This is a genomic window from Desulfobaculum bizertense DSM 18034 (genome assembly GCF_900167065.1).
Lineage (GTDB): Bacteria > Desulfobacterota > Desulfovibrionia > Desulfovibrionales > Desulfovibrionaceae > Desulfobaculum > Desulfobaculum bizertense.
On the sequence record NZ_FUYA01000002.1, the window covers coordinates 421,524 to 504,349 of the forward strand.

The following is an 82,826-nucleotide window of genomic DNA, read 5'->3' on the forward strand; positions in this document are numbered from 1 at the left end:
ACATTTTGGCACCAATCCCCGTGCCTGCTCCAAGAAATTCCGCGACAGCAACAGCTTTCCAGCCCGCTGTCAGGGCATGGGATAGTCCTGAGACGAGATGGGGAAAGGTTCCAGGGATGATGAGCTGGACAAGCTGGCGGTGCTTGGGGATTGCATAGACCTTGGCCATGGCAAGAAGACGGCGGTCCAAAGAAAGCCGCCCCTGCGTAACTGTAATGAAGAGGGGTGGGAAAAGAGCCGCAAAAAGCACTCCCACAGGTATGATGGTCCCTGTGCCCGCCCAGACCATAAGGAGGGTAAGCCACACCACAGGCGGACAGGACTGGATTGTGGAAATAAACGGAGAGCTGAAACGCAATATATGTGGAGAGGCACCAGCAGCAAGCCCAAGAAGAAGCGCTGCACCAGTGGCAAGCCCAAGTCCAAGCGCAAGACGCCATGCTGTAATAAGCAGGGTCTCCCAAAAGTCAGGCAGAACAGAAAGTGCTGTGAGGTGCTGGAAAACTGTTAATGGTCCCGGCACAAGAAGTTCGCCAGCCAACTGGGAGGCAAGCGTCCACCCTGCGAGAAGCACAAAAAGAGCGCAAAGCCGAGGAAGGCTTTTGTGCATGATTTGGCTTCGTGAGCTTAAAATGGAAGAAGGCTGTGCCATGCGTTAGTTTTCCACAGGTGGGTAAAAAAAGGATGAAGGAAGAGCCGGGAGCTGCATACCCCGAGCCGTCAAGCGTTCCAGATCCTCGATGTCAGTACGAGCCGCCTGGCCACTCTTTGCCCGTAGAATGTCACGTGAAAGCGATGCCGCAATGATTTTGGGAGAAACAAAGCGCCCAAATTCTTTGGGGAGCGCCGTCAGTGCCTTTTCTGGGGTGGGCTGGAGCTTGGCTGTAGATTTATCAACAATGTGTAAAATCCGAGCCGCAATGCGAGGGTGCTTTGCCATGCTTGCGGTGTTCATGGCGAGGCCAGCCCACGGAAGGAATGGCTCTTTGCCCGTTGCAGAGGCGTACAGCTCTTCGACGCTCCCAACGACGTGGAGCTGTGGAGCCTTGAGTAAAAGCACGGTGACCAGTGGCTCAGGTAAAAGGTAAAGCTGTTCCGGGTGCTTGATGGCATCAAGCGCAAGCGCTCGCCCTGGGTGTGGTGTGTAGCTGAACGCAGGCAGGCTTTCTGTACTCTGAGCAAGGCTTTGGAGAACTGGGACCGCAGGGGAATCAGGAGGAGCAGAGTGCACGCGTGTTTTGGCCGGGAGTTTCTGGAGGTCAGTCAGCGTTCTGAGTGAGCTGTTGCCAGACAGAAAAAAGAATTTTCGCCAGCCTGTGACGGCGAGCAGGGAAACAGGCGCGCCCCGTCGTGCAGCCTGTGAGAATGCGTCAACGTGACCGAGCCACAGGTCTCCCTTTCCGGCGAGAACAAGCCCGCGGAGATGATTCATGTCTTTCCACTGTTTGATGTGGATGGTGCAAAGGTCGTCAAGTTCCCCTTTGGAAATCCCATACCAGAGTGCGAGCTGTGGTGTGGTGGCCTGCCCGTTGGTATAGAACGTGATTTCTGGAAGTTCTGTGGACCAGCTTTGCTGTGGGGAGGAGAACAAGAAGAAAATCCCCAGCGCAAAGACCATGAGAATACTGTGAGTGCGTGCACCAGCACTAAACATGCAAAGCTCCAAAAAATGGGGCCGCTCTAGGCGGCCCGTTTATCGTCGTTAGAAAGAAACCGCGTACGTCACTGCGGCGCAGAAGCCGGGTTCTTCCAGCTCCATTCCGCGTGAATTGGCCAGATAATTTTCATATCGGGTGTCCAGAATGTTGTTCAGCACAAGGCTGACACTATGCTGGAGCTTCCACAAGTCAAAGTCATAGCCTGCAGCGGCGTTAACAAGCATGTAACCGTCAACGGTTTCCATCCCTTCCGGGACGTCGCTTTGTCCTGCAGCCCATGGTGTTTCAACCCGTGCCCAGAATCCAGTGCTATGATCGTAGCGCAGGCCGAGGAGTCCATTTAATGGAGCAATGTTTCGCAGAGCTTCATCTTCGTTGCGGTCCTCGCCATGTGTTGCAGCCAGAGTCGCATATGTGGACCAGCCTGGAGCAAAGAACCATTTGGCTTCCAGCTCAGCACCATAAATCTGTGCTTCACCCACGTTTTCCATCTGGAACACATTGGGGTCTGCTGTTGCTCCTTCGGTAATATACTCCGAAACAAGGTTGTGGAACAGCGAACCGGAAAGGCGAAGGTTGCCGGTGTTGTAGTGAAGACCGTACTCAAGGAAAAAGGACTGTTCAGGATCAAGATCGGGGTTGCCCTTGATTGTGGCAGAGCCGAGTTTGATGTTTTTGAAGCGGTCCATGATGTCGGGTACACGGTAACTCGTTGCTGCAATGAAGGTCTGAGACCAGTTTTCGGCAAAGTCCCAGGTCAGGCCTGCATGGGCATTCCAGCCCCAGTCGTTGCTCTGGCCTTCTTCATACTGAGGCGTTTCGTGGTTTTTCATGTTGACGCGGTCAAGCCGTGCGCCAAGGTTCAGTGTCCACGCCTCATTGAGCTTCCAGTTGTCTTCTGCGTAGAGACCAAGGGAAAGCTGTGTGGTGTTGGGCGTAGGCTGGTCTTCAAGAATATGGCCGTTTCGGAGGTACTTGCTGCGCCATGAGCGCATGTGCCACTTCCACGCGTCAAACCCAGAGACGAGCTGATGCTCGCCAAGCTGCCAGCGCCCCTGAATCTTGCCTCCTACGGTTTCGTGGCTGGCGTTCGGGGTGATTTTGAGGACTGGCGGCATGGGGTTGTCGATGCGGACACGGCGGTCGTTCAGGCTATAGTATAGGCTGGCGAGCAGCTCTTTCAGCGCACCGTTTTTGGGTGTCCATGTGGTATCCAGACTAACAAGGGAGCTCCCAATGCGGGGATACGTCACCGGAGCATTGGCAGGCATGGACTTGGAGCCACCGGGGATGCCAATATCGTTGCCCTCCAGAACCATTGCCTGAAATTCTGTTGTCAGTTCGTCTGTCCAGCGGAATGCGCCATTGATGCGCCCCTGAATGTCTTCGAACTGGCTGTTTTCCATGAGGTTCTCGCCACCGTAATAGCTCATGTGGTCGCGGGTGCCGCCGGAAAGCTGGAGCCAAAAGCGCTCAGCATTATAGTTTGCGCGCCCGTAGCTGTCTGTTCCTTCCGGGTTGGAGGACCAGGTGCCACTGAGTTCGCCGTGCATTTCAGGCGTGCTGGAAAAGTGGCCCTTTTTCGTGATGATGTTGATGACACCACCTGTTGAGCCTGTTCCGTACAGGGCGCTGATGGGGCCTTTGATGACCTCAATGCGTTCAATATCAGAGGGATTAATGAACCCCATCTGGGCGTTGATGTCGGTTGCTGTGTTGATGCGTTTGCCGTCAATCAGAAAAACAACGGATGTTCCGCGCATCCCGCGAATGTTGACGTCTTGTCCCCACGGGGACTCACCTGTTTTGCTTACACCCGGAATGCGGGACAGGGCATCGGCAATGCTTGCCTTTGGAGAGAGGGCTATTTCCTCTTTGTCAACAACCCCAACTCCACCGGGAGTCTGGCTGAGTGTTGACTCTACCCCTCGGGCAGAGACGACAACAGGATCAAGGGCGTATGTTGTTCCTTGGTCTTGTGCTGCAAAGGCAGATGTGCTCAAACCACAAAAGAGGGTGGCACACAGGCAGAGACGTGAAAAGTGTGAAAACATAAAAAATCCTTGAAATGTTGAACCCTGTACGGAAGCTTTGGGAGGAGGAAAGCCACCCGGTCAGAAACGCTTCTGTCCGGTCTCTATGTTTTGTCCATGGCGAACAGCAGAGATGCTCTCTGCGTGATATGCCTTGGTGCAGAGTGGATTTCCTGCTCAAAAAGATGGCGTGCAGAGTCGTATAAAAGCGACGGAAACGGAAAATAATGAGAATTCATCGCCTTTACAAGGGAATTTCAAGGAATTTTGAATATACCGAAGCATGCTGCTCGGTGTTTTGCGTCAGAGGCTCGGATATATGCCCCTGACTGGATGAAGGCATGTCTTTGTGGTAGGAGCAGGAGAATTTTAAAAACGAAAGTGGGAGTACTGTTGTGGGATTACCACCATTAAAAGTAAAGTTAAAAGTCTGGCTTGAGACCGGGGGCGAAATGGCATTCGGTCTCGGAAGTGCTTCGCTTTTGAAAGAAATTGATCAGAATGGATCTCTTGCTGCGGCTGCCCGTGAGCTTGGAATGTCATATCGTGCCGCATGGGGACGAATTAAGGATATTGAAGCTGCGCTTGGCGAAAAGCTGCTGGAGAAGAAGGGCGGCAACAAGTCTGGCTACAGGCTGTCTCCCCTTGGGCGAAAGATGCTTGTTGCCTATACCGAGTGGGAAGAGCAGGTCCATGCTGCGGCCCTTCGACTGGCACGGGAAAAGTTCCCGGTGCCCGTGGACTAGCCGGGGCGCTGGTCAGAATCGAGGACAACACAGGCTTCGGCTGGCAGTATGAGTCGGAGCTTTTCTCCAATTTTAGGAGCTGATGGATACGTTGGCAGAAGGAATCGGAACATGATTCCCTCTGCCATTTTTATTTCTGTCTGATACACATGCCCAAGAAAAGTGCAGCTTTCTACCTGTCCTGTGAGCTGGATCTGTTCCGCAGTAGCCTCTTGCATGGGGGTTGCGATTTGTGCTCCTTCTGGGCGAAACAGCAGGCTTGGTGTCATGCCTGGAGCACGTTTGTTTGTTCCCGGAGGTACAGGAAAAGTTCCCAGAGGCGTTAGCAGAGTGCCGTCTTGAAGCACACTGGCTGGGACAATGTTTTTGAAACCAAGAAATTCAGCGACCTGAATGCTTGTCGGATGGCTATAGAGGCGCTGTGGGCTGTCGTTCTGGAGAAGACGGCCGTCATGAAAAACCGCCACCTTATCTGCAATGGCAAAAGCCTCCGCCTGATCGTGAGTAACAAAAATTGCCGTTACCCCGACTTTTTTGAGTATCTGGCGCAGCTCACGGGCGAGTCGCTCCCGAAGAGAGCGGTCGAGAGCTGCCAGTGGCTCATCCAGCATAAGAAGTCGTGGTTCTGGGGCAAGGCTTCTGGCGAGGGCAACCCGCTGACGTTCACCGCCAGACAATTCCTGAATTTTGCGCGACGCAAAGTCCTCAAGTCCCACAAGCCGAAGCATGTCGGCGACCCGCTCGTTTTCGACCTCCGCGCCTGTTTTGTGCATGCGCAGTCCAAAGGCCACGTTGTCCCAGACATTCATATGCGGAAACAGGGCGTAATCCTGAAACATAAGTCCAAAGCCGCGTGTATGTGGAGGCTCTTCATCAATATGAACGCCCTGAACACTGACTGAACCAGAGTATTCTTTTTCCAGTCCGGCAATGATGCGAAGCAATGTGGTTTTGCCACAGCCTGATGGTCCAAGAAAACAGAGAATCTGCCCTGCCTCTAAGCTGAGGTTGATGTCTCGAAGGGCGTAATGTGCGTCAAATCGTTTTCGGATATCGTGCAGAGTGAGTAATGGCATTAGAATTCTCCCCAGTCGCGAGGGGTTGCTTTTTCTAGGGCAAGGAAGCTCAGGGCGGTAACCAGCATCAGCAGGCTACTCATAGCCATTGCCTGACCGTAATTCAGTGCGCCGGGCTGTCCCAAAAATCTGTAGACCGCAAGCGGAAGTGTTGGCGTCTGTGGACGGGCCACAAAGACTGTTGCACCAAATTCTCCGAGGCTGATTGTAAATGCAAAGACAGCTGCTGCCACAAGTGCAGAGCTGAGGACTGGAACCTCAATGTGTCGCCAGACCTGAAAGGGTGAGGCTCCTAGCATGGTTGCTGCCTCTTTGGTGTTTTGTGGGATGGAGCGCAGGGCTGGCAAAAGCGTTCTGACGACAAAGGGAAAGGCAACGAGAGAATGCGCCAGCGGAACCAAAAGGATTGAGGATCGGAGGTCGAGCGGTGGGGTGTCCAGCGCAATAATAAACCCAAAGCCAAGCGTCACCGCAGATGTGGACAGGGGGAGCATGAACAGTGGATCAAGGAACCCAGTGAGTTTCCCCGCGTTTCGTTGGCTAAGGGCTTTTGCTGCACAAAAGCCAAGGCAAAGCGCAAGAAGCATAGTCGCAGCACCAAAGAGGAGTGAATTTTCTATGGCGGCGCGGGGCGGTACAAAAAATATGGAGTGATCGCTGTCCGTAAACAGGTGAGTGTAATAGCGTAGTGAAAGACCATGTGCTGTGTGCAGGGACTGGAGCACAAGCGCAGTGAGTGGAAGGCCAGAGAAGCAGCTCAGCACAAAACTTGCCGTCGCGACAGCAAGGCGTTCCATGCCTCTTTTGCATGGGCGTGGTTTGCGGCGTCCCAACGAGAGCATTCGGACGCTCGCCTTGCGTTGGAGGCTGGTATAGGCCCACATCAGGACAAAGGTAAACGCTATTTGAATGAGTGAGAGTGCCGCCGCAAGCGGAAGGTTAAAGATATGAACGGCCTGTCTGTAGATTGCGACTTCAAGCGTTGCAAAGCGTGGTCCGCCAAGGATGAGGATGACGCCAAAGGAGCAGAAGCAGAAAATAAAAACGAGCAGGGCAGAGGTCAGAATTGCCGGGAGCAGAAGTGGGAGCGTGATTTTTCGGAACGCCTGCCACGGTGACGCTCCAAGGATTCGGGCGGCCTGAACAAGCGTTGGGTCGAGCGTGCTCCAGAATCCACCAACAATGCGGATAACCACCGTCATATTATAGAAGACATGTGCAAGCAGAATTGCCCAGATACTATGGTCGAGCGCAATCGGTGCGGTCTGCAACTGGAAGGAGCGCATGAGGAAGGTATTCAGCAGGCCAGAGGGACCAAGCAGGGCATGGAATGCCGTCGCAACAACAATGGTTGGCAGCACAAAGGGAATGCCCGAAATAACGCGGAGTAGTCGTCTGCCGGGGAATTCATATTGTGAAAGGACAAAGGCGGCGGGCAGGCCAAAGAAAAGGGTCAGTCCCGTACTTGCCAGTGCCTGCCAGCTCGTAAACCACAGGGTGCGGAGATAATAGTCAGAAGAGATGAGTCCACTGAGGCGCTCCAGCTGGAATTGGCCGTCAGCAAAGAAGCTGAGGTCAAAAAGTGACAGGAGTGGATAGAAGTAGAACAGGGCGAGGAATGCAAGTGGTGGAGCTATCAGCAGCAGGGCTGGAAGTCGGCGGCGAATTGGTCTGTCCTCCACAAAGAAAGTTTGTGTCAGTTCGAATGATCGTACGTTTTTTTGCGTAATTGACGCGGGCATATTCTATGATGACGACAACTGCAAGCGCAAGCAGGGAAAGAAAAAGCCGGGCTATTGCAACCCGGCTTTGTGTATATTGCGTCGTGATTAGCGCAGAACTGTTGCGGTCCACATCTCAATCCACTTTTCGCGTTTTTGGGCGATTTTTTGTGGATCAAGGTTCGCAGGCTCGCGCAGTGGCTGGGCGTATTTGCTAAATTCATCGGGAAGGATTGCTTCCGTGCTTGCGGGGTACACCCACATTTGCAGTGGAATGTCTTCCTGAAAGCTTTTGGAGAGCAGGAAGTCAATAAACTGCTGGGCTTCGGCGAGGTGTTTGGTCCCGTCCAGAATGCCCGCAAATTCGACCTGTCGGAAGCCAGAACCCGGTGTCAGCACTGCGGCCGTTGGTGCATCGTGTGGCTTTTCTTCGGCAAAGTGAACTTCTGCAGCAGGGCTTGATGCGTAGCTGACAACGATGGGACGGGTTCCATCAGACGCTGCGGAGAATTCGCCCCAGTATGCCTTTTTCCAGCTATCGGTGATTTTAACACCATTTTCGGCAAGCGCTTTCCAGTAGCCAATATAGCCATCTTCTCCGAAGTGGGCGACGGTTGCCAGCAGGAACGAAAGCCCCGGTGAGGACGTTGCTGGGTTTTCTACGACCAGCAGGTCCTTGTATTGGGGAAGAATCAGGTCTTCGAGGCTCGCAGGCGGTGTCAGCCCTTTATCAAGGAACCATTTTTTGTCGTAGTTCAGGCAGACATCGCCGAAGCTGATTGGAGTAAGACGGGATTTTTTGTCCTGGCGCAGGGTTTTGGGAATATTTCGTAGTCCCGCAGATTCAAATGGGATAAAAATATCTGCGTCGATGGCGCGGCTCAGGAATGTTGTATCGACGCCGACAAAGACGTCTGCAAGCGGATTACCTTTGGCAAGTATAGCCTGGTTCAGTGCTGCTCCCGTGCTGCCAGATTTGAGGAACTTAACGGTAATACCAGTCTGTTGCTGGAAGCCGTCAAGAACTGCTTCACTCATGTTAAAGCTGTCATGGGTCATGACTGTGAGTGTTGCGCCTGCGCCCCGGGACTGTGCTTTTTGTGGGGCCTTGGGAGTGTTGTCCTCGCTGCATGCCGCAAGGCTAAGCATGGCAAGGCTGAGAAATAGCGCGAGAAGGCGTTTCATATTCGGTCTCCTTTCATTACGAAAGCGATTTTGGTTTCTGTCTTGGTACGTCGCACAAAAGGATACCCTGCCCAGCCGGAAAAGCAAAGAAGAGACCAGAGTCTTATCCTCACCGGGGGGCGATTTTACATCTGCAAAGAGGCTTGCTGTTCCTTCTTCGGAAGGATACCCTCCGGCTCTTTTTACTGAATATGTCACGCGCTATGATTCATGCTCGTGAAGGCGGAAAGGAGCTTTTTGTATGGTTCAGAAAATGTGCATCATGGGCATGGCTTCAGGCTATCATTTTGGAGATGTACGACCCTTTTTATCCTCTCTTCGGCGTACGGGCTACTCTGGGCGCGTTATCCTTTTTGTTTCTCCCACCACAAGGGATTGTGACAAGATGGAAGCTGCCGGTGCTGAGCTGGTTCATTTTGAGCGTGTTGGCGACTATGAGCAGTATTCCTACAACGCGTTACGGTATCTTTTATATCGCAAGTGGCTTGATGAGTGTGTCGAGCATTTTGATCGTATTCTTTTTACTGACGTTCGCGACGTCATTTTTCAGCAGAATCCAGCAGAATTCCCGTGGCCAGAAGGCTTGAGCATCACTCTTGAGGATGCTCACAAGAGCATTGGCACCTGTCCCTACATGAAGCTTTGGCTTGTTGGGCATTTGGGGCATGACGCGTGGGAGGCGTTATGCGACTGTCGCATTTCTTGCTCCGGTACAACGTGTGGTGACCCCGCCGCCATAGATCAGTATTTAGAGGTGATGCTCCCCCTTTTGCGCAACTACACTCCCGGAAAGAGCATGGCTGGTTACGATCAGGGGGTACATAACTTTATGTTACACAATGGCCTTCTTGAGCGTGTTACCCGTTTTGACAACTCCGGCCCCATTTTGACCCTCGCCTACAAGCAGGGGCTTCCAGATCAGACCTCAGAAGGGATAATTCTCAACGACAGCGGCGTGCCCGCCGTCCTTGTCCATCAGTATGATCGGAAGCCTGAGCTGTTTCGCCAGATTCGAGAGGCTTTTAAAGCGTAGTATGAAGGCTGGATGGGCGGTAGAAGATTGGGGGCCTGCCTCAGCACGTTAGCGCTGGATGGGTGGGTGGGGGAGAGTTGGGGGCCTGCCCCCAAACCCCCGCGTAAGGGAATGATTCCCTTACGTATCCTCAGCGAGTTTGAATTCCCTCCACGCTTCGCGTGAATGAAATTCAAACTTGATGAAAATAACGTCGAGAGCTTCTTTCTCTTTCCCGTGCGTTGCCACCATTTTCTTTTTGAACGCGAGCGTTCAAAAAGAAAAGAAGTGCGGCAGAAAAAGGCAGAAGAACACGCGCTAGGGAAATGCCCACTAGGCCAAAATTAAAGGGCCGGATGTAAGGGAAAGCCAACGGCTTTCACACATCCGGCCCTTTAATTTTGGGCGATAGCGGGATTCCCAAGGGCCTCGTCCTTGGGCGGGGTCAAGGGGCAGCGCCCCTTGCAGGGTTTGGGGCAGCGCCCCAATAAAACTGCGCCCACCCGCGCAGGGTGTGCTGAAATACTTGACGGAGGCTGAATAGCGTGGGGGAGAGCCGGGTGAAGTGAAAAAAGTGACGTAAGGGTTTGGGTTGAAAGAAAAGGTGAAATAAGGAAAACCGGGAAAAAGGTGCGCCTGCGAGGGGGATTTCAAGAAATAGGGCATGATACTTTTTTCATAAGTCAAGAATGGCTTGACATAACTGGGTGCATTTGCGCATAAAGTGGATAGGCATAGTGGATTCTACAAATGTGGATTCCTTACGAGGTTTTTCAGGGGTGCCGGTGAGGTCTTCGGCACCCCTGGACTCTTTGAGAGCAGGCACCCAAGGGGTGCTTTTTTTGTGCCCAAAATTCAGAAAGAGCGTGCCGCGAGGAAGCTGGGGGCGTGACGATGTGCATAGTATGGCTGGACATGAAGAAAAGAAGCCGAGGGGAGGGGGGAGAAGGCGAAAGGCGCGAGGGCTGGGGGCGGCGTGAATACATTGGAGAAGCATGGGCTTCTCTTTTTTTTTGGGCAAAAGAAAAGCCCCTCAGGAACGGGTGAGGAGCTTTTCAGGTGGCGTTTCTCAATAAAGGACGGTTGAGAAAGCCACGCACAGCCTGCCGCAGTACGGAGTCAGGCCTGTACGCATGGGGAGTAGTTAGGAGATAGAAATAGCGTGAGATGTCCTTGAGAAAATCAAAGCGCTTCGTTCGGGAGCGATAAAGCCCTTTTGGCTTTTGAGGAAGCAGCGTTCGAGAGTCGGGAGTAAGTCCTGATCCATGCAAGGGATGGTGAGATACTCCTCAGCGCGAAGAGCACCGCGAACGAGAGAGAGCATATTTTCGCCTGCGAGGACGACAATACCGGTGCGTGGTGCGCGTGCTTTGAGCTGCTGCAGGGCAGTCTGCGTGCACAGCTCAGGAGTTTCTGCATCGATGACGACGGCGTCGACATACTCAGGCATCTTGTTCAGTGCATTTTCGCAACCGGAGGCAGTCAGGACGTAACAGCCCGCATTTTCGAGCTGGGTAGATGCCTTGCGATCACCAAGGGGGTTCTCGATAACGAGAACACAAAATTGTTTCTTCATGTGTATTCCTTGTAAAAAAGGCTGCTGTGAAATGCTACGCGAGATGTTGGAGCGAGTTTCTGCACATGCGAAAAATTTGAGGCTTATCGGTGTCGCTCTATGAGTAAGAAAGTCGACGTAATTCAGACTATACATCTCGGATTTCCCACATGGGAAATTCCCTAGGAAATACTGTTTCCCCGTTGTGAAACAAGGGAAAAGTTCCTTTTTGCAAACTCAATGCATTGGGTTATTCCCAAAACGAAAGCTTTTGTCAAAAGCGTCAGCGTTCTGACAAAAGAATGTAGGTCTTAGTGGTGGCTGTGTTGCTTTGTCAAGGAGAATACAGGGAAAAGAATGTGGAACAGGCAGGGGGTGAACGCTTTTTTGGTTGGACCAATGGAGAAAATATATTGTGTATTGAGTCCTGCAGAGATGTTTACGGTTTTGCTGTGGAGCTTTTTGCAAAGCAAGAGAAAGAATGTGCATTAAAAATGATGCTTCTTTGAAAAACAAAAGAAAATTGTACCGCAGGAGCTATATAAAAATAAATATCAGAAGAACGAATCTTATGGAGGAAAAGTAGCGCATTCCTCCAACAGGAAGCTTTTGCCTTGGGAAAAATAGAGCATGACGTTGGTTGAGAAGGGTTTTGGTATGAAAAAAGTGTAGGGTAGCTGACACATGAATGCCTTATGGGATATGGGCTAAGGCCTGATTTCAGGGGGTCCCCAAGGGGAGGCTTTGAAAAAAATGCAAAATTTCCATTGAAAACTTGTTTAAGGTTTGGCACTATCGGCCCCACGACAACTTGATTACACTTTGACACCTGTCAATAACGAAAGCGTAACCCAGCCGACATCCAAAGCGTCAGCTGGGGAGGCAGAAGAGGTCAGCCAGATTATGATGACGCAAACGAGCCTTAGCCCGATGAACATGTTGGAAGTGTTGCAGAACTCCGAAAATAACCCCTTCATGGGAATGTTTCGCGAGCGCAAGTACCTGAAAAATAACATGATTTATACTCCCGCAGAGTCTGGCGATCAGATGATCGTCGTGAAGCGTGGGAAAGTTCGCGTCTTTTTGGCTGACGAAGACAAGGAATTTAACCTTGCCATTCTGCAAGAGGGTGATGCCTACACCACACACACAAGGGCATCCCTTCAGGCTCTGACAGACACAACGCTTCTCGTGACCGAGATGGACGCCTTTGGTGAGCACGCCGCAGATAGCCCCTTCTTTTCTATGGCAACGCTGACCGTCCTTGGCGAACACCTCCGCAATACCCTGAACATTATCAACCGCCTTGCATTCAAAGATATTAAGATGCGTCTGTGCGACTTCCTTCAGCAGGAAGCTCACCAGAAAGGTGAAAGCAGCAGGGCAGGTGTCGTTGTTTCTACAGGTCTTTCCGTCAAGCAGATCGCCGATTTTGTTGGTTCGACCCGTCAGACCGTGTCCACTCTGCTCAATGAAATGCAGAAAGAGGGCATCCTGACTCGCCTGAGTCGTGGCAAGTACGTGATTCATGACCTCGACGAACTGATGATCGGAGCCAATTCTTCCTCCAAGGGAAACTCTCCTCGCCGTAAGGCCATGTAAAAAAGTTCTCTGTTTTTTTCAGCTCGCTAACGCAAGTCTGGCCTCGCTTTTGCGTCATCCTGGTGACAAAATGCACAAAAGTGTCGGCCAGATTACGGTCTTCCCGTCAGTTTTCCGATACTCTCAGTCCCCTGTCTGTAAGTGTATTAAGGGGGCTAAGATATGGACGCAGTGCAACCACTGTCCGTATCGTTTGTCGTATGCTTGGGCGCCGTCTTGTGTGTGGTGGCGCAGCTGGCTGCAGTAAAACGATACAGGAACCTCCTCCAGCTTTTTGGTTTGTCGTGTTTGGCAGAGCTGGGGGTCGTGTTGGTTGGGTTCGGTGCAGGCTCTTCGGCTGGAATTTCCGGCGCGTACCTGCACCTGATGTATCAAACCGTAACGCGGGTGCTCGCACTTTGTGCTCTGCTTGTGCTTGCTCAGAAGGCAAAGTCCTTTGAGCTGGCAAAGCTGCGAGGCATTTTTAGTGTGCATCCATTCATGGCGGGTGTTTTTGCCTTTGCCATGTTCGCCGCTCTTGGCATCACGCCATTTAAGGGCGCAGTAAGCCGACTCGCCATCCTGCACGGTGCGTTTGAGTCGGGTCATTACCTGAGCGCAGCTCTTGTGCTCGCTGGCTGTATAGCCGCAATCTCCTATACCCTCAGAATTGTGCAGGCTCTCTGTTTTGAAAAGAGCGAGAGCTGGAAGGTCTCTGATGCTTCCAGAAGCTCTTTTGACAAAGCAGCGTGCTACGGTGCAGGCGTGCTGGCCTGTGGCGTTGCTCTTATGCACATGTTCCCCGAGGGACTTCTCCACATCGCAGAAGGTCTTGGCGACGGGCAGGCTCTCCCGCATTTTGAGTCTCCGTGGCCACTGGCAGCGATTGTGCCATACCTTGGCGGTTTCGTTCTTTTGGGCATCTCCCGCTTTGCACCAAAGGAATTCCGGGGCATCCGTGTCCGCGAAACCGTAGCTGTGGCGCTCTCTGTGCTGACTGTTCTGTGCGTCTTTGCTGCTGATGCAGCGTTGCCGCTGTCTTCCCTGTTTGCAAAAATTATGGCCTGTGTAGGCCTTGCCGTGACGCTGTATTCTGTCAGCTACATGGAAGGGAAGGAGCATACTGACCGCTACTGGTTCTTCCTGATGCTTATGCAGGGTTCCCTTGTTGGCCTGTGTCTGGCCCATGATTTTGGAACGCTGTATGGCTTCTGGGAACTCATGACTCTGACATCCTATTTCCTGGTGATCCACGAGCAGAGCGACGAAGCGCTTGAGGCTGGCTATAAATACTTCTTTATGTGTGCCTCTGGTGCGTATGTTATGCTTTTTGGTCTGCTTTTCCTGCATGCGCAGACCGGAAGCTTTGAGTTTGCTACTCTGAGCACTCTTGCTTCTGCTCTTTCTCCGGGAGTTGCCGCGCTCATCCTGGTAACATCTTTTGTAGGATTCTGGGTCAAGGCTGGCCTGATGCCGCTGCATAGCTGGCTTCCGGCTGCCCATCCTGTTGCACCGTCTTCCATCTCTGCACCGCTGTCTGGCATCCTGACCAAGACAGGCATCTATGGTTTCCTGCTCCTTGGCTTTGCCATTATGGGCGTTGAGACTTTCCGGGGTGCTGGTGACGGCTGGAATATTGGTGCAATTCTGTCGTTTGTTGGCGCAGTGACAATGCTCTTTGCCGAGGTCATGGCGCTGCTCCAGCGAAACGTCAAACGGATGCTGGCATACTCCACAATGGCGCAGATTGGCGAAATCTGCATTGTGCTTGGTGTCGGCAGCTATCTGAGTGTTGTTGGCGGGCTTGCCCATGTGGTGAACCATGCCATGATGAAGAATCTGCTCTTCCTTGGTATCGGCATCGTGGTGATGCGAGCCGGGACGCTGGAGATTCAGGGACTCAAGGGGCTGGGACGCAAGATGCCTGTGACGGGTATCTGTCTGATGATCGCCGCCCTGAGTATTGTTGGCCTTCCGCCGTTTGGTGGTTTTGTCAGTAAGTTTATGCTGGTGTATGCCTGCCTGAATGCCGGACATCTGCTGCTTGCAGCTGTCATCCTTACTGGCGGCCTGATTGCGGCGCTCTATTATATGCGCCTTGTTAAGGTGCTATTCTTTGAGGCCTACGAAGGGACTGATACTGTCAAGGATGCACCGCTGCTGTGCCAGATTCCAATGGTTGCCTTTGCTGCACTCATTGTACTCTTTGGTATTGCTCCGCAGGCGCTTCTTGGGCTTGTTACTCCTGTTGCAGACGCGCTTGTCATGGGCGGAAAGCTTGTGGCGCAGCCTGTGCCTGCCTTTGATTTTGCATGGCCGTTCTTTGCGCTGGTGCCCATGCTGGGCGCTGTTGTGCCATACCTGTTGCGGCATGACCTCGAAAAATGCGGACTGGGCGCTGTGGGCGTCTTGGCCGTGTCCTTTGTTGCTGTGCTGTGCTCATGGTCTGGTCTGAGCACGGTTTCCCTGTGCTTTGCGCTGCTCATCACCATGATGGGTATTCTGAACACCGTGTATTCCGTGAGCTACATGGAGCATAGTCACACCCAGTGGCGCTTCTTTACCTTCCTGCTGCTTATGATTGGCGGCTTGCTTGGTGTTGCTGGCTCCGAAGATTTGTTCAGCTTCTTTATGTTCTGGGAACTGATGAGCAGCTGGACTCTGTACTTCGTCATTATCCATGAAGAAACTGCGGCGTCACTGCGCGAAGGCTTTAAGTACTTCGTGTTCAACATGATCGGCGCAACTTTCATGTTCTTTGGTATCGTTCTGCTGACAGCCTCTGGACAGAGCTTTGAGATCGGGGCGCTTGCTCAGACTTTGAGCCAGCTTCCGGGCTGGGTTGGAACAAGTTCAATGGCACTGATTGCTCTTGGCTTTGTTATGAAGGCCGCAATGCTCCCCGTGCGCATTGATGTGTGGATGCATCCTGCAACCGCACCAACTCCTGTCAGTGGATATATCTCTTCTGTCCTGCTGAAATCTGGTCCCTTTGGCCTGCTCAAGCTCTTCTTCGTGCTGGGTGGGGCAGGGTTCTTTGCTGGCAAGTCCGGCATCTGGGGCCAGCAGGCTATCATGTACACTCTGGCCTGGGTTGCCGGAATAACGATTTTCTATGCTGCGGCTATGGCTGTTATTCAGTCTGGGCTGAAGCGTATGCTGATCTATTCCACGGTGTCCCAGCTGGGCTATGTTGTGCTGGGTATTTGTGCCGGAAGTGCGCTGACCGTGTCTGCGGGTATGCTGCACTTTGTCAGCCATATGCTCTTTAAGAACCTCGCCTTCCTGTGTGCTGGAGCAATCATGTTCCGCACTCACGCTGATTCATTGAATCAGGTTTCTGGCCTTGCCCGCAAAATGCCTGTGACGTTCGTTACTCTGGCTATTGCGGCCTTCTCCGCCATTGGCGTTCCTCCGTTTAGCGGCTTCACCTCCAAGTGGATGCTGTACCACGGCCTTGTGAGCCAGAATGAAGTTCTGCTTGCTTTGCTGTCTCTGACCGGAAGTGTGCTGACGATGGCGTACTTCATCAAGTTCCTGCATTCCGCATTCTTTGGCTATCCAACGGAGGCCATCAAGGACGTGCAGGAGGTTGGTCCATACATGCGCTGGCCCATGATGATTTTGGCAGGTGCCTGCTGCGTGTTTGGTGTTTTCCCCGGGCTTCTTCTTGCTCCCATTAACAGCATGATTGCTGGATTTGGCTTTGCTCCTCTCGACATTTCCCTTGGTGGTGTGGCGACAGGTGCCGGGTCATGGAATGCAACGGAAACCGCAATCTTACTTGCTGTGGCCTATGGCGCAGCGCGGTTTGTAATGCATTTTATGAGCAGGAAAGAGCGAGTGTGCGAGATTCATACCTGTGGTGTGAGTGACATCGACGCTCGGGAACTGAATGTTCAGGCAGACAATCTCTACGAGCCGTTTATTTCGCTGCTTCGTGAGTGGATTGCTCTTCCAAAGACATTCCTTGCAAACAGAAAGGGGTAGGTATGCCAGATGTGTTTTCATATACCTTTCATATGCTGATTTTCCCGGGCGGCATCTTTGCGCTTTGCCTCGGACTTCTGCTGAAAGGTGTGGACAGAAAGGTTTTTGCTCGTCTTCAGAGAAGGGTTGGTCCTCCAATCATGCAGCCGTTCTTTGACATAGTGAAACTTGGCCGGAAGGAGTCCATCCTTCCGGCCTCGGGTCACACTCCAGTTTTCCGCTTTGCGCCGATCTTTGGCTTTATGGGAATGCTGCTCGCCCTCATGGTGATGCCTGTTCCCGGAGTCTGGAATGGGGCAGAGAGCATGGGCGATATGCTTATGATGCTCTATCTGCTGCCAATTCCGGCGATTGCCTTGATGCTTGCAGGCTCGTCCTCAAGCTCTCCATACGGCACACTGGGAAGCTCTCGTGAGATGATGTTGATGTTTGCGTACGAAATTCCGCTGCTGGCGGTAATTTTGGCTGTCGCATTCAAAGTTGGCCTCGGGAATGGTGGCATTGCGGAGTTCTCTTTCGCAAAGGTTGTTGAATACCAGCAGGTCCATGGTTCATTTATTTTTGACTGGACTATGCTCCCGGCATTCTTCGCCTATCTGCTTTTCCTGCCCGGAACACTCGGAACTGCACCTTTTGACCTTGTAGAGGCAGAGACAGAACTGCTCGAAGGCCCCTTGTTGGAATACTCGGGACCAGGGCTTGCCATGTTTAGCCTTTGTAGTGCATTAAAAATGGTCCTGGTTATGGGACTCGGTGTAGTGCTGTTTTTCCCTGGCACAGTTCCCGGCGGATGGATTGCAAACATTGTGTGGTTTGGTGTGAAGTGCATGCTTCTGATGCTCTTCTCCATCACGCTGGTTCGCGCAGCAACAGGACGGTTACGCGCGGACCAGAGCTTTAGGTTTTACCTGAAGTACCCGTCGATGTTCGCCTATGCCAGCCTCGCGCTGATCTTTATCATTCACTAAAGGAGGCTTTCCTATGCAGATTGCTGAAAAACTTCAGAATATGGCTGCTCGGTCTCCGTGGCTGTATCGCATCAACGCAGGCTCATGTAACGGCTGCGACGTTGAACTTGCCACCACCGCGCTTATCCCTAGGTATGACGTGGAGCGTTTGGGCTGCAAATATTGTGGTAGCCCAAAGCACGCTGATATTGTGCTGATTACCGGTCCTGTGACGTCACAGGTAAAGGACAAGGTCCTTCGTGTGTATAACGAAATTCCAGATCCCAAGGTCACCGTTGCAGTGGGAATTTGTCCCATTTCGGGCGGTGTGTTTCGCGGAAGTTATTCGATTCCCGGAACGCTGGATTCCATCATCCCGGTCGATGTGAACGTGCCGGGATGCCCGCCGCGCCCGCAGGCTATCATTGAGGGCGTGGCCAAGGCCTTGGAAATTTGGAAGACACGGATTTAGGGGGAGACTCTTATGCTGACATTTCTGAAAGTTCTCTGGAAAAACGTTTTGGACGGGCCAGCAACCGAGCCGTTTCCGTTTGGAGAGACGCATACGCCAAAACGCCTGCGCGGCAAGGCACACATTGACGCGAGCAAGTGCACTGGATGTGGCACCTGCAAAAGTGTGTGTGCTGGTGGTGCGATTCGGCTTCAGGCTCGCGAAGATGGGACCGGTATCAATTTCTACCTGTGGCACAACAGCTGCTCATTTTGTGGATACTGCGAAATGTTTTGCCCAACTGGCGCAATTACACTTTCGACAGACTGGTCCACAGCGCATCTGAATTCTGAAAAGTATGACTACAAGGAAACGGAATTTATTCCGTACCAGCACTGTGTGGAGTGTGACGCTCCGATGCCGCGCCTTCCTGAGTCTCTGATTTCAGATCTCTATGGTGAACCCAACGAGGAAATTCGAACTCTGTATACCCTCTGCCCGGAGTGCCGTCGCAAAAAGGCGGCCATGCAAATGGGAGTCTAAAAAATGAGCACTGTTTTGCAGCACAGTATTGAAATTCTGATTCAGCGGCTCTTGCCAGAGACAGCGGTTCGCTGGACCTCTGATGAGAAAAAGAACCTGTATGGATGGGTAGAGCTGGAGCATGCCGCTTCTCTGGCCACCGTCGCAAAAGAGCTTTTGACAGTGCAGGGGCGGCTGATGACCATTACGGCCCACGCTCCAGAAGAGCACTCCGAAAAAGGGTTCTTTGAAGTTTGCTACCACTTTGATGTCAAGGGGACGGCGTTGACCCTGCGTGTTGTTCCAGAAGGAGCGACTCCGACAGTGCCGTCTATTACGCCGTGGCATAAGGCCGCAGACTGGGCCGAGCGGGAGATTCATGAACTGTATCAGATTGAAGTTGCAGGACATCCGAATCCAGAACCGCTGTTTTTGTCCAATATTACCCAACCCTTGGCGATGGAAAGGCTTGTACCGCTCTCTACGATGAGTAATGGCGCATGCACTAACGTCTTGTGGGAACATATTATGGGTGAAAAGGCGGAGAAAAACTAATGGCAAGCTTTACAATCCCGGTTGGACCGTTGCACGTTGCGCTCGAAGAACCTATGTATTTTCGCGTTAACGTTGAAGGCGAGACTGTCAAAGGAGTTGAAATGTATGCGGGCAATGCGCACCGCGGCATGGAAGCTCTCGCGAGAGAAAGGAATATATTCCAGAATGTTGTATTAACAGAACGGGTATGTTCCCTGTGCTCAAATAACCATCCGTTGACCTATTGCATGTCAGTCGAGCACGTCGCAGGTATTACAGTTCCTGATCGGGCGCTGTATTTGCGAACCATTGCTGATGAAGTCAAGCGAATTGCATCTCATATGTTCAATGTGGGAATAAGCACTCACGTTATAGGCTTCCAGTCACTGTTTATGCATGCAATGGAACTGCGCGAAAAGGTGCAGGATCTGAAAGAAAATGTATGGGGTAATCGTATGGACCTCGCTGCCAACATGATTGGTGGCGTCAAGTTCGATATCGATGACGAAATTGTCGCATACATGACGAGGACTCTGGAATCGTTGAAAAAACCTTGCGAAGAGTTCCTTCATTTATATATGAAACACCCACAGGTTAAAGCCAGAACTGAAGGCGTTGGCCTGTTCCCGTATGACGAAGCAGTACGGCATGGCTCTGTTGGTCCGGTCGCTCGTGGGTCTGCACTTGACAACGACGTGCGAAAGGAAACTCCATATGCAGCGTATGACAGAGTCGACTTTGACGTCATTACCGAAAGTGGCTGTGACGTCAGATCCCGTGCTGTTGTGAGATTGCGTGAGATCTTTGAGTCTATTTCCATCCTCGAACAGTGCTTGCGCGACATGCCGTCAGGACCGCTTGCATGCGATCCTTTGCCAGAGATTCCTGCCGGGGAATCTATAGCTCGCTCAGAAGCTCCCCGCGGAGAGTTGATTTATTACCTCCGCACCAACGGAACACTGAAGCCGGAACGCCTGAAATGGCGTGTCCCGACCTATGTGAACTGGGAAGCGCTGAAAGTGATGCTCCATGACTGCAAGGTCGCGGATATTGCACTTATCGTGAACAGCATTGACCCCTGCCTGTCCTGTACAGAGCGATAGGTAAACCCGGGCAATGCGAGATGGAAAGGACGAAAAAGTGAGGTGTGCTTATGCATGAGCTGGCAATAGTCACCAGTCTGCTTGGTATTGTGAAAGACGAAGCCAAGCGTCATGGCGCCAGACGCATAAGTTGTGTTCGTCTCAAGATTGGGGCCATGTCCTGCCTTGAGTCCAGAACACTTCGTTCCTGCTTTGAGATCTGTGCTGAGGGGACTCCTGCTGAAGGCGCGGAACTTGACATAACAGTTGTTCCGGTACGTTACGAATGCAGCGAGTGCCACACTCTGTTTGAGGAGCCAGAGAATTATTCCTGTCCACATTGCGGATCTGAACGATTCAGCATGAAAAATGGTCGGGAGCTTCTCATTGAAAGCCTTGAGGCTGAAAACTGAAGAGAGGTGCGGAAATGGAAACTCAGGACAATCAGCAGTACATAATTTATGCTGATCCATCGAAATGCAAGGGCTGCAAGAAGTGCGAAATCGCATGTATGGAAGCTCATTATGATCTCACCAAAAAAGAGATCATTAAGAATAGGAAACAGCTGACTCCCAGAATTAAGGTTTATAAGTCTGGTGACGTCAAAATGCCTATTCAGTGCCGCCAGTGCGCTAACGCTCCGTGTGCCCGGGTATGTCCCACAAAAGCAATCGTTCGCGAAGCAGGTATGGTTCGCGTTCGTCACCAGTATTGCGTTGGCTGCAAGATGTGCGTCATGGTTTGTCCATTTGGTGCAATTGCTGTTGCAGAAAAGGACCCGGTCTTTGGCGATGTTGAGCCAGAAAAGACCAGCCCTGCTGTTGCGCTCAAGTGCGATCTCTGTGAAGAGTGGCGCAAAAAGAATGGCAAGGAAACCAGTGCCTGTGCAGAGGCATGTAAGTTTGGTGCACTTCGCTTCGTGACTGTTGACCAGTACCGTGAGCTGAAGATGGCCAAGCATTTCGAAGAGTTTCAGGGTGCGACGCAGTCGCTTGAGCCGGAAACCCCCAAAGTCCCTGCTCAGTAGCGTCGGCGCGTAGCAAAGACGTTTTCCCAAACATAAAAGGCCCGCTTCCGTAAGGAGGCGGGCCTTTTTGTGTCATCGCGAAATTTATTCGACAACCTTGCCGTTTTCGTCGCGGATTTCAACGACACCAAGGCGCTGGCCGCGCAGGTGCTTTTCACGTTCAAGGCGGATGACTCGAATGTTTTCGGTGCTGTAGATGATCTGCTCGTGACCATTCAGCGTAAGAACCAGATTGTAATGCATTCGTCTACTCCCTAAAAATGCAAAAATGCTGGCAGGTGAATGCCAGCCGAGACATGATGTCTGATCGTAAAAACAGGAGGACGGAAAAACCGTCCTGTCCGAAAGTTCAATAGTCTTCCCTCGGATGAAGTCAAGTCTTCGCAGCTGGTATCACGCAGAAACTCCTTTCGAGAAGTGCAAAAAGATCTGCTCTTTGGTAGGATGCAAGGAAGAATTTTCTTTGCCCAGAAGGAGCCTTTATGTTTGCACAAAAAGAAATGCGCGTCTGGTGTGGAATTCTCTTTATGAGTTTTTGCCTTTGCCTTGTGCCGAGGGGAGGGCTGGCAGACAGTTATCCTGTGAAAATTTATATAGATGCAGACTGGTCCGGCGCTGTTGTGTCAAGCCAAAGCATAGAGCGAGGGCTTAAAACTGCTCTCGAAGATGTTGGAGGCTCTCTTTCTGGGCATCCTGTAGAACTTGTGCGCATGAATCATCGAGGCAACGCGCGTCGAAGCCTTGCAAACCTCAAATCCTTTCTGAGCGACAATACCGCACTTGCTGTTTTTTCCGGCCTTCACTCTCCGCCACTTTTGGCAAATAGAGACTTTATTAATGAGCACCAGATCTTGACGTTTATTCCATGGGCGGCTGCTGGCCCCATTACTCGGCCAGAGGGCACTGAGAACTGGATTTTTCGTCTTTCTGTTGATGACAGTAAGGCCGGAGCCTTTTTAGTGGGGCACGCTGTTGCTGTCCGGAAGCTCAAAAAGCCCGCGCTTTTGCTGGAAGAAACAGGCTGGGGCAAGTCAAACCAGCGCACGATGCTGGCCGCCCTTAAAGAAAAAGGCTTGGAACCGGCAGGCGTTTTTTGGTTCAACTGGGGGCTTAATGATGTTTCTGCCCGTATTCTTTTGCGAGAAATCGTGGAGTCAGGAGCAGACAGTGTGTTTTTTGTCGGGAATGCACCCGAAGGCAAAACATTTATGAAATCTGCTCTGGCCCTTGGCAAGGAATTCTCTCTGCCCATTATTTCGCACTGGGGCATAACTGGAGGAGATTTCCCAGAGATTATTACGGCCCATAAGCGTAAAAGCCTTGATTTGACGTTTCTCCAGACCAAGTTCTCATTTGTAAGTCAGCCAGATGATCCCAAAGGAATGCGGGTTATGGAAACCGCCAAGCGGGTTTTCCCCAATGAGATTGAGACACCCTTGGATATTGCCGCTCCGACAGGGTTTATTCACGCCTATGACCTTGGGCTTTTGCTTGATGCGGCCATCAAGCAGGCTGGAGGGCTTTCTGGTGACATAGCACAGGACCGAAAGGCGATTCATGATGCACTGGAAGATTTGCAAAGCCCTGTCGACGGCCTGATTAAGACCTATTCGAAACCATTCTCAGCGTATTCGCAAAATTCCCCTGATGCTCATGAGGCTCTTGGAGCTGACGACTTTGCCATTGGGCGCTATGGACTGGAAAATGAAGTACAGCTGTATCCGTTCACTGACGAGCCATAGGCTGGTGAAATGATGAAAAAGCGATCGTTTCCTGTGATGCAGGGTGTCCTGCTCTTTAATGCTCTTGCTGCGATTCTTTTCATGCTGGGAATTGGCATTGTGATGTATTCCCAGCTGGGAAAAGTTATCTATCAGTATCAGGAGGATCTCCTTGAACGACAGGCCCTGAATGTTCAGAAAACCGTGGAAGGTTTTTTTGAGCGGCATGAGATTATCCTTGCGGATTATGCGGAGTTTCCCCTGATTCAGCAGGCCGTCATGCATCCAGAGCAGTCAGAGGCAACGCTCGCAGACTTTATGGGGTCTATTTCCCTGCTTGGGCAAAAATATCAGCTGACCTTGCTCGACTACACAGGGACCGCGATTCACAGCACGCAGGCTGAACCCAGCTTTCGCTATGCCGACGACAAACAGATAAAGCGGGTTCTTGATGGGAAGGCTGAGCACGAGTACGGAATCAGCCTCAAGAATGGAGAGTCGTACTGGCGTATTTGTACTCCTGTTTATTACGCAAACCATGTGGAGGGTGCTCTTGTTGCAGAAATTCCTATCCGCAGGGTTGATACGTTTTATTCTATGGGCTTGAGCAAATCGAGCTGGGGACTTGAGATCGAATATCTGGGGCAGACCGTGGCTCGTTTTGGGAAAGAGCTTGATGTTCGGCCCGACATCTTTCCTCTGGATATTGTTAATGCAACGGTGCTCTTCCGCTGGGACAAAAGCCGCTTTGATGTCACAAGAAGAAAATTACTTACGCGGGTTGTGCTTAGTGCTGTTGGCCTGTCTTTGCTGCTTGCACTTTTTTCTGGCGGGATGATGCGCCGATTTTTTGCTTCTCCTCTTAGGGGCTTGCGCAAGGTGGCTCATGACATTGCCAATGGTTCGCTTAAAGAGCGTGCACCAGAGGGGCAGATTATTCAGGAAATTGATTTGCTCGCCCGTGATTTTAATGTGATGGCCGGGCGGGTCAGTGCCCGTGAGTCTGCGCTCAAATCCGCACGGGAGCTTTTGGAAACACGCGTTCAGGAGAGGACCAAAGAGCTTGATGATGCCTTGCAGACAGTGAAGGGGCGCGAGGCTGTTGTTACGGCAATGAATGAAGCTTCGCATGATGCTCTCACCATGATTGACTCGCAGGCCCGTGTTGTTTTTTGGAATCCTGCGGCAGAAAAAATGTTTGGCTATTCTGCACAGGAGGCTATTGGGCGAGACATTCATGATCTTGTTGCGCCTCCTGAGGCACGAGATCAGGCGCGCGAGGGAATGGCGCGCTTCTCCCGCTCCGGTGAAGGGACTGTCGTTGGTGTGGTTATGGATTTTGAGGCTATGCGTAAAGATGGTTCTCGCTTTAGTGTTGAGCGGGCTGTTTCGTCATTTTTCCATCAGGGGGAATGGTATGCTGTTGGCTCCATCCGTGACGTCACAGATCGAAAGAAAACAGAAGAAGAACTGAAGCGCCTGTCTTTGGTGGCTCAGCACACAGACAACGCTGTTGTCATTAGCGATGGTGATGGGCGCGCCCAGTGGGTCAACGACGCCTTTACGCGCATCACGGGCTACCGGCTTGATGAAGTCTTTGGCAAGAAACCAGGGCGCCTTTTGCAGGGACGTAATACAGACGTGAAGACCGTACAGTTTATCTCTGAACAGTTACGCAAGGGGCTGGGCTTTCAGGCTGAGCTACTGAACTATGCCAAGGATGGCCGCGAATACTGGCTTTCTTTGGATGTGCAGCCCGTGTTTGATGATGAAGGAGAAATTTCGAATTTTATTGCTGTGGAAAGTGACATTACACAGCAGAAGCAGCTTGAGGGAGATTTGCTTGATGCCCGGGATGCTGCTGATGCCGCAAACCGAGCCAAGAGCGAGTTTCTTGCACGTATGAGCCATGAAATCCGTACCCCTATGAACGCCATTATGGGGCTTGGGCATCTTGCACTCAATACGGAGCTAAATTCTCAGCAACGGGACTACCTGCAAAAGATTTACAGTTCGGCGGAGTCTCTTCTGGGGATTATCAATGATATTCTTGATTTTTCAAAGATAGAAGCCGGGCAGATGACGCTTGAGGCGGTTCGCTTTAACCTTGATGAGGTCTTGCAGGATGTTCGGAACCTGATGGGCTTTACCGCCGAGGAAAAAGGCCTGCGGCTGACCGTGCATGTTGGTGAAAATGTGCCTCGGGGTATTGAAGGGGATTCTTTGCGCCTCAAACAGGTTTTGACCAACCTTGTGAGCAATGCGGTCAAGTTTACGCATGAGGGAGAGGTTGCGGTCCGGGTCACTCTTGCCGAACAGGGCGAACAGTCCGAAGACAAGGTCTCTCTGCATTTTGAAATTCGGGATTCAGGGATTGGCATGACGCCAGAGCAGCTTTCACGTCTGTTCCGTTCCTTTGCGCAGGCAGACGAGTCCACGACAAGAAAGTATGGCGGGACAGGCCTTGGTTTGGCCATATGCAAGCGGCTGGTCGAGCTTATGGGCGGAGATATTCAGGTGGATTCCGAAGAGGGGACGGGAAGTGTCTTCTTCTTTGACCTGACCTTTGACCGAAGCGATGAGGTCGTGAGCTGGCGTATGACCAGAAGTGAATTGCGTGGTCGACATGTCCTCGTGGTTGAAGACAGTCGGACATCGATGGAGATTTTTAGTAGTCAGCTCAAGAGTCTCGGTCTCAAAGTATCGGAAGCGTATTCTGGAATGCAGGCTGTGGAGTTCATTAAGAACCACGGCGAAGGCGAAGACGCTGTCGAGGTGGCGTTTATTGACTGGAAAATGGCAGGAATGGACGGGCTGGAGACTGCGGGAGCGATTCAGCGGCTGACGACGCTTGAACAAAAGCCTGCTGTTGTGATTTTTACGGCATATGACCGTTCCTTGGCGAGGCAGCATGGGCAAGGTCTGGACATCGACGCCTATCTGGATAAGCCCGTTAATTCGTCTGATTTGGTCGATGTCCTGATGCAAATTTTCCGGGGTGATGACAAAACTCAGGAACGGGTGGGGCTGGACATTTCGCAGTACGAAGGGCTGTTTAAAGATGTCCCGATTCTGTTGGTTGAAGATAATGCCATCAATCAGCAGGTTGCAACCGAGTTGCTGAGCAAGGCAGGCTTTGTTGTGGATGTGGCGCATAATGGCTTGCAGGCTCTTGGGAAGCTGGAACGAGGTCAGTATGCTGCGGTCCTGATGGATATTCAGATGCCAGAGATGGATGGCATTGAAGCGACTCAGCGCATTCGTCGAGATGCCCGCTTTGATGCGCTCCCCATTATTGCCATGACTGCTCACGCCCTGGAAGGTGACAGGCAGCGAAGCCTTGAGGCTGGCATGAACGAGCATGTGAGCAAGCCCATTGAGCCTGAAAAGCTGTTTGCTGTATTGCAGTCTATTTTGAGTGAGCAGGAGTCTCTGCTCCGAGTACGCCCCGACGAACAGCAGGCTTCGGCCTCAGCGCCTGCTCCAGTGTCTGCTGAAAAGCCGTTCCCCACAGAGTTGCCCGGAGTGGAGGTCCAGACAGGTTTGACCCGTGTGGGCGGAAAAAGGAGTTTTTACATTAAGCTCCTGGGGCAGTTTATTGAGGAATATTCTGGTGTCGTGGATGAACTGAAAGGCTTTGAGTCAGAAGAAAATTACACAGAAGCCCGGCGTGTTGCACATACGATTAAGGGGGTTGGTGGCAATCTTGGCATGAGCGGCATTCAGGAAACAGCGTATGCGCTGGAAAAGAATTATGCCGAAAACAGGCTTGCCGGAGAGCATTTTGCTCCATTTGAGGCGGCGTTTACTGAGGTGCTTGCGGGATTGCGTGAGTATTTTGGTGACGAATCTGAGGAAGGCGAGGGGCAGGACGTCTTGCTTGGAAACGATGAGCGAGATGCCTTACTGCAACAGCTTGGAGAACAGCTTGAGGCACAGGGATTCTCGGCGCGTAAGCTCTTTGAGCAGCTCAAGGAAACACTGAGGGCACAGTCCGATCCAAAGGGAGTGGATGCTCTGGATCTCGCGTTGCAGGAGTTTGATTTCCTCAAGGCTCAGGAGCTTTTTGCAGAATTACGAAAGACTCTCGAAAAGTAGCTGAGTATTTCACCATAAAAAAGGGAAGGTCGTTTGGCCTTCCCTTTTTTTTTGTGCTGAACACGCCTCGCGCTATTGTTCAGGTTTGAGTTCAAGTGCTTTTTGCAGGCTTTGGAAATCAGGAGGACTCGGCAGAACGGTGTCTGCCCCCGCTGTCATGAGTGCGGTTTCGGAGTGGAGACCATTACTTAGTGCGATGATCTTGAGGCGATGTCCTGTTTGCGCGCTGGCCCGCAGGGAGCGGATGCTTTCTTCTGGGGCAATGACAGTATTTTCTGCATCAAAGATGAATGCGTCAAAAGGCGTTGCCCGTAATGCGGGGAGGCTTTCCTGTGCCGTTGCGCTCACGGTCACCTGATGTCCGGCCTGACGAAGCTTTGCGCCAAGTCCAGCCTGAATTTCTACAGACTGGCTCGTCAGGAGGAGCTGCTTGTGGATTGGTGTTTCACCCGGCATCTGCTGAGTGGTCTCTGAGACGAGGGCGTGGAGTGCCTTGTGGAGTTCTGTTGACTCAATGGGCTTGGTCAGCCTGATGATTTTGGCCTGTGTTTCTGAGGGGGGCAGAAGCATTCGGCCTGTCGCGTCCATAATCAGTACAGGGAGAGAGTTTTCCAGCTCCAGAGCGAGCTTTTTCATGACCAGAAATGCGTCCTGTACGCCGGGGCGATGGTTGAGGAGTACAAGAGGCGAATGGGTGCTTGGGACCTCTTGGAGCTGTTGAATCAGTTCGGCTTCAGTATGGGGATGCTTGACGTCAAGCCCCCATCTCTTGAGCTGTGCAGAAAGGCCCAGCACGAGCGATGCGTTGTTGTCAAAAATGAAGGCACTGAGCTTGCGAGGGAGGTCTGCCTGAGGCTCGGGGCTATGAGCGGGGTCTTCTTCCAGAATGATATGCAGGCTAAAGTGTGGAGTCATGCGTTCGCGGTCGTGTGTGATGCTAAGGTCTCCACCCATAAGTGTGGCAAGGGCCTTGGCTACGGGCAGAGTGAGCTGTGGGCGTTCTTCATCAAGAGCAATTTTTTCCGCAGACAAAATCGACAGCTCCATATCAAGGCGGATTCGCTCCTCGTCCTTTCTTTGGGATATGTGCAGAAGGATTTCTTGTGGAGTCTTGAGCGAAAGGGCGCTCGACAGAATGTGTGAGAAGATTTGCCGCAGGCGCAGGGCGTCGCCAATGGCAAATTCTGGCACACTGTCGTCCATGTCCAGAACCAGCTCACAGCCTCTTGCAAAGGCGTCTGGCTGCTGAATGTGCAGTGCGTCGCGGATGGCTTCGCGGAGAGCAAAGGGGCGCTTGTCCAGCGTCAGCTCTGACGCGTTAAGCTGGGTGTAGTCAAAGATTTCTGTGAGCAGCGTCTTGAGTACAGTTCCAGAGCTGGAAATGGAGCGGACAAAGTTTTCCTGATCCGCCGAGAGGTGGCTGTGTTCAAGAAGTTTTGCCATGCCCAGAATCCCATTCACGGGCGCGGTAAGCTCCTGATGCATCTGCTGGAGGAAAGTGTTTTTGGAGTCATGCGCGTTGCGGGCCGATTCTTCAGCTTCGTAGATGCGGCTTTGGTCCGAATGGGTACCAACAACGCGCGCTACTGCGTTGTTTTCATCTCTGGCAACAACCCGGCCTCGTGAATAAAGCCAGCGGTATTCTCCCAGGCTGGTCTGGACGCGGAAGCGGGAACTTCGGGGGGCATCGTTTGCGGTCAAAAAGCTGTCCAGATGTCCTCGGAAACCATCCCGGTCTTTTGGATGCACAAGGTTCACAAGAGTATCCAGAGGAATTGGATCTTCTTCTGGTGCTCGACCAAGGAGCCGGAACCACGAAGGACTGAGGGTGAAACTGGCGTCGGCCAGTTCCCATTCCCAGACTCCCTCGGAAATTGTGTCTGCCAAAAGAGTGTGCTCCTGGTGCGTCTGCTTGAGCGTCTCCTGGAGGTTGTGAATTTCGGTAATGTCCTTACAGGTGCCCATAACGCGGCGGGCCTCGCCTGTTGGGGCGCGTTCAATGACCCGGACAACACAGCGAAGCCAGCACAGGGTGGAATCTTCTTTGTGAACAGGGAGTTCAAGACTGAACGGAAGGCTCTGGTGTCCGCCTTTGTTTACGAGTGAGTTGAGAAAGTGCTCGCGGTTTTCTTCGGGAATGCGCTCCACAAAGGCGTGCATGGTCGAAGGGCGTTGCTCGCCCTGAATTTTAAGCATGTCCAGAAGAACACCGCTGAGGAAAATTGCGTCTGAAAGAGGATTCCAGTCGAACAGCCCTTCTGTGGTTGCTTTGAGTGCCACGTTGTAGCGCCGTTCAGCTTTGACGAGTTCTGTCTGGGTGCTGAGCCTGTCGAGCGAGACCGCCCAAAAAAGACCGCAGTAGTGCAGGACTCGAAGTTCGGAAGACGTCCAGCGGCGAGGGCTTTTTGGGGGAGTGTCAGCGTACAGGATTCCAGCTCTGGCATGTTGGGTGAGAACCGGGGCAACGATGAATGAGCCGGCGTCCCATCCTTCTGGAAGCTCGCCGTCTTTTACGCTGTGAATGCGTCTGGCATGACCCGCCAGAGCGTCTTTCATGAGTTTTGGATACTGTGCAACAGGTATGTCGCTCATTTTGGGAATGAGACGAGCTGTATCTGGAGTCCGCCATTCCTGAACAACGGAAAAAAGTCCGCCATCCTTGTTGAGCTTGAGAAAACAGATTCTTTGCGCGTTGAGAAGTTTCCCCAGACGTTCAAGGGCCTTGCTCTGGGTTTTGGCCCCAGGGTTTTGAACAAGGACGGAGGCTATTTCGTCGGTGGCGTGGTCCTGCTCCAGAATTTGCTCCATTCGGTGCTGGAGCTTTTCTTTTTTTTGGCGTTCCCGCCGGAGCTGAACACTTGGCCAGATAACAGCGACCAAAGTGACACCCAAGAGTGCCAAAAGAAGGTAGATGTGTTGCTGCATAGCATTCCCTTATGAAAATGATCTGTATGGACCCTAAAAGTATACGGTAATTTTTTGAAGAAAAATAGAGAAAGAAAATGTTTCAGCACGCAACCTGTGTTGTGCATGCTTTCTATAAGAAAGAATATGTCTTTTTTTGAAAACAGAAGAGAACTCTTTTAAAATTTGCTATATTCCATAGAGAAAAAGTTTTGTCATCAGAGAAGGGGTTTGTGCCTTCTTCTATGATTTTACATTGATTTTGCGTGATTAGACGACTGATGAACCAGCATAGCCCCTGCCTGCCGGGGGCATAGGCTATTCTTCTGCAAGCAGAAGGGGTCGGGTATGGCGTATGATCGTAAGGTGAAAAAGAGAGCGGAAAGAGCCTCCTGCCAGAGGCTTTGTGTTCTTTTTTGTTTGAGTGCTGCGCTGTGCGCCACGCTCATTCTTGCTGTTGGAAGTGCCTTTGCGGCTCCTGCTGATGGACAGCTCAAGGAAAGTCTTCGCGAGCGTTTTCTTGCGGCGAAAAAGTCGGGCCTGACTGTCACTGTCCGTAATGACATGCCGCCTCTTTCATATGTTGACCGGACCGGGGAACCTGTGGGGCTTCTTGTGGACATCTGGAAGCTGTGGTCCCAACGCAATGGGGTTCCCGTTTTACTTCGTGCACAGGGGAAGAAAGCGGGGTATCGGGACGTTCTCGTGGGCGTTTCGGATGTGCTTGGCGGAGTCGTGGCGCGTGACATTGTCGAGCACCGCATTGCTCTTGCCGGGCCGGTTTATGGGCGCCAGTGGTCTGTATTTTATCGGAGTGACAGGCTTAACCCCGGAGGGCTGGAGGATTTTGTTGGAACCCGTCTGGCGGTGGTGGACAGGAGTCCTGCTGCTGAAAAGCTTTTAAGTCAGGCTCCCTACATTGAGCTGGTTCCGTTCGTGAGCGTGCGACAGGCCGTCAAGGGCGCCATGCAAAAGAATATGGACGGAGTGCTGGTCCCAACGCTTGAGGCGCGGCAGCTGACGTTTGAGGGTGGATTGCAGGGGCAGTTGCTCAAACTCCCGGGCTGGGATTTTATTGAAGATGTGCGCCCCGGTTTTCCTGAGGACAAGGAGCTGTACCGTGCGCTTTTGAATGCAGGTTTTGAAGCTGTTTTTCCAGAAGATTATCTGCGCATTGAAAAGCGCTGGATTAGTTCACCAGAAGATTTTTTGTATCAGTCTGGAGAGGGCAAGCTTTTGCTTTCGCAATGGGAACGGGAGTGGATGCATCATCACCCAGCCATTACTTTGGGGATGCCGTATTCCTTCCCGCCGTATTCTTTTCAGGACAAGGATGGGAATTTGCAGGGCTTGCTGGTGGACACCCTGCGCCGAGTGGCTCATCACGCGGGGCTTGGCTTGCGCCTTGTGCCCGTGCCTCCTGTAAATGGTCCTATTGAGATGATTGAGCGTGGTGTCATTGATGGCTATGGCGGAATAGTCGGAGCTAGCGAGGGGCAGCTCCTCCAGACTCGAGCCATGACTTCGATGCCAGCTGTGCTTTTTACCCGTTCAACAGAAGACTATTCTTCGCTGGATGACTTGGACGGCAAGAGGGTTGGGCTGTACCGGGATGGGCAGTATGCCAAGCTGGACAAGCGTTATCCTGATGTCACATTTGTGTATGTGAATTCTCTTGGAGAGCTGTGGCCGAGGCTTTTGACGGGGGATCTTGACGCCTGCATAAGCACCTTGCCCACGGCAAGTTTTTATGCCGAACAGCAGGGCATCGCACAGCTTCGGGTTGGGCAGCTCTTTGATACACCTGTGCAGTTTTCTGTGGGGATTCGTCGAGACTGGCCAGAGCTGCGAAGCATTTTGCAGAAGAGCTATGAGAGCCTGCCCATTGCGGAAAAAAAGGACATCAACCGGGCATGGTTTGGCATTAAAATGCAGGCTGGCCTGCGCAAAGATCAGGTGTGGCGGGTTGGAATGCAGCTTACTGCTGCTGCTCTTTTTGTTTTTATTTCGTTCATTCTCTGGAATCGGAAACTTGCCAAGGAAGTTGCTCGCAGAAAAGATGCCGAGTTTAAGGCGTCTTCTGTGCAAAACTTTTTGCGAAATGTTTTGGATGGGCTGCCTGTCCCCATGTTTCTCAAGAATGAAGAGGGACGCTTTAAATTTGTGAACCGGCCGTTCTGTCTTTTCTTTGGACTAGGGCCTGAACATGTTTTGGATCGTGATGAGTCTGAGGTTTTTCCTGACGAGTTTATCCACTCTTCACGAGAGGTGGAGCAGGATTTGCTGATTGGGGCCGGGCATCGGACTGTGACGCAGGAGGTACAGCTAAGTACTGCTGGGCAAAAAGCAGATGTTTTGGTCGCACGCAAGCTTATTGTCAGTAAGGATGATGAATGGGCAAGAGGCATCGCCGGAGCGTTTTTTGATATTAGTGTGCGCAAGAAGCACGAGCGGGAAATGCAGCACGAGGCAGAGCGCCTGATGCGAGTTGCCGAGGCGTCTGGAGATGGCTTTTGGGACTGGAATATCGGTGAAACAGCGATGTACCTGAGTCCTACGCTGTATGGGATGCTTGGCTACGCCAAAGGCGAGCTTGCCGCATCTGCGGACACATGGCAGCGCATCATTCATCCAGAAGACCGGGATTCGGTCATGGAAGCATTTCGCAAGCATATTGATAGTATGACACCCTTGCACCGAGAGTTTCGGCTTATTCATAAAAATGGGACAGAAATTTGGGTCATGGCCCGTGCCCTGTTCCTGAATGACAAAGACAAGGGACATGGGATTACAACTCGCGTTGTCTGCGTATATACCGACATAACCATGCGGAAGACGCTTGAAGAAGATCTTCGCAAGAGCCGGGATGAGGCGCTGAGTTCGAGTGAGGCCAAGACCCGTTTTCTTGCACGGCTTGGAAATGAAATACGTACGCCAATGAATGGTGTCATTGGGATGAGTGAACTCCTGCGCGATACAGAGCTGAATGAGAGACAACTGGAATATGTTCACGCGATTCGGTCGGCTGGAGAGTCCATGCTGACGGTTGTTTCTGACATTACGGACTTTTCGCGCCTTGAGTCTGGGCGCATGGATATTGATAGCATTGTGTTTAATCTGCGGGACAGGGTTTTTGAGACGCTCAAAAACCTTTCCGGTTTTGCAGATGAAAAGGACTTGGGCTTTGTCCTCAGTGTGGAGCCGCAGGTCCCTGAATATGTGTTTGGTGATCCTCGTCGACTGGGTCGGGTGCTGGATATCTTGGCATCCAATGCAATACGCCACACAGAAGCAGGGCAGGTTTCTGTTCAGGTGTCCTTCAAGAAGTTCTCAGGCAAGCACGTGCAGCTTGAGTTTACTGTTTCGGATACGGGTGAGGGAATCCCACATGAAGAGCAGCGGCGTATTTTTGAAACCTTTGTGAAGTCCGACGGAATTGTAACCCGAAGCGGAAATGCCAGTGGCTTGGGCCTTGCTATTGTGGCCAAGCTTGTGCGGCTTATGGGTGGTGAAGTCTCTGTGAATACCAGCCCGCAGGAAGGAAGTCTGTTTAGCTTTACGATTATGATGGAAGTCCCCACCGAAGTAACGGTTGACGATGAAGTCTTTGTCGACAGCCGATGGCTGGAAGGGCAGAGTGTTTTGCTTGTGGCTCCTTTGCTTGAGGAACGCAGAGAGCTTGCCCAAAAACTTGAAGACTGGGGCATGAATGTTTTTGCGGTTGATGGAATTGAGGCCGCTCAAGTTTCTCTCGAAGATGCTCCACATACGTCGCTTTTGATTTTGGATAAAGACACGATGGGCGAAGAGGGCATCGCTTTCCTGCGAAAAGTTCGTCACACTCCGGGGTTGGTAAGCCTTGTCATGACCGCTCGCACCGAGCATGCAGACAAGTTCTGGGGGCATGAATCAGGCATTGCCGGAACGATTCAGAAACCCTTTGAGGAAACGAATTTGTTGCGAAGCCTGAGCCGTGCCGTGGGAAGCTGGGAGAATGTCCCTCTGTCCCGAAGTGCCTTGTATGGTGTTTCTCACGCTGGCAGCCGTGGGACGCTACAGGTTTTGCTGGTCGAAGACACACGCATAAACATGAATATCGCTCAGGAACTGCTCAATTCCTTTGGTCATAATGTCGTCGCGGTGATGGACGGCATGGAAGCTTTGCAGGTTTTGACAGAGCGGGAGTTTGATCTTGTTATTCTGGATGTACAGCTTTCGCGTATGAGTGGGCTGGAGCTTGTCGAGCGTTTGCGAGAGCGGGAAAAGGAAACAGGGAAGTATACGCCAGTGATTGGCATGCTTATGGAGCCGACAGAGGAGGCCAAGCAGGCTGTTCTTGATGCTGGCATGGATGGATATTTGAGTAAGCCTGTGACTCCTGGGGCGCTGTATGTGTCTTTGGAACGGGTTCAGGGGGCGCATAAGGCAGAATTTGAGTCTCTTGCGCGCAATTTTGATCAGATGCAGGCGAAGGAGCGAATCGCAGACCCCGCGCAGGATTCCGTGCTTGATTTTCGGAGGATTCGGGAAGTCTTTGGGAATCAGCGAGAGTTTATGCGGGATAATGCGTCACTCTTTGTAGAAGACGCTCCCCTGCGGATGGAAGAGCTGAACAGTGCTGTGGACGATGCAGATGCCCTTGCCCTTGAGATGAAGGCGCAGACGCTTCGTGGTGCTGTTGGGTACTTTGCGAGTGGCCGGGCCTATGACCTTTTGCTGGCGCTGGAACAGTCCGCCCGGCGAGAGAATTTTACCCTTGCCCGACAGCAGGTCAGGGAGCTTGACCAGTATCTTGATATGATGATTGCAGAATTGCGAAAACTCTAGACCCTGTGGCGTCTTTTGTGACCTTTGTTCGCATCGTGCTTTGAACTGTGGTATAACAGGACGAGCATAGTGCCCTGCGCCGTTTGGTGTTTTGGGCATGGAACGGAGGCTGGCATGAGTGAACAGGACGACATGGTCACTGAGTTCTACTCTCAGGTGAATGATGATTTCTATCCGTTGATTATGGAAGGAACTGAACTCCTTGGTGAAGGGAATCTTCAGCAGGGTATTGAGGTTCTGTCTCGTCCTTTGCATACCATCAAGGGTGTGACGGGCTTTATGTCTGGTTTTGAGACGGTTTCTTCCTTTACCCACCATGTTGAAAGTTATCTCAAAAAATTACAGGCCGGAGAGCTGGATGAGCGGGATGAGTTTGTCACGCTTGGCGTACAGGCTGTTTTGCATGTGTTTCAGCTTTTGGACCAGATACAGGAACAGGGCGCTGTTGATGCTGATGAGCTTGCTGGTCTTGAGTCTCGTCTGGAGCAGGCCTCGTCTGGAGATGGAGAAAGCGCCGATGCGGGCACTGAACAGCTTGAGATTGAAGAAGCTGATGGGGTCCTTGTTCTGCACGTTGGAATGCCCCGTGTGCACCTTGCGCCGCAGCGAGCTTCGTTGCGGGAGGCTTTGGAGTCGGTTCAGGATGCGCCCCGTTTGCGGCTGGATTTGTCGCAGGTGCGAAGTATGAGTCCTCGGTCTTTTGAAATTTTGGAGCTGTTTGCGCAGGAACATGAGCTGGAGCTGGAAGGAATGAGTGCTGGTTGCCGTGCGACCTATTATGCCTGGGGCTTTGATCAGTCTCTGCATGAGAGTCCATGCGTAGGGCAGGGAGGTGTGCCTCATGAAGAAGAGCATTGAAGCATGCCTTGAAAGTCTGGAAGCCGAAATTCTCTCTCTTGAGAGTGGAAAGACAAATCCTGTGCAGGTAAAAAGTGTGCTTGAGCATCTGGGACTGTCTCAGGTTCGCTATGCAGACACGAGTGTTTCAACGCTGATGGACATGTTGCAGGATGGTATTGCTCCCGTGAGTCCAGACATGGTCACGGCGCTGTTGCGCATGACAGATGGGCAGCGTCTTCTGTTGTATTCAATGGCAGGTGTGGTTGAAACACGCGCTGAGAAGATTCAGAAGCTGCGGGCCACAGGGGAGTATATTGATCCAGCGGTACAGGCAGAGATGAAGGGGCAGGGCGAAGACAAAAAAGAGCAGGGTGCAGAGCGTACGCCAGAAAAAAAGCGCTCTTCCGCTGCGGTCCAGAATGGAGCAGAACAGGCTGGTGCAGGCGCCAAGGTTCAGCCCGGAAAGCAGCCTCTCAAGGCCCAAAGTACAGAGATTGCCTCAATCCGGGTTGGCACGGACAAACTGGATTCGCTTATTGAATACGTTGGCAAACTCATGACACAATACGCTGTTATAGCACAGAATTCCTCACTTGATGCCAAGGCCGTTGCGGGGATGAAAGAGCTTGAGAGTGTGATAGGGCACATTAAAGAAGAGGTTGAAAAGATTCGACTTGTTCCGCTGAAACAGATATTCACTCCAATCCACAGGCTGGTGTCGAGCCTGACACTCAAAATGGAGAAAAAGGTTCACTTTGAGGTGCTGGGTGATGATCTGGAGCTGGATAAGACAATTGTTGAACACATAAATGAACCACTTGTGCACCTGTTGCGAAATGCTGTGGATCATGGTTTGGAAAGCTCCAGCGAACGAGTCGCCGCAGGAAAGTCCGAAGAAGGGCAGCTGACGCTTTCGGCACGAAGGGAAAATGGCAAGGCTATACTTGCTGTTCGGGATGATGGCCGGGGGCTAGACCCAGAGCGGATTCGGCAAAAGGCCATAGACAGAGGCTTGCTGACTCCAGAAGAAGGGCTGACAGACGAAGAAATTTTCCAGTATATACTGGAGTCTGGCTTTTCCACCGCCGAGAAAGTGACTGATATTTCTGGGCGCGGTGTGGGAATGGATGCTGTTGTTCACTCAATTCGTGGACGCCTTGGCGGCGATATTCGCATTCAGAGCGAAAAAGGGCGCGGCTCGCTGTTTGAGCTGGAAATTCCGCTTGAGCGCTCTCTTTCAGAAGGCATACTGGACGCCCTGATTGTTCAGATGCGCGAAGAAATTTTTGTTGTACCAAGTCAGTCAGTGCTGGAAGTGTATGCTGTTTCTCCACAGGAACTGAGCACCATGCCTTCTGGTGACGAAACAGTGGATGTGCGAGGCGAGCTGTATCCACTGTTCCGGCTCGATGAATACTTTGGGCTGGAATCCGTCCGGGGCAAAAGCTTCCAGGCTGGTGACGTGCAGGCTGTTGTTATCCGGGTAGGGAAGAAAAAGGCGGCATTCCTTGTGGATGACGTGCTCCGGCAACAGCAGGTGGTTGTGGCTGGTTTTACCATTCCGGTAAAAGAAATTTATCAGGTACCCATACTGGGATACGGCATGATTGGAGAACGGGACGCCCTCGTGCTTGATGTGGAAGCACTCTTCGAGGAAATTGGCTAGCCCCGGACTTTTTTGAGAAAAAAGCTTTTGCGGTGAGCAAAAGAAAAAGCAAGATCAGCAAAGAAAGGTCTTGCTTTTTTCTTCTGTTTTGGATAAGTAACCGCGTTTCGTAGTCGGGAAGACTTTGTTCCGACTGATGAGCCTCCCCTTTTTTTCAAGCCGTATTTTCCCATATTTCAGGACAAGAGAAATGTCGAAAAAAACAGCGCGCAACGAAGCGTTGCGCAATATTGCCATTATTGCTCACGTTGACCACGGTAAGACCACACTGGTTGACCAGATGTTCAAGCAGAGCGGTGTGTTCCGTGAGGGTCAGGAAGTTGATGATCGCGTGATGGATTCTATGGATCTGGAACGCGAACGCGGCATTACCATTGCTGCAAAAAACTGCTCCATCCACTGGCGCGATAAGAAAATCAACATCATTGACACTCCCGGTCACGCAGACTTTGGTGGTGAAGTAGAACGCTCTCTGTCCATGTGCGACGGTGCCATTCTGCTTGTTGATGCTTCAGAAGGCCCACTGCCGCAGACCCGATTCGTGCTTGAGAAGGCGCTGAAGTCTGGCCTCAAGATCATTGTTTGTATTAACAAGATCGACCGTGCAGATGCTCGTCCTGACGAAGTTCTGGACGAAGTCTATGACCTGCTGATTGATCTTGGCGCTGACGAAGACCAGCTGGAGTTCCCGCTGTTCTACGCCATTGGCCGTCAGGGTATTGCCAAGAAGTCCCTGGACGAAGAGGCAGAAAATCTGCACATCCTGCTGGATGCCGTTATTGAAGAAGTTCCGGCTCCTGCATACGATCCCGATGCGCCGTTCCAGATGCTCGTCTCTGACCTGAGCTACTCTGACTACCTTGGCCGCCTTGCTATTGGCCGTGTCTTTAACGGACGCGCTCACAGCAACGAGCAGCTCGCCTGTATTGGCGAAAATGGTCAGCAGAACCTGCGTGTTACCCGCCTTCAGACTTATGACGGCACCAAGGTTGTGGAAACAGAAACCGCAACTCCCGGTGACATCATTGTTCTGTCCGGTATTGAAGATGTATTCATCGGCGATACCATTTGTACCGTAACCGCTCCCGAAGCACTGCCCCGTATCACGGTTGACGAACCTACCGTGAGCATGCGCTTTGGTATTAATACTTCCCCCCTCGCAGGTCAGGAAGGCAAGCACGTGACTTCCAGCAAGATCCGTGACCGCCTGATGCGCGAGGCTCTGTCCAACGTGGCTATCCGCGTGGAAGACACTGACGACAGAGATGCTTTCATGGTGAAAGGCCGTGGTGAATTCCAGATGGCTATCATCATCGAAACCATGCGCCGTGAAGGCTTTGAGCTGACCGTTGGTCGTCCTGAGGTTATCCTCAAGGAAGTTGACGGCAAGCTCAAGGAACCCATTGAGCACCTCTTTATTGACTGTGATGAAGAGTCTATGGGTATCATCACTGAGAAACTGGCAAGCCGTAAGGGCCGTATGATGAACCTCGTGAACTCTGGCTCTGGCCGTGTTCGTATGGAGTTCACCATTCCTTCCCGTGGCCTGATTGGCTACCGCGACGAGTTCCTGACCGATACCAAGGGTACTGGCATCATGAACTCCCTGCTGGAAGGCTATGACGACTACCGTGGCGACATTCCCACCCGTTTCTCTGGTTCCATCGTTTCTGACCGTGCAGGTAAGGGCGTTGCATACGCTCTGTTTAACCTCGAGCCTCGTGGCCGCCTGTTCGTGACCCCGAACGATCCGGTTTACGAAGGAATGATCGTTGGCGAGCATAATCGCGAAAACGACATCGACGTGAACCCGACCAAGGGTAAGAAGCTGACCAACATGCGTGCATCCGGTAAGGATGAGGCTGTTACTCTGACCAACGTGCTGCCGACAACTCTGGAGCATGCACTGCACTTCATCCGTGAAGATGAGCTGGTCGAGGTCACTCCGGAATCTATCCGCCTGCGAAAGGTTGAACTCAACGCGCAAAAGCGTTATCAGATGGCCGGCCGCAAAAAGGCGCAGAAATAACTTTGATAAGTAACCCTTGTCAGGGTGCCTCTCAACGCTCAGGAGTTCTGGCATTGCTGGATATTTCTTGATCGTGCAGGTGTGCTCTGACACGTCAATTTCCATACAGAAGCCCCTACGCAGAGCGCGTGGGGGCTTCGTTGTATTCTGTGTTTGGAATGGGCGGTCGCGGCTTAGGCAACCATCAGGATGGAGAACCAGATGCTCCCAAAGAAGAGGATGAGCATGCTGGGGAGGGCAATGCGCCGCCACGTCTGAGTGAAGTTTGCCCGGAAGTATTCGCAGGAAACGAGAAAACAAATGTGAATTGGGGAAACCATAATTCCGGTGAATCCTGCAAACATGCCAAGGATGGTAAACTGCAGGGTGTACTGCTGGAGACCAAGCTGGGCGAGCAAGCCGAGCATGATGGGAAAGGTGCTTCCCACATAGGCCAGAGTGATGCCCGAAATGAAGCCGACAAGGAAGGGGAGGCAGACGCCTGCGACGATGAGCGCTGTGCTTCCGCTGGCGAGCTGAGCCAGTCCCTGAATGACCTGTGCGTCATGAATGAGCTGTTTGAAAACAAAGATGGTCAGGATGACCCACAGGATGCCCCAGAAGCTTTTGGCCTTAAATGTCGCCAGAACAGGGGCAATGGAAAAGTGGTTCTGCACAAAGCAGCATGTGATGGCGCTGAGCAGAGCTATAATGATGCCGATTTCAAAGGGCGCGCTGGGAAAGAACACGCCAATAAAGAATTCAAGAACAATGGCACCACCAATGGCTGTGATGAGCGGCAGGCCTGCTATAAGCGCTTCTTTCCATGTTTCGCCAGTTCGTTTGTCTGGAATGGGGAGAATGGTGGCGCGGGCCATGATGGGCTTGAGAATAAAAATATAGCCAAGCATAAAAAAGATAACCGAGGCCATAAGGTTATAGAACGCAAGCCGCGTGATGGGCAGGCCTGAGAGAGTCGAGGCCATAAGCAGGCCCGGATACAGTGGCCACGACATTTCCAGAACGTGCCGAAACCAGTAATTGACGGCGCTTTTGTCTTCCCCCTTTAGGTGCATCCCGTGGGAGACGCTGTCGACCATAGGGGCAGAAAAGACGGCTCCGCCGGGCATGGGCAACAGCCCAATAAGAATTGGGAAAAAGATAAGCCGAAGCTTTGGGTTCTGCATGTAGACCGAGAGCGCTGCCATAAGGCGTTTTGATTGCCCTGTCTTTTCCAGAAGGTGCGAGAGCACCATGATGCAGCTCACAATAAGTTCGAGGAAAAGGGTGGTCTGGTCCATGATGCCGTTGACCGCACTTTGCGGCCATGCGCTGATGGGGAGTCCAAAAAAAAGGGCCATTGAACCACCACCTGCAAGGATGGAGAGTCCAAGGCCAATGCGCAGGCGAATGCCTGTAAGCATGATGCCGAACGCAGCAGCAATTTTTATGAGTGGGAAAAACTGTGAAAAGGTATGCATGTGGTGCCTTTCTCTTGTACTGTTAAATGGCTGGGCATACAAAATCACAACTACGCCCCTTCCCTGGTAATTGCAATACATTCAACAGGATATGACGGAAGGGTAAACGCTTTTTCACAAAGAAAAGACAGGAGAAACAATGCTTCAGGAACAGGAAACAGATTTTCGGGATATACTTTCTTTGTTTGGCGTTGCCTTCTCCTCTGTGCGGAAGGATATTCCTCTTGTGGGAAGTCCGGAGCGCTGTGGCTGGCGGCAGGTGCTCGAAGCAGAGGATGGCTGCCTCTGGGTGCTGGAACAGTTGAAGGAGGGGCAGGATGCGTGGAGAGAGCGCGTCGCTCAGGTCCTTGCTGTGCTTGCAGAAAATCAGTGCCCGGCTGTTGTGCCGTATGAAAAGGTGGGCGAAAAATTCGTCCTGCATCATTCCTCGTCCTCATGGCAGCTCCAGCCGTATGTTTCTGGCGAAGCTTTGCCTCGTCCTGAGTACATTGAAGACGCTGCCCGGGGTGAAGCTGTGGCAGAGTTTCTGGCAGGGTTCCGAACTCATGCCGCAGGGCTGGCCGCTCCAGACCAAAGCGAACCGTTTTCGCTCAATGCGTACGTGCAGGAACTTTCGGAAACACTTGCCCGAGGCCGTCAGGATGTTTACGCTCCCCTTGTTCCGGTGCTTCGGCAGCTTCTGGAGTGGGAAGAACTTTTTGATTCCGCGCCCAAGGCTTTGTGCCACGGTGACTTTCATCCTCTGAATGTCATTTGGTGCAAGGGACGGGTTGAGGCTGTCGTGGACTGGGAATTTATGGGACTCAAGCCAGAACTGTATGATCTGGCAAACTGCCTTGGCTGCGTGGGAAGCGAAGACCCGCGTGCTCTGGTGCGCGGCTTGTGCCGCGCCTGTGTGCTGAGCCTGCGTGACAAAGGCGTCATTACCAAGCAGAACGAGCACACGCTTGTGCCGCTTTTGCTTGGACTTCGGATGGCCTGGCTGTCTGAATGGCTGCGTCGTCACGATACCGAAATGCTGGAAATGGAAGTCCAGTATATGAATATCATTCTCCAGAATCGCGCGGCTCTTGAGCGCATCTGGGGCATTAACGCATAACAGGGGGCCGGTGTACCGGCCCTTTTAAAGAAAGATTATGAAAACGTATTCTGTGCTGATTGTTGGCGCCGGGGCATCCGGCCTTTTTTGTGCTTTGACGGCGGCCCGGCAGGGGCATGATGTCTGTGTGCTGGACCCGGGCCATAAGCTGGCCCGAAAGGTTCGCATCGCAGGTGGTGGGCGTTGCAACTTTACCAATACGGACTGCGAAGCCCGGCACTATCTCTCTGAGAACCCGCATTTCTGCAAGTCTGCGCTGGCGCAGTTTTCTCCGTGGGATACATTGTCTTTTTTTGCTGAAGAAGGACTGACTGCTGAGGAAAAAGCCGAAGGACAGATGTTCTGCGAGCAGGGTGGCGGTGCCGTTGCTGAAATGCTGGAGCGCTGCGCTGTGGAAGCTGGTGCCCGGCTGGTCTCCAACTGTGCTGTGGAAGATATTCAGGCGCGTGAGGATGGCTTTACCGTGTATACGGATGGCCAGAGCTATGGTGCCAAGCAGCTTGTGATTGCGACGGGTGGTCGTTCCTGGCCTGCATTGCAGTCAAGCGGCTTTGCCTATGAAGTAGCCCACAAGCTGGGGCTGCGCGTTGTGCCACCGCGTCCGTCACTGGTTCCACTTATGGTGCCGCAGTGGCCTTATGCTGAATTGTCTGGTCTCTCCTGCCGCGCCGAGGTGCGTTGTGGAGATGTGAGCTTTAGTGACGATTTGTTGCTGACCCACAGAGGGCTGTCTGGTCCTGCGATTTTGCAGGTGTCTTCGTTCTGGAACAAGAGCATGGAGCTTGAGCTGAACATTTTGCCCCAGATTGATTTTGAGCAGGAAGTCAAAGCAGCGCGTCAGGAAAAGCGGGCCAAGATTCATGTGAAAAACATGCTGGGCAAGTACCTGCCGCAGCGCTTTGCTCAGGCGATTGCTGGACCTCTTGCAGACAAGACTCTGGGCGACCTGCGCCGTGAAGAAATGCAGACCTTGTCACAGGCTGTGCATCACTGGACCTTAAAGGCATCCAAGACAGAGGGCTGGACCAAGGCTGAGGTGACAGGCGGCGGTGTTGACACGCAGTGCCTGTCGTCCAAGACGATGCAGGTGCGCTCTGTTCCGGGACTGTATTTTATCGGAGAGTGCGTCGATGTGACGGGCTGGCTTGGAGGCTATAACCTCCAGTGGGCATGGTCGAGTGGTTATGCCGCGGCAATGTCGCTGAAAAAATAAAAAAAGAAACGCGCCAAAGCAGAAGCTCGGGCGCGTTTTTTTATACGGAGTCGATTAGTCTTCGACGCGGCGGGCGCTGATGATGCTGATGGTGTCAGCAGGCACGTCCTGATGGTAGCCGAAGCTGCGAGTGCGTTCGCTTTCCATAGCGTCGACGGCGTCTATGCCTTCGACAACCTGACCAAACACGCAGTAGCCCCAGCCCTGAGTGTTTTCGCCCTTGAAGTTCAGGAAACCGTTGTCAACGGTGTTGATGAAGAACTGGGCAGTTGCACTGTGTGGGTCCATTGTGCGGGCCATTGCGAGGGTGCCACGGGTGTTCTTGACGCCGTTGTTGGCTTCGTTTTTCACAGGCTCGTGGGTGTCACGTTCCCGCATCTGCGAGTCCATGCCGCCGCCCTGAACCATGAAGCCTTTGATGACGCGGTGGAAGATGGTTCCGTCATAGAACTCCTCGTCAACGTAGCGCAGGAAGTTTTTGACGGTCTCTGGAGCTTCGCTCTCAAAAAGTTCAACGAGAATATCGCCTTTGGAAGTTTCCAGGCGTACTTTTGGGTTAGCCATGATGCTTACTCCTATGTTGTGAAATTTTGTGGGCCCGTGCAGTGCCCAAGAGGGCTATAAAGGAAAAGTTCTGCAAGGTCATCCCCCTTTGGTGCAGGAAAATCATGAAGAGCTTTTTGCGGTGGTTTTGGACTGTTTTGGGGGCTGGAGTGCGGAAAATCATGCTTTGTTCAGGCTTGGCTTGAGCGTCGGGCAGAAAGACGGTAAAGAAGCGGACGGACTGCCTGCGGGAAAGTCCGCGATACAAGCTAAGGAGCCTGAGAGATGAGCGAATTGAAAGTGACATCGGTTCAGACAAAGCCTGAATTTGATGTAATGTATTATTTACAGGTTTGCGGAGAGTCCCGCATTGAGCAGGGCCTTTTGGAAAAGCTTGAAGCTGCGTGGGAAGATTGGAGAGATCGAGTTTCTGCGTACAAGCTGGTTCCCTCCAGCGCCAAAAATGACGAGGGCTTTTTGTTTCTGTACCTCAGCGAATACGTTGAGGGAAAAGTGGAAGAAGCCTGGCAGGAGTCCCCGGCCAATGGCATGGCGTTCCACAATCTCGCCATTACCCTGGTGATGATTTCTGCCCAGAGCCTGATTCCTGAACTGATGGAAAACTGCACGCCGTTGCCGCGTCCCATGAAAGACGTTCTGGACTTTTTTGAGAAAGAAGGTCTCGAGTGGAATGCGCAGATTGGCAGCCTGAACCGTCAGTATGCCGTGTACACTCCGTTCCCGTTCCGTGGTGGCTGTGAACTGTGCATGCAGTCCGACACCTGCCCGAACTCCACCCTTCGAGTGGAGAACTAGCGATGGGAATGGATATGCAGGAGATGCGGAAACACATCACGGAGACAGTCCGGGAGCGTGTTTCCCGCAATGATGCGGATCGGAAGGAAGCTCTGGCTGAATTCTTTGGGGTGACGATGACCGGTGCTGACGAACGTGCAGCAGACAAGTTGTCCGAGATCATTCCCCCGCTTTTGCCTCAGCTCTATGACAAGTGGATTGGCATGTTCGTCGAGCGTCTCTTTGAGACTGTGCCCGTCAAGCAGCTCGAAATGCTGTGTGATGGTACTGACGACAACAATGCAACCCTGATTCTTATCTATCTGATGTTTCTTGAATCCGAGCGTATGGAAAAGCAGATTGACGAAGATCTGCGAAGCTATGGCCTTGCTCACAGCGGAGATGCGGATCTCGGCGACGTGGCTGCCAGCTACATCCGGGCCAAGATGACCCAGCTTGGAAAGACTCTGAAGGGACTTGACGAAGAGTAAGCATATCCCGGTAAAAAGAAAGCCCGTAACGCAGAAGCGTCACGGGCTTTTTGTTTAGACGTGAGTGCTCGGTCTACCAGCGGCGGGGCGGACGTGGTGCACGGGGACGTGCTTCATTGATACGCAAGGCCCGGCCATCAAGGGAAGCGCTCTGGAGCTGGTTGATTGCTTCGTCAGCTTCATTTGCTTCCATTTCGACGAAGCAAAATCCGCGAGAGCGGCCTGTTTCGTGATCTTCTATGATTTTGACGGAGCTTACCTGTCCGTATTGTTCGAACAGCTCACGTACATCAGCTTCAGAGCTGCTCCAGGGCAAATTCCCTACGTAGATCGACTTGACCATTTGAAAAACTCCTTGAAAAACTAGTGAATGCCCACTGGTTTATAGGGAAACCTGTGGGATTGAGAATTGTGCGCAAAAAGCGCGGTGCAGGCCCTTCAATTCCTGCTGATTTTATTCGTCTTTACCATGAATTTAATGAAGGGGAAATATCTATGAATAAATTTTTAAAGTTCGCGAGAAGTGGCAGTATTTATGGATTTTTTGCGATTTCTTGTCTTTTTACTGCTTTTTTAAGTACTTGTAACCCGTTTATTTGTACGCAATCAGCGTATGCAAATGAAAGTTCGGATGAAATTTTTTCTGCCGGGCAGCGGGGTTTTGAACTTGAGGAGGTTTTGCCCCACAACGAACTGCTTTTTACGCAGGGGCTGAGCTATTTCGAGGGCCGTCTGTTTGAAAGCTCTGGTCTGTATGGCCTTTCCTGTCTTTCCAGCCGAATTTTGTATTCGACTCGGCCAGTTCAAAGCATTTCACTGGACCCAGATGTCTTTGCTGAGGGATGTACGGTGCTGGGAGACAAGCTGTATCTGCTGACGTGGAAAAAACATGAGCTTCAAATTCGTGACCGCGAGAGCCTGCGCCTCCTGGAGACGCGGCGTTATGCTGGCGCAGGCTGGGGCCTGACAACGGATGGACGGAGCTTCTGGCAGAGCAATGGCAGTGACAGTCTTTTCCAGCGGGATATTGAAAATTTTCGAATCAAAAAGCGCCTCCGGGTGACGGATGGTGGCAAACCCGTGCGTCTTCTCAACGAGCTGGAATGGGCAGAAGGTGTCATTCTGGCCAATGTCTGGCGCTCAGACCGTATTGCAGGCATTGATCCCGAATCTGGACGTGTCCTGTTTTGGCTCAACATTGGTGATTTTGTGCGCGAAGAGTCTGCCCGAGGGGGTGGCGTCGCTAATGGAATCGCCTGGAATGAAAAAGATGGTATTGTGTATGTGACTGGAAAACGGTGGAAAAACGTTTACGCAATTAAAATGGATGATGAATAACAGGTGATTACCTGTTGTTGGAAAAAAGAACGTGATATAAATTTTGTCTTGCTGTCTGTAATGTTGAGGAAAATGCTTTTTGACTCGCAAAGAGTACTTGATAAAGTCTAGAAAGAGTCTTGATGCAAATTTTCTGGAATGGTATACTTTTCTACTAACTCAAAATTGTTGATTTTTTGAGTAGGGAGCTTGCTATGGCACAAGTTGCAGCACGTATATCATCAGAACATGAACAGTGGCTTAAAGAGTGTTTTCGAACCAAAAGCGCGGGGGCAGAGTTTCTTGTTCCCTGGGCTGTTGATACATTCTTTCGTTCTTTGCGTCAGCTTCGGGGGCTTTTTTCCACTCCGGAACTTTTGACGCTTCTTGGCTCGCATAAAGACATGCGGCTGATGCCGGAACAAACCCGTTTGCCATATTTGATGCTTCGGGTGCAGGACGCCTGTGACCTGAACCGTCTGCATATGAAATATGGGGCAGATCAGGAAATGATCGAGAAAAAACTTCGGCAGCTCAGTGATACGCAGGCAACGGCGCTCATGATCTGGGCGTCAGCCTACTGGGTCAGCAAGCAGTGGAAAGAGACAGACATGCGAGAATATATTCGTGACATCGGGGATGAGGTCACGGAGGTGTGAAAGAAAAAACGGCCAGCGAAAAGCTGGCCGTTTTCTTTTGCGATGCGGAAAAACCGTTATACCGGTCCAAGTCCGCCATCAAACGCGGCGTTGATGGACTGAGAAACCTGCACCAGCACCTGGTTGTCTTTTTCAAGGTATCGAACATTTCGTTCGGGATACAGGGCCATGTCTTCTGCAACACCTTCCCAGCGCTCCACTTCTTTTGCGACATCCTGATTCAGGACCGGAAACGTCGCAACTGTAACCCATTCAGAATCCATAAGACCCTCCTTTCTCCCGCCAGCTAAAATTGGGAAGCAGACGGTGACAGTTCCGGTGCCCAGAGATGGTAAAATCCGGTCGGCAGATTCGGGAAAAGATTAATCTGGACGCCCGTGTTCTGGAGGAAGCTGTCCTGTGCCCACTGGCCCGTGGCGGTGTTATATACGTTGTCATCTGGATACTGTGTTCTGCGGTATGCGATAACGCGTGCATTTCCAGTAATTCCAGCGAGTTTTTTGGCTTCGGCAATGGCTGAGTCTGTGTAGCCAATGGCATCCACAAGACCAAGCTCCAGAGCTTCACCCGCAAGGAGCACACGTGCTTCGGCTACCGCGTTCAGTGCCTTTTGGTCAAGCTTTCGCTGGGTTTTTACGAGCTTGAGGAAGCGGGAATTCATGCTGTCGATCATGTTTTGCAGGGCCTTGAGTTCCTCTTTTTGACTGGGGCGAAGCGGGGAGCCGATGTCTTTGTAGCGTCCGGATTTGATGACAGTTGCGCCAAGCCCGAGCTTGTCCATGAGTCCATAGACCTGAGGGGAAACAAAGATGGTCCCTACAGAGCCGGTAATGGTAGACGGCGTCGCGTGTATTAAGTTTGCGGCGAGAGACAGATAATAGCCGCCGCTGGCTGCAACGTTGAGCATTTGTACCACAATGGGCTTGTTTGTGATCCTGCGGAATTTCATGAGTTCCGTATAGAGCAGATCAGAGGCGACAACTGTCCCGCCGGGAGAGTCAACAATGAGCACAAGAGCGCGAACGCTGGGGTCAGAACCGGCTTTGTGGAGCTGGGCAACAGTTTCCTGCACCACACTGGGGCGGGTGACGCTGTTGAGACCAAAACTTTTCCGTGGGTTTGTTGTTATGGGACCTGTGACGTAAACAAGGGCAATTTTGTTTTCACCCTGGCCGGAAATATGCTGCTCCAAAAGTGGGGCAGAGTAGTCTGGATACAGAGAAATTTTGGGGGCACATGCGCCCAGAAGAACGGCAAGGACTGCCAGAAGCGCAAGGCGAAGTGAATGTGTCATGGAACCTCCAGAGGGAAAATATACTGGAGAATACCAAGTTGTGCTGTTTGTGGGAATGCAAAAAAGGGGGCGGGCACATGCCCGCCCCCTTGCGCGTCACGAGAGTTTACGACCGCGGCCTAGTGGTCGCAGATGTTTTCGCCAACGACAAGGCTGCCGCTGAGATAGCTCTTGAGGACTTCTTCGGGATCGCCGCCCTGTGCGCCGACAACGACCTTGATGCCGTTTTCGGTGAACAGGCTCTGTGCACGGGCACCCATGCCACCAGCGAGGACAAGGTTACAACCCTTGTCTGCAAGCCAGCGAGGGAGAACGCCCGGCTCATGCGCCGGCGGATCAACGAGCTTGCCGCTCTTGATTTCACGAGAAGCGTTGTCGACTTCCAGCAGTGCGAACTTTTCGCAATGGCCGAAGTGCTGGCAGAGCTGGCCCTGTGCTACAGGAATAGCAACGAGGGTTGTGTCGCCAGATTCAGGCAGGGAGCTGTCGACTTCGCCACCCTTCTGCTCCTGAAGGCGACCAGCGAGGTCGATCAGGGGCTTGATGATGTGGTTCAGTGCTTCGCCAGCCGGGGAGTGGTCGCCAAGCTTGGAAAGCGGGAAGCCTTCGTCGCCAGCGCGAGCAACGTCTGCATTCATGGGAATGCGGCCGAGGAAACGCACGCCAACTTCCTTGGCGAGAGCTTCACCACCACCGGTGCCGAAGACGTTTTCGACATTGCCGCACTTGGAGCAGACAAAGCCGCTCATGTTCTCGACAATACCAAAGATTTCGTTACCGACTTCGTTGCAGAAGGTCACGGAGCGGCGGACGTCGTCGATAGCCACGCCCTGAGGAGTGGTGACGATAACGGCCTTGGCGTCCTTGCCAAGTTCCTGCATGGCGGAAAGCGGCTCGTCGCCGGTTCCCGGAGGGCAGTCAACGATCAGAAAATCAAGATCGCCCCAGAGTACGTCGGAGATGAACTGACGAATGAGACCGATTTTGACCGGGCCACGCCAGATAACAGCGTCGTCCTTGGAAGGAAGCAGGAAACCGAGAGACATAACGCTCAGGTTTTTGCTCCATGCCACGGGTTCCATGCAATCACGCTCCATGTGGGGCTGTGCATCCTGCAGGGAAAGCAGGCGGGGAACGCTCGGGCCATGAACGTCAACGTCCAGCAGACCGACTTTCAGGCCTGCCATGGAAAGGGCAACAGCGATGTTGGTGGCAACAGTAGACTTGCCGACGCCGCCCTTACCGGACATGACAACGATTTTATTTTTGATTCTGCCCAGTGCCTTTTTAATTCTCTGGTCCTGAGGGTTTTCCTGCTGACAGGAACCCTCGGAGCAGTTGCCTGAGCAGCTGCCGCATTCACTCATAGTGATCCTCCTGATCTTAGCCTAGTCGCAAAGCCGTTTGGAAACGTTTTCCCAAATGCTCTGCATTTTTTGTCCGAACCCGTCGGGATCGTATTCCACAACACTCTTTCCGTGGATTTGTGCTGCGGTAACGGTCTGGTCGTACGGCAGAACTCCAGCAATTTCAACACCGGACTCTGCACACCACTGACGGATCATCTCTGTGATTTCTTCATTGATGTCCGACTTGTTAATGACGGCCATCATGGGCACCCTGAAATGTTCGGTGAGCTTGTGGACTCGCTGGAGGTCGTGCATGGCCGAGAGGGTCGGCTCTGCAACGGCAAGGGCCATGTCTGTTCCGCCAAGAGAGGCGATGACAGGGCAGCCAACTCCGGGAGGGCCATCAGTCAGAATCAGATCAACGTCTGCGTCTTCGGCGACCCTGCGGGCTTCCTTGCGAACCGTGGTCACAAGCTTGCCAGAATTTTCTTCGCCAATGCCAAGCGCGGCGTGGATCATGGAGCCAAAGCGGGTTTCGGAGTCGTACCAGTGGCCGCACATGCGTTCCTGCATGATGGCAGCCCCGGAGGGACACACAAATTCGCAGGCTCCGCAGCCTTCGCAGTGCTCTTTATGGACAACAAAATCTGGGGTGATGGCGTCGTAGCGGCAGTGCTCAATGCACTGGCCACACTCGACACACAGGCTGGAGTCAATGCTTGCCAGCTCACCGCTAAAAAATTCATGTGTGGCGCGAACCGTTGGCTTCAAAATAAGGTGCAGGTCAGCGGCATCAACGTCGCAGTCTGCCAGCACTTTTTTGGGGCCAAGGCTCGAAAGCCCTGCGGTCACCGTTGTTTTTCCGGTGCCACCTTTTCCACTAATGACAACGAGTTCCTTCATGCCACACCTGCCTTTTCTGCCAGCGCCGTAATGTTGTCCCAAAGCGTTTTGTATGCGTCCCGGAAGTCCGGAAGGGCATCAATATGCAGCTTGCCCTGGGAATAGCAGTGAGCGGCTTCTGTGGAATGGGGCAGGGAGCCGAGAAGCGGAATCCCTTCCTTTGTCAGGTACTCGCGGGTTCGGTCATCCCCCATGCCGTCGCGATTGATGACGACGCCAAAGGGAATCTGCATTTTGCGCAACACGCCAACCGCAAGGGTCAGGTCGTGCAGGCCAAAAGGCGTGGGTTCTGTGACCAGCACAGCGAGGTCAGAGCTTCCAAGACCAGCAATAACCGGGCAGCTTGTGCCGGGAGGGCAGTCGAGGATTCTGATGTCTGCCTGTGGACCATCACGCTTAACAGCCTTGATGAGCGGCGGAGCCATTGCTTCACCGATGCGCATTTCTCCGCCAGCCATAGGAAGCGGGGCAGATGCGGGCAGTGTCGATGTCCCAATGTGAACCTTGCCGATTTCACGCTTTCCTTCGCTAATGGCCTGCTCTGGGCACGCAAGGGTGCACAGTCCGCAGCCGTGGCAGAGTTCAGGAAAGACCATGACTGAGCCGCCCATGATGATGAGGGCCTTAAAGCGGCACAGCTCAGTACATTTGCGGCAGGCATCGCCCGTGCACTTGTCTTCGTCGACAACAGGAACCGGAACAGATTCGGCCTGAGTCTTTTTCCATTCGGGGCGAAGGAAAAGGTGCAGGTTGGGTTCTTCGACGTCGCAGTCAAGGGCAGAAACCTTGTGACCATGTTCTGCGAGCCAGGCAGCAAGGTTGGCGGAAACAGTCGTTTTGCCTGTTCCACCCTTGCCGCTGGCAATGGCGAGAGTAAACATCCCGTTTTTCATATCGTCGGCCTACCAGTGTCCTTCCTTGTCGGCGGAATCAGCAGGCTCCAGTGTGCCAGCCTGAAAAGCCTTGAGGGCTTCGTCCACAGTACCGTTGGCACCGAGGTAAATTTTGATGCCACCCTTATGCAGTGCGGCGTAGGCCTTGGGGCCAACGTGACCAGTGATAACGGCTTCTGCACCGGTGCGGGCAACATTCTGGGCAGCCTGAATGCCTGCTCCCTGAGCAAGGGTCAGGTTCTGGGCGTTATCAGAAAAGCTGGTCTGCTGGGTTTCCGTATCCACAACAACAAATCCAGCAGCACGACCAAAGCGAAGGTCAACGGCACTGTCGAGGGTCTGTCCCTGACTTGTAATGGCAATCTTCATGAAGAGCCTCCCTTTTTCGGAGTTTTTCCAGTCTGAAGTCCCCGCCCCGATTCATTTCCGCAGTAGCGACCCTGATTCCGGTGTCCACAGCCCGGCGCGATGATGTCGGACGACATCCGCCCCCGTCCGCAGCGGTGACCGCCGCATCCGGGCATGGCGAGCGCATCAAGCGTTTTGCTCTGGAATGCCTGCAAAACTTCGTTCTGAGTCCCTCGGACCCAGGGATGCAGTTCAATGCCTGCCTGTTGAATAAGACGACGGGTGCAGCCTGTGACTCCGCCACAGATCAGGACATCGACGCCGCAGGATTCCAGCGCACTGACAAGGTTGGTCGTGTCGCGCTGGGCGAGCTCAAATCCGCCGCTCTGTTTCAGCTCGTTTTCATCATAGGTGAAAAGCTGAAAGCAGGTGGCGTTTTCAAGCAGTGACGCCAGACGGTTTTCGTAGCATGCCAGACAGAGGTTCATGCGGTTCCTCGGACAGCGAGAGGTTTGAACATGACGATATGTCATGCCCATACTGTTCCAGAGAGCATGTATGATGCCATTTCAGAAAAGCATATAAAAATAGAAGGCTTAGGTAAAGCAGACTTAAAAAAGGAGAGAAAAAAGACGAAAAAAGCGCCCGAAGCTTTCAGGGGTAGGGCTTATTTTTCGCCCATTTCTTCGCATCGGCGAATCATGCGCCTAAGGGTGTCTTTGGAGATGCCAAGTTCACGGCAGGTTTTCATACGACGCCCGTCGTTTCTTTCTAAAGCACGGTGCACGGCACGGCATTTGATTTCTTCGAGAGTCATTGGCCCCTCGTCAAAGCCTGCGCTTTGCTGGCTGTCTGGGCCGGGCTGCATGTGCTCTGGCAGGTGCTCAAGCTGAATGAAGCCGCTGGGGCAAAGAATAAAGGAAAATTCAAGGATGTTTTCCAGCTCGCGAACATTTCCGGGGAAGGGATGGCGCATAAGAATAGACAGCACGTCTTCGGACACGCCTTCAATATGTTTGCCCTGCATGGCATTGAGCTTGCGGACAAAGTGGCTGATGAGCAGAGGAATGTCTTCCCGGCGTTCTCTCAGTGGCGGCAAGTTCAGCTGGGCAACATTAAGACGGTAATACAGGTCCTGACGGAAGGTGCCATTCTGGACCAGCATTTCAAGATCTTTGTTGGTGGCGGCAATGACTCGAACATCAGCTTTGACACTTCGCTCGGAACCCAGAGGCTCATAGGTCATGTCCTGCAAGACCCGCAAAAGCTTAACCTGAAGCTGCTGAGGCATATCTCCAATTTCATCAAGGAAAATAGTGCCCCCACGAGCTGTTTCAAATCGTCCTGCGCGGTCACGCTTTGCGTCGGTGAATGCGCCAGCCTTGTAGCCGAAGAGTTCGGACTCCAGCAGGGTGTCTGGGAGCGCGCCGCAGTTGACAGCGACAAAAGGACCGTTGGCACGGGAACTGAGCGTGTGCAGGGCGCGGGCAAAGAGTTCCTTGCCTGTACCGGATTCTCCAAGCAGGAGCACTGTGGCTTCACTTTTGGCGATTTGGGGAAGGATGCGGAAGGTACGCCCAAGTGCGCGGGATTTTCCTACGATGTCCTCAAAGCTGTAGGAGCTTTGCATTTCCTTGCGCAGCAGATGAATGTCCGTGAGGTCACGGAAGGTCTCAACGCCACCAATGACCTTGTTTTCGTTGTCATAAAGTGGTGCTGCAGAAATGGAAATGGGGATTTTTTCCCCATCCGGACGAACAATGAAAATTGAGCGGTTAGAAATAGACCCAGAATCGGCGACACAGGCCCGAAGCGCACAGTCGCCGTCACAAAGGGTCGAGTGAAAGACCTCCCAACACTTTTGACCAAGAGCTTCCTCGCGGGAAACCCCGGTTATGCGTGCAGCCGCCTGATTGAAAAAGGTGATGTTCCAATCAAGGTCGACGGTGAAAACGCCATCAGCAATGGAATTGAGTATGGCTTCACTTGGGAGATCTTCCGGGAATGTCATTCTGTTATAAGCTCCTGGCCTCAGCTAGGCCTGCTTCTTTTCTTTAACCATCTGCCTGAGCCATGCGTACCAGCCTTCGAGGCCTTCGCAGGTTTTGCAGGAAATGGGGTAAATGCTGATTTCCTTGTTGAGTCCGGTTGCAAACTTGCGGGCGCGGTCCATGTCAAAATCAACGTATGGCAACAGATCGACCTTGTTCAGCAGCATAACAGCAGACTCGGCAAAGAGAAGGGGATACTTTTCTGGCTTGTCGTCGCCTTCTGTGACGGAAAGCAGGGCAACCTTGAAGTCTTCGCCGACTTCAAATTCTGCGGGGCAGACAAGGTTACCGACATTTTCAACAAACAGGATATCCAGACCTTCGAGGTCCAGAGAATCCAGTGCCTCAAGAACCATAGAGCTGTCGAGGTGACAGGCTCCGTCAGTATTAATCTGGACGGCCTGAGCGCCTGTTGCGGCAACGCGGCGGGCGTCGTTGTCGGTCAGGATGTCGCCTTCAATAACGGCCATATTGAATTCTTTTCGCAGGTCTTCCAGTGTCCGCTCCAGAGTGGAGGTTTTGCCGGAACCGGGAGAGCTGATCAGGTTGAGCACAAGAATTTTATGCTGGCCAAAAATTTTGCGTAACTGTGCAGAGATACGGTCATTGGCTTCAAGAATATTTCGAACAACTGGGATTTCCATAAGTGCTTCTCCTTGGGAATGCGTTGCTGCTACGTGTTTTTGCACGGGCGTAACGGGCCTTATTCGGCCTCCATGTTGTCAAGGTAGAGTTCTTTGCCCTGCAAGACCTGGTGCCCAATTCCTTCCCCACAGTTGGGACAGGGAATAAAGAGCGTGTCTGGGTCTTCGGGTGAGAACAGGGTTCCGCAGGCGCTGCACTTCAGCTTGAGTGGGACGCATTCCATTTCGAGTTCTGCGCCTTCAAGCGGGGTATTCGCAATACATGCCTCAAACGCGAATTCCAGAGCTTCGGGAACAATCGCCGCGAGTTTGCCATGTTTTACCCTAACTTTGCGGAGCTTGGTCAGCTCATGTTTATCCATTTCTTCCCGAATAATAGCGAGGAGACTCTGGGCAATAGAGAGTTCGTGCATAGTCGTGCCTTCAAGTGGAAAAAACGTTTGCGTTCGAGGACATGCCACCTTTGGTCTGGACCCCCTTCATACATCGCAGAGGCGTGAAAGGGAAGGCATAAGTCGGAAGAGTACAGAAGTCTTTTCCTATGAATTTATTTTGCTGAACGACGGGCATAAAAAAAGGCGGCTTATGCCGCCTAAGGTATCGAAAAAGTGTGGAGTCTAGCTTCCGCAGCAGCTGCTGCTGGAGCCACAACCACCGCAGCCGCCACCGCAGCCACCTTCGTTTCCGAGATCAAGAGAGGATTCCAGTACAAAACCTGCGTAGCTCATGTCGATGGTGATAGGCTGAGCCTTTGCGCAGAGATTCTTGTCGACAACAAAAGTCAGATTGTCGCCGAGGTCAAAGCTGTCATCGCTTTCGTTGGCCTTGTCCAGTGCCAGAGAAAGGCGAGGACCAGAGCAGCCGCCCGGTGCAAGATAAATGCGGATGGGGCTGACGTCTTTATCTTCAAAAAACTTGACCAGCTCTTCGCGAGCAGCCTGAGTAATGCTAACCATGTGTGCACTCCTAATGTTTTTTTCTGTCAATCAGGACATGAGAATTAAGCTGTGACTAAATTTTGTCAATAGAGTGCATAGAAAAAATTAATAAAAGGGCGCAAAGGGTCAGGTTTTGGGCACAAAAAAGCGGCCCTGAAAAAATCAGGACCGCTGAATATGCGGAAAATGGATTAACTGCCGCAGCAGCTTCCGGAAGAACCGCAGCCTCCGCTCGAGCAGTCGCCGCCACCGCAGCTTCCGCCACCCACGGGCATGTTAGAGTCGATGACGAAACCGGTGTAGGTGACGTCAACTTTCACAGGAGCAGCCGTAGCGAGCAGCTGCTTGTCGATAACAAACTTGAGTCCGCCTTCGATTTCGAAGACTTCGTCGGATCCTTTTGGCTCATCCAGAGCCAATGACAGCCGAGGCCCGGATCAACCGCCGGGAGCGAGATATACACGAACGGGAGTCATGTCTTTTCCCTTGAAAAAGGAAATCAGCTCCTCGCGTGCTTTGTCAGAAACTTGAAGCATGGTACCTCCAGAAATTGGTGAATGTCCTAAGTAAGTATGCCCCGTGATTTTGTCAACCGTATTGATAGGAATTGTTTTTCAGTATAGATTTTGTCTATGTGGGTAAAAGAGAATGGGCTGGATATTGCGTCTTGAAGAGTGCTATTATATCAACAGTGCAGGCAAGCGAGCCTGAAGCTCAGGATCACCTGAACCGGAAGCGTGGAGAGAACATGACGAGTAAGAAAAAAGTAGTATTGAATGCCGATGAGATCGGCCGCACCCTCGAACGTATGGCTATGGAGATTAATGAGCGTCACGGCGATTGTAGCAAAGTTGCCATTCTTGGCATCCAGCGCCGTGGTGTGGACCTTGCCGCGCGTCTGCGCAAGGCTCTCGAGACCCGCCTGAACAAAGAAATCCCTTCGGGTATCCTGGATATCAATCTCTATCGTGATGACTGGACTTCTCTTGAAGTACAGCCGCAGATCAACAAGACAGAGATTTTGTTTGATATCGATGGCAAGGAGATCATCCTTGTCGATGACGTGCTGTTTACTGGCCGGACGATTCGTGCCGCGCTGGAAGCCATTTTGGACTTTGGCCGCCCCCGTCAGGTTGAACTGATGGTGCTGGTTGACCGTGGACACCGTGAGCTGCCGATTCAGGCAGATTACGTGGGGACCACCGTGGAAACCCGCCGTGGCGAGCATGTCGATGTGTTCCTGACCGAACGCGATGGCAAGGAAGAAGTCTGCCTCGTTGACTAAATTTTGCAGACGCATACAAAAAAAGCCCGGATTCACAGGAATCCGGGCTTTTTTTGTCATGATGAAAATTACGGTAAATCCAGAAGAATCTCTGTACCGATACCCTGTTCGGTAAACAGTTCCAAAAGCAGAGAGTTGGGCACGCCACCGTCAATGATCTGCGCCTTTTGGACGCCACCACTCACAGCTTCCACACAACACTGGACTTTAGGAATCATTCCGCCGCTCACGGTTCCGTCTTCGATGAGCTTCATGATGCCCTTGACGTCAACGGACGAGATACGATCCTTTTTTTTGTCGAGAATACCGCACACATCGGTCAGGAGCACAAGGCTTCTGGCTTCCAGCGCAACAGCGACAGCAGAAGCGACCGTATCGGCGTTGATGTTATACGTCTCGCCGTTCTCGTCGACACCAACCGGGGCAATGACCGGAATAAATCCGTCACGCATCAGCCCGCGAATCAGGGTGGGGTCAATGCCTGTCACTTCCCCAACGTGACCAAGGTCAATGATTTCCGGAGCGAGATTCTCACGGTCAACAGCCAGCTCCAGCTTGCGGCAGCGAATCGTTTCGCCATCCTTGCCAGAAATACCAACAGCGCGGCCACCAGCCAGATTGAGCTGGTTGACAATCTGTTTGTTTACCTGACCAGCAAGCACCATCTCCACCACGTTCATGGTGGCGTCGTCTGTGATGCGAAGGCCATCACGGAAGGCACTTGGGATATTCAGCTGGTCAAGCATTCGTCCAATCTGAGGACCACCACCGTGCACAATCACGGGGTTGACGCCAATGTATCGGAGCAGGGTCACGCATTTGGCAAAAGCCTGTTTCAGGGCTTCGTCCTTCATTGCATGACCACCGTACTTGATGACAATGGTCTTTTTGTAGAATTGCCTGATATAGGGCAGGGCCTCAAGCAGTACCTCAGATTTGAGCAAGACGTCCTTGTCCACCTCAAGAATCTCCTTTTTTCGAGAGGGCCAGCCCCGCGGCTGACCCTTTGATGTAGAACTAGAGAATGTAGCGGGAAAGATCGCGGTCTTCGACCACTTCTTCCAGATGAGCGCGGACATAGTCGCGGTCAACGGTGATAGTCTGACCACTCTTGTCCGGGGCGTCAAATGCAAGATCCTGCAAGACGCGTTCAAGGATGGTGTACAGGCGGCGGGCACCGATGTTTTCGGTTTCCTCGTTGATGCGTTCTGCATAGCCTGCAATTTCTTTCACTGCGTCTTCGGTGAACTCAAGCTCAAGGCCTTCGGTTTCCAGCAGGGCCTTGTACTGCACGGTGAGTGCATTCTTTGGCTCTTTGAGGATGCGGACGAATTCGTCCTTGCCGAGGCTGGACAGTTCCACGCGAATGGGGAAACGGCCCTGAAGTTCAGGAATGAGGTCAGAAGGCTTGGACAGGTGGAATGCGCCAGCAGCAATGAACAGGATGTGATCCGTGTGGATCATGCCGTACTTGGTGTTGACGACGCTTCCCTCAACAATGGGAAGCAGGTCGCGCTGAACGCCTTCACGAGATACGTCTGCGCTGTTCTGCTTGTTGGCGCCAGCACAGACTTTGTCGATTTCGTCGATAAAGATGATGCCGCCCTGTTCCACACGTTCCTTGGCAATTTCTGCCACGCGGTCGTGGTCGATGAGTTTTTCGCTTTCTTCCTGAAGCAGCACGTCATAGGCATCGCGCAGGTTCATGCGCTTTGTCTTTTTCTGCTGCGGCATGAAGCTGCTCATGACGTCGCGAATCTGGGAACCCATGTCATCCATGCCGGGCATGGCCATGATTCCAACGTTCGGGCCAGAGGCATTGACCTCGACCTCGACCTGACGGTCGTCCAGCTTGCCCTGACGCCACAGGGTACGCAGCTTGTCGCGAGTGGAGTCGTTTTTTTGCTCCTGCACCTGGCCGTCAGGACCAGCAGCATAGATGTCCTGCGGGGCAGGGGTGCTTTTGCCGGGGAGCAGCAGGTCAAGCAGGCGGTCTTCTGCGTGCTTTTCTGCCTTCACGTGAACGCGTTCGCCTTCTTCTTTGTGAACCAGATTGATGGCGATCTCCATGAGGTCGCGAATCATGGATTCTACGTCGCGGCCAACATAGCCCACTTCCGTGAACTTGGAGGCTTCGACCTTGAAGAACGGAGCGCCAGCAAGATTGGCGAGGCGGCGGGCAATTTCGGTCTTACCCACGCCAGTAGGTCCAATCATGATGATGTTCTTGGGGGCGATTTCGTCGCGCAGCTCAGGGGCAAGCTGCTGGCGACGCCAGCGGTTACGCATGGCAATGGCAACCATGCGCTTGGCTTCTTTCTGACCGATAATGTAGCGGTCAAGCTCTGAGACAATTTCTCTTGGGGTCAAAACTTGCACGTAAAAACTCCTCAAAGGGTGCGCGTGGCACCCGTATAGGCATTATTTTTTCTGGGATTCAACGATGATGTGATCGTTGGTGAAGACACAGATTTCAGCTGCAATTTCCATTGCTTTCTGCGCGATTTCTTCGGTGCTGAGATCGGTGTTGCGCTTGAGGGCGCGGGCTGCGGAAAGGGCGTATGCTCCGCCAGAACCAATGGCTGTAACGCCATCATCTGGGCTCATGACATCGCCGTTACCAGTGAGAATGAGGATGTTTTCTGCATCAGCGACGATCATGAGAGCCTCGAGCTTGCGCAGGTACTTGTCCATGCGCCACTCTTTGGCCAGCTCAACTGCTGCTCGGGTCAGGTTGCCGCCAAACTCTTCAAGCTTGGCTTCAAAGCGTTCAAACAGGGTGAACGCATCAGCTGTGGAACCAGCAAAGCCAGCCACAACTTTTTCGTGATACAGACGGCGAACCTTGCGGGCGCCGTGCTTGAGAGCCATGGTCTGGCCCAAAGTAACCTGTCCGTCACCAGCAATTGTCACGCCGTTATCGTCCTGAACGGCAACGATAGTCGTTCCTCGAATTTCCATTCTATCCTCGTACGTTGCGGGATGTGTGGGGCAATCTTTACCCCAATGAGGGCTCGGCGGGGGATTCAAAGAGCGTTTCCCCGGCTCGGAGCCAGATATTCATCTTGTCGCGAGAAAATATAACCATGCATGCGGATTTGACCAGACCTTGATCTAGAGATTTTTTGAGAGTTTTCAGGGCAATCTCTGCTGCATGCTCCACTGGGAAGTGATAGACGCCGCAGCTGATGGCCGGAAAATCCACAGACTGGCAACCAATTTGTCCCGCAATGAGTGCCGATTCCCAGTAGGCGGAGGCAAGCAGGGCATCTTCGTTTTGCGTGCCACCGTGCCAGACCGGGCCAACCGTATGAATGATGTATTTGGCCGAAAGCGCAAAGCCGGGCGTGAGCACAGCCTGACCCGCCGGGAGTTTTCCGCGCTCGCGAATGATGTCCTTGCAGGCTGCGTGCAGGGCTTCGGCTCCTGCGGCGTGATGAATGGCCCCGTCGACCCCGCCACCGCCTGCAAGCTGAGAATTGGCCGCGTTCACAATGGCGTCGGCTCGTGAGCGTGTGATGTCACCGGTGCAGATGCTGAGCGTACCGGGGCAGAATTTCCAGGAATGGCAATTTTTATATGACATTGGACAGGCTCCTGCGGCTGTATGAATGAAAAAAAGCGGCAGTTCCGTAGACCTGCCGCCCTGTTGGCTTACCAGAATTCTGAACGTTTCTTGTACAGTTCCTTGAGCTTTTTGAGTTCTTCTTTTTGTGCGTCTGTTTTGGCGAGAGATTCAACTTTTTTGAGGTGCATCTTGGCTTTCTTCTTGTTCAGGCCATAAATGGCACTGTAGGCAAGCTGGGTGTAGCCCTCAAAAAGCTGGCCGCTTTTTCCTAGGGTCCGCCCCAGATAATAGTGGACTTCACTATCTTCTGGGAGAGTTCGCAGAATCCGCTCAAAGTACTGAATGGCCTGTTTTGATTCTCCCTTGTCGTCCAGAAGCCGGGCAAAGTAGAAGAGGGCAAAGAGATCATCGCCGTTGAGAATGACGGCTTTTTGCAGGTATTTGACCGCGAGGTCCTGGTCGCCTTTCAGATAGTGGAAGCGACCAGCTTCGCGAAGAATCAGCGGGTCGTTGGGCGCCTTTTTGACAGCCTTTTCAAAGGCAGCCTTGGCTTCACTGATTTTGTTTTCGCGGGCATACACAATGCCCCGGCCCATGTCCGCAAGCCCCTGTTCCTCGTGCTGAACGTCTTTGGAAAAGGCATCCAGAGCAATCTGTGGATCAAGGAAGCGTGCCATGATGAGGGCCTTGATGCGTCGAAATTTTGTGTCATCCATTGGCCGTTTCTGAACAGCCGGGTCCATTTTTTGGATGCTGCGATCAAGGTAGGTGATACGTTCTTCGACAGCGGGGTGAGTGCTGAGGTACTTGGGCAGATTGCCTGCACCTGCAAGCCACGCCTTTTTTTTGATTTTTTGGAACGCGGAAACCATGCCTTTCGGGTTGTAGCCAGCGGCGACAAGGTACTGCATTCCAGAGCGGTCTGCTTCCCGTTCGTCTACGCGGCTGTAGTTGAGCATGGTCTGTGTGCCAGCAGCAAAAGAGCCATAAATCATGGCTTCGCCAGCTTCGGAGGCATTATCACCACCAGCGGCCATGCCCATGAACATGCCTGCCAGCATACCCGCCAGCATACCCAGCTGCGTAATCTGCTGCTTTTTGATGCGTGCGGCGAGGTGGCGGTGGGAAACGTGCGCGAGTTCATGCGCAATGACTCCGGCCAGCTCGGCCTCGTGGTCAAAATTGGTAATCAGTCCAGTGAAAACGTAGACATAGCCAGCAGGAGCCGCAAAGGCATTGATATTGTGGTTGAGCACCACAGAGGTTTTGAGTGTAAAAGCGAGCTTGGGCACATGGACAGCAATGTCGTCCACAATGCCTCGGATGTAGCGCGTAATCTCCGGATCTTCAATGATCGGAAGCCGTGCCCGCATCAGGGTATTATATTTTTCTCCAAGCTCTTTTTCCTGCTTGACGGTAAAGTCGCCAAGAAGTGAGGCAGAGGCCGTTTGTGCACTCAGAAGTGGTCCCAGAATAAGCTGGGCAATGAGCAGCATACACAGGAAAAAACGTGCAAGCCCTGTATCTTGGGCAGTAATTCGCATGAATGGTCCCGGGAAAGTGGTTATTTCTGAAAAGAAAACTCTCTTTTACATAGCCTAAACTGTGTGGAGAGCCAAGAAACTGCACGTCTTGCCACAGGAAATGAAAAAGGCCGAGACAATGTCTCGGCCTGTATTTCAGTCAGAAAAGCAGCAGAAAAAGCTACTTGTTCATCATGTCCAAAAAGTCTTTGTTGTTTTTGGTGTTTTTCATCTTCTTGAGCAGGAATTCCATAGAATCGATAGGATTCATTGGAGCAAGCACCTTGCGGAGTATCCACACGCGGTTGAGCACTTCTGGGGAGAGCAGCAGCTCTTCCTTTCTGGTGCCGGAGCGGTTGATGTCCATAGCAGGGAAGATGCGCTTTTCGGACAGGTGGCGGTCAAGGTAAACTTCACTGTTACCAGTGCCCTTGAACTCTTCAAAGATAACCTCGTCCATGCGGGAACCGGTATCAATGAGTGCCGTTGCAATGATGGTCAGGCTGCCGCCTTCTTCCACGTTACGTGCTGCGCCAAAGAAGCGCTTGGGGCGCTGGAGTGCATTTGCATCCAGACCACCGGAAAGCACGCGGCCAGAGGAAGGAGTCACAGCGTTGTACGCACGGCCGAGGCGGGTGATGGAGTCGAGCAGAATGACAACGTCTTTCTTACGCTCAACAAGGCGCTTGGCCTTTTCCATGACCATTTCAGCGACCTGAACATGGCGCTGCGGCGGCTCGTCAAAGGTCGAGCTGACAACTTCGGCGTTAACCGTGCGCTCCATGTCCGTGACTTCTTCTGGGCGTTCGTCAATGAGAAGAACGATCAGGTAGGTGTCAGGGAAATTCGCTTTGATGGAGTTTGCGACAGTTTGCAGCAGGACGGTTTTACCGGTGCGGGGGGGAGCCACGAAAAGTGCGCGCTGACCTTTTCCGATGGGGGAAAGCAGGTCGATGATGCGTGCTGAAAAACTTTCTTTTCCATTTTCGAGGCGGAAATGTTCGTCGGGATAGACGGGGGTCAGATTATCAAAGAGGATGAGGTTTTTGGTTGCTTCGGGCTTTTCGAAACCGATTTCGTTGACGCGAAGCAGGGCGAAATACCGTTCCCCTTCTTTGGGTGGTCGGATCTGACCAGAAATGACATCACCCTTGCGCAGACCAAAGCGGCGGATCTGGGATGGTGAGACATAGATGTCGTCTGGGCCGGGCATGTAGCTGTACATGGGAGAGCGGAGGAAACCGAATCCGTCAGGAAGGATTTCCAGAACGCCTTCTCCATAGATGGAGCCATTCTGGGATGCACAGGCTTTGAGCAGAGCAAAAATCAGCTCCTGCTTGCGCATTCCGCTTGGGTTCTCGATTTTGTATTCGTTCGCGAGCTCCATCAGCTCGGACATGCTTTTGGCTTTGAGTTCAGATTGGTGCATGGCCTTCTCCATGGCGCAGGTGTGATCTGATAGATTCTTGGCTTGATGAGGTGAGCATGGGGTACGCCCCATAAAAAGTATTATATAGATAAACCGTCCGGAAGTGACAGAAAAAACGAATGCAGCTTATCTAAATAATAAGCCCCATGACGGAGCCGGTATGTATCGGCTCCGTTCCGCGATGCATTCATCGCGAATCACAAAGGCTTTGCAAAATAAAAAAGAGAAAATGCTAGGAAGTGTAGATTGAGTAATGTAGCAGCATCAGTAGAGATACTTGCAAACTACTTAGCAATAGATGCTTTAGCCTAGCAGATGTCTGAAGGCAAGAAAATTTTACTCTTCTTTTTGAGGTTCAAGAACGTCTGAGAAGAGTTCTTCGATCTGGGCACGGACTTCGTCCTGCTCTTTGTCGAGAGCATGTGCAAGCTCAAGGGTCAGAAGCCCCATTGCCTGCTCAAGCAGTCTGTGCTCGCCAAAAGACAATTCTTTGTCTTTTCCGATGAGGAGCAGTTCCTTCAGGACGTATGCGACGTCGGCCAAGTCACCGCTTTTCAGATTTTCTGAATATTCGCGGTAGCGGCGGTTCCAGTTCTGACCGGAATAGCCTGTGAAGTCCGAACGGTCCTTCAGGGAATCAATAATGGATTCTGCTTTTTCTTTGGAGCAGACGTGACGAAGGCCCACGTTCTCAGCATTGAGAACGGGAACCATAAGGGTCACGTTGTTGCTGAGGATCCGAACGATGTAAAATTCGGCCTTAGCGCCACCGATTTCCTGTTCCTCGATTCTTTCTACAACACCGACACCCTGTGCCGGGTATACGACGAGTTCATCTTTTTGAAACACGTTACCTTATCTCCATAACTCTCTGTGAAGCACGCAACTCCAGAAATATATATCAAAGAGCCTGTTTCGTCTAGCTCTTCGGATTTTGGTCCGAAGAAAGAGCGCTAAAACTGTTTATGTGCTGCACGGCAAGTGGCATTCCTCGCCGAATGAAAATACCCAGGCCTTTTTTGGCTGCGGCAAGTGTCGCATCAAGAGTGTCCTGTTCGGCAGGTTCAAATGGTTCCAAAACGTAGTCGCGGACTCCGCCGCGCTGGTCTGGTCGACCTATGCCCATGCGCAGTCGAATAAACTGTGCAGAGCCAAGCTCTTCCATGATGGACTTGAGTCCATTGTGTCCGGCAGATCCTCCGCCTTTCTTGAGTTTCATTTTCCCAAGCGGCAGATCAAGGTCATCATGAGCGACCACGACGTTTTCGGGAGTGATACCAAATTTGTTGCACAGCCGTTTTACGGCGATGCCACTGAGATTCATGTATGTCAGTGGCTTAGCAATAATCCAGTGTGGCTTGGAGCGAATAATGGCACAGTCCCACGCCATGCAGTCGTCACCAACCGAGAGGCGGGTGCAGGCACTTTCGCCTGCGTTGCTACGTACTGCATCAGCAAACATAAAACCGAAATTATGCCTGGTGTTTTCATATTCGACACCAGGATTACCTAAGCCGACCAGAAGTCCTGCGTATTTTTTCATAATCGAAACGCCTGCCTGTTCGGAAGAGCCGCCAGAACGTGCAGATCCGGAAAAGGGAAGGAGTGGGAGAGGCTAGGGAAGCCAGAAGCGGAGGAGGGGGAAACCTGAACGGTTCCTGTGTGCCAGAAAAAATACAGGGCTTCGGAAACCCGAAGCCCTGCAAGAAAGACAGATTTATGCCTCTTCTTCTTCGTCTTCTGCAATGGCAGCGCCCTTTGCAACGAGACGGAGAACAGCGAAATTGTCATCATAAATTTTCTTAACGCCTTCGGGAACAACAACGTCTTCAATCTGAAGGGTGTCGTTGTCCTTGAAGTTCGTGATGTCAATTTCGATGGATGCCGGGATGTTTCCGGGCAGGCATTCGATGGTAGCGATGGAACGGTACACTTCGAGTCTGGAACCCATAGCCATGCTCGCTGCGCGGCCAACGGTAACCATAGGAACGGAAACACGGACAGTCTTTTCCATGTCGACGCCCATGATGTCGAAGTGAGTGATTTCGTTCTTGAAGGGGTGGCGAACCAGCTCTTTAATCAGAGCGGTGAAGGTGCCTTTTCCTTCGATTTCAAGGCTCAGAAGCTGAGAAGTTTTCACAGCAGCGTAAACCTTTTCAAGGCTCATCAGAGGTGCCTTGATGAGAACGTTTTCATTTTTGGCGTAGAAAACGCCGGGCACCATTTTCTCAATGCGCAGGGTGCGGCAGGAGCCCTTGCCGGTTTCCTCTCGTACGGCGGCCTTGAGCGTAACCTGTTCAGACATGAGTATCTCCTTCAAGCTGTTCCCGCCCGGTTCCAAGGCGGGCCCGGCGGTGATCTTCAAATTACAAAATTATACGAACAACACACTTACGGAAGATTCCGTATGAATGTTGTGGATAGCCTTACCCAGCAGACTTGCCAGGGAAATAGCCTTGATTTTGGAGCAGGATTTCGCGTTGTCCTTCAGAGGAATGGAGTTCGTTACGAAGACCTCTTTGTACAGCGAATTCTCAAGGCGTTCAACAGCTGGTCCAGAAAGGACAGGATGTGTGGCACAGGCCAGTACTTCCTTGGCACCGTTCTCTACAAGAACTTTAGCGCCAGCGCAAATGGTTCCAGCTGTATCAATCATATCGTCAACAACGATGGCTGTCTTGCCCTTTACGTCGCCGATAACATGCATTGCTTTTGCCTGATTCGGGCAGTCGCGGCGCTTGTCGATGATGGCCAGGCCAGCACCAAGACGCTTTGCGTAAGCACGAGCGCGCTCAACGCCACCAGCGTCGGGAGAAACGATAACAAGGTCTTTGCTATCGTACTTGCGAAGCGGATCCAGCAGTGCAGGGGCAGCGTAAAGGTTATCAACCGGAAGGTTGAAGAAGCCCTGAATCTGGCCAGCGTGCAGGTCAACAGTGACCAAGCGGTCAATGCCGGCAACAGTCAGGAAGTCAGACACGAGCTTGGCGGTGATGGGTGCACGAGGTGCTACCTTGCGGTCCTGACGGGCGTAGCCGTAGTACGGCACGACTGCAGTGACACGACCAACGCTGGCACGCTTGAGAGCGTCCAGCATGATGCTGAGCTCCATCAGGTGGAAGTTGACCGGTGCGCAGGTAGGCTGCACAACAAAAACATCAGCTCCACGGACGTTGGAGCCAATTTCCACTCGGATTTCACCATCGCTGAACGTGTCCGTCAGACACGGAGTGAGTTCGCAACCAAGGTGATTGCAAATCTCAGTGGCAAGCTCAGGGTTTGCCGAGCCAGTCATGATTTTCAATTCGCCAATAGCCATCGTGGTTTTCCTTGAAAAAAATATATGGCTGGGGTGGAAGGACTCGAACCCTCGAGTGACGGGACCAAAACCCGTTGCCTTAACCGCCTTGGCTACACCCCAGCATCAAACGAATGTAAATAGATGGACAAGCCTGCCTGCTGCAATCTTTTCGCGACCCGACTTGCTGTCGAGTAAGAACGGAAAAGGGCAAACAGACTGGCCCCGCTGCCGCTCATAACCGCACTCGCTGCGCCAGAAAGGAGCAGCTCCTCTTTGAGCGAGCGAAGTTTTGGATAGGCTTTGAAAACAACACTTTCAAAGCTATTGAGAAGCAGGCGTTCAGAGCAGGGGAAGCACTTACCGGTACTGGCCCTGCATGTCAAGCTTTCGCTTGTTTTTTCGTCATGATTTTTTGCGAGGAACGCTTTGTCCCATGCTTTGTACGCCCAATTTGTCGGGACGTGCACAGGCGGGCACAAGAGTAGCAGAGATAAACCTCGTAGATCAAGTGAAACTCTGCGAAGTTTTTCGCCAATTCCTGAAGCATGGGCTGGGCTATTCATTAAAAAAAACGGGACATCAGCACCAACAGCCGTGGCGATCCTGTGCAGTCTTTCCTGTGGAAGGGCGTTTTCGCCTGCATTCTCATTCAGGAACTGGAGGAACGCGGCAGCGTCTGAACTGCCGCCACCAAGCCCCGCACCGGAGGGGATTCCCTTCTCAAGATGCAGGCGCAGGCCAGGATTGGTCCCTGTCGCTTCGCAAAATTTGTCATATGCGGAGTGCAGGGTGGTGTGCATGGTTTCAAGTGCTTTTACGGAAGAACTCATGCGGAAGCCCGGTTTTGCCTCCCGGGTGATGGTGAGCGTGTCATGAGGCTCGGGCAATGGAAGGAAAATACTGTCCAGTTCGTGATATCCGTCTTCCCGCAGGCCGCAGATGAACAGATTGAGGTTCACCTTGCATCCTGCATGAAGTGTGGTTGTGGCGTGGTCTGTTGTCATGGGTGGGAGTTTTGCTGAAAGCGGTGTTTTTTTCAAGTGAGAGAAAAAAAGGAAGGCCCGTGTGGACCTTCCTCTTCTGTTTAGTGTTATGGGCGCGTTACTTTCCTTTTGGGAGAGCAATCGACATGAAGAGTGTTCTTCCTTGGCGCTGGATCAGCAGCAGGACAACACCCTTTTTCTGGGCTTCGCCTGTGAGAATGGCATCAAAGGTTTTTACGGAATTCACGGCCTTCTGGTTCGCCTGGAGGATAACATCACCGGGGCGGAGACCAGCAGTTTCGGCCGCAGAATTTTGCTGAACGCCAATGATGAGCAGACCCTGTGGCTTGTCCAGTCCAAGAGCGCGGGCTTCTTCCTTGTTTGGAGTGCGAAGGCGCAGTCCAATTGCAGATTCAGGCTGTGACTTCTGATTGAGTCCGGCCATTGCCTGCTGAGTCTTGCGTTCGCCGAGCTTGATCTTGAGATTTTTTTCGGAGCCGTTGCGCCAGACCGTAACGCCAACGCGTTCACCGGGCTTGTAGGATGCTATGCTCTTGAGCAGGGCGCTTGCGTCTTTGATGGGCTGTCCTTCAACCTTGATAACAACGTCGCCAGCCTTCATGCCAGCTTTTGCGGCAGGTTCTCCATCAATAACAGAGGCAATCAGTGCGCCGCGTTTCTGCTTGAGGTCCAAAGCCTTGGCGGTGTTTTCATCCATGTTCTGGATGGTCACGCCAATCCAGCCGCGGGAAACTTTTTTGTTGGACTTGAGCTGATCGATAACCCGTTTGGCAAGATCAGACGGGATGGCAAAGCCAATGCCCTGACCAGATGCGACAATGGCGGTGTTGATACCTATAACTTCGCCATTCAGGTTCAGGAGGGGACCGCCAGAGTTGCCGGGGTTGATGGATGCGTCTGTCTGAATAAAATCATCGAAGGGGCCGGAACCAATGATTCTGCCCTTGGCGCTGATGATGCCTGCGGTAACAGAGTGGTCAAGACCAAAAGGATTGCCAATGGCCATAACCCACTGCCCGACCTTGGCGTCTTTGGAGCTGCCAAAGCGCAGGGTTTTCAGCTTTTGGGATGTCGTGACCTTGAGCAGGGCGAGATCGGTTTCCGGATCGCGACCAATGATTTTGGCCGGAAGTGTTTTTTCTGCGCCCTGAAGCGTTACAGAAACTTCATCAGCACCAGCAATGACGTGATTGTTCGTCACGATAAAACCGTCCTGAGAGATGATGAAGCCAGAACCAAGGGAGCGTTCTTTTCTGGGGCGCTGGTTGGGTCTGTTGAAGTAGCGTTCAAACTGGTCAAAAAAATCATCTAAAGGAGTTCCGCGTTTGTGAAAGCGGAAAAACTCCTGCATCTGCTGGTTCTGTTTTATGGTCTTCACCGTGTTGATGTTGACCACAGCGCTTCCGGCCTTTTGGGCCAGTTCAGAGAATTCTGGAAGGGCTGCAGAGGCAAGCTGCGCTGTGCAAAAGATCAGCGCGAGCGTCATGGCAAGTGCATGTACTGTTCGGCGTGTTTTCATTCTGTCCTCCATGTAAATGTGTTCTGCATTCTGCCTTTCCTTGGTTTGGAAGCGATAAGCCGTGTCGATAGTATAACCCCTTTTATGTTCCTGTAAACCAGTTGCATTTTTGTTTGTGCTTCGTGTCGGGTGGAGGACACTCTTTTGGGGATGTGGCGCTTATGGAAAGGTGGGTGATGGCGGTAGACAGCTGCGTAAACAATATTTTGAGTATTGAATAAAATAGCACAAAAGTTTCGGCTAACTGACACTTTTTGACACACAAAAATTGAATGTACTAAACAATAGTTTCGTATGCATTTTTAAGAATAAGCACCATAAAACGAAACAGTATTGTGACGGAAAATGGGTAGAGCGGGGGAAAAACGAAATTGGCTCTGTTCTACTTGTGAAATTTCAATCATGAGCTGCGCCATACTGCTATGAAAATGGAAAATTACAAATAAATTTTGAAAGTATATTCTTCTAGTATAATTCTAAAAGTTTAAAAATACGTCCCTTTGTGCTCCTGTTTCTCTCTTGTCAACTCGTTCTTTTCGGCTTATGCAATCTATCGTCAGCCAGCTGACATAGTGCTTGCTGAATAATTTTCTTGCGCATCCAAGGTGTTAGGTTCGGCTGAGCCAGATTTCGCCCTTTGCCGTGCTTCCGAAAAAGAGCTTGTCCCGAAGCTCTCCCCAATATTTCGACATGGCAAATACTGTGTACGCAAGCATACAGATGGTGAAAACCTTGGGCACAAGGCCTTTGGCATGCCGGGCAAAGCCCAGGCATGGGAAACTCAACGTTTCAAGGGGTGGGACTGTTGCAAAAGCGATATACGTCCATACTAGCGGTTGTCGCCATTTGTCTTGTTGTCGCCGTGGTTGGTTACGGAGCTTCTTCTGATGAAAAGCCCGTCCCTGCACGATTTGTTTTGGACAATACAGGTGGCAGGGTCATTTCTTCTCATGTTGAGCATGCGGATGACTACGGATACTCCTGCGATGACTGTCATCACGGCGGTTCAGAAAACGAAAATGTTTCTCCTGTTCCGTGTGGGAGCTGTCATCCAAAAGAGTTTGATAACGATTTCAAGATCAAGCATCAGACAGCTTTCCCAGACAAGGAGTACTGCCTGCGCTGCCACGATGACGCTCCCAAGGCTGGGACACAACTCGCCGAAGATGATCGTCCAGATCCAGAAATGATTCCGACGCGTGGTGATGCCTTCCATGACCAATGCATGGGCTGCCATCAGTCAGAAGAGGCTGGACCTTACGGTGAACAAAGCTGTTACGAATGTCATGCCAGGAAGTAGCCTTATGAAAAAACTCGATTTGTCTCTTGGTCATGAGCCAGCGGATGCTATTCGGGAATTGCCTGCCCCCCGGCTCCTGAATGTACGGGTTAAGGATATGTCTGTGACTGCAAAGCGTGGCAAAGTCGTGCCGCGTGGAACACAGATAGCCAAAGCCCAGACTGCACACGGGGCTGATGTTTCTGCTCCTCTGGCAGGAAAAATCTCAAAAATGACTGTGGCCTTTGTTTCGCTTGTCCCTGATGGCGATGCCAGCATTGACCCCATCGACTTCTCGGCGATCCCACGTGGCGAGGAGCTGTTGGAGCAACTTCGTGTTTTTGGCATCTCAACAGAAGGACTTGAAGCAGCAGAGCTTTTGATCGTGAATGGGTTGAATACTGAACCGGGTGTTTTGGTTCAGGCTCAACTCATTAAAGATGAAATGCCGACGCTGGAAAAAGGGCTGGAACTTGTGAAGCGCCTTGTGCAGCCGTCCCGCTGTATTTTGGCTCACGATGAACAGCGTAAGCCAGAAGCTCCACAAGGCTGCGAGCTGTTGGGTATCAAGGCTGTGTATCCCAACTCCCTCGATCCTTTGGTTGTGAAGGCTGCCACAGGAAAAGAAAATCCCAAAGGCGTAGTGGTCGTGAATGCCCTGCGGCTTTGGCAGATTGGGCGGGTCGTTGAAACAGGGCTTCCTCTGGCCGAAACGATTCTGACCATTGCTGATGCAAACTGGAGAGTTCCGCTTGGGACTCCTGTTGGAGCTGTTTTGGAACAGCTCGGCACGGACGTTCGGGATGGGGACATCCTTCGCGTTGGCGGAATGATGACTGGCGAGTCTGCGTACAGCCTCGATCAGGGGCTGACAGAACGGTGTCTGGCTGTGGGGATTGTCCGAAAAGGGCAGATTGTTCCGGTGGAGAATGTGTACTGCATTAACTGTGGTGAATGCGTTCTGCACTGTCCTGCACGCCTCCAGCCAAACCTCATTACCCGTTACGCAGAGTTTAACGAGTTTGAGAAGGCTGCGACTCATGGGCTGGATCTGTGTTTTGAATGTGGGCTTTGCGCCGCACATTGCATGGCACGCCGCCCTCTGCTTCAGCTCATCAGGTTTGCAAAAAAGCAGCGTCAGCTTGGAGCCTAGTGCTTCGCTGATCTGAATCTTTAAGCAAGAAGGACAGATTCTTATGACTCCTCCAGTAATCAAACCCCTTGCCAGTGGTGAGCGCCTGCTGACTGTGAGCACTGGTCCACACTGGCGGGTGGGAGATGGCATTCGCCGCCTTTCTCTGTATGGGCTTCTGGCATTGCTACCGGCAATTGTTATGGCCGTCAGTACCTACGGAATGGGCGCTATTCGTGTCTTTGCCCTGTCTGGTTCTGTATGTGTCCTCGTTGAGGCGCTCTGCCAGAAGATGATGGGCCGGGACATTGATGTTGATAATTTTAACGCATTCTACATGGGAGTGCTTTTTGCGTTTTTGCTTCCAGCGCAGACTCCGTGGTGGACGGTTGTTCTGGGTGCAGCGCTGACCGCATCGCTTGGCCGTATGGTTTTTGGCGGTGGCGGTTCAAGCCCCCTGTGTGCTCCTCTTGTTGCATGGGCTGTGTGCCGAATCTCTTGGCCTGCCTCCCTCGATATTGACCTGACAATGGCAAGCAATGCGCTGAACGAACCTCTTGCCCAGCTGAAGTTCTTTGGGCCAGAGGCGCTGATGTCGCAGTATTCCTACACGGATCTGTTCCTTGGTCACACGCTTGGGTCTATCGGTGCTTCTCAGGTTGCAGCCTTGCTCCTTGGCGGCATCTTCCTGATCGGAACACGGAAAATTCGCTGGTACATCCCGGTGGCTTTTCTTGTTGGCGTTTTTGCAACAGCCGAGCTGTACCACATGCTGAATCCTGAACTGTATGTTTTAGGCTTGTACCACGTTCTTGGTGGCAGCGTGATCTTTGGGGCATTCTTCCTCGCAACAGATACATCTTCCAGTCCAACTGGCCGGACTCCCCAGCTCCTTTTCGGATTGATTGGCGGCATTCTGGTCATGATTATTCGCGTTTATGGCATGTATCCTGATGGCGTGACCTTTGCCATTCTTCTGGCAAATCTCCTTAGCCCGTTGCTTGATCGCATTCGGCCACGACCTTTTGGAGGCTAGAGCACAATGAAAGAAATTTTGAGCATGGTTCTGGTTTTGTCTGTCATCTGTGGTGTTTCCGGATTCTCTCTGGCAACGCTAAAAGGAATGACAAAAGACCGTATTGAATCTCAGGTTTTGACGTACGTGCAGGGGCCAGCCCTGATGGAAGTTGTCGGAATGCATGACAACAATCCCATTGCCGAGCGAATCAATGTCCCTGCTGACGAGGGCGAATTGACGATTTTCCCCGTTAAGCAAAAAGGGAAGCTGACGGGCTTTGCGCTCGAAACTTTTGCTCCCGGATATTCTGGGGATATTGGTGTGATGGTTGGCTTTTCCACTGAGTCGAGTGCTCTGCTTGGCATTGGCATCACCACCCAGACTGAAACTCCAGGTCTGGGAAGCCGTGTCACCCTTCCTGCATTTACCAGTCAGTTCAAAGGCCACGCGATGAGCCGTCTTGATCTTGGTGCTGGCATTGAAGGTGTGTCTGGAGCGAGCTACTCCTCCAAGGGCGCCGTTGAGGCTGTGAAGAAGGCTATGCAGGTTTACGCAAAGAACAGAAGCCAGATTCTGACAGCCTTAAACAAATAGGGGAACACAATGAACAGAACATGGAAAGAATTCTCCAAGGGTCTGTGGGACGAGCTTCCGCCGTTCCGCGTTGTGCTTGGACTCTGTCCGACCCTTGCTGTGACGTCTTCTGCAGAAAATGGTCTGGGTATGGGACTTGCGGTCCTCTTTGTTTTGACCCTGTCCAATATCTTTATTTCAACCTTGCGAAAGGTCATTCCCTCTAAGGTACGAATTGCCTGCTATATTGTTATTGCAGCATCCATTGTTGTTGCTGTTGAGCTGCTCATGCAGGCGTACACTTATCCTTTGTATCAGCAGCTTGGCATCTTTGTTCCGCTGATTGTTGTTAACTGTCTGATTTTGGGACGAGCTGAGGCTTTCGCTTCCAAGAATAATGTCTGGTACTCCATTATGGACGCACTGGGCATGGGACTTGGCTTCACAATGGCGTTAACCTTTCTTGGTGTGCTGCGTGAGGTTCTCGGAAACGGAACCGTCTTTGGCGTGCCCGTTATGTGGGACAGCTTTGAGCCATTCATCATGATGGTAAAGGCTCCGGGTGCATTTATCTGCCTCGGTGTCATTCTGGCATGCATGAACGCGTTCAACATCTGGAATGCCAAGCGCAAGAGTCTGCCTGCACCCAAGCCGATCGCTGGCTGTGGTGGAGACTGTGGCTCCTGTGGTGGTTGCGGTAAGTAATCTCACCAACCTTAGCTGAATGGGAAAGTGCTATGGAATACTTTCTGCTCGTAATTTCCGCAATTTTTATCAACAACATCGTGCTGGTGCAGTATCTTGGTACCTGCCCGTTTATGGGGACGTCCAAGAGTATTGATGTCGCACTCGGCATGGGCGGTGCTGTTATGTTTGTTTTGGTGATGGCAACAGCCATTACCTGGCCCGTCCATGTGTATGCACTCAAGCCCAATGGTCTTGAGTATCTGCAAACCATCGCGTTTATTCTGATTATTGCGTCGCTTGTCCAGTTTGTTGAAATGTTTCTCAAGAAGGCCATTCCGCCGCTGTACAAGTCTCTTGGTTTGTTCCTGCCGCTTATCACGACGAACTGCGCCGTACTGGGTGTAGCAATCATGGTTCAGCGCAGTGAATATAGTTTCTTGAAGTCCATTGTTTTTGCTCTTGCATCTGGCGCAGGCTTTACCATTGCATTGGTAATTCTGTCGTCCATTAGAGAAAGACTGGACATCTCACCCCTCCCTCATGTATTTCGCGGAGTCCCAAGTGCATTGGTGATGGCCGGTCTCATGTCGCTTGCATTTTTTGCATTCCAGGGCATGGCCGCCTAGCCGGTGCTGCAACACCGCTAAATCGTGAGAGGAATGTAATATGATGAATTCTGTCGCCTTAGTCCTTGGTGGATGTGCCCTGGCCGTAGGCTCCCTGCTGCATGGCGTTTTGTTCGTGCTGCTGTTTTCTGGAGTCGTTTATACCGGGGGGAACCTGATGCCCAAGCCGAAGCACCGTTCTGGCCGCTTCTTTCCGGGTTCCGCGTTTTCACGCCATGCCAAGCTGGCTGTGCCTGCTTTTTTGGTTTTGTGTGTCGACGTTGCCCTTGTGGCTGTCGCGCTCAAGCACGCTGGAGCGTAGCCAGAAAAGCGGGGAAGGTGGCTAACTGTCAGGAAGGGTAAACGTTATGGCGAGTACGTCGATATTCTTGCTTTCTGGACTTGGTTTTGCCGCAGCATCTATTCTGGCTGTTGCATCCAAGGTTTTGCATGTGAAAGAAGACCCGCGCATTGCCGAGGTCGAAGCCTGCCTGCCCGGTGCAAACTGTGGTGGCTGTGGCTATCCCGGATGTAGTGCTGCTGCAGCGGCTGTTGTCGCTGGCGAAGCATCCCCAGAGCTGTGTGTGGCTGGCGGAATGGAAACCGCAACGGCTGTAGCGCGTGTTATGGGCATGTCTGTTGCCTTTAAGGAACCCAAGGTTGCGGCTGGTATTTGTACTGGCGGCAAGCGAGCCAGAGAGCTGTATGACTATAACGGCGTCGAAGACTGCCGGGCTATGGCCATGCTGTATGGTGGCGACAAGATTTGCGGAATGGCATGTCTTGGGAAGGGTTCTTGCGTCAAGGCGTGTTCCTTTGGCGCCATTGAGATGTCCGAAGAGGGCTTGCCTGTTGTGAACAGGTCTTTGTGTGTTGCCTGTGGGCAGTGCGTAGAGGCGTGTCCGACAGGGGCGATTCGGGTCAATGGCCTGTCGAGCGAGCTGCTGCACATGAATCAGCTGGATGACTGCCTTGCTCCGTGCATGCAGAAATGTCCTGCACAGCTTGATGTGCGAACCATGATTCAGCAGATCAAGAAGAATGAAATGGGCGAAGCGCTGCTGACGCTCAAAAAACGTATTGCACTTCCAGGTATTGTTGGACGCATTTGCCCGCATGGCTGTGAAACAATTTGCCGTCGTCAGATCGTTGATGAAGGCATTGCCATTAATTCCCTTGAGCGCCACGTCGCTGACTGGGAAATGGAATCCGGTGGACGGGTTCCGGTATCGTGTAATCCTGCCAATGGACACCGGGTTGCGGTTGTTGGTGGTGGTGCCGCTGGATTGAGCTGCGCCTTTTACCTGCGCCGACTCGGATATGAAGTTCATGTTTTTGATAAGCAGCAGACTCTTGGTGGCATGGTTCGCCATGCTATTCCTGATTATCGTGTTCCGCAGAGTGTTTCTGAATGGGAAGTTCAGGGCATTCTGGATCTTGGCGTTATTGCCGAGCCGGGAACGGTCTTTGGTCAGGACATAACGCTTGAAAGTCTTCGCAATGATGGCTTTGAGGTAACATTTGTTGCAACGGGTGCATGGAAGACGCCAGCCCTTGGCATTCCCGGCGAGGAGAGTGCTCAGTGTGTAAATGGCATTGAATTCCTGACGACCTTGAAAAAGAACCAGCCAGACCTTGAGGGCAAGCGCCTTGTTATTGTTGGTGACACCAACGCTGCAATGGACGTTGCCCGGAGTGCTGGTCGTTTGCATGCGGCAAGCGTTGTTGTGCTGACAAAGCACATCAAGCGAAAGATGTCTGCGAACAATCTGGAGATTGACCGAGCTGCCGAGCTTGGCACAAGTCTTCTGTTCAAGACGACACCGACCGCAATTGAAGCCGGTGCAGATGGCCTGACTGTTCGCTATGTTTCTACCGAATACAAAGACCCGAAAAAGGCGACTGGTGAGCCAAAGCCTGTTGAAGGAACAGAAGCGTCAATTCAGTGCGATTTGGTTGTAAATTGCGCTGATCGTGTGGCTGATCTGGCTCCGTTTACGTCTGAAGATGGTGAGTGCGAAATGAAGCTCACCAAGAAGGGCACCCTGGACGCCAATAAAGAAACGCTCCAGACTGCCGTGCCGGACGTCTTTATTGGTGGCGAGCTGTATCGTGGGCGTGGTCCCATTGTTCAGGCTGTTTCTGATGGCCGTGTTGCCGCTCGTTCCATCCATATGTTGATTACGACAGGCAAGGTTGAAGCTCCTGAGAATGCTCAGCTCCGCGTTATTCCGGAAACAATTCTGAAGGGCATGAAAGTTGAGTACTCCGTGCCGCGAGTTCAGATTCCAGAGATTCCGGTTGAGGAGCGTCGTTCGACGTTCCACGAAGAAGTGAGCAAGGCTCTGGACAGGGCTTCTGCCGAGCGCGAGGCATCTCGTTGCCTGCGTTGTGGCTTGACCTGTTATGATGCGTCGGCTGGCGCACAGTACGCAGGCCAGCCCGGTGTAAAATCGCTTCTTGAAGAGCAGGAGGACTAGCCATGGGTTTCTGGGACATGACACGCAGATCGTTTCTCCGCATGAGTGGAGTGCTTGGTTTTGGTGCTGTTCTTTCTCCGGCCGCAGCGAGCGCAGAAATTGCGTTTGGCAATGTTCAGGAGAAGGATGGGCGGTATAAGCTGTCCCAGACCCGGTTTACAATGGGAACTTTTGTTCAGTTTACGCTGTATGATTCTTCACTGGATCGCGCTCAGCAGGCTGTTGGGCGCGCAGTGGAGGAGATGCACCGTCTTTGTGAAATATTTGATCGGCACAAGGACGGGACGGAGCTGTCTCATTTGAACAGTGCTGGAGTGCTCCGGGGCGCAAGCCCAGAGCTGGGTGCTCTTGCACAGGAAGCCGGGCGAATCTATGGCCAGACAGGGGGCGCGTTTGATGCCTCCGTTTTACCTGTCGTGTCGTACCTGTCGTCTCATGCTGCCCCTTCGGGGCGGATGCACGTTGATCGCAAAGAACTTGCAGAGGCATTGTCGCTTGTGGATGGTTCTGCAGTGCAGATCAAGGGGCGAGATATTCAGTTTGCAAAGTCTGGCATGGCATTGACTTTTGATGGAATCGGCAAGGGCTATATTGTGGACCGGGCTGCGGATGTGCTCCAGCGTGAGGGCGTTGAGTCCTTTATGATAAACGCTGGAGGTGATATTCGTGTTGAAGGCGATCACGTGTGGCATATTGCCGTAGAGGATCCTCATGGGCAGGGGAAGTTCCCGACAGAGCTGGCGCTGAAAAGCGGGGCGATTGCAACGTCTGGAGGCTATGAGCAGGCCTATGATGAGACGGGGAAGATTCATCATGTGGTGAATCCCAGCTCTGGATTGTCACCTGTGCAGGCGCTGAGCGTGAGTGTGTGTGCTCCAACAGTTATGGAAGCAGACGCACTGGCAACGGCAAGCTTTGTCATGGGGCCAAAACGCGGAACGAATTTTGTGAATTCGCTTGCTGGGCGGGAAGGCTTTATTCTGACCGGAGAAGATGTCCCCGTGCAGACTTCTGGGTGGAGCGGAAAGACTTTTCGTAGCTAGCCTGGCTGTGCGCCGGATTGCATTGCACCCCGTAAGTACCAAGAAATGCCTTGCATTTCTAAATGAACTCGCGTAGTTCAACTATCCGTTTGACGAAAACGCCAGCATACATAAATATGGCCCCGTAGCTCAGTTGGATAGAGCGACCGCCTCCTAAGCGGTAGGCCACAGGTTCGATTCCTGTCGGGGCCACCATTGATTTCAAGGGTTTACAGAAGATACCTCTTCTGTGAACCCTTTTTTTGTCAACAAATTGTCAACAGCTCTGGGATTTGTTGACTAAAAAGGGAGTGAAGAAAAAGCTCCCTCTCTTAGAGCCGATCCTTTTTAAAAAAAGTGATGAGTAGGTCTGCTGGCCTAGGTATAAGACCACAAAAAAAGCTCCCCATATGGGGAGCTTTTTTTGTCGTGTGTCGACAAGGGATTTCAAGAAGTGCTCATGGCATTAGAACACTAAGAGAAATTTCCTTGCCGAGTATACGCGTCTATTGCCTGCTGTTGCAGAATCTTAGGTGTATTCTTATTCTCGTTTTGGACGTGCTGGCTCAAGTGAAATTGGTATGTCTTTTTCTTGATTGAAATGTCTTGCGCAAACATCCCCTTTTCTGGGGATTCCTTGTCGTCTTTATTGAAAGTCTTATTGGCTTGGTACAGCTTGTATAAGCCTTCAGAAAGCGCATGGTTCGCTTTCTGGCCTGTGAGCTTTGCTATTTCATTTTCTATTTCGCGAGCTTTCCGGACGTCCTCTTTCGTCGGGTTGTTCCCCATGTTGAGAACAATACCTTCGAGCTGATCCTGAAGCTTTTCCAGCCTTTTTTGTTCTTCTTCAGACAGTGCTTTGCCTGAAAGTCCAGAGGCAGAGGCCTGCTTTGCGTCTTTGCCTGATAAGATATCAGCAAAAGCTTTGTGGGCTGATCCTGTCTGCTTCTCTTCGGATTGATGCCCAATGGATACTCCTTCTGCGGTCGAGAGAAGGTTAGTAAACGAAAAGCTACGCTTTGAAGTTGGGGCTGTAATATTCATCAGTTTTCTCCGGTAAAAAATTCCTGCTAACTAGGTAAAAGCAAGAATAATTCCAGATGAAACTAATGAGGACTTGTTCGAAAAAAAATTGCCGATGTCCTAACGAAATGGATAGGCTTTTTGAGGAAATTTCTGAGGTTCCCCTTTGCTACATAACTATATTTTACGGTTGGTTAAACTCCTTCGATTCCGCCTTAGAAAAATCAAGAGTGGTGAGGTCGATTTTTTGAATAGTGGGATCATTGAGCGTGCGATAAAAAATGCGTTTGTTTTTTATGTCGGTGACTATGGTCCATTGTGTGCAGCCATGTTCAAATTTGGGGGGAACAGAAAGAAGTTGTACAAGAGCGAACCCTGAATTTATTGCCTGCTTGTTTGTCGCGGGGGCGGGAAGATGTTTTTTGTAAAATGCTCCGCGTACAAATCGTTCGAGTGATTCAGGGCCTCCGGGGATATCTTCTTTGCCCCCAAACTCTGAGTAGGTTGTGAGAGCTTTGAGAGCCTCACTGTAGGGAGTATTTGTAAGGATTGTTGTCTTTGGCGCAGTGAAGATTATTGGTTGGCCGTCGAGGAAATCAATTATGGCTGAATGTCCATCTTGATCGTGGATGTAGAAGTGGAGTTTGATTTTGAGATCATTAGCTGAGACAGGAAGGAGAGTGTAGGAACTAGACTGAATGTCTGCGAGTGCCTCGGCAACATTTGCGTAGTTGTCGAGAAGGTATTGCATATAAGATGTGATTGCTATTGATTCTGATCCTGTCGGCGCAGGGTACTGCGATGCTTCAAGGAAATATGTACCAATTTTTAATCCTGCCTCGTTTATCCCATCGACCCCGGCGAGTATTGGATTTGAATTGTTGGAAGGAAGAGAAACCCAGAAAGATACGCTAGCATATTTGCTGGTCCATTGTTTTGAAGGGTGAGCGTTGGACGAAAAAGCTGATTTATGGAGTTGCCCTCTGGGAGATATGGAAATTAATCCTTTCCCTGACATGAAATCAAAGTTCCGGGCTGAAACATTTGCGTTGTTGTTTTGTATGTGTATCTCAGAGCACGCCATTGTGTTAGGACTGGTCGAGAAAGTAAGAGCAATATAAGCTAAAATTATAGTTGAAATAATAAGTGTTTTCCGCATGGCGTCCCCTTTGTAAATGAATAGACTTTTATAAATGATACCTCTTGGTTTGGATTGTTGCAAAGGGGGCTGAGATTTTATTTATTGGGAATAAAAAGCTCCCCATATGGGGAGCTTTTTTATCGCATATCGATAGTGCGCACTTCACAGTATTCAAAGAACTTTCTGAGCGACTCTGGTCGATAGAATATTCCTCGGTTGAACTTCACATAGCGCGGACCTTCTTTTCTCGTGCGCCAAATGCTCAGTGTGCTGACAGATATTCCGGTTAGCTCGCTGACTTCTCTGGATGTCAAAAGGAGCTTTGGCGTTTCCACAAGCTGGACTGGAATGTGTGCTGCGTCTTTGGGCGCGCGTTCTATGATTTCTCGATTCCTCATGTTGTTTCCTCCTAGCCCTTCAGGCTTTTCCATCCAAATATTTGAATATCGTTGCCTAAGTCCTTGCGCAGTCGGAAGTTCATTATATTGATATCCTCTTCTGTGCGCATGGGATTCTCTGTGTGGACAAAAGCAGTTCCCGGGCCTTTCTCGCTGACGTATGAAATGAACCAATGATAGGGGAGTCTTTCCCGTCGCGAAGGTTTCCTGAAAAGTTGTTTAAGCCAGTGCATGAGGCTTCCTTTGGTGCATTACATCCCTGCTGTGAGTCGTTCGCCAAGAGCGCAGGCCATGCCATACACGGCAATTATGAGAAGTGCTCCCAAGGTTGGAGTAATGTATGAATAGGCTTTGCGTAAGGCTTTCATATGCTTCTCCTGCTCTTTCTTGTGTGAAACAAGCCGATCAAAGGTCTTTGCCTACTTGCCGGGCGTACCGCGGACTTTTGGCTACGGCCTAGGTTCAGCCTGTTTGATGAAGAAATGTTTTCACGAGTCAGTTTTTAGGTCAAGAAAAAGTTTGCACGAAGAAACTTTAAGGTCAAAAGAAAACCCTCACCACCAAATGGGGGAGGGGTTTTAATGTGTTTTTGGGTTAATGATGACGTTTTATTTAATTATATTTCTGCAATAAGGTATTTAGTACTTGTCTAATATTGGCTCAACGTATCAACTTTAGGTAGTGATGGATTTCCGGCCTGTATCGTTGAACACGCCGGGGAGTAGCCCTCCCTCCTATTATTACCCTTAGGCTGACCGCCTAGTCTTTCGTTTTTTTTCTTGAGGTTGCAGGGTGAGTTCTCTAGCTCGCTTCATGACTGTTTCCGGGAGAATATCAATAGCGGAGCACACCGCTGTGAGTTCTTTTACAGTCATAGAAATTTCGCCGTCGAGAATTTTTTGTACCGTTTCGGTTGTGATCCCCTCTCCAACCTCTGAGGCAATAGACCTTGCATTTTTTCCGAAAACTGTGGCTGCACCGGCTAAAGTCTTTGCGATATTCTCTTCATATGTCGAAGGTTTCAAGCGGTGTGGCTTTTCTGGGATGTAAATTCCAGCTCCAAACACCTGATCAAAAGGAATATTTAGCCTATCAAGGTAGCGAATCATATCTCTAAAAGAGGTACGTTCTCCACCTCGCTGATTATCGAGCCAGAGTTTTACTGTCGATTTATGTGCTGCGAGGTGTTTCCCTATCGCTTCAAGAGTTTCGCCGTTTTCACGCCGTTTTCTTAGCTCTTTGATGATAAGTTCCCACGCTCGATCATTTACCCGGTAACTATCCATAAGGAGAAGTATATCCTCAGAGCAATTGACCATGCACAACTCTCCAGTTGACTAAAAAGTTTGCGTGTGTCAACTTTCTCCCATGCATAACGCACTTGAACAATTCAGACGAAAAAACGGGCTGACGTTCGCGGCCTTAGGGCGGCGAGTAGGTCTTAGCCGAGCAACAGTTCTTATGCACTGCAAGGCGAAACGTCAGATCGGCGGGGATGCTGCCATCCGTTACGCGGTAGAGCTGGATATCCCCATCCGAGAGCTTCGACCGGATTTGTTCAAAGCAAATATTTGATTGTGTATATGCGAAAAGTTTTTCTTAAAAAATTACGCATGTATACGAGAAATTAGAGCTTTATTCTCAGGAGGTTGAAGTGACGGAAGAGCAGGCTCTGTTTTTTCATACTTTGGGGCAGGCCGTCCGTGAAACACTCGGCGCAGAACGCGCAGCTGAGGCTCTGGGCAAATCCTACTCCACGTTAATGAACGAGCTGAATCCCACGCTGTTTAGCCACAAGCTTGGCTTAAGCCACGCTTTAGACCTGATCGCGATGACGGATTCAGAACAGTCCCGCTGCCAGCTTGCCCGTGCGATGGGCGGGGTATTTGTCTCGCTCCCGCAGGTTGAGGCAGGGCTTTGCGCAAATAGCCAGCAAGAAATTATGCGAATCGTCAAAGACTTTGGCGAACTTGTCGGAACGTACACCGACGCCATCGCGGACCGTAAAATCAAGGAGGATGAACTCTTAGAAATTGAAGAGAAGGCGCACGAAGCTCAGACCGCTATTCAAAGCTTCCTTAGCGCCGTGCGATCCGAAACTGTTCGATACTGAAACACGATGGACCGGGCACCGGTTAGGGATAACGAGAAACGTAAGAGCCATCACTGCACAAAAGTCCCGGTCCACCAACTCTTCGGAGTCTCAAGAGGCCAGCTCCTTCATACTGATCCTGAGGCGCGACAGGCGGGAGTTTAACCCTTGCTCCCGCCGCCTCTTGAGACCCCGACCCCCCAAATGGAGGCCACATGCAAATTCCACTCATTTCTCTTCGCGAGTACGAGCGACACGTGCTTCGGCTCCTGGGTGAAATGGCTGATCACCCGGACGCTACAAGAGGCACGAGGGATATTTTGCATGTGGCCTCACTTGGTATTCGCCGGGCCGTTGAAAAAGCTGCTCAAGCCAAGCAGTCGCCCGCCGGGGTCTTGATGCGCATCAATCGCGAACTCAAGCGGTAGATGCTTTTATTTTCGTCTTTTTTCCCGGCACTGGGTCAGGTTAGCCCCCCGATCCCCCCACAGGAAGAGTGCCGACCAAAAATCCAAAGAGCCTGAATCGCCAGATGTGCATGCTGA

General features: G+C 51.9%; 75 protein-coding genes and 2 tRNA genes (1 of these 77 only partly in view). 36 read left to right on the plus strand and 41 right to left on the minus strand.

What is annotated here, in order from left to right; all coding sequences use genetic code 11:
• The 3 genes in view from B5D23_RS04630 to B5D23_RS04640 are tightly spaced (at most 48 nt apart) and all read right to left on the minus strand, a layout consistent with a single transcriptional unit that may run on beyond the window.
• Positions 1-610: the 5' portion of an ABC transporter permease gene (locus B5D23_RS04630; RefSeq protein WP_159445913.1), read on the minus strand. Its footprint begins 155 nt before the window's first position; the window shows 610 of its 765 coding nt (coding positions 1-610); the start codon lies at positions 608-610; the stop codon falls past the left edge of the window.
• A gap of 45 nt (positions 611-655) precedes the next feature.
• Positions 656-1,654, minus strand: coding sequence for a substrate-binding domain-containing protein (locus B5D23_RS04635; RefSeq protein ID WP_078684239.1), 999 nt, complete (start codon positions 1,652-1,654; stop codon positions 656-658).
• 48 nt (positions 1,655-1,702) lie between these two features.
• Positions 1,703-3,712, minus strand: coding sequence for a TonB-dependent receptor plug domain-containing protein (locus B5D23_RS04640; RefSeq protein ID WP_078684240.1), 2,010 nt, complete (start codon positions 3,710-3,712; stop codon positions 1,703-1,705).
• A gap of 431 nt (positions 3,713-4,143) precedes the next feature.
• Between B5D23_RS04640 and B5D23_RS04645 the strand changes: the two genes are divergently transcribed.
• Positions 4,144-4,437: a winged helix-turn-helix domain-containing protein gene (locus tag B5D23_RS04645; protein ID WP_078684241.1), complete on the plus strand. Its 294-nt coding sequence runs from the start codon at positions 4,144-4,146 to the stop codon at positions 4,435-4,437.
• Here the strand turns inward: B5D23_RS04645 and B5D23_RS04650 are convergent.
• The 3 genes from B5D23_RS04650 to B5D23_RS04660 form a co-directional block, all read right to left on the minus strand.
• On the minus strand, positions 4,434-5,513 hold the full coding sequence (locus tag B5D23_RS04650; protein ID WP_078684242.1) for an ABC transporter ATP-binding protein: 1,080 nt from the start codon (positions 5,511-5,513) through the stop codon (positions 4,434-4,436). The two genes, B5D23_RS04645 and B5D23_RS04650, sit on opposite strands and share 4 nt — an antisense overlap.
• Positions 5,513-7,195, minus strand: coding sequence for an ABC transporter permease (locus B5D23_RS04655; protein WP_200803626.1), 1,683 nt, complete (start codon positions 7,193-7,195; stop codon positions 5,513-5,515). Before B5D23_RS04655 ends, B5D23_RS04650 begins: the two co-directional genes overlap by 1 nt.
• 147 nt (positions 7,196-7,342) lie before the next feature.
• A complete protein-coding gene (locus tag B5D23_RS04660; RefSeq protein ID WP_078684243.1) occupies positions 7,343-8,419 on the minus strand; it encodes a thiamine ABC transporter substrate-binding protein in 1,077 nt (358 codons plus the stop codon).
• A 241-nt stretch (positions 8,420-8,660) separates the two neighbouring features.
• Between B5D23_RS04660 and B5D23_RS04665 the strand changes: the two genes are divergently transcribed.
• Positions 8,661-9,452 carry a hypothetical protein gene (locus B5D23_RS04665; protein WP_234985066.1) on the plus strand — a complete coding sequence of 264 codons (792 nt, stop codon included), beginning with the start codon at positions 8,661-8,663 and terminating at the stop codon, positions 9,450-9,452.
• Positions 9,453-10,575: 1,123 nt separating this feature from the next.
• On the opposite strand, the gene B5D23_RS04670 is transcribed toward B5D23_RS04665, so the two are convergent.
• Complete coding sequence (locus B5D23_RS04670) at positions 10,576-11,007, minus strand: ANTAR domain-containing protein (RefSeq protein WP_078684244.1); 432 nt, start codon at positions 11,005-11,007, stop codon at positions 10,576-10,578.
• Between the two features lie 882 nt (positions 11,008-11,889).
• On the opposite strand from B5D23_RS04670, the gene B5D23_RS04675 reads away from it, so the two are divergent.
• The 9 genes from B5D23_RS04675 (at position 11,890) to B5D23_RS04715 (ending at position 21,120) form a co-directional block, all read left to right on the plus strand.
• Entirely contained in the window at positions 11,890-12,588 is a 699-nt protein-coding gene (locus tag B5D23_RS04675) for a Crp/Fnr family transcriptional regulator (RefSeq protein ID WP_078684245.1), read from the plus strand.
• 162 nt (positions 12,589-12,750) lie between these two features.
• Positions 12,751-16,557: a proton-conducting transporter transmembrane domain-containing protein gene (locus B5D23_RS04680; protein ID WP_078684246.1), complete on the plus strand. Its 3,807-nt coding sequence runs from the start codon at positions 12,751-12,753 to the stop codon at positions 16,555-16,557.
• Positions 16,558-16,559: 2 nt separating this feature from the next.
• Entirely contained in the window at positions 16,560-17,525 is a 966-nt protein-coding gene (locus B5D23_RS04685) for a respiratory chain complex I subunit 1 family protein (RefSeq protein ID WP_078684247.1), read from the plus strand.
• 13 nt (positions 17,526-17,538) lie between these two features.
• On the plus strand, positions 17,539-17,976 hold the full coding sequence (locus B5D23_RS04690; RefSeq protein ID WP_078684248.1) for an NADH-quinone oxidoreductase subunit B family protein: 438 nt from the start codon (positions 17,539-17,541) through the stop codon (positions 17,974-17,976).
• Positions 17,977-17,988: 12 nt separating this feature from the next.
• The gene (locus B5D23_RS04695; protein WP_078684249.1) at positions 17,989-18,498 is read left to right on the plus strand and encodes a 4Fe-4S binding protein; all 510 of its coding nucleotides are present in this window, start codon (positions 17,989-17,991) and stop codon (positions 18,496-18,498) included.
• A 3-nt stretch (positions 18,499-18,501) separates the two neighbouring features.
• The gene (locus tag B5D23_RS04700) at positions 18,502-19,032 is read left to right on the plus strand and encodes an NADH-quinone oxidoreductase subunit C (protein ID WP_078684250.1); all 531 of its coding nucleotides are present in this window, start codon (positions 18,502-18,504) and stop codon (positions 19,030-19,032) included.
• Positions 19,032-20,114: a hydrogenase large subunit gene (locus B5D23_RS04705; RefSeq protein ID WP_078684251.1), complete on the plus strand. Its 1,083-nt coding sequence runs from the start codon at positions 19,032-19,034 to the stop codon at positions 20,112-20,114. Before B5D23_RS04700 ends, B5D23_RS04705 begins: the two co-directional genes overlap by 1 nt.
• Before the next feature lie 50 nt (positions 20,115-20,164).
• Positions 20,165-20,506: a hydrogenase maturation nickel metallochaperone HypA gene (gene hypA, locus B5D23_RS04710; protein ID WP_078684252.1), complete on the plus strand. Its 342-nt coding sequence runs from the start codon at positions 20,165-20,167 to the stop codon at positions 20,504-20,506.
• A 14-nt stretch (positions 20,507-20,520) separates the two neighbouring features.
• Positions 20,521-21,120: a 4Fe-4S dicluster domain-containing protein gene (locus B5D23_RS04715; protein WP_078684253.1), complete on the plus strand. Its 600-nt coding sequence runs from the start codon at positions 20,521-20,523 to the stop codon at positions 21,118-21,120.
• An 84-nt stretch (positions 21,121-21,204) separates the two neighbouring features.
• Here B5D23_RS04715 and B5D23_RS15005 read toward each other — a convergent pair whose 3' ends face one another.
• Positions 21,205-21,363, minus strand: a complete 159-nt coding sequence (locus B5D23_RS15005) for a hypothetical protein (protein WP_159445914.1) — start codon at positions 21,361-21,363, stop codon at positions 21,205-21,207.
• 239 nt (positions 21,364-21,602) lie between these two features.
• On the opposite strand from B5D23_RS15005, the gene B5D23_RS04720 reads away from it, so the two are divergent.
• Positions 21,603-22,862, plus strand: a complete 1,260-nt coding sequence (locus tag B5D23_RS04720; protein ID WP_078684254.1) for an ABC transporter substrate-binding protein — start codon at positions 21,603-21,605, stop codon at positions 22,860-22,862.
• A 9-nt stretch (positions 22,863-22,871) separates the two neighbouring features.
• Positions 22,872-26,939, plus strand: a complete 4,068-nt coding sequence (locus B5D23_RS04725) for a PAS domain S-box protein (RefSeq protein WP_078684255.1) — start codon at positions 22,872-22,874, stop codon at positions 26,937-26,939.
• Positions 26,940-27,011: 72 nt separating this feature from the next.
• Here the strand turns inward: B5D23_RS04725 and B5D23_RS04730 are convergent, their stop codons facing one another.
• A complete protein-coding gene (locus tag B5D23_RS04730) occupies positions 27,012-29,864 on the minus strand; it encodes a PAS domain-containing protein (protein WP_078684256.1) in 2,853 nt (950 codons plus the stop codon).
• A gap of 327 nt (positions 29,865-30,191) precedes the next feature.
• Between B5D23_RS04730 and B5D23_RS04735 the strand changes: the two genes are divergently transcribed.
• The 4 genes from B5D23_RS04735 (at position 30,192) to typA (ending at position 39,205) form a co-directional block, all read left to right on the plus strand.
• A complete protein-coding gene (locus tag B5D23_RS04735; RefSeq protein WP_078684257.1) occupies positions 30,192-34,670 on the plus strand; it encodes a response regulator in 4,479 nt (1,492 codons plus the stop codon).
• A gap of 114 nt (positions 34,671-34,784) precedes the next feature.
• Complete coding sequence (locus B5D23_RS04740) at positions 34,785-35,528, plus strand: Hpt domain-containing protein (protein ID WP_078684258.1); 744 nt, start codon at positions 34,785-34,787, stop codon at positions 35,526-35,528.
• Positions 35,512-37,176, plus strand: a complete 1,665-nt coding sequence (locus B5D23_RS04745; RefSeq protein WP_078684259.1) for a chemotaxis protein CheA — start codon at positions 35,512-35,514, stop codon at positions 37,174-37,176. The genes B5D23_RS04740 and B5D23_RS04745 overlap by 17 nt, the downstream gene beginning before the upstream one ends.
• A 190-nt stretch (positions 37,177-37,366) precedes the next feature.
• Positions 37,367-39,205: a translational GTPase TypA gene (gene typA / locus B5D23_RS04750; protein ID WP_078684260.1), complete on the plus strand. Its 1,839-nt coding sequence runs from the start codon at positions 37,367-37,369 to the stop codon at positions 39,203-39,205.
• A 173-nt stretch (positions 39,206-39,378) separates the two neighbouring features.
• On the opposite strand, the gene B5D23_RS04755 is transcribed toward typA, so the two are convergent.
• The gene (locus B5D23_RS04755) at positions 39,379-40,665 is read right to left on the minus strand and encodes a DUF401 family protein (protein ID WP_159445915.1); all 1,287 of its coding nucleotides are present in this window, start codon (positions 40,663-40,665) and stop codon (positions 39,379-39,381) included.
• Between the two features lie 139 nt (positions 40,666-40,804).
• Here B5D23_RS04755 and B5D23_RS04760 point away from each other — a divergent pair, with 139 nt between their 5' ends.
• Positions 40,805-41,764 carry a phosphotransferase enzyme family protein gene (locus B5D23_RS04760; protein WP_078684262.1) on the plus strand — a complete coding sequence of 320 codons (960 nt, stop codon included), beginning with the start codon at positions 40,805-40,807 and terminating at the stop codon, positions 41,762-41,764.
• 37 nt (positions 41,765-41,801) lie between these two features.
• Entirely contained in the window at positions 41,802-42,977 is a 1,176-nt protein-coding gene (locus B5D23_RS04765; RefSeq protein WP_078684263.1) for a BaiN/RdsA family NAD(P)/FAD-dependent oxidoreductase, read from the plus strand.
• Positions 42,978-43,031: 54 nt separating this feature from the next.
• On the opposite strand, the gene B5D23_RS04770 is transcribed toward B5D23_RS04765, so the two are convergent.
• Positions 43,032-43,541: a peptidylprolyl isomerase gene (locus B5D23_RS04770; protein WP_078684264.1), complete on the minus strand. Its 510-nt coding sequence runs from the start codon at positions 43,539-43,541 to the stop codon at positions 43,032-43,034.
• A 264-nt stretch (positions 43,542-43,805) separates the two neighbouring features.
• Between B5D23_RS04770 and B5D23_RS04775 the strand changes: the two genes are divergently transcribed.
• Positions 43,806-44,336 (plus strand): hypothetical protein, encoded by a 531-nt coding sequence (locus B5D23_RS04775; protein WP_078684265.1) that lies wholly within the window; start codon positions 43,806-43,808, stop codon positions 44,334-44,336.
• A 2-nt stretch (positions 44,337-44,338) separates the two neighbouring features.
• Positions 44,339-44,806 (plus strand): hypothetical protein, encoded by a 468-nt coding sequence (locus tag B5D23_RS04780; RefSeq protein WP_078684266.1) that lies wholly within the window; start codon positions 44,339-44,341, stop codon positions 44,804-44,806.
• Between the two features lie 73 nt (positions 44,807-44,879).
• Here the strand turns inward: B5D23_RS04780 and B5D23_RS04785 are convergent, their stop codons facing one another.
• Positions 44,880-45,149 (minus strand): RNA-binding regulator, encoded by a 270-nt coding sequence (locus B5D23_RS04785; RefSeq protein ID WP_078684267.1) that lies wholly within the window; start codon positions 45,147-45,149, stop codon positions 44,880-44,882.
• Positions 45,150-45,301: 152 nt separating this feature from the next.
• Between B5D23_RS04785 and B5D23_RS04790 the strand changes: the two genes are divergently transcribed.
• Positions 45,302-46,144, plus strand: coding sequence for a glutaminyl-peptide cyclotransferase (locus tag B5D23_RS04790; protein WP_144012540.1), 843 nt, complete (start codon positions 45,302-45,304; stop codon positions 46,142-46,144).
• 194 nt (positions 46,145-46,338) lie between these two features.
• Positions 46,339-46,782, plus strand: a complete 444-nt coding sequence (locus B5D23_RS04795) for a hypothetical protein (RefSeq protein WP_078684269.1) — start codon at positions 46,339-46,341, stop codon at positions 46,780-46,782.
• 56 nt (positions 46,783-46,838) lie between these two features.
• Here the strand turns inward: B5D23_RS04795 and B5D23_RS04800 are convergent, their stop codons facing one another.
• From B5D23_RS04800 to B5D23_RS04855, 12 genes are all read right to left on the minus strand, one after another.
• Positions 46,839-47,045: a hypothetical protein gene (locus tag B5D23_RS04800; protein ID WP_078684270.1), complete on the minus strand. Its 207-nt coding sequence runs from the start codon at positions 47,043-47,045 to the stop codon at positions 46,839-46,841.
• A gap of 23 nt (positions 47,046-47,068) precedes the next feature.
• Positions 47,069-48,076, minus strand: a complete 1,008-nt coding sequence (gene sppA / locus B5D23_RS04805; protein WP_078684271.1) for a signal peptide peptidase SppA — start codon at positions 48,074-48,076, stop codon at positions 47,069-47,071.
• 119 nt (positions 48,077-48,195) lie between these two features.
• A complete protein-coding gene (locus tag B5D23_RS04810; RefSeq protein WP_078684272.1) occupies positions 48,196-49,443 on the minus strand; it encodes an iron-sulfur cluster carrier protein MrpORP in 1,248 nt (415 codons plus the stop codon).
• Positions 49,444-49,464: 21 nt separating this feature from the next.
• Complete coding sequence (locus tag B5D23_RS04815) at positions 49,465-50,328, minus strand: ATP-binding protein (RefSeq protein ID WP_078684273.1); 864 nt, start codon at positions 50,326-50,328, stop codon at positions 49,465-49,467.
• On the minus strand, positions 50,325-51,221 hold the full coding sequence (locus B5D23_RS04820) for an ATP-binding protein (protein WP_144012541.1): 897 nt from the start codon (positions 51,219-51,221) through the stop codon (positions 50,325-50,327). The genes B5D23_RS04815 and B5D23_RS04820 overlap by 4 nt, the downstream gene beginning before the upstream one ends.
• A 9-nt stretch (positions 51,222-51,230) precedes the next feature.
• A complete protein-coding gene (locus B5D23_RS04825) occupies positions 51,231-51,590 on the minus strand; it encodes a NifB/NifX family molybdenum-iron cluster-binding protein (protein WP_078684274.1) in 360 nt (119 codons plus the stop codon).
• Positions 51,587-52,057, minus strand: a complete 471-nt coding sequence (locus B5D23_RS04830; RefSeq protein WP_159445916.1) for a NifB/NifX family molybdenum-iron cluster-binding protein — start codon at positions 52,055-52,057, stop codon at positions 51,587-51,589. Before B5D23_RS04830 ends, B5D23_RS04825 begins: the two co-directional genes overlap by 4 nt.
• Before the next feature lie 179 nt (positions 52,058-52,236).
• Positions 52,237-53,580 (minus strand): sigma-54 interaction domain-containing protein, encoded by a 1,344-nt coding sequence (locus B5D23_RS04835; protein WP_078684276.1) that lies wholly within the window; start codon positions 53,578-53,580, stop codon positions 52,237-52,239.
• A 24-nt stretch (positions 53,581-53,604) separates the two neighbouring features.
• A complete protein-coding gene (gene hypB, locus B5D23_RS04840) occupies positions 53,605-54,264 on the minus strand; it encodes a hydrogenase nickel incorporation protein HypB (protein ID WP_078684277.1) in 660 nt (219 codons plus the stop codon).
• Positions 54,265-54,323: 59 nt separating this feature from the next.
• Entirely contained in the window at positions 54,324-54,677 is a 354-nt protein-coding gene (hypA, locus tag B5D23_RS04845) for a hydrogenase maturation nickel metallochaperone HypA (RefSeq protein ID WP_078684278.1), read from the minus strand.
• A gap of 204 nt (positions 54,678-54,881) precedes the next feature.
• On the minus strand, positions 54,882-55,220 hold the full coding sequence (locus tag B5D23_RS04850; protein WP_078684279.1) for an IscA/HesB family protein: 339 nt from the start codon (positions 55,218-55,220) through the stop codon (positions 54,882-54,884).
• A 173-nt stretch (positions 55,221-55,393) separates the two neighbouring features.
• Positions 55,394-55,738: an IscA/HesB family protein gene (locus B5D23_RS04855; RefSeq protein ID WP_078684280.1), complete on the minus strand. Its 345-nt coding sequence runs from the start codon at positions 55,736-55,738 to the stop codon at positions 55,394-55,396.
• 212 nt (positions 55,739-55,950) lie between these two features.
• Here B5D23_RS04855 and pyrR point away from each other — a divergent pair, with 212 nt between their 5' ends.
• The gene (pyrR, locus tag B5D23_RS04860) at positions 55,951-56,487 is read left to right on the plus strand and encodes a bifunctional pyr operon transcriptional regulator/uracil phosphoribosyltransferase PyrR (protein ID WP_078684324.1); all 537 of its coding nucleotides are present in this window, start codon (positions 55,951-55,953) and stop codon (positions 56,485-56,487) included.
• Between the two features lie 68 nt (positions 56,488-56,555).
• Here the strand turns inward: pyrR and argB are convergent, their stop codons facing one another.
• From argB to B5D23_RS04925, 13 genes are all read right to left on the minus strand, one after another.
• Positions 56,556-57,446: an acetylglutamate kinase gene (gene argB / locus B5D23_RS04865; RefSeq protein WP_078684281.1), complete on the minus strand. Its 891-nt coding sequence runs from the start codon at positions 57,444-57,446 to the stop codon at positions 56,556-56,558.
• A gap of 58 nt (positions 57,447-57,504) precedes the next feature.
• Positions 57,505-58,866: an ATP-dependent protease ATPase subunit HslU gene (hslU, locus tag B5D23_RS04870; protein WP_078684282.1), complete on the minus strand. Its 1,362-nt coding sequence runs from the start codon at positions 58,864-58,866 to the stop codon at positions 57,505-57,507.
• Between the two features lie 42 nt (positions 58,867-58,908).
• A complete protein-coding gene (gene hslV, locus B5D23_RS04875; RefSeq protein WP_078684283.1) occupies positions 58,909-59,448 on the minus strand; it encodes an ATP-dependent protease subunit HslV in 540 nt (179 codons plus the stop codon).
• Positions 59,449-59,485: 37 nt separating this feature from the next.
• Positions 59,486-60,073, minus strand: a complete 588-nt coding sequence (locus B5D23_RS04880; protein WP_078684284.1) for a macro domain-containing protein — start codon at positions 60,071-60,073, stop codon at positions 59,486-59,488.
• A gap of 68 nt (positions 60,074-60,141) precedes the next feature.
• The gene (locus tag B5D23_RS04885; RefSeq protein ID WP_078684285.1) at positions 60,142-61,599 is read right to left on the minus strand and encodes a beta-barrel assembly-enhancing protease; all 1,458 of its coding nucleotides are present in this window, start codon (positions 61,597-61,599) and stop codon (positions 60,142-60,144) included.
• Between the two features lie 160 nt (positions 61,600-61,759).
• On the minus strand, positions 61,760-63,007 hold the full coding sequence (gene rho, locus B5D23_RS04890; protein WP_233814339.1) for a transcription termination factor Rho: 1,248 nt from the start codon (positions 63,005-63,007) through the stop codon (positions 61,760-61,762).
• 336 nt (positions 63,008-63,343) lie between these two features.
• The gene (locus B5D23_RS04895) at positions 63,344-63,856 is read right to left on the minus strand and encodes a CarD family transcriptional regulator (RefSeq protein ID WP_078684287.1); all 513 of its coding nucleotides are present in this window, start codon (positions 63,854-63,856) and stop codon (positions 63,344-63,346) included.
• Between the two features lie 70 nt (positions 63,857-63,926).
• Positions 63,927-64,550, minus strand: coding sequence for an aminoacyl-tRNA hydrolase (gene pth / locus B5D23_RS04900; RefSeq protein ID WP_078684288.1), 624 nt, complete (start codon positions 64,548-64,550; stop codon positions 63,927-63,929).
• Positions 64,551-64,724: 174 nt separating this feature from the next.
• Positions 64,725-65,312: a 50S ribosomal protein L25 gene (locus B5D23_RS04905; RefSeq protein WP_078684289.1), complete on the minus strand. Its 588-nt coding sequence runs from the start codon at positions 65,310-65,312 to the stop codon at positions 64,725-64,727.
• Between the two features lie 69 nt (positions 65,313-65,381).
• Complete coding sequence (locus tag B5D23_RS04910; protein WP_078684290.1) at positions 65,382-66,326, minus strand: ribose-phosphate diphosphokinase; 945 nt, start codon at positions 66,324-66,326, stop codon at positions 65,382-65,384.
• Between the two features lie 25 nt (positions 66,327-66,351).
• Positions 66,352-66,428 (minus strand) — tRNA-Gln (locus B5D23_RS04915).
• Entirely contained in the window at positions 66,419-67,312 is an 894-nt protein-coding gene (gene ispE, locus B5D23_RS04920) for a 4-(cytidine 5'-diphospho)-2-C-methyl-D-erythritol kinase (RefSeq protein WP_078684325.1), read from the minus strand. The genes B5D23_RS04915 and ispE overlap by 10 nt, the downstream gene beginning before the upstream one ends.
• 97 nt (positions 67,313-67,409) lie before the next feature.
• Positions 67,410-68,831 (minus strand): DegQ family serine endoprotease, encoded by a 1,422-nt coding sequence (locus tag B5D23_RS04925; RefSeq protein WP_078684291.1) that lies wholly within the window; start codon positions 68,829-68,831, stop codon positions 67,410-67,412.
• 796 nt (positions 68,832-69,627) lie between these two features.
• Between B5D23_RS04925 and B5D23_RS04930 the strand changes: the two genes are divergently transcribed.
• The 10 genes from B5D23_RS04930 (at position 69,628) to B5D23_RS04975 (ending at position 77,843) form a co-directional block, all read left to right on the plus strand.
• Positions 69,628-70,131 (plus strand): cytochrome c3 family protein, encoded by a 504-nt coding sequence (locus tag B5D23_RS04930; protein ID WP_348980882.1) that lies wholly within the window; start codon positions 69,628-69,630, stop codon positions 70,129-70,131.
• A 4-nt stretch (positions 70,132-70,135) separates the two neighbouring features.
• Positions 70,136-71,263: a 4Fe-4S dicluster domain-containing protein gene (locus tag B5D23_RS04935; protein ID WP_078684293.1), complete on the plus strand. Its 1,128-nt coding sequence runs from the start codon at positions 70,136-70,138 to the stop codon at positions 71,261-71,263.
• Between the two features lie 43 nt (positions 71,264-71,306).
• Positions 71,307-72,278 (plus strand): RnfABCDGE type electron transport complex subunit D, encoded by a 972-nt coding sequence (locus tag B5D23_RS04940; RefSeq protein WP_078684294.1) that lies wholly within the window; start codon positions 71,307-71,309, stop codon positions 72,276-72,278.
• A 6-nt stretch (positions 72,279-72,284) separates the two neighbouring features.
• Positions 72,285-72,854, plus strand: coding sequence for an RnfABCDGE type electron transport complex subunit G (rnfG, locus tag B5D23_RS04945; RefSeq protein ID WP_078684295.1), 570 nt, complete (start codon positions 72,285-72,287; stop codon positions 72,852-72,854).
• Between the two features lie 9 nt (positions 72,855-72,863).
• Positions 72,864-73,538, plus strand: coding sequence for an electron transport complex subunit RsxE (gene rsxE / locus B5D23_RS04950; protein WP_078684296.1), 675 nt, complete (start codon positions 72,864-72,866; stop codon positions 73,536-73,538).
• A 32-nt stretch (positions 73,539-73,570) separates the two neighbouring features.
• Complete coding sequence (locus B5D23_RS04955) at positions 73,571-74,146, plus strand: electron transport complex protein RnfA (protein ID WP_078684297.1); 576 nt, start codon at positions 73,571-73,573, stop codon at positions 74,144-74,146.
• Between the two features lie 40 nt (positions 74,147-74,186).
• A complete protein-coding gene (locus tag B5D23_RS04960) occupies positions 74,187-74,447 on the plus strand; it encodes a hypothetical protein (RefSeq protein WP_078684298.1) in 261 nt (86 codons plus the stop codon).
• Between the two features lie 46 nt (positions 74,448-74,493).
• A complete protein-coding gene (locus tag B5D23_RS04965) occupies positions 74,494-76,605 on the plus strand; it encodes an RnfABCDGE type electron transport complex subunit B (RefSeq protein WP_078684299.1) in 2,112 nt (703 codons plus the stop codon).
• A gap of 2 nt (positions 76,606-76,607) precedes the next feature.
• A complete protein-coding gene (locus tag B5D23_RS04970) occupies positions 76,608-77,648 on the plus strand; it encodes an FAD:protein FMN transferase (RefSeq protein ID WP_078684300.1) in 1,041 nt (346 codons plus the stop codon).
• A 118-nt stretch (positions 77,649-77,766) separates the two neighbouring features.
• Positions 77,767-77,843: transfer RNA gene (locus B5D23_RS04975), tRNA-Arg, on the plus strand.
• Between the two features lie 258 nt (positions 77,844-78,101).
• Here the strand turns inward: B5D23_RS04975 and B5D23_RS04980 are convergent.
• The 4 genes from B5D23_RS04980 to B5D23_RS05000 all read right to left on the minus strand — a co-directional run bounded on the left by B5D23_RS04980 (position 78,102) and on the right by B5D23_RS05000 (position 81,475).
• Entirely contained in the window at positions 78,102-78,671 is a 570-nt protein-coding gene (locus B5D23_RS04980) for a hypothetical protein (RefSeq protein ID WP_078684301.1), read from the minus strand.
• A gap of 163 nt (positions 78,672-78,834) precedes the next feature.
• Positions 78,835-79,809, minus strand: a complete 975-nt coding sequence (locus B5D23_RS04985; RefSeq protein ID WP_078684302.1) for a linear amide C-N hydrolase — start codon at positions 79,807-79,809, stop codon at positions 78,835-78,837.
• Positions 79,810-79,928: 119 nt separating this feature from the next.
• A complete protein-coding gene (locus tag B5D23_RS04990; RefSeq protein WP_078684303.1) occupies positions 79,929-80,189 on the minus strand; it encodes a helix-turn-helix transcriptional regulator in 261 nt (86 codons plus the stop codon).
• Positions 80,190-80,935: 746 nt separating this feature from the next.
• Positions 80,936-81,475 (minus strand): hypothetical protein, encoded by a 540-nt coding sequence (locus B5D23_RS05000; RefSeq protein ID WP_144012545.1) that lies wholly within the window; start codon positions 81,473-81,475, stop codon positions 80,936-80,938.
• 368 nt (positions 81,476-81,843) lie between these two features.
• Here B5D23_RS05000 and B5D23_RS05005 point away from each other — a divergent pair, with 368 nt between their 5' ends.
• Both B5D23_RS05005 and B5D23_RS05010 read left to right on the plus strand, forming a co-directional pair.
• Positions 81,844-82,302 (plus strand): phage regulatory CII family protein, encoded by a 459-nt coding sequence (locus tag B5D23_RS05005; RefSeq protein WP_078684306.1) that lies wholly within the window; start codon positions 81,844-81,846, stop codon positions 82,300-82,302.
• Between the two features lie 194 nt (positions 82,303-82,496).
• The gene (locus B5D23_RS05010; protein WP_078684307.1) at positions 82,497-82,709 is read left to right on the plus strand and encodes a hypothetical protein; all 213 of its coding nucleotides are present in this window, start codon (positions 82,497-82,499) and stop codon (positions 82,707-82,709) included.
• Positions 82,710-82,826: the final 117 nt, after the last annotated feature.

Coding starts and splice junctions, on each gene's coding strand:
- B5D23_RS04925 (WP_078684291.1), bottom strand. CDS start 68,831: ATGAAAACACGCCGAACAGTACATGCACTTGCCATGACGCTCGCGCTG.
- B5D23_RS04790 (WP_144012540.1), top strand. CDS start 45,302: ATGAATAAATTTTTAAAGTTCGCGAGAAGTGGCAGTATTTATGGATTT.
- B5D23_RS04755 (WP_159445915.1), bottom strand. CDS start 40,665: ATGCATACCTTTTCACAGTTTTTCCCACTCATAAAAATTGCTGCTGCG.
- B5D23_RS04745 (WP_078684259.1), top strand. CDS start 35,512: ATGAAGAAGAGCATTGAAGCATGCCTTGAAAGTCTGGAAGCCGAAATT.
- B5D23_RS04935 (WP_078684293.1), top strand. CDS start 70,136: ATGAAAAAACTCGATTTGTCTCTTGGTCATGAGCCAGCGGATGCTATT.
- B5D23_RS04770 (WP_078684264.1), bottom strand. CDS start 43,541: ATGGCTAACCCAAAAGTACGCCTGGAAACTTCCAAAGGCGATATTCTC.
- B5D23_RS04660 (WP_078684243.1), bottom strand. CDS start 8,419: ATGAAACGCCTTCTCGCGCTATTTCTCAGCCTTGCCATGCTTAGCCTT.
- B5D23_RS04700 (WP_078684250.1), top strand. CDS start 18,502: ATGAGCACTGTTTTGCAGCACAGTATTGAAATTCTGATTCAGCGGCTC.
- B5D23_RS04780 (WP_078684266.1), top strand. CDS start 44,339: ATGGGAATGGATATGCAGGAGATGCGGAAACACATCACGGAGACAGTC.
- B5D23_RS04705 (WP_078684251.1), top strand. CDS start 19,032: ATGGCAAGCTTTACAATCCCGGTTGGACCGTTGCACGTTGCGCTCGAA.
- B5D23_RS04940 (WP_078684294.1), top strand. CDS start 71,307: ATGACTCCTCCAGTAATCAAACCCCTTGCCAGTGGTGAGCGCCTGCTG.
- B5D23_RS04965 (WP_078684299.1), top strand. CDS start 74,494: ATGGCGAGTACGTCGATATTCTTGCTTTCTGGACTTGGTTTTGCCGCA.
- B5D23_RS05010 (WP_078684307.1), top strand. CDS start 82,497: ATGCAAATTCCACTCATTTCTCTTCGCGAGTACGAGCGACACGTGCTT.
- B5D23_RS04680 (WP_078684246.1), top strand. CDS start 12,751: ATGGACGCAGTGCAACCACTGTCCGTATCGTTTGTCGTATGCTTGGGC.
- B5D23_RS04740 (WP_078684258.1), top strand. CDS start 34,785: ATGAGTGAACAGGACGACATGGTCACTGAGTTCTACTCTCAGGTGAAT.
- B5D23_RS04650 (WP_078684242.1), bottom strand. CDS start 5,513: ATGCCATTACTCACTCTGCACGATATCCGAAAACGATTTGACGCACAT.
- B5D23_RS04765 (WP_078684263.1), top strand. CDS start 41,802: ATGAAAACGTATTCTGTGCTGATTGTTGGCGCCGGGGCATCCGGCCTT.
- B5D23_RS04820 (WP_144012541.1), bottom strand. CDS start 51,221: ATGAAAAACGGGATGTTTACTCTCGCCATTGCCAGCGGCAAGGGTGGA.
- B5D23_RS04730 (WP_078684256.1), bottom strand. CDS start 29,864: ATGCAGCAACACATCTACCTTCTTTTGGCACTCTTGGGTGTCACTTTG.
- B5D23_RS04880 (WP_078684284.1), bottom strand. CDS start 60,073: ATGTCATATAAAAATTGCCATTCCTGGAAATTCTGCCCCGGTACGCTC.
- sppA (WP_078684271.1), bottom strand. CDS start 48,076: ATGACACATTCACTTCGCCTTGCGCTTCTGGCAGTCCTTGCCGTTCTT.
- B5D23_RS04675 (WP_078684245.1), top strand. CDS start 11,890: ATGATGACGCAAACGAGCCTTAGCCCGATGAACATGTTGGAAGTGTTG.
- B5D23_RS04720 (WP_078684254.1), top strand. CDS start 21,603: ATGTTTGCACAAAAAGAAATGCGCGTCTGGTGTGGAATTCTCTTTATG.
- hypA (WP_078684252.1), top strand. CDS start 20,165: ATGCATGAGCTGGCAATAGTCACCAGTCTGCTTGGTATTGTGAAAGAC.
- ispE (WP_078684325.1), bottom strand. CDS start 67,312: ATGACAACAGACCACGCCACAACCACACTTCATGCAGGATGCAAGGTG.
- B5D23_RS04955 (WP_078684297.1), top strand. CDS start 73,571: ATGGAATACTTTCTGCTCGTAATTTCCGCAATTTTTATCAACAACATC.
- B5D23_RS04810 (WP_078684272.1), bottom strand. CDS start 49,443: ATGAGTGAATGCGGCAGCTGCTCAGGCAACTGCTCCGAGGGTTCCTGT.
- pth (WP_078684288.1), bottom strand. CDS start 64,550: ATGAAAAAATACGCAGGACTTCTGGTCGGCTTAGGTAATCCTGGTGTC.
- B5D23_RS04665 (WP_234985066.1), top strand. CDS start 8,661: ATGGTTCAGAAAATGTGCATCATGGGCATGGCTTCAGGCTATCATTTT.
- hypB (WP_078684277.1), bottom strand. CDS start 54,264: ATGGAAATCCCAGTTGTTCGAAATATTCTTGAAGCCAATGACCGTATC.
- B5D23_RS04885 (WP_078684285.1), bottom strand. CDS start 61,599: ATGCGAATTACTGCCCAAGATACAGGGCTTGCACGTTTTTTCCTGTGT.
- B5D23_RS04830 (WP_159445916.1), bottom strand. CDS start 52,057: ATGAACCTCTGTCTGGCATGCTACGAAAACCGTCTGGCGTCACTGCTT.
- B5D23_RS04960 (WP_078684298.1), top strand. CDS start 74,187: ATGATGAATTCTGTCGCCTTAGTCCTTGGTGGATGTGCCCTGGCCGTA.
- B5D23_RS05000 (WP_144012545.1), bottom strand. CDS start 81,475: ATGGATAGTTACCGGGTAAATGATCGAGCGTGGGAACTTATCATCAAA.
- B5D23_RS04695 (WP_078684249.1), top strand. CDS start 17,989: ATGCTGACATTTCTGAAAGTTCTCTGGAAAAACGTTTTGGACGGGCCA.
- B5D23_RS04910 (WP_078684290.1), bottom strand. CDS start 66,326: ATGGCTATTGGCGAATTGAAAATCATGACTGGCTCGGCAAACCCTGAG.
- B5D23_RS04760 (WP_078684262.1), top strand. CDS start 40,805: ATGCTTCAGGAACAGGAAACAGATTTTCGGGATATACTTTCTTTGTTT.
- B5D23_RS04905 (WP_078684289.1), bottom strand. CDS start 65,312: ATGTCTGAACAGGTTACGCTCAAGGCCGCCGTACGAGAGGAAACCGGC.
- B5D23_RS04800 (WP_078684270.1), bottom strand. CDS start 47,045: ATGGATTCTGAATGGGTTACAGTTGCGACGTTTCCGGTCCTGAATCAG.
- B5D23_RS04635 (WP_078684239.1), bottom strand. CDS start 1,654: ATGTTTAGTGCTGGTGCACGCACTCACAGTATTCTCATGGTCTTTGCG.
- B5D23_RS04715 (WP_078684253.1), top strand. CDS start 20,521: ATGGAAACTCAGGACAATCAGCAGTACATAATTTATGCTGATCCATCG.
- B5D23_RS04990 (WP_078684303.1), bottom strand. CDS start 80,189: ATGAGGAATCGAGAAATCATAGAACGCGCGCCCAAAGACGCAGCACAC.
- B5D23_RS04980 (WP_078684301.1), bottom strand. CDS start 78,671: ATGAATATTACAGCCCCAACTTCAAAGCGTAGCTTTTCGTTTACTAAC.
- B5D23_RS04640 (WP_078684240.1), bottom strand. CDS start 3,712: ATGTTTTCACACTTTTCACGTCTCTGCCTGTGTGCCACCCTCTTTTGT.
- B5D23_RS04795 (WP_078684269.1), top strand. CDS start 46,339: ATGGCACAAGTTGCAGCACGTATATCATCAGAACATGAACAGTGGCTT.
- B5D23_RS04670 (WP_078684244.1), bottom strand. CDS start 11,007: ATGAAGAAACAATTTTGTGTTCTCGTTATCGAGAACCCCCTTGGTGAT.
- rnfG (WP_078684295.1), top strand. CDS start 72,285: ATGAAAGAAATTTTGAGCATGGTTCTGGTTTTGTCTGTCATCTGTGGT.
- B5D23_RS04735 (WP_078684257.1), top strand. CDS start 30,192: ATGGCGTATGATCGTAAGGTGAAAAAGAGAGCGGAAAGAGCCTCCTGC.
- B5D23_RS04645 (WP_078684241.1), top strand. CDS start 4,144: ATGGCATTCGGTCTCGGAAGTGCTTCGCTTTTGAAAGAAATTGATCAG.
- hslV (WP_078684283.1), bottom strand. CDS start 59,448: ATGGAAATTCGAGGAACGACTATCGTTGCCGTTCAGGACGATAACGGC.
- B5D23_RS04985 (WP_078684302.1), bottom strand. CDS start 79,809: ATGCGGAAAACACTTATTATTTCAACTATAATTTTAGCTTATATTGCT.
- B5D23_RS04775 (WP_078684265.1), top strand. CDS start 43,806: ATGAGCGAATTGAAAGTGACATCGGTTCAGACAAAGCCTGAATTTGAT.
- B5D23_RS04835 (WP_078684276.1), bottom strand. CDS start 53,580: ATGACATTCCCGGAAGATCTCCCAAGTGAAGCCATACTCAATTCCATT.
- B5D23_RS04785 (WP_078684267.1), bottom strand. CDS start 45,149: ATGGTCAAGTCGATCTACGTAGGGAATTTGCCCTGGAGCAGCTCTGAA.
- B5D23_RS04815 (WP_078684273.1), bottom strand. CDS start 50,328: ATGAAGGAACTCGTTGTCATTAGTGGAAAAGGTGGCACCGGAAAAACA.
- B5D23_RS04725 (WP_078684255.1), top strand. CDS start 22,872: ATGATGAAAAAGCGATCGTTTCCTGTGATGCAGGGTGTCCTGCTCTTT.
- B5D23_RS15005 (WP_159445914.1), bottom strand. CDS start 21,363: ATGCATTACAATCTGGTTCTTACGCTGAATGGTCACGAGCAGATCATC.
- B5D23_RS04850 (WP_078684279.1), bottom strand. CDS start 55,220: ATGGTTAGCATTACTCAGGCTGCTCGCGAAGAGCTGGTCAAGTTTTTT.
- typA (WP_078684260.1), top strand. CDS start 37,367: ATGTCGAAAAAAACAGCGCGCAACGAAGCGTTGCGCAATATTGCCATT.
- pyrR (WP_078684324.1), top strand. CDS start 55,951: ATGACGAGTAAGAAAAAAGTAGTATTGAATGCCGATGAGATCGGCCGC.
- B5D23_RS04825 (WP_078684274.1), bottom strand. CDS start 51,590: ATGAAGATTGCCATTACAAGTCAGGGACAGACCCTCGACAGTGCCGTT.
- B5D23_RS04685 (WP_078684247.1), top strand. CDS start 16,560: ATGCCAGATGTGTTTTCATATACCTTTCATATGCTGATTTTCCCGGGC.
- B5D23_RS04690 (WP_078684248.1), top strand. CDS start 17,539: ATGCAGATTGCTGAAAAACTTCAGAATATGGCTGCTCGGTCTCCGTGG.
- rho (WP_233814339.1), bottom strand. CDS start 63,007: ATGCACCAATCTGAACTCAAAGCCAAAAGCATGTCCGAGCTGATGGAG.
- B5D23_RS04970 (WP_078684300.1), top strand. CDS start 76,608: ATGGGTTTCTGGGACATGACACGCAGATCGTTTCTCCGCATGAGTGGA.
- rsxE (WP_078684296.1), top strand. CDS start 72,864: ATGAACAGAACATGGAAAGAATTCTCCAAGGGTCTGTGGGACGAGCTT.
- hypA (WP_078684278.1), bottom strand. CDS start 54,677: ATGCACGAACTCTCTATTGCCCAGAGTCTCCTCGCTATTATTCGGGAA.